A 115343-nucleotide genomic window follows, 5' to 3' on the forward strand; every position below is an offset into this window, starting at 1 on the left:
GCGTTTATGGCGTGGTGCGGTTGAGTGTTTCATAGTGTTTCGGTGGTCATAGCGTAGGGGAAACGCCCGGTTACATTTCGAACCCGGAAGCTAAGCCTTACAGCGCCGATGGTACTGCAGGGGGGACCCTGTGGGAGAGTAGGACGCCGCCGAACAATTATTGCGAGGAGACCCTGCACCGGGATATGGTGCGGGGTCTTTTCGCGTTTAGGGGATTGCCAAAAGGAAGGGGCGGGGCCGAAAGGCGCCGCCCCTTTTTCGTTGTTTACAGTCGGCCCGCCGCTTTGAGTTCCAGGTAGGCGTCCGCAAGGGCCGGCGGCAGCTCGTCCGGAGTGGCGTCGACGACCGTGACACCGTGGCGGCGGAGTTGGTCGGCGGTGCGGCGGCGTTCCGTCTGGGCCCGTGCTGCCGCTGCGGCTTCGTAGACGGCGTCCGTGTCGCCCCGGGCCCCGGCCATGTCCGCCACGTGAGGGTCGGCCACCGCAGCCACGAGGACCGTGTGGCGCTGAGTCAGCTGCGGCAGGACGGGGAGCAGCCCTTCCTCGATGGGCGCCGGGTCGAGTGTGGTGAAGAGGACGATCAGGGAGCGGCGAGGGGCCGACCGGAGGGCGCCGGCGGTGAGGCCTTGCGCGTCGGTCTCCACCAGCTCCGGCTCCAGGGTCGACATGGCGTTGACCAGGGCCGGCAGGACGTCGCCCGCTGTGCGGCCCTGGATCAGGGCGCGTACCCGTCGGTCGTAGGCGAGGAGGTCGACGCGGTCGCCGGCGCGCGAGGCCAGGGCGGCCAGGAGCAGAGCCGCGTCCATGGCGGCGTCGAGGCGAGGTGCGTCGCCCACGCGGCCTGCCGACGTGCGGCCGGTGTCGAGGACGAGCAGGATGTGCCGGTCGCGTTCGGGGCGCCAGGTGCGTACGGCGACGGTGGACTGGCGGGCGGTCGCGCGCCAGTCGATGGAACGGGTGTCGTCGCCGGGGACGTACTCGCGCAGACTGTCGAACTCCGTGCCCTCGCCGCGGGTGAGGACGCTGGTGCGGCCGTCGAGTTCGCGGAGGCGGGACAGCTTGGAGGGCAGGTGCTTGCGGCTGGTGAACGGGGGCAGAACGCGGACCGTCCACGGCACCCGGTGGGTGCCCTGGCGGGTGAAGAGGCCGAGTGGACCGTACGAGCGGATCGTGACGCGGTCGGCCTGGCGGTCACCGCGACGGGTGGGGCGCAGGCGGGTGGTGACTCGTCGGCGTTCGCCGGCGGGCACCGCCAGGGTGTGACGGGAGGCCGACGTCTCCGTGCCGGGCTGCCAGCTGCTGGGCGGCCAGGCGTCGCGGAGCCGGGCCCGGAGCGGGCGGCCCGACGGGTTGGAGACCGTCAAGGTGACGTCGGCGGTGTCGCCCAGACGGGTGGACGTGTCGCCGGAGCGGGTCAGGCCCAGGCGGCGTACGGGGGCGGCCAGGGCGAAGTCGCAGGCGCAGGCGGCGGCCAGCGGGGCGTTGACGGCGAGGATGCCGGCCCAGCTCGGTTCCCAGATGCCGATGGGGACGGAGCCCAGGGCCGCGATGAGCGCGGCGCGTCCGGTGAGTGCCATCAGCGGGGAACGGGGACGTGGGCGAGGATCGCGTTGATGACCGAGTCCGCGGTCACGCCCTCCATCTCGGCCTCGGGGCGGAGCTGGACGCGGTGCCGGAGGGTGGGGAGGGCCAGGGCCTTCACGTCGTCCGGGGTGACGTAGTCGCGGCCCGTGAGCCAGGCCCACGCGCGGGCGGTCGACAGCAGTGCCGTGGCTCCGCGTGGGGAGACACCGAGGGTGAGCGACGGTGATTCGCGGGTGGCACGGCAGATGTCGACGACGTAGGCGGTGATCTCCGGGGAGACGGTCGTCTTGGCGGCCTCCGCGCGGGCGGCCTCCAGATCGGCGGCGCTCGCGGCGGGGCGTACGCCGGCGGCGTGCAGGTCGCGCGGGTTGAAGCCTGCCGCGTGGCGGGTGAGGACGTCGATCTCGTCCTGGCGGGTGGGGAGCGGGACGGTGAGTTTGAGGAGGAAGCGGTCCAGCTGGGCTTCCGGCAGGGGGTAGGTGCCCTCGTACTCGACGGGGTTCTGGGTGGCCGCGACGAGGAAGGGCTCGGGGAGGGGGCGGGGCGTGCCGTCCACCGTGACCTGACGCTCCTCCATGGCTTCGAGGAGGGACGACTGCGTCTTCGGGGGCGTGCGGTTGATCTCGTCGGCGAGGAGCAGGTTGGTGAAGACCGGCCCGGGCTGGAAGGAGAACTCGGCGGTGCGGGCGTCGTAGACGAGGGAGCCGGTGACGTCGCTCGGCATCAGGTCGGGGGTGAACTGGACGCGTTTGGTGTCCAGCTCGGTGGCCTCGGCGAGGGTGCGGACGAGGAGTGTCTTGGCGACTCCGGGGACGCCTTCGAGCAGGACGTGGCCGCGGCAGAGCAGGGCTACGACGAGACCGGTCACGGCGGCGTCCTGGCCGACCACGGCCTTGGCGATCTCGGCGCGCAGGGCTTCGAGGGCGGTGCGGGCGTTGCCCGGGGCCGCGGTCTGCCCGGCGTTGTCAGTGGTCGGGTCCATCATGGACGGCGTACCTCTCTTTCGAGGGCGTCGAGTTGGTCGGCGAGTGCGATCAGGGCCGCGTCGTCGCCGGGCGGGGGGCCGAAGAGGAGAGCGTGCAGGGACTGTCCGTCGCCGTGTGCGCCGTGGAGATGGGCGGACAGGGCGGGGAGCAGGGTCTCGGGCGTGTGCGCCTGGGCGACGGGGACGCCTACGAGAGGGGCGAGGCGGGTGCGGGTGGCGGAGCGAAGAGCGGTGGCGGCGCGGTCGCGGGCGTTCGCCTTGCGGTAGAGGCGGGCGCGGCCTTCGACGGTCTCGGAGGCGCGGATCGCGACGGGGAGTTTCTCGGGCACCAGGGGGCCGAGTCGGCGTGCCCGCCACAGGGCGGCGAGGGCGGCCGCGATGAAGAGTTGCAGGGTGCCCCAGAGCCAGCCGGACGGGATCAGGTCGAAGAAGCTGCGTTCGTCGTCCGGGGCCGGGATGTCGGAGAGGGAGGGGAGGTACCAGACCAGATGGCCGCGGGAGCCGAGGAGCTGGAGGGCGAGGGAGGCGTTGCCGTGCTCGTCGAGGTGGTTGTTGAAGAGGATGTCGCGGGCGCCGAGGACGACGGTGTCGCCCGGGGTCCCGTCCGCGGATGCCCTGGCGGACGGGTCGGGGATGCGCAGCAGGGTGGCCAGGCGCCAGCTGGGGTAGCAGGCGTCGGCTTCGAGGTGGGTGCTGTAACGGATGCCGCCGGTGTCGGCGTTGCCGGCGCGTCGGGCGGCGGGCAGGTCGCAGGTGGGGGCCAGCGTCGAGTCGAAGCTGAGTGCGGGGTCGGCGGTGACGCCGGGGGCGAGCCGTGCCACGGTGCCGCCGCTGGGGGCGACCAGGACGGTGCGTCCGCCGGAGCCGGTCGTCGCGGAGTGCAGTCGCGTCTGCTGGCGTTCCGTCAGGAGGTCGGGCACCGCGACCAGCAGGGTGGTGTCCGGGCCGATCGCGGCCCGGGCCTCGTCCAGGGTGGTGACCACGCGCGTGGAGACTCCCCGGTCGGCGAGGAGTTCGGCGACGGCGCGGCTGCCGTAGGGGTCGGCGGAACGCGGGTCGAGTTCGCCGTGCCGGGCGTCGGAGCGGACGACCGCGATCGCGACGGCTCCGACGACCAGCACGATGAGCGCGAGCACGATGCCGCGCGTGCGGGTCCACACCTGGCGTGCGGTGGGCGAGGCCGCGGTGGTGGGGAGCGTGGCCTCGGTGGTCATTCGGCGGCTCCCCGGCGGGTGTCCCGGTCCGCGTCGCCCGTGGTTCCGGCCGTACGGCTCGCCAGGTGCGGTTTGCTGCGTTCCAGGTCGTGGTCGAGTTCGGTCAGGCGCCGGTACGACTGTTCACTCCCGGGCCGGCCGCCGTACGCGACGTCGTCGAAGTCCCGGGCGGCGGCGCGCAGTCGGTCCCCGTGGAGGGGCAGGGTGCGGCCTGCCTCCGTGGCGGCCTCGTCGGCGGTGCGGCCGGGGCGGATGTCGAGCAGGGCGCGTTCCTCCAGGGCGCGGACGACGGCTCGCATGCGTTCCTGGACGGCCTGGCTCCAGTGTCCTTGGACGGCGTGGGCCTCGGCGGCGGCGCGGTGGTCGGCGGCGCTGCGGGGGCGGTCGTCGAAGAGGGAGGGGGCGGAGACGGGGCTGCGGCGGGGCGTGCCCAGGCGCCACCAGAGGGCGCCCAGCAGCGCCACGACGGCCACGATGACGACGACGAGGCCGAGCGTCCCGCCGGGTGTCGCGGTGGACGCCTTGCTGAACAGCTCTGCGATCCAGTCCCAGAAGGCGTTCAGGGCGCGCTGGAACCAGCCCGGGTCGTTCTCGTGGTACATGCCCTTGGACAGCTCGCGGCGTGCCGCCTCCCTGGCCGGGTCGCGCGGGACGGTCACCGGCGGTTCGTCGCCGGCGCGCGACAGTGACAGGGCCGACAGCACGGAGGTGTCGCCGCCGTGCGACACCGTGCGGGCGGCGGTGCGTGACAGCACCTCTGTGAGAACTCCCCCCGGCATGCTCACCGCATCAGCTCCCTGGGACGGCACCGGAGGCGCCGGGGCCCCGGGTGCCGGCGGCGCGGGTCAGTTCGAGGTCGAGGGCCTCGCGGCGGATGCGCTGGTCGATGTAGAGCAGGACGGTCACGCCCGCGGTGATCGGAAAAGTGATCATGGACCCGATCACCGAGCCGATGCCGCTGACGAGGAGGAAGGTCCAGCCGAGGTCGCCGGTGCCCTCCAGGAATCCGCTGATCCCGTCGCCGCCGAGGGCCGCGGCGAGGAAGGTGAACGGGATGACGACGATCGACGCGACGACGTTGGCGATGACGGTGGCGAGCAACTGGATGCCGAAGATGCGCCACCAGGAGCCGCGCACCAGCTTCACCGAGCGGGCCATCGCCTTCTTGATGCCCTGCTTCTCCAGCATCAGCGCGGGGGACGCGAGCGAGAAGCGGACCCAGAGCCAGATCGCGACGATGCCGCCCGCCATGAAGCCCAGGGCGGACAGGGCCACGCCGGCCTCGCCGCCCGCGGTGGCGGTGATGATCAGGCCGGGTGTCATGCCGGCCGTGAGCAGTCCGGCGACGATGAGGAGCAGCAGGAGGATCAGGCCGAACAGCTTCAGTACCTGGGAGCGGGCGTCGCGCCACGCCTCGCCCGTGGTCACCGGCCTGCCGAGTACGGCCCGGCTGGTGACGGTGGTGAGCAGGGCGGTGGCCAGGACGGTGCCGATCAGGGAGATCAGGAAGACGACGCCGGAGCTGATCGTGGTGTCGGCCAGGGCGTCGCCGAGTTCGCTCAGGGTGGCGTCGGGGTCGTTGAGGACCGCGGTGCCGGAGTCGTCCAGGACCAGGCCCCGGAGCAGGACGACGACGACCTCGGTGAGGACGGCGACGGTCAGGGAGATGCCGAGGACGGTGCGCCAGTAGGTGCGCATGGTCGAGACGGCGCCGTCGAGGATCTCGCCGACGCCGAGCGGACGGAGCGGGATCACGCCGGGCTTGGCCGCGGGCGGGGGACCGCCCCAGCCGCCTCCCCAGCCACCGTGCCCGCCAGGGGGGCCGTAGCCGCCGTAGCCGCCACCGGGGCCGCCCCAGCCGCCTCCGGGAGACCCGGGGGGCGGGGCGCCCCAGCCCGGGCCGGGCGGGGGCGGTGGCGGGGTCCGGCCCGGGGCGGCGGGTCCGGTGGGTGCGGACCACTGGCCGGGGGGCGGCTGCTCCTTGGACCACTTCGTGCCGGGGCTCGTCGGTTCCGCACCCGGCCGGTCCGCGGGTGCGGGCTGATCGGGGCCGACGGGGCGGTCGGCGGGCGCGCCGGGCCCTGGCCCGTCGGACGGGGCGGATCCGGGCGATGCCCAGCCCGGAGTGTCGTTCATCGTCGCTCCTTCACGGTGCCCGTCCGCGGTCGCGGCGGCGGGTTGGCAGCCATCGTGCCATGGGGGCGTCGGGTACGGACCGGCCGCGGTAGAGGCCGCGCACCTTCAGTTGGCCGTCGTTCAGGGGGCACACTGACCGCATGGCTGATCAGGACGCGCGAAGCGGCGAGGGCAGGCGGCCGACCGGGATACCGGTCCTTCGTTGGGAGGAGCCTCCCGAGGGCCCGGTGCTGGTGCTGCTGGACCAGACCAGGCTGCCGGCCGAGGAGGTGGAGCTGGTCTGCACGGACGCGGCCACGCTCGTCGAGGCGATCCGCTCGCTGGCCGTGCGCGGGGCGCCGCTGCTGGGCATCGCGGGCGCCTACGGAGTGGCGCTCGCCGCCGTGCGCGGCTTCGACGTCGAGGAGGCCGCGGCCGCGCTCGCGGGGGCGCGCCCCACCGCGGTGAACCTCGCCGTGGGCGTGCGCCGGGCGCAGACCGCTCACCAGGAGGCGCTCGCCAGGACCGGCGACCCCCGGCAGGCCGCCGCGGCGGCGCTGTCCGCGGCGCGGGCGCTGCACCGGGAGGACGCCGAGGCCAGCGCCGCAATGGCCGCGCACGGGCTGGCGCTGCTCGACGAACTGCTGCCGGCCGGAGGACACCGCGTCCTCACGCACTGCAACACGGGTTCGCTGGTGTCGGGCGGGGAGGGGACCGCGTTCGCGGTGGCGCTCGAGGCACACCGGGCGGGACGGCTGCGGCGCCTGTGGGTGGACGAAACGCGTCCGTTGCTGCAAGGTGCTCGCCTGACGGCATACGAGGCGGCCCGCAACGACATGGCGTACACCTTGCTCACCGACAACGCGGCGGGTTCGCTGTTCGCGGCGGGTGAGGTGGACGCGGTGCTGATCGGCGCGGACCGCATCGCGGCCGACGGTTCGGTGGCGAACAAGGTGGGGAGCTATCCGCTCGCGGTGCTCGCGCGGTACCACCATGTGCCGTTCATCGTGGTGGCTCCGGTCACCACGGTGGATCCGGGCACACCGGACGGGGCGTCCATCGAGGTGGAGCAGCGCCCCGGACATGAAGTGACCGAGGTCACAGCGCCTCAGGTGCCGGTGACGGGAGCGGGAGGCGGGATTCCGGTGGCACCCCTGGGGGCCCAGGCGTACAACCCGGCGTTCGACGTGACCCCGCCCGAGCTGGTGACGGCGATCGTCACCGAGGAGGGTGTGGTTTCGCCCGTGACGACCGAGGCCCTGGCCGCGCTGTGTGCCAGGTCACGCCAGGTAACGATTAGCTAATGGGATGATGTCGTTTATGAAGGGACGAGTCCTTGTCGTCGACGACGACACCGCACTGGCCGAGATGCTCGGCATTGTGCTGCGTGGTGAGGGTTTTGAGCCATCTTTCGTAGCCGACGGCGACAAGGCGCTGGCCGCCTTCCGGGAGACCAAGCCGGATCTCGTGCTGCTCGACCTGATGCTGCCCGGCCGGGACGGCATCGAGGTGTGCCGCCTGATCAGGGCGGAGTCGGGTGTGCCGATCGTGATGCTGACGGCGAAGAGTGACACCGTCGACGTCGTGGTCGGTCTCGAGTCCGGTGCCGACGACTACATCGTGAAGCCGTTCAAGCCGAAGGAGCTGGTGGCCCGGATCCGGGCGCGGCTGCGGAGGTCGGAGGAGCCGGCGCCGGAGCAGCTCGCCATAGGCGACCTGGTCATCGACGTGGCCGGTCACTCCGTGAAGCGGGACGGGCAGTCGATCGCGCTGACGCCGCTGGAGTTCGACCTGCTGGTGGCGCTGGCCCGCAAGCCGTGGCAGGTGTTCACGCGCGAGGTGCTCCTGGAGCAGGTCTGGGGCTACCGGCACGCCGCCGACACCCGGCTGGTCAACGTGCACGTCCAGCGGCTGCGCTCCAAGGTCGAGAAGGACCCGGAGAAGCCGGAGATCGTGGTGACCGTCCGCGGCGTCGGTTACAAGGCCGGACCGAGCTGACATGACCAGGGACAGTGCCGCTTCGGCGCCCGGGTCCGGGGCCCGCGCCGGGCGGCCTGTCGGCCCCGGACCCGCCGGCCGCAAGCCCCCCGGCTCGCGCTTCGGCCGCGTCCTGGAGGGCGGGCTGCTGCACGGCGGGGTGCAGGGCAGTCCGGTGCTGCGTCTGTTCATGCGCTGGGTGCGCCGCCCCCTGCTGCCGGTGATACGGCTGTGGCGGCGCAACATCCAGCTCAAGGTCGTCGCCACCACTCTGCTGATGTCGCTGGGCGTGGTGCTGCTCCTCGGCTTCGTGGTGATCGGGCAGGTCCGCAACGGTCTGCTCGACGCCAAGGTGAAGGCCTCCCAGAGCCAGGCCACCGGCGGTTTCACGGCGGCCAAGCAGAAGGCCGAGGAGGCGGCGAGCACCAACGGCGACGACACCACCCCCGCGGACGGTCGTCCCTCGCAGAACGTCATCCAGTGGATGAGCGAGCTGGTGAAGTCGCTCTCCAGCGGCGGTCAGAGCGCGTTCGACGTGGTCACCCTCCCCATGGGCGGGGAGAGCGGCAGCGGACGCGGCCCACGCGCCTCCGGCATGGTCAACTGGTCGGCCAGCGTGCCCGAGGCCCTGCGCGAGCGCATCGACGGCGACACCGCGGCCGCACAGAGCTACACCCGGATCGTCTACAACTCCGACCAGCCGTCCCAGCCCGGCCTGGTCATCGGCAAGCAGGTCAACGACCCGAACGGCGAGCCCTACCAGCTCTACTACCTCTTCCCGCTGACCCAGGAGGAGAAGTCGCTCAGCCTGGTCAGGGGCACCCTGGCGACCGCCGGCCTCTTCGTCGTGGTGCTGCTCGGTGCCGTCGCCTGGCTCGTGGTGCGCCAGGTCGTCACACCCGTACGGATGGCGGCGAGCATCGCCGAGCGGCTGTCCGCGGGGCGGCTGCAGGAACGGATGAAGGTCACCGGCGAGGACGACATCGCCCGGCTGGGCGAGGCCTTCAACAAGATGGCGCAGAACCTCCAGCTCAAGATCAGTCAGCTGGAGGACCTGTCGCGGATGCAGCGGCGGTTCGTCTCCGACGTGTCGCACGAACTGCGCACGCCGCTGACCACGGTGCGGATGGCGGCCGACGTCATCCACGACGCACGTGTGGACTTCGATCCGGTGACCGCGCGGTCGGCCGAACTGCTCGCCGACCAGCTGGACCGGTTCGAGACGCTGCTCGCGGACCTGCTGGAGATCAGCCGCTTCGACGCGGGCGCCGCCGCGCTGGAGGCCGAGGCGATAGACCTCAGGGAGGTCGTGCGCCGGGTCGTCACCGGTGCGGAGCCGCTCGCCGAGCGCAAGGGAACGCAGATACGCCTCTCCGGCGACCAGCAGCCCGTCGTCGCCGAGGCGGACGCCCGGCGGGTGGAACGCGTGCTGCGCAACCTCGTCGTCAACGCCGTCGAGCACGGCGAGGGCCGTGACGTCGTCGTCAAACTCGCCGCCGCCGGGGGCGCGGTCGCCGTCGCGGTGCGCGACTACGGCGTCGGGCTCAAGCCGGGCGAGGCCACCCGGGTCTTCAGCCGCTTCTGGCGGGCCGACCCGGCACGCGCGCGTACCACCGGCGGCACGGGGCTGGGCCTGTCGATCGCCCTGGAGGACGCGCGGCTGCACGGCGGCTGGCTGCAGGCCTGGGGCGAGCCCGGCGGTGGCTCGCAGTTCCGGCTGACGCTGCCCAGGACGGCGGACGAGCCGCTGCGGGGCTCGCCGATACCGCTGGAGCCGGCCGACTCGCGCCGCAACCGCGGACTCCAGGACGCCGGCCTGGGTGAGGCCGTACCGCCGCACGGTGCGGACAAGACGGTCGGCGTCCCGGCGCAGGCACCGGCCGGGCAGACGTCCCCGGTCTCCGCGCGGGGGCCGATCACGCCGCGGCAGCCCACGACGGCGCCCACGGCCGACCCGACGGCGCTGCCCGGCAACGGGGCACGCGTGGTGCCGAGGCCGGCGTCGGGCGCCGCGCGGCGACAGGACGGCGGGGCGGCGCCGGGGGCCGCGAGCCGCCCGGATGCCGGTCCCGAGGAGTCGAGCAGGCAAGGGGAGGCATCTCGTGGGCGCTGACCGCGAGCGGAGCGGTCGGCGGGGGCCGGCGCGCGTGATGGCGTACACCGCCTGCGGTTTCGTACTGCTGGCGGGATGCGCGTCCATGCCGGACAGCGGAGACCTGCGAGGAGTGGAGTCCACCCCCCGCCAGGACCCGCAGGTGCGGGTGTTCGCGATGCCGCCGCAGGAGGACGACCCGCCCTCCGACATCGTGCAGGGTTTCCTGGAGGCGCTGACCAGCGACGATCCGCACTACGAGACGGCGCGCAAGTACCTGACGGGAGATGCCGCGAAGAACTGGCGGCCGGACCGGTCGGCGACGGTGCTCGCGGACGGCCCGGGGACGGTGTCCGACCACTCGGGCAACCGCGAGGAGGCCAACGACTACTCCGTCAACCTGACCGGCACCAAGGTCGCCACGGTGGACGCACAGCAGTCGTACTCGCCGGCCGAGGGAACCTACCGCGAGGCGGTGCACCTCACCCGCAACCCCAAGACCAAGCAGTGGCGCATCGACGTGCTCCCGCAGGGCGTCGTCATGGGCAAGTCGGACTTCCAGCGCAACTACATGTCGGTCAACCGGTACTACTTCGCCTCCAACACCGTGGTGCCCGTGGACGCCGGCACCGGCACGGCCCGGGAGCCGTCGGCCGTCGCCGACCCCGTGTACGTGCGCCGGCGCGTGGATCCGCTGACCCAGGTGGTGCGTTCCCTGCTCAGTGGTCCGACGCGCCTGCTGGACCCGGTGGTGCGGTCCAGCTTCCCGGCCGGGACCGCGCTGGCGGACGACGCAGGCGCGCTGACGCCCGACGACCGCAACAGGCTGACGGTTCGGCTCAACGACAAGGCGGCCTCGGCGGGCGACGACGAGTGCGACGAGATGGCCGCGCAGCTCCTGTTCACGCTGCAGAACCTCACTCCCGCGGTGGAGCAGGTCGAACTGCGCGCGGGCGGTGAGCAGATGTGCTCGCTCTCCGAGGACCGGGCGGAGACGGTCGCGACCCGCGGCTCGGCGCAACGGCCGGACTACCTGTACTTCGTCGACGACCGGGACCGCCTGGTGCGGATCGCCGCCGGCAGCAACGGAACGCGGGCCGAACCGGTGCCCGGTCCGCTGGGCGAGGGGCAGCAGGCACTGCGGTCGGTGGCCGTGTCGCGGGACGAGCACAGTGCGGCCGGGATCAGCCTCGACAGCAAGGCGCTGTACGTCGGCTCGCTGGTGTCGGGCGGTTCGCTCGGCGACCCCGTGCTGACCAGCGGGGGCAAGGCGGAGACGGACCGGCTGACACCGCCCAGTTGGGACGCGCGGGGCGACCTGTGGATCGCCGACCGCGACCCGGCCGATCCGCGGCTGCTGCTCCTGAAGGATGGCGCGGGCGAACCGGCGGAGGTCCGGACACCGGGCCTCGACGGGCGCGTGCAGGCCGTGCGGGTGGCCGCCGACGGTGTGCGGATCGCGCTCGTCGTGGAGAAGGACGGCAAGCGGTCGCTGCTGATCGGGCGGATCGAACGTGAGGAGAGGGCGGACGGACCGCCCGCGGTCACCGTCCTCGAACTGCGCTCCGCGACCCCCGAGCTGGAGGAGGTCACCGCCATGTCGTGGGCCGGTGACGCCCGGCTCGTGGTGGTCGGACGCGAGCGCGGCGGCGTCCAGCAGATCGGTTACGTCCAGGTCGACGGCTCGACGCCGGAGGCTTCCGTGCCCGCGGCGCTGACGGGCGTCAAGGAGATCGCCGCGACCGAGGACGAGCGGCTGCCGCTGGTGGCGTACTCGGAGGACCTGATCGTGCGGCTGCCGTCCGGGCTGCAGTGGCAGAAGGTGACGGAAGGGGCCGCGCCGGTCTATCCGGGGTGAGGTTCCCGACGCCGGACGACCCCGGAACCCGTCCTCCTCCGGCGGGTGACGGGGTTGTCCACAGGGTGTGGGGCGGCGTTTTCCACAGGCCTGGCAGGCTTCCGCGGGCGTTGGCACAGTGGTGGCCATGCGGGGATCACGGATGGTGCGGGGATGGTGGACGGACCTCACTGACTTGGTGCTGCCGGCCGAGTGCGGGGGCTGCGGCAGGGCTCGTACGGTGCTGTGTTCCCGGTGCGGTACGGCGCTGAGCGGGGACCCGCCGCGCCGGGTGCGGCCTGACCCGGAGCCGCCGGGCATGCCCGTGGTCCACGCGGCCGCGCCGTACGCGGACGAGGTGCGGGCCGCCCTGCTCGCGCACAAGGAGCGGGGGGTGCTGTCCCTGACGGGGCCGCTCGGCACGGCACTGGCGGGGGCGGTGCGCGCGGCTCTCCGCGAGGCGGGGACGGGCGCCGGCGGCGCGGTGACGGGTGGCCCGGCATCCGGCGGCCAGGCGTCCGCGGGCGTGGGGGCCGTGCGGACACCGGGCCCTGTCCTGCTCGTGCCCGTGCCTTCGGCGCGCCGAGCCGTGCGGACCCGCGGGCACGACCCGGCGCGGCGGATCGCCCTCGCGGCCGCGGGGGAGCTGCGGCGCACCGGGACGCCGGCCCGGGTGCTGGCCGTGCTGCGGCAGCGGCACGCCGTGGCCGACCAGTCGGGGCTGGATGCCCGGCAGCGGATGGCCAACCTCGCCGGCGCACTGGCGGTGGCGTCCGGCGGTGGCGGCCTGCTGCGCGCCGCCGGAGCACTCGTTCTGGTCGACGACCTGATGACGACCGGGGCGTCACTGGCCGAGGCGGCGCGTGCGGTGCGCACGGCGAGGACCGCCGCCGTTGAGTCGCGGACGGGGCCGGACACGTACGGGAGGACGAGATCGACTGTGTATCCGACGGAGGCAGGGGAAGGCAGAGAGGAACGGAAGACCGGGCCCCGAATGACGGGCCGGTACGTAGGCGATGACGTGATCCGTGAGGCGATCTGCGCGGCAGTGGTCGCGGCGTCACCAGATTCCTTCGAAATAAACCGGAACTGACTGAGAACTTTCGTCGTTGCAGGGAATGAGGGGTTCAATTCACCGGAACGGAGGTACGGCGCGGTAGAGGGTGACGGCATCCGTCCGGGCGAGATATGTTCGGTTGTGAGGTAAAGCCGCAGGCCACACCTCTCAAAGCCGAATGCCGTGCTGCGGGTTTTGGCGTCATCACCCGCACCGGTGGAGTGGAGATCCCGCCCGCGGGGGAGGAGGTGGACGTCACCGAGTCCGAGGTTTCGGGCGAGACCGGAACCTGGTGCAAAAGGGAGATGCTCCGCCCGTCGAAGCGGAGCGATCCGGGAACGGAGTTCTGCGTGGACATCGTCGTCAAGGGCCGCAAGACCGAGGTGCCCGAGCGGTTCCGGAAGCACGTGGCCGAGAAGCTGAAGCTGGAGAAGATCCAGAAGCTCGATGGCAAGGTGATCAGCCTCGACGTCGAGGTGTCCAAGGAGCCGAACCCCCGGCAGGCCGACCGTTGTGACCGAGTGGAGATCACGCTCCGCTCCCGCGGTCCGGTGATCCGGGCGGAGGCAGCGGCGAGCGACCCCTACGCGGCGCTCGACCTGGCGGCGGAGAAGCTAGGCGCACGGCTGCGCAAGCAGCACGACAAGCGCTTCTCGCGCCGCGGCGCGCGTCGGATCCCGGCGGCCGAGGTCGCCGACCACGTACCCGGCGCGGCGACGCTCAACGGGAACGGCGACGTCGTCCCGATGGAGGAGCAGGACGGCGTACCCACCAAGAAGATCGGCTCGTTGGAGGTCCAGGGGGACGGCCCGCTCGTCGTCCGGGAGAAGACCCACGTGGCCGCACCGATGTCCCTCGACCAGGCGCTGTACGAGATGGAGCTGGTCGGGCACGACTTCTACCTGTTCGTCGACTCCGAGACGAAGGAGCCCAGCGTCGTCTACCGGCGACACGCCTACGACTACGGCGTCATCCACCTCACCACGGACACGATGGTGACCCAGGCGCACGCTCCTGACGCGGGCGACGCGCTCGGCGGCTGACACACACCGCCGGGTGACAGCGGAGGTGCCCCTGGAGCGCGTGTGCGCCCCCCAGGGGCACCGGTGTGCGACGGTGCGCGAGGTGTGCGACCCCATCGCTGCCCGTTCGGTCACCCCGCCGCAGGCCAGGCATGGAATCATGGCGGCAACGGCCCAACAGGTGGGTCGTTGCTCTGGGTTGGCGATGGCTCAGGACCACGTGCCACAGCCTTCAGGGGGAGGAACGATGGCGGACAGTTTCGGACCGATGCGGGGCGCGGGCGTCGACCACGGGATCGACGGCGCGGCGGTCGGCATGGGCCCGGACACGGACGCGGGCCCCGTACGCGAGGAGCCGATCAGGGTGCTGGTCGTGGACGACCACGCCCTCTTCCGCCGCGGCCTGGAGATCGTGCTCGCGGCCGAGGAGGACATCCAGGTCGTCGGAGAGGCCGGTGACGGCGCCGAGGCCGTGGAGAAGGCCGCCGACCTGCTGCCGGACATCGTCCTGATGGACGTGAGGATGCCCAAGCGGGGCGGTATCGAGGCCTGCACCTCCATCAAGGAGGTGGCCCCCAGTGCCAAGATCATCATGTTGACGATCAGCGACGAGGAGGCCGACCTCTACGACGCGATCAAGGCGGGCGCGACCGGTTATCTCCTCAAGGAGATCTCGACCGACGAGGTGGCCACCGCCATTCGCGCGGTGGCCGACGGACAGTCCCAGATCAGCCCGTCCATGGCGTCGAAACTGCTCACCGAGTTCAAGTCGATGATCCAGCGGACCGACGAACGCCGACTGGTGCCCGCGCCCCGGCTCACGGATCGCGAGCTGGAGGTCCTCAAGCTCGTCGCCACCGGAATGAACAACCGGGACATCGCCAAGGAACTGTTCATTTCCGAGAACACCGTCAAGAACCACGTGCGCAACATCCTGGAGAAACTCCAGCTCCACTCCAGGATGGAGGCCGTGGTGTACGCGATGCGGGAGAAGATCCTCGAGATCCGGTGAGGCGGCGCGCCGGCGGAAGTGAGCCGCTTACCGGTCAGGCGAGCAGTGCGGCCAGCTCCCGGGTGAGGGGCTCGCGCAGCTCCGGTGCCTCCACCCGCTCCACGCGTACGTCCGTGCAGTCCACCCAGCTCGCCGCCTCCACCAGGGCCTGGGCCACAGCCGGGGCCGCCTTCCGGCCGTCCAGCGTCACCTGCTTGGCGACCAGGGTGCGTCCCTCCCGCGCCGGGTCCACCCGGCCGACGAGCCGCCCGCCGGCCAGGACCGGCATCGCGAAGTAGCCGTGCACCCGCTTGTGCCGGGGCACATAGGCCTCCAGACGGTGGGTGAATCCGAAGATCCGCTCCGTGCGCGCCCGTTCCCACACGAGGGAATCGAAGGGCGAGAGCAGCGTCGTGCGGTGACGGCCGCGCGGGGGAGTCTCCAGGGCCGCCGGGTCGGCCCAGGCCGGGCGCCCCCAGCCGCGCACCGTGACCGGCACCAGACCCGAGTCGGCGATCACCGCGTCGACCTGTTCGGCCTTGAGACGGTGGTAGTCCGCGATGTCCGCGCGGGTGCCGACGCCCAGGGACTGACCGGCCAGGCGGACCAGGCGGCGCAGGCACTCCGTGTCGTCCAGGTCGTCGTGGAGCAGCGCGGCCGGGACCGCGCGCTCCGCCAGGTCGTACACGCGCTTCCAGCCGCGGCGTTCGACGCACACCACCTCGCCGTACATGAGCGCGCGCTCGACGGCGACCTTCGTGCCCGACCAGTCCCACCACTCGCTGGTCTTCTTCGCGCCGCCGAGGTCCGTCGCGGTGAGGGGGCCCTCGGCGCGGAGCTGCTTGACGACGCGGTCGTAGTCGCCCTCGGGGAGGTGGTGGTTCCAGTGCGGGCGGTTGCGGTACGCGCGGCGGCGGAAGGCGAAGTGGGGCCACTCCTCGATGGGCAGGATGCAGGCCGCGTGGGACCAGTACTCGAAGGCGTGGGCGTCGGTCCAGTAGGCGTCGTCGACGGTCCGGCGGCCGACCGCGCCCAGGCGCGCGTACGGGACGAGCTCGTGGGAGCGGGCGAGGACCGAGATGGTGTCGAGCTGCACCGCGCCCAGGTGACGGAGGACGCCGCGGACGCCCGCGCGGCGGTCGGGGGCGCCGAGGAAGCCCTGCGCGCGGAGGGCGAGGCGGCGGGCCTCGTCTGCGGACAGTTCCGTGGCGGGGGGCGGGAGGGTCGTCATACGTCGGCACGATAGGGGGTGGGTCTGACAGCGCCGGTGCCGGTGCCGGTACCGGCACCGGGGCGGGCACAGCTCTACGTCGGCGCCGGCAGGTACGGGGAGGTCGAGGAGAGGGAGAGGTCCGAGGGGAGGAGGGAGGCGATCCAGCAGTCGCGGCGCACGCCCTTGTTGTTGAGGGCGGAGCGGAGGGTGCCCTCCATGGTGAAGCCCGCGCGCTCGGCCACCGCGCGGGAGGCCCTGTTGCCGACCTCGGCGCGCCACTCCAGGCGGTCGACGGCCCGCTCGGTGAACGCCCAGCGGGCGACGGCGACGGCGGCCTCGGTGACGTGGCCCCGGCCGCGGTGCTCCTTGGCGCCCCAGAACCCGATCTCCCCGACGCCCAGCGAGACCATCGTGACGCCGAGCATGCCCACCAGGTCCCCGGCGGGGAGGAAGAGGCCGAAGGTGAACATCGAGTCGTTCGCCCAGCCGTCGGGGACCAGCTGCTCCGTGAAACCCCGTGCGTGTTCCAGGAGGTAGGGGGAGGGGATCGTCGTCCAGCGCCGGATGTCGGGGTCCTGACAGGCGGCGTGCACGGCCTCGGTGTCCTGCGGGCCGACCGTGCGCAGGACCAGCCGGTCGGTGAGGAGCGTTACGGGTTCCATCGGCCGATTCTGCTCGGCGTCCCGTCCAGGCGCCACGGTTTTGCCGTCCGTGAACATCCGGTCACTTCGCGTGCGATTCGCCGGAAGGGCGCGGCACCATCCGCGGGGCCCGGACGTTGAAAGGGGTGACAGCAGACAGGGATGCTGGATGCAAGGAGTGGACGGTCCCCGTTACGGCAGGCCTCCCGGCGCGGCGGGGTCCTCGCATACGATGGCCGTTGCCCTATCCGTCCAAGGAAACCGACCGTCCCAGGCCCGACCGGCAAGGAGACCAACCCCCGTGTCCGTCCTCTCGAAGATCATGCGTGCAGGCGAAGGCAAGATCCTGCGCAAGCTGCACCGCATCGCGGACCAGGTCAACTCCATCGAAGAGGACTTCACTGACCTCTCCGACGCCGAGCTGCGGGCCCTCACCGACGAGTACAAGCAGCGCTACGCCGACGGTGAGAGCCTTGACGACCTGCTGCCCGAAGCCTTCGCCACCGTCCGTGAGGCCGCCAAGCGCGTCCTGGGCCAGCGCCACTACGACGTGCAGATCATGGGCGGCGCCGCGCTGCACATGGGCTACGTGGCCGAGATGAAGACCGGTGAGGGCAAGACCCTCGTCGGCACGCTGCCCGCCTACCTCAACGCCCTGTCCGGCGAGGGCGTGCACATCGTCACGGTCAACGACTACCTGGCCGAGCGCGACTCCGAGATGATGGGCCGCGTCCACAAGTTCCTGGGCCTGACCGTCGGCTGCATCCTGGCCAACCAGACGCCGGCCCAGCGCCGCGAGATGTACGGCTGCGACATCACCTACGGCACGAACAACGAGTTCGGCTTCGACTACCTGCGCGACAACATGGCCTGGTCCAAGGACGAGCTGGTCCAGCGCGGTCACAACTTCGCCATCGTCGACGAGGTCGACTCCATCCTGGTCGACGAGGCCCGTACGCCGCTGATCATCTCCGGCCCGGCCGACCAGGCCACCAAGTGGTACGGCGACTTCGCCAAGCTGGTCACCCGCCTGAAGAAGGGCGAGGCCGGCAACACCCTCAAGGGCATCGAGGAGACCGGCGACTACGAGGTCGACGAGAAGAAGCGCACCGTAGCCATCCACGAGTCGGGCGTGGCGAAGGTCGAGGACTGGCTGGGCATCGACAACCTCTACGAGTCGGTGAACACCCCGCTGGTCGGCTACCTCAACAACGCCATCAAGGCCAAGGAACTCTTCAAGAAGGACAAGGACTACGTCGTCCTCGACGGCGAAGTCATGATCGTCGACGAGCACACCGGCCGTATCCTCGCCGGCCGCCGTTACAACGAGGGCATGCACCAGGCGATCGAGGCGAAGGAAGGGGTGGACATCAAGGACGAGAACCAGACGCTCGCGACGATCACCCTCCAGAACTTCTTCCGCCTCTACAAGCGCCACGACCACAACGGCAAGGAACAGCCCGGCCTGTCCGGCATGACCGGTACGGCGATGACCGAGGCCGCCGAGTTCCACCAGATCTACAAGCTCGGCGTGGTGCCCATCCCGACCAACCGGCCGATGGTCCGCAAGGACCAGTCGGACCTGATCTACCGCACCGAGGTCGCCAAGTTCGAGGCGGTCGTCGACGACATCGAGGAGAAGCACCGCAAGGGCCAGCCGATCCTCGTCGGCACCACCTCGGTCGAGAAGTCCGAGTACCTCTCGCAGCAGCTCAGCAAGCGCGGCGTCCAGCACGAGGTGCTCAACGCCAAGCAGCACGACCGGGAGGCGACGATCGTCGCCCAGGCGGGCCGCAAGGGCTCCGTGACGGTGGCCACGAACATGGCCGGCCGTGGTACGGACATCAAGCTCGGCGGCAACCCCGAGGACCTCGCCGAGGCCGAGCTGCGCCAGCGCGGCCTCGACCCCGAGGAGCACATCGAGGAGTGGGCGGCGGCCCTGCCCGCCGCGCTGGAGCGGGCCGAGCACGCGGTCAAGGCCGAGAAGGAAGAGGTCGAGAAGCTCGGCGGCCTCTACGTCCTGGGCACCGAGCGGCACGAGTCGCGGCGCATCGACAACCAGTTGCGCGGTCGTTCCGGCCGTCAGGGCGACCCCGGCGAGTCGCGTTTCTACCTCTCCCTGGGCGACGACCTGATGCGGCTGTTCAAGGCCCAGATGGTCGAGCGCGTGATGTCCATGGCGAACGTGCCGGACGACGTGCCGATCGAGAACAAGATGGTCACGCGCGCGATCGCGTCCGCCCAGTCGCAGGTCGAGACGCAGAACTTCGAGACCCGTAAGAACGTCCTGAAGTACGACGAGGTCCTCAACCGCCAGCGTGAGGTCATCTACAGCGAGCGGCGCCGCGTCCTGGAGGGCGAGGACCTGCAGGAGCAGATCCAGCACTTCATGAACGACACGATCGACGCCTACGTGGGGGCCGAGACCGCGGAGGGCTTCCCGGAGGACTGGGACCTCGACCGGCTGTGGGGCGCGTTCAAGCAGCTCTACCCGGTGAAGGTCACCGTCGAGGAACTGGAGGAGGCGGCAGGCGACCGGGCCGGTCTGACCGCCGACTACATCGCGGAGTCCATCAAGGACGACATCCTGGAGCAGTACGAGGAGCGGGAGAAGCAGCTCGGCTCCGAGATCATGCGCGAGCTGGAGCGCCGGGTCGTCCTCTCCGTCCTGGACCGCAAGTGGCGCGAGCACCTCTACGAGATGGACTACCTCCAGGAGGGCATCGGCCTGCGCGCGATGGCGCAGAAGGACCCGCTGGTCGAGTACCAGCGCGAGGGCTTCGACATGTTCCAGGCCATGATGGAGGGCATCAAGGAGGAGTCCGTCGGCTACCTGTTCAACCTGGAGGTCCAGGTCGAGCAGCAGGTCGAGGAGGTTCCGGTCGAGGACACGGCGCCGTCGCTGGAGAAGGGCGCGCAGGATGCGGTTCCCGCCCAGGCGGGTGCCCGTCCGGAGATCCGGGCCAAGGGCCTCGACGCGCCGCAGCGCCGGGACCTGCACTTCTCCGCGCCGACGGTGGACGGCGAGGGCGGTGTCGTCGAGGGTGAGTTCACCGACGGCGAGTCCGCGCAGGGCCAGTCCGACGGGCTCACGCGCGCGGAGCGCCGGAAGCAGGCCAAGGGCGGACGACGCCGCAAGAAGTGACGGTGCGGCGCCCTGCGGGCGCCGTGGCGGTGGGAGGGCCGGTCACCCGGGGGTGACCGGCCCTCCGGCCTGTCCGGGGGCCTCCCCGGCGGTGGTGCGGTCAGTCGTCGTCCGCGCGGTGCCTGCGGGGGCCGCCCACCTCCACCGCCGTGCAGCGCCACCGCAGGTCCCGGCCCTGCTCCAGGCGGAACGCCATGGCGCGCAGCCGGTCCCCCGCGCCGATGCGGGCGAAGACCTCCAGGGCGCCGGGCCGGGGCTCGAAGTAGCCGATGTCGCGGACGACGGGGGAGGCGCCGCGCGTGCGCAGCGGACCGCGTTCGGCGAGGTGGGCCAAGTCGTCGTACGCGCGCCCGACGGTGTGCCGGAGCATGGAGTGGACCGGGCGCCGCCCGCTGAGGACGCCGAGGAGAAGCTCGGCGAAGTGGTCGGTGGGGCGGAGCTGCGGGACGGGGCGGCGCGGGGCCTGGGCGGGGACGCGAGGGGCACCGGCGGCCCCGGGGACCGCGGGTGCGGGAGCGCCCGTGGCACGGGCTGGGGCGGGGAGCGCGGCGGGCGCCGGAGCGCAGGCCGTGCCGGAGCCGGGAGCGGCGGCCGGGTCCGGCACCGGGCCCCTGGCCGGGGAGCCGGGCGCCGCAACGGGCCCGGGCCTGGTGCCGGGCCCCGAGCCCGCCGTGGGCGGCCGGGTGTCCGCCGGCCGCGTACGGGGCCGCTGGGACCGGCCCGGAGACCCGGGCGGCCGTCCACCGGGCGCGGCGGCACGCGCCCCGCGCGCCCCCGGCCTGCGGGGCGGCACACCGCCGGGCACACGGGTCGGTACGCCGCCGCGTGTGCCGGCGGGCAGGGAGGCGGGCCCGTCGGAGGCGACAACGGCGGAGGCGGCGCTCAGGGGCGGGCGGCCGGGCGGGACGGCGGGGGTGCCGCGCCCGGCGTCGTACGGCCTGCCGAGCCCGCGGGGCGGGGCCTCGCCCGGTGTGGTGGGAGAGGGGGCGGTGCCGGGCAGTGGGGGTCGGGTGAGTGGGCCTGGGGCGGTGGGGCGGAGTTGGGTTCTGGTCATGACCTTGCGCATGGGGTCCCCGTTCGGCGGCCCGGTTGATACCGGGCAGTAACTTCGCGGTCGAGCATCTTGTACGGGGCGAAGGGGTGGCACGGCAAGGACGTCGGCGTTCGGGTCGCGGGGGCCGGGAGGTTCACTCATCAGGGTGATGTGAGGGGTGGAAAAGCCGGACTTGAGCGGGCGGGAGGGGTGAATTCCGGGACCGGGGTGGACGCTTCCGGGGCCCCGGGTGGGGACTCGAAAGGGGACACCCGCACGTATCCTGAAGGCTCTCCCGCCGGGTCCACCGAGCGTCCCGGCGGCGTCCCCGACCACGAAAGCGGCAGACTCATGCGCGTCTACGTCCCCCTGACCCTGTCCGGCCTCGCCGAGGCGCACCGGGCGGGGGAGCTGGGGACCGGGCCGCTCGTCGCCTACGCCGTCACGCCGGCGCTGCGCGAGTGGTACCTGTCGGACGACATCGAGGAGCTGGAGTACGCCGCCCTGAACCGGGCCGCGCTGGCCTCGCTGCGTCTGCTCGCCGCCGACCCCGCCGCGGCGCGGCGCCGGGTCGTGGTCGCGGCAGACGTCCCCGACGGCGCCGCCGCGGCCGACCCGGACCGGGGGCTCGACCCGGCGGCGCTGGGCGAGGTCCGGGTCGCCGGGCCGCTGCCGCTGGCCAAGGCGGCCGCGGTGCACGTGGACTCCGCCGACGCAGAGACGGACGTGGGCGCCGCGGCCGAGGCGCTCGCGGCGGCCGACGGCGGGGACGACGACGCGCAGTTCGTCGTGGACGGCGCGGAGGACCACGAGCTGCTCTGGTACGCGACGCAGGAGATCCCGAACCTGGTCTGACCAGGCCCTTCAGGCTGTGGTGTCCCGATTGTCAGTGGCGGCGGGTACGTTTTCGTGCATGGGGATGCAGACGGGCGCACACATCGTGTGGGACTGGAACGGCACGCTGTTCCACGACAACGACGCGATCATCGGGGCGACGAACGCGGCGTTCGCCGAGCTGGGGCTGGCGCCGATCACGCTGGAGCAGTACCGGGCGCTGTACTGCGTGCCGGTGCCGAAGTTCTACGAGCGGCTGATGGGAAGACTGCCCACCGACGGCGAGTGGGAGGTCATGGACGCGGCCTTCCAGCGCCACTACAGCGCGCACCGCGGCCGGTGCCGGCTCGCCGACGGGGCCACGGAGCTGCTCGCGGGGTGGCGCTCGGCCGGACGCAGCCAGTCGATCCTCAGCATGTACGGCCATGACGAGCTGGTGCCCCTGGTCCAGCGGCTCGGGATCGAGGCGCACTTCATACGCGTCGACGGGCGGACCGGGCCGTCCGGGGGCAGCAAGGCCGAGCACATGGTGCGGCACCTCGCACAGCTGGCGCTGTCCGGCGTGGAGCCCGCCCGCACGGTGGTGATCGGGGACGCCGCGGACGACGCGGTGGCCGCGCGCCACGTGGGCGCGGGGGCGGTGCTGTACACCGGCGGGTCGCACAGCCGGGCCAGCCTCGAGGGGGTCGGGGTGCCGGTGGTGGACACGCTGGGGGAGGCCGTGGTGGTGGCGGAGCGGCTGGCGCGCTGACGGTGGCGCCGCGTGACGTGGCGCAGACCGTTACCCGGGCGTAGCTGTGCGGAACGTCCAAGTTGCGGGCCTGGTTTTGTACACATGCGGCTCATGACGGGCAGCCCTCGGGGAGCGATAGCCTTGTGGCGTGATCAGCGCGATAGTTCGCGGGGGCACTGGTGCCTCCGCCCTGCGCCCGGCACACACGGACGACATCCGTGTCCGGGCGGCGGTCGCTGATCCTCGCGGGCGGGACGGGGCGGCAGAACCCCCCGGCAGACCGCCGCACACTCCCCGGACGGTGACGGCGAGAGCGAAGTCACACCCGGTGAGAACGGCGACATTGGCTGATATGCCCCCGCTCCTCTCGTCTTGCGGCATAGCGTCGAAGTGGACCGGACACCCCGTGTCCCGACGTCATGCCGGAAGGCAGGAGACCGTACTTCCTTCTACGTCACGCAACGGCGCGCGACAGGAGTCAGAGGACAATGCAGACCAAGCTGGACGAAGCCAAGGCCGAGCTGCTCGAAAGGGCTGCGCGGGTAGCTGAGAACAGCCCGGTCGGGGGCCACCTACCGACTGGGACGACGGGCGAGGGCACTCCGGGTACCACGGGCACGCCGGACGCCCCGGACGGCGCCCCGGACTACGCGTCCGTGTTGGCGTTCCTCCAGCGCTACTACCGGCACACCGCCCCGGAGGACCTGGCCGACCGCGACCCGGTCGACATCTTCGGAGCCGCCGTCTCGCACTACCGGCTGGCGGAGAACCGCCCGCAGGGCACGGCCAACGTCCGGGTGCACACCCCGACGGTCGAGGAGAACGGCTGGACGTGCAGCCACTCCGTCGTCGAGGTGGTCACCGACGACATGCCCTTCCTCGTCGACTCCGTGACCAACGAGCTGACCCGCCAGGGCCGCGGCATCCACGTCGTCGTCCACCCGCAGATCGTGGTGCGGCGCGACGTCGCCGGCCGGCTCGTCGAGGTGCTCGCCGGTCCCCCCACCGCCGACCTGCCGCACGACGCGCACACCGAGTCCTGGATCCACGTCGAGATCGACCGCGAGACCGACCGCGGCGACCTCAAGCAGATCACCGCCGACCTGCTCCGCGTCCTCAACGACGTCCGCGAGACCGTCGAGGACTGGGGCAAGATGCGGGACGCGGCCGTCCGCATCGCCGACCAGCTGTCGGCCGAGACCACCCCCGAGGACCTTCCCGCGCGGGAGCTGGAGGAGGCCCGCGAGCTGCTGCGCTGGCTCGCCGACGACCACTTCACCTTCCTCGGCTACCGCGAGTACGAGCTGCGCGAGGACGACTCCCTCGCCGCCGTCGCCGGTACCGGTCTCGGCATCCTGCGGGCCGACCCGCACCACGCGACCGACGAGAGCCACCCCGTCAGCCCCTCCTTCGAGCGGCTGCCCGCCGACGCCCGGGCCAAGGCCCGCGAGCACCGGCTGCTGGTGCTGACCAAGGCGAACAGCCGGGCCACCGTGCACCGGCCCTCCTACCTCGACTACGTCGGCGTCAAGAAGTTCGACGAGAACGGCAACGTCGTCGGCGAGCGGCGCTTCCTCGGCCTGTTCTCCTCCGCCGCCTACACCGAGTCCGTGCGCCGGGTGCCGGTCGTGCGGCGCAAGGTGGAGGAGGTGCTGGAGCGCGCCGGGTTCTCGCCCAACAGCCACGACGGCCGGGACCTGCTGCAGATCCTGGAGACGTACCCGCGCGACGAGATGTTCCAGACCTCCGTCGAGGAGCTGGAGCCGATCGTCACCTCCGTGCTCTACCTCCAGGAGCGGCGCCGCCTGCGCCTCTACCTGCGCCAGGACGAGTACGGCCGCTACTACTCGGCCCTCGTCTACCTCCCCCGCGACCGCTACACCACCGGCGTCCGGCTGCGGATCATCGACATCCTCAAGGAGGAGCTCGGCGGCACCAGCGTCGACTTCACGGCCTGGAACACCGAGTCCATCCTGTCCCGCCTGCACTTCGTGGTCCGCGTCCCGCAGGGCACCGAGCTGCCGCACCTGTCCGACGCCGACAGGGAGCGCGTCGAGGCCCGTCTCGTCGAGGCCGCCCGCTCCTGGGCCGACGGGTTCGGCGAGGCGCTCACCGCGGAGTTCGGCGAGGAGCGCGCCGCGGAGCTGCTGCGCCACTACGGGTCCGCCTTCCCCGAGGGCTACAAGGCCGACCACGGCCCGCGCTCCGCGGTCGCCGACCTCGGCCACCTGGAGCAGCTCGACGAGGAGAAGACCTTCGCGCTGAGCCTGTACGAGCCGGTCGGCGCCGCCCCCGAGGAGCGGCGTTTCAAGATCTACCAGAAGGGCGGCTCGGTCTCCCTGTCGGCCGTGCTGCCGGTGCTCAGCCGGCTCGGCGTCGAGGTCACCGACGAACGGCCCTACGAGCTGCGCTGCGCGGACCGCACCACGGCCTGGATCTACGACTTCGGCCTGCGCATGCCCAAGGCCCCGGCCGGCGGCACCGAGTACCTCGGCGACGACGCCCGCGAGCGCGTCCAGGACGCCTTCGCCGCCACCTGGACCGGCAAGGCGGAGAACGACGGCTTCAACGCCCTCGTGCTCAGCGCCGGTCTGACCTGGCGCGAGGCGATGGTGCTGCGCGCGTACGCCAAGTACCTGCGGCAGGCCGGGGCGACGTTCAGCCAGGACTACATGGAGGACACCCTCCGCAACAACGTCCACACCACGCGCCTGCTCATCAACCTGTTCGAGGCGCGGATGGCGCCCGAGCGGCAGCGGGCCGGACGGGAGATCGTCGACGCCCTGCTCGAGGAGATCGACGCCGCGCTCGACCAGGTCGCGAGCCTGGACGAGGACCGGATCCTGCGCTCCTTCCTCACCGTCATCAACGCGACGCTGCGGACGAACTTCTTCCAGGAGGCGAGCGACGGCGGGCCGCACGACTACGTCTCCATGAAGTTCGACCCGCAGGCCATCCCGGATCTGCCCGCGCCGCGTCCGGCGTTCGAGATCTGGGTGTACTCGCCGCGCGTCGAGGGCGTCCACCTGCGCTTCGGCAAGGTCGCGCGCGGCGGTCTGCGCTGGTCGGACCGGCGCGAGGACTTCCGCACCGAGATCCTCGGCCTGGTCAAGGCGCAGATGGTGAAGAACACCGTCATCGTGCCGGTCGGCGCCAAGGGCGGCTTCGTCGCCAAGCAGCTGCCCGACCCGAGCGTCGACCGCGACGCCTGGATGGCCGAGGGCATCGCCAGCTACAAGACGTTCATCTCGGCGCTGCTCGACATCACCGACAACATGGTCGCCGGCGAGGTCGTGCACCCCGCCGACGTCGTCCGGCACGACGAGGACGACACCTACCTCGTCGTCGCCGCCGACAAGGGCACCGCGAAGTTCTCCGACATCGCCAACGAGGTCGCCGAGTCCTACAACTTCTGGCTCGGCGACGCCTTCGCCTCGGGCGGCAGCGCGGGCTACGACCACAAGGGCATGGGCATCACCGCCCGCGGCGCCTGGGAGTCCGTCAAGCGGCACTTCCGGGAGCTGGGCGTGGACACCCAGACCCAGGACTTCACCGTCGTCGGCATCGGCGACATGTCGGGCGACGTCTTCGGCAACGGCATGCTGCTCAGCGAGCACATCCGCCTGGTCGCCGCCTTCGACCACCGGCACATCTTCATCGACCCGAACCCGGACGCGGCCACCTCGTACGCCGAGCGCCGCCGCCTGTTCGAGCTGCCGCGCTCCTCCTGGGCGGACTACAACACCGAGCTGCTCTCGGCGGGCGGCGGCGTCTTCCCGCGCACGGCCAAGTCCATCCCGGTCAACGCCCACATCCGCGAGGCCCTCGGCATCGAGCCGGGCATCACCAAGATGACCCCGGCCGAGCTGATGAGGGCGGTCCTCAGCTCCCCGGTGGACCTGCTGTGGAACGGCGGCATCGGTACGTACGTCAAGGCGTCCACCGAGTCCAACGCCGACGTCGGCGACAAGGGCAACGACGCCATCCGCGTCGACGGCAAGGACCTGCGGGTCCAGGTCGTCGGCGAGGGCGGCAACCTGGGCCTGACCCAGCTCGGCCGGATCGAGTTCGCGCTGCAGGGCGGCCGGATCAACACCGACGCCATCGACAACAGCGCGGGCGTGGACACCTCCGACCACGAGGTGAACATCAAGATCCTGCTCAACGGTCTGGTCAAGGACGGCGACATGACCGTCAAGCAGCGCAACAAGCTGCTCGCCCAGATGACCGACGAGGTCGGCGCCCTGGTCCTGCGCAACAACTACGCGCAGAACACGGCGATCGCCAACGCGCTGGCGCAGTCCAAGGACATGCTCCACGCCCAGCAGCGCTTCATGCGCCACCTGGTCAGGGAGGGCCACCTCAACCGGGCCCTGGAGTTCCTGCCCACCGACCGCCAGATCCGCGAGCGGCTCGGCAGCGGGCATGGCCTGACCGGCCCCGAGACGGCCGTGCTGCTGGCGTACACGAAGATCACGGTCGCCGAGGAGCTGCTGCACACCTCGCTGCCGGACGACCCGTACCTCAAGGGCCTGCTGCACGCCTACTTCCCGACGGCGCTGCGCGAGCAGTTCGCCGAGCAGGTCGACAGCCACCCGCTGCGCCGTGAGATCACGACGACCGTCCTGGTCAACGACACGGTGAACACGGGCGGTACGACGTACCTGCACCGGATGCGCGAGGAGACCGGCGCGTCGCTCGAGGAGATCGTGCGGGCGCAGACGGTCGCCCGTGCGATCTTCCGCTCCTCCCCGGTGTGGGACGCGGTGGAGGAGCTGGACACCAAGGTGGACGCCGCCGTCCAGACCCGGATCCGGCTGCACTCGCGCCGTCTGGTCGAGCGCGGCACGCGCTGGCTGCTCAACAACCGGCCGCAGCCGCTGGAGCTGGCCGAGACGGTGGAGTTCTTCGCCGAGCGGGTCGAGCAGGTGTGGGCGCAGCTGCCGAAGCTGCTGCGTGGCGCGGACGCGGAGTGGTACCAGCACATCTACGACGAGCTGACCGGCGCCGGGGTCCCGGACGAGCCGGCCACGCGGGTGGCGGGGTTCTCCTCGGTCTTCGCGACGCTGGACATCGTGTCGGTGGCCGACCGCATGGGCAAGGAGCCGCTGGACGTCGCCGAGGTGTACTACGACCTCGCCGACCGGCTCGGCGTCACCCAGCTCATGGACCGCATCAGTGACCTGCCGCGCAACGACCGCTGGCAGTCGATGGCCCGCGCGGCGATCCGCGAGGACCTGTACTCGGCGCACGCGTCGCTGACCGCGGAGGTCCTGGCGGTGGGCAACGGCACGTCCACGCCGGAGCAGCGGTTCAAGGCGTGGGAGGAGAAGAACGCGGCGATTCTCGGGCGGGCGCGGACGACGCTGGAGGAGATCCGGTCGTCGGACGAGTTCGATCTGTCGAATCTGTCGGTGGCCATGCGGACGATGCGGACGTTGTTGCGTACGCATTCGTAGGCGGGGCGGCGTTACGGCGTTCGCGCCGGTTGCCGTGTGAGGCGCCCCGGACCGTGGTGGTCCGGGGCGCCTTGGCGTCTGCGGCGAGGTGGGGGCCGGGCGGGGGGGTACGCAGTCCGGCGTGGCGGGGTGCCGCTGCGCCCACCCGTGGCGCCCAGCGGCACGACGGCCCGCAGCGGGAGTCAGCGGAGGACGCCGGCCACCAGGCGGGCCGCTCTTCGCGTCCGGGGAGTGGACAGACGGCGTGCGGCCGGGCGGAGCACCGCGGCCGTCGCGCCCACCGGCTGCCACGTGATCTGCAGGCGCCCCGGGTTGTGTCCCTCCGGGCGGACGGTGACCCGGTGCGGGGTGAGGCCGGCGCGGTGGGGGACGCGGGCCGTGAGGGCCGGGAAGGCCGGCGGCGCCAGGAGGATGCCCGTGTGGGTGCGGCCCCGGTGGCGGAGGCGGAGGACGGGATGCCGGGTGCCCGCGAAGCCGTGCAGCGGGAGACGGGCCGCCGCCAGGTCCAGGCGGACGCGGCCCTCGAAGAGGCCGGGGCGTACGGGGGAGAGGCGGAAGGCGACCGTGAGGCGCCGGCGGCCGGGGGAGAGGTGGAGGACCGCGCGCTGGGGGCCGACCGGGAGGCGCAGGGCGGGGTCGTAGGTGCGCACGGTGAGGTCGACGCAGGCGCCGGGGCCGCGGGTGATCTCCGTGATCTCGTGCCGGAGCAGGGCGGTGAAGAACGGGCGGGTGTCCAGTTCCAGGTCCGTCAGGTCCAGCTCGCGGCGGGCCTCGGCAGTCTCCGGAACGCCCTCGCCCCAGTACACGCGGCCGGATCGCGTGTCCGGCGTGATCCGGCGCGGTGCCACCTCGTGGCCCAGGCCCCGGGCCGCCGTGCGTACGTCGGACAGGCGCCGGTCGCGCAGCAGGCGCAGGACGACCCGCTCGGCGCGGGGCAGCCGGGCGTAGGCGCCCTCGGCGAGCGTGTCGAGGTAGGGGTTCATCAGGTCCGCGAAGGAGGCGAGCCAGGTGTCGTCCCGGTAGGGGAGGTCGCCGGCGTACATCCGGAAGTCGTGCTTGAGGAACTTGAAGTCCTTGTCCTCGCGCAGCCCCTCGTGTCCGCTCTCGGCCAGGAACGCGTCGATGAGGCGCTGCACGTGGACGCGGTCGCGGACGTTGGTGAGCTTGTGCCGCTGGTTGGAGATGGAGGCGCTGCCGGAGGCCGCGTACGGGGCTATGTACCAGCGGTAGACCGGCTCGGGGACGACCGTGAACGTCTTGGCCAGGCAGTACGCCTGCGCAGAGAAGAGCTGGTCCTCGTAGTGGATGCCCTCGGGGAAGCGCAGGCCGTGCCGGTCGAGGAAGGCGCGGGCGTACATCTTGCTGGTGGACAGGTGCTCGAAGAACAGCCGCGGGTCGGCCTCGACGCCGTCCAGGGTGCGGCGCTCGGCGACCAGGTGCGGCATCCACGTGGTGCGGCGTCCGCCGTCCACGCGGACGCGGTGCACGGCGCCCATCGCGAAGTCGAGGTCGCGTTCGCGGTGGGCGGCGAGCAGGATCTCGACGGCGCGTTCGGGGAGTTCGTCGTCGCTGTCCAGGAACATCAGGTACGGCGCGCGGGCGATCTCCAGGGCGCGGTTGCGCGGGGCGCTGCACCCGCCGCTGTTCTCCGGCAGCCGGAGGTACACGATCCGCGGGTCCTGGGCGGCCAGTTCGCGGGCCACCTGCTCGGTGCCGTCGGTCGAGTGGTCGTCGCTGATGACGATCTCGATGTTCGCGTGGGTCTGACGCAGCACGGACGCGACCGCGCGGGGCAGGCGTCCGGCGTCGTTGTAGACGATGACCGTGACGGTGACGTCCGGGGTCCGCAGGGGCAGCAGCGTGCTCGTGGGCGGGCTCGGGGTGGCTGTCCTCATGACGCGGTGGCCTCCTCGGGGTTCGGGGCCGGGACGCGGTCGTCGACCGGCACGACGGGGGGCAGCGTCCGCTCGTCCTCGCCGAGGAAGACGCGGCGGACGACGCGTTCGGCGGCGTGGCCGTCGTCGTACTCGCAGAAGCGGCGGCGGAAGGCGGCCCGTTGCTTGGCCGCGCGTTCGTCGTGCCAGGCGCCGGTGGTGAGGATCTCCGTCAGCTCCGCCTGGGTGCGGGCGACCGGTCCGGGGGCCTCGGCCATCAGGTCGAAGTAGACGCCGCGGGTGGTGCGGTAGGTCTCCCAGTCGTCGGCGTGGACGACGATCGGGCGGTCGAGGTTGGCGTAGTCGAACATGATCGACGAGTAGTCGGTGACCAGCGCGTCGGCGGCCAGGCACAGGTCCTCGACGGGTTCGTAGGCGGAGACGTCGACGAGGCGTCCGGTGCGGCGCAAGCCCCCCAGGGGGGAGGCGGTGTGGTCGTAGAAGTAGTGGGCGCGCACCAGGAGGACCGTTTCCTCACCGAGTGCCTCGGCCAGGGCGGGGAGGTCCAGGCGCGGGGTCCAGCCCGCCTCGTAGTCGCGGTGGGTGGGCGCGTAGAGGATCGCGCGGCGGCCGGGTGCGATGCCCAGGCGTTCGCGGACCGCGCGGACCTCGGCGGCACCGGCGGTGTAGAAAACGTCGTTGCGCGGGTAGCCGTGGTCCAGGGAGACGTGGTGGGACGGGTAGGCCCGCTGCCACATGCGGGTGGAGTGGCTGTTGGCGGAGACGCTGTAGTCCCACTTGTCGACCCGCTCCAGCAGGGCCTGGAAGTCCAGGCCGTGGGCGGCGGCGGGGTAGGGCAACTGGTCCACGCCCATGCGCTTGAGCGGGGTGCCGTGGTGGGTCTGGAGATGGACGGTGCCGGGGCGTTTGACCACCGCGTCCGGGAAGTTGACGTTGTTGACGAGGTACTTGGCCCGGGCCAGCACCTCCCAGTAGCGGCGGGTGCCCGGCACGACGTGGTCGGTGCCGGGCGGCAGCAGCGCGGCGCCCTGCGCCGTGACCACCCACACCGGACGAACGCCCGGGGCGAGTTCCGCGAGCTTGGCGGCGATCGCGGCCGGATTGCAGGCCACCCCGCGGTTCCAGTACGCCGAGAAGACCGCGAGGTGCGGATCGACCGGGCGGGTCAGGGCACCGCGGTACTGGAGGGCGCGCAGCCGGGTGCCCGCCCGGCGCCTGCCGGTGCGCGCGGCCGAGCGCAGGCCGCGGCGGGCGTGGTTGGCGCTCTGGAGCGCGCGGTACGTGACGTAGGCGTCCTCCTCCAGGAGCGAGCGGCGTACGCCTTGCAGGCCGGCGGGCCGCCCGTGGTCGTCGGGGCGGTGGCGCCGGGCGGTCACGGACGCCCGGTGGAAGAACTCCCGCGCCACGTCGTCGGGCATTCCGGCACGGGTGAAGGTGCGCAGGCAGTCGCGGACCATCAGGTCGTACAGGACGCGATGGACGGCGGGCCGGCCGGCGGTGAGGCCGAGGAGCGCCTCGTAGCGGTCGACCAGGGCGTACCGCTGCGCCGGTGTGGGGGGCGGGAGGCTCTCGGGGCGCAGCCGCCGGTCCTCGTACGCCGGGTGCGGCAGGCAGGCGACGCGCTCGGCGAGCAGCAGGGCGACGTAGGCGGCGAACGGCTCGTCCTCGGTGGTCAGGAGGCGTTCGTGGGCCCGCCAGAACCCGGCGCGCACGACGCGGTTGCCCAGCAGCGGGGTCAGCCGGAGCAGCCCCGGCCGGTCGTCGAGGGCGAGGCCGTCCCCGTCGCGGCCCGCGCGGGCGAGGCGGGGGCCGTCGGGGGAGGCCAGGCCGGAGGCGCGCCATGAGCTGCGGACGTGGTCGAGCAGCAGGACGTCCACCGGGGCGGCCAGGTGCGCGGTGTGCCGGGCGACGGCGGGCGGGGTGCCGGCCGGCACACCGTCCTTGGCGTGGACGAAGTGCAGCCACCGGCCCCGCGCCCGGGCCGCCCCGGCCGAGCGGGCCGCGGCGTCCCCGGCCCCGTCCGGGAGCGGCAGCACGGTGAAGGCGGGGGCGTGCCGCTCCGCCACCTCCCGTGCCCAGTCCCCGACGGCGGCGACGATCACCTCGGCGCCGGTCAGCGGATGGGCGTCCAGGGAGTCCAGGAGGGCGGGCAGGTGGTCCTGGACGTTGGTGCCGTGGACGACGACGCTGAGGTCGGGGGCCGTTTCGGGAAACGGGTCGGGGACCGTCTGGGGCATCGCGGGGACTCCTTCGCCTCGGCCTTCGCTTCGTCGCTCCCGGAGCACTCCTGTGGGTCGGTTTCTATTCGGTCATAGTGACATCAATCGGGCGAAAGGATGAATCGGGGGAGGGCGGGACGGGGCCTCCCGGGTGACGGGTGACGGGCGACGGGTGACGGGTGACGGGCGACCGGTGATGGTTGATGGTTGATGGGTGGCGGCTTGGGGGCGGGCGGGTGCCGGTGCCGGTGGGCTCACACGCCCGCCGGGGCCTTCGGAGCGGCCGGGGGCGCGGGCTTGGCCTGCGGCGTGGGGGCCGCCGCCTTGGGCGCCGGTGCCTTGGCCGGACCGCCGGTGAACTTCTCGTACTCCTTCAGGACCTCGTCCGTCGGCCCGTCCATCCGCAGCTCCCCGCGCTCCAGCCACAGGACCCGGTCGCAGGTGTCGCGGATGGACTTGTTGCTGTGGCTCACCAGGAAGACCGTGCCGGCGTGCTTGCGCAGCTCCCGGATGCGCTCCTCGGAACGCTTCTGGAAGGAACGGTCGCCGGTGGCCAGCGCCTCGTCGACGAGGAGCACGTCGTGGTCCTTGGCGGCGGCGATGGAGAACCGCAGGCGGGCCGCCATGCCGGAGGAGTACGTGCGCATCGGCAGGGTGATGAAGTCGCCCTTGTCGTTGATCCCGGAGAAGTCGACGATCTCCTGGTACCGCTCCTTGATCTGGGCCCGGGACATGCCCATCGCCAGCCCGCCGAGGTACACGTTGCGCTCGCCGGTGAGGTCGTTCATCAGGGCGGCGTTGACGCCGAGCAGGGAGGGCTGGCCGTCGGTGTAGATGCGCCCGTTCTCCACCGGGAGCAGGCCGGCGACGGCCTTGAGCAGCGTCGACTTGCCCGAGCCGTTGGTGCCGATGAGGCCGATGGCCTCGCCGCGGTACGCCACGAAGGAGACGTTCTTCACGGCGTGGACCCGGCGCACGCCCGCCGCCTTCTCGGTCTTCCCGCGGCGCAGGATGCGGTTGAGGGCGGCGGTCGCGGAGCCGCGTCCCGCGCCGGTGCCGTTGACGCGGTAGACGATGTCGACGCCGTCGGCGATGACGGTGGGTACGCGCTCGGCGGGGGTGTTGTCAGCCACGTCCGTACGTCTCCTCGGCCTTCCAGAAGTAGATGAAGCCGCCGATCCCGGCGACCAGCGCCCAGCCCAGGGCCAGCGCCCAGACGTGGGCCGGCAGCATGTCGCCGCCGAAGCTGTCGATCAGCGCGAAGCGCATCAGGTCGATGTAGACGACGGCGGGGTTGACCTGGAGCAGCGGGCCGACCCAGGACGGCACCCCGCTGTCCGGGCCGGTCATGTGGTGGATGCTGAACATGACGCCCGAGGCGTACATCCAGGTGCGCAGCAGGAACGGCATGAGCTGGGCCATGTCGGGGATCTTCGAGCCCACCCGGGCCATGATCATCGCCAGTCCGGTGTTGAACACGAACTGCAGTGCCAGCGCCGGGACCGCGAGCACCCAGGAGAGGCCGGGCGGCACGCCGAACGCGAGCAGGATCAGGACGAGGGCGCCCATCGAGAACAGCAGCTGCTGGAGCTGCTGGAGGCAGAAGGACACCGGCAGCGCCGCCCGCGGGAAGTGCAGGGCGCGCACGAGGCCGAGGTTGCCGGAGATGGCCCGGGTGCCCGCCATGATCGAGCTCTGCGTGAACGTCCACACGAAGACGCCGGTGACCAGGAACGGGACGAAGTCCTCCACCCCGCGGCTGGTGTTCATCAGCAGGCCGAAGATGAAGTAGTACACGGCCGCGTTGAGCAGCGGCGTCATCACCTGCCAGACCTGGCCCAGCTTGGCCTGGCTGTACTGGGCGGTGAGCTTGGCGGTGGAGAAGGCGCCGATGAAGTGCCGGCGCGCCCAGAGCCGGCGCACGTACTCGGGCAGGGAGGGGCGGGCCCCGCTGACCGTCAGCCCGTGCCGGGCGGCGAGGGCCGCGAGGTCGTCCTGGGCGGGTGCGGGTGCGGGGGCGGCCTGGGCCGACGCCTGGGTCGGGGGCGGGGGGTCGAGGACCTGGCTCACATCCGGTGCTTTCGCTCGGGGGGAGGGGGTGAGAGGGCGACGCCCGTCGTTCACGTGGGTGACCGTGAGTGTTCACTTACGTCGGGACGGCACCGTATCGTCGTAACGGGAGCGTAGGGCGTGGCGACGCCGGAACGCAACCGTTTCGTCGTGACGCCCTATGCTTGGCGCGCATGACGACCAACGCCTCCGCCGACGAGCCGACGCCGCGACCGCGCCGCCGGGCGCCCGCCGGGGCGGCGGTGCTCCGTGCGGACGTGACGGAGGCCATCCGGGCGGCGGTCTTCGAGGAACTGGCGGCGGTCGGGTACGCCCGCATGTCCATCGAGGGCATCGCGCGCCGCGCGGGGGTCGGCAAGACGGCCGTCTACCGGCGCTGGCGCTCCAAGCTGCACCTGGTGCTGGACATCGTCTCCGCCCTCGCCGTCCAGGGCCTGCCCGCGCCGGACACCGGCTCGCTGGAGGGCGACCTGCGCCTGCTGTACGAGGTGACGGCGCGGGCCCTGCGCCATCCCGTGGCCTCGCAGATCATCCCCGACCTCCAGGCCGAGGCGGCCCGCAACCCCGACATCGCCGAGGCGCTGCAGAAGACCCTGCGCGAGGGTCAGGACGGCGTCGCCAGCAGGATCCTCGCGGCGGCGGCGGAACGCGGCGAACTGAGCCCCGCCCTCGACACGGACCTGGCCCTGGACCTGATCTCGGGCCCGCTGTACTGGCGCTCGGTGGTCGTCCGCGGCCCGAAGCCGCCCAAGGGCTACCTGGGCTCGCTGGCCCGGGCCACGGCCCAGGGACTGAAGGCCCTCTGAGCCCGCGGCCGGGCCCGGCGCCCGGCCCGGGGCCGACTGTCAGTGGCGCCTGTCACGATGCCTCCATGGACCCGATGAACCCGGAGAACCCGGTGGACGTGAGGGAGCCCGCGGCGGTCGTCCGGGAGTTCTGGGCGCGCATGCAGGCCCGCGACTGGACGGGCCTCGGCGCGCTGCTCGCCGACGACCTGGTGGTGGAGTGGCCGGTCAGCGCCGAGCGGATCGAGGGCCGCGCGGACTTCGTGGGCGTCAACGCGGAGTATCCGGAGGGCTGGTCGATCGAGGTGCTGCGCGTCGTGGCCGACGGCGAGACCGTGGTGTCGGAGGTGGAGGTCCCGCACGAGACGGCCGGCGTCCACCGGGTCGTGTCGCTGTGGACGGTCCGGGACGGCCGCATGTCCGGCGGCCGGGAGTACTGGACGGCCCCGGGCTCGGACCCGTCACCGCCGTGGCGGGCGCGCTTCGTACGACCGCTGTAGGTGAGGCCGGCCCTTCCTCAGCGGCCGGCCGCCCGTGGTGCGGTCCTCCGCCGTGGTGCGGTTGCGGTCCTCCGCCGTGGCGCGGTCCTTTGCCGTGGTGTGGTCCTCTGCCGTGGTGCGGTTGCGGTCGTCCGCGCGCCCGCCGGTCGCGGGGGCTCGCCGACGACCGTCCTGGTGGACGTTTCGCGCCGGCCGGCCGAGCGCCGACAATGGGACCGGAGGGGTGACATGAGACGTGCGTGGACGGGGCCGGTGCTGCTGCTGATCGCCGGGGCGGGGGCCGCGACCGGGCCGTTCGTCCAGGGACGGGCGGGCACGGGGACCTTGCTGCTGGTGGTGTTCGTGCTGCTGGCGGGGCTGACCTCGCCGCTGGCGTTCCCCCGGTCGACGGGTGCGCTGGAGGCGCAGCGCCGCAGTGCCGCCGACGGGCGGCCGGTGGTCTTCTGGCGGCCGGGATGCGCCTACTGCATGCGGCTGCGCATCCGGCTGGGCCGCAAGGCGCGGCGGCTGCACTGGGTCGACATCTGGCGGGACGAGGCCGGGGCGGAGCTGGTACGGGAGGCCAACGGCGGCGACGAGACCGTGCCCACGCTGCTCGTGGCCGGCCGGGCCTACACCAACCCCGACCCCGCCTGGGTGCGCGAGCAGGTCTCCTCGCCGCGCTGACCGGCGTCAGTCGCGCGCCGCCTCCGGGTGGAGCCGTACCCAGCCCGCCCACGCCGACGTGACCATGTCCTCGACGTCGTACTTGGCCTTCCAGCCCAGTTCGACGGCGGCGCGGTCGGCCGAGGCGACGACGCGGGCCGGGTCGCCGGGGCGGCGCGGGGTGACCGTCGGGGGCTGGTCGTACCCGGTGAGGGCGTTGATGCGGTCGATCATCTCGCGCACGGAGACGCCCTCGCCCCTGCCGATGTTCAGGGTGAGGGTGCGGCCGGGCGAGGACCGCAGGGCCCGGGCCGCGGCCACGTGGGCCTCGGCCAGGTCGACCACGTGGATGTAGTCGCGCACGCAGGTGCCGTCCGGCGTCGCGTAGTCGTCGCCGAAGATCCGGGGGGCCGCGGACTCCGTGAGCTTCTCGAAGACCATCGGGACGAGGTTGTAGACGCCGGTGTCGGCCAGCTCCGGGCTCGCCGCGCCCGCGACGTTGAAGTAGCGCAGGCAGGCCGTGGCCAGGCCCGTCGCCTTGCCGGTGGCCCGGACCAGCCACTCGCCGGCCAGCTTGGTCTCGCCGTACGGCGACATCGGCACGCACGGCGTCTCCTCGGTCACCAGGTCGACGTCGGGCATGCCGTACACGGCGGCGGAGGAGGAGAAGACGAAGGAGGCGACGTCCGCCTTCGTGACCGCGTCGAGCAGGACGCGCAGACCCTCGACGTTCTGCTGGTAGTAGTGCAGCGGGAGGTCCACCGACTCGCCGACCTGCTTCTTGGCGGCCAGGTGCACGACGCCGGTGACGGAGTGGTCGGCCAGGGCGCGCGCGACCCGTTCGCCGTCCAGGACCGAGCCCACCACCAGGGGCACGCCGTCGGGCACGCGGTCGGCGATGCCCGTGGACAGGTCGTCGTAGACGACGGCCTTCTCGCCCGCCTCGGTCATCGCCCTTACGACGTGCGCCCCGATGTATCCGGCGCCGCCGGTGATCAGCCAGGTCATTGCGGCCGTCCCCTTCGTTCGGTGGTCCTCGGTACCCATGATCCGTCATCCCGGCGCAGACCGGACGCCGGGAGCCGTCAGGACCGTGCCGGGGCCGGACCGGTGCCGTACGCGTCCAGGGCGGCCGTGAGCCGGTCGAGGCGGGCGCGCAGGTCCTGGATCTCGGTGAGGTCCAGTCCGGTCGCCGCCGCGATCCGGCGCGGCACCTCGACGGCCCGCTCGCGCAGCGCGACGCCCTCGCCGGTCAGGCGCACCTGCACCGACCGCTCGTCGCGCACGCTGCGCTCCCGCCGGACCAGTCCGGCCGCCTCCAGCCGCTTGAGCAGGGGCGACAGCGTGCCGGAGTCGAGGCGGAGGTGCTCGCCGAGCTTCTTCACGGGCAGCTCGCCGTGCTCCCACAGCACCAGCATCACCAGGTACTGCGGGTAGGTGAGCCCCAGCTCCTTGAGGACCACGCGGTAGACGCCGCCGAAGGCGCGCGACGCGGCGTTCAGGGAGAAGCAGATCTGCTGGTCCAGGCGGAGCCAGTCGGTTGCGGGCGTGGTCATGGCTCCCAGGGTAGCGGACGGGCATTGCGCATCATTTAGTTGTGCACCATCTGGTTGTGCACAACTGGATTGCGTGCTCTACTGGTCGCGTCAGGCACCCAGCCTCCTTCCGAAAGGGACGGTTTCCCATGGACGCGATCTACACCGCCGCCGCCACCGCCACCCACGGCCGCGACGGCCGCGCCGTCAGCTCCGACGGCACGCTCGACCTCGCGCTCGGCATCCCCGTCGAGATGGGCGGCAACGGCCGGGGCACCAACCCCGAGCAGCTCTTCGCCGCCGGATACGCCGCCTGCTTCGGCAGCGCCCTCGGTGTGGTCGGGCGCGCGGCGAAGGTCGACGTCAGCGACGCCGCCGTCACCGCCGAGGTCGGCATCGGCAAGCAGGGGGAGGGCTTCGCGCTCGCCGTCACCCTCCGGGTCGAGCTGCCCGACGGCATCGACGCGGAGACCGGACGGCGCCTGGTCGAGCAGGCCCACCAGGTCTGCCCCTACTCCAACGCCACCCGCGGCAACATCCCGGTCGAGCTCGTCGTCGAGTAATCCCGAGGGGTGCTCAGCCGACCCGCGCCAGCACCTCCCCCGTCCGCCTGCTCCACGCCACCACCACCGCCTCCTCGGGCACCGGGTGCCAGCGGGTCAGCAGCAGCCAGCGCACGTGGTAGCGGCGGACGACGGCGGCGCGCCCGGCGCGGGTCGAGTCCGGCGCGAGGTACGCCTCGACGTCGGCGACCCTGCGCCGCCGCTCCCGCTCGTCCAGGGAGGGGTCCGGCCAGGCGGGCGCCGCGAGGTTCGGCCCGTACCCGGCGATGACGTGCCCGGCGTAGTAGCCGTCGGTGATCACCACCTCGCCGGGACCGATGTGCCGGGCCGCCCACTCGTACGTGGGCCACTCGGGCGGCCGTGCGAAGCCGACCGGGTCCACCGCGCGCGGCACCACCGCTCCCACGTGGACCGTGAGGAACCCGACCAGGGCGCCGGCCGCCGCCGTCCAGCCCAGCGCCGTCCGCCACCGTGCCCACGGCCTGGGCGTCGCCAGCTCCACCGCCAGCGCGAACTGCAGCGGCACCAGCGTGAGCCCGAGGATCCGGCCGTAGGTGTAGTGGCCGCTGAACCAGCCGTAGGCCACCACCACGCAGTCCAGCGCGAACATCAGCACCAGCGGGTCCCGCGGCGAGCGGCGTCCGCGGACCCACAGGGCCGGCAGGCCGAGCAGGGCCAGCCAGAACTCCCCGGGCAGGTGGAGGTAGAGGACCCGGTGGATCGCGTCCACGCTGCCGTCGCCCGCCAGCGCGAACACGTCGAAGTACGGCCAGGCCGCAGCCGCCCCCACCGCCACGGCGCCCGTCAGCGCCCACCGCCCCACGACCGGACCCCGCCACCCGCGCTGCCACCCGGCCACCAGCGCCACCGCGCCGAGCACCGCCGCCACCGAAGTGATCGGGTGGACCAGCAGGATCAGGCCGTACAGGACGCCCAGCGCCCCGTACCCGGGCAGGCCGCGCAGCCCGCTCGGGCCCACGTACCGCACCCGGCGCGTGTCCCGGGCCCGCGCGCCGGTCAGCGCCCAGGCCCAGAAGGTGAGCCCGATCGCGAACGTCGACGGGTAGCCGAGGTTGCCCGTCATCGACATCAGCCCGAGGTAGCCGCTCCACCAGGCCCGCTCGGTGCCCCACAGCAGCGTCATCGTGCCCAGCGCGAGCACCGGCGCCCACGGCCGCGGGGTCAGCACCCGCACGAAGCGGTTCAGGCCGGTCAGCAGCACCAGCAGGTTCAGCGGCCCGGCGAGCCGCACCACCTCCCAGCCGCCCAGCCCCGTCAGCCGCGCGAACGCGCCCTCGGCCACCGCGTACGGCGAGTAGTAGGCACTGCCCGCGCCCGGCAGGTCGGCCATCGGGTGGCGCGGGTGGAGGAGGTCGGCCTTCAGGCGTTCGACGACGGCCGCGTGCTGGCCCGCGTCGCAGCACAGCGGCACCGCCCAGTACGCCAGCGTCACCACGACGAAGAAGCAGAAACCGACGACCTGGTACGGGGTGGGGCGCCAGGTGCGGCGGCCGCGCAACGCCGTCGCGCCGCTCGCGGGCCGCCGGTCGAGGACGCCGGCGCTCACAGGACGGACAGGGAAAAGGGCATTCGGGGCATTTGCCGTATGTTCCCGATGGGGTGCGGCCCATGACCCCAAGTCACCTCAACGGGTGACGCTCAGCCGACCGCCTCCGCCCGCTCCACCCGCCCCCGCACCGGCACCGGCGCCCGGCCGCCCCGCACCACCGGCTCCAGCAGCAGCGGCACCCCGGCCACCGGCAGCAGCCACGCCAGCACGATCAGCCGCTCGCCCCAGATGTTGATGTCCGGATGCCCGGCCTGCGTCATGATCCCGGTGCACGCCGCCGCGACCAGGAAGACGCCGACCGCGCCGCCGCGCCGCAGCGCACCCCACGCCCCGGCGGCCAGCGCCGCCACGAACAGCGGCTGCCCGGCCTGCCTGCGCAGCCACTCCACCCAGAAGTTGCCCTGCAACTGCCAGAACTCCGGCCACGGGTGCACGCGGTCGGGACGGGCGTAGTGGCCGGTGAGCAGGTCCTGGAGGCTGTCCGCCTCCGAGGGGTAGTGCAGCAGCCGCGCCAGCAGCAGGGTGACGGCCGCGCCCGCCAGGCCCACGGCCGCGAGCGCCAGCACCTCCCCGGGCGCCGGGCCGCCCGGCCGCCGGCGGCGTCGCCGGTGCCGCCGCAGGGCGAGCACCGCGCCCGCCGCCGCCAGGGCCAGGCCCAGGAACAGCGCCTGCGAGTGCTTGACCGTGAACAGGGCGAGCAGACAACCGGCGACCAGCGCCAGCCCCGCCCGCGGCCGGCCCGCCCGCAGGACCAGCGCGCAGCCCCACACCGCCGCCAGGGTCAGCGCCATCAGCAGGCCCTCGGTCATCGGGCGCATCGCGGTCGTCCCGCACGGCAGCACGTAGTACAGCGCCTGCCCGGTCAGGGCGAGCGGCACCGGCACCGCCAGGGTGCGCAGGACCAGGAAGACCAGGACGCCGCCCGCGCCCGCGATCACCACCCCCGCCGCCCACAGCCCCCACGCCGGCCCGAAGGCCAGGACGAACGGCACCAGGAACGCCGGGTAGCCCGGCCGTGCCTCGAAGATCGCCATGAAGCGCTCCGACATGTACGGCAGAGTGTGACCGCCCTTATGACCGGCCGTCAGCCGCGGCCGGAGCGCCGCCCACTCCCGCTCGCGGCACCCGGCCGTCACCGCGACGGTGGGGTCGGGGCGGTGGAAGCGGATCACGTGCACGCTCTGGTCCCGGCGGGCCCGCTCCGCCCGGCTCGCGCACACGTAGTCGATGGTGGCCGTCGCCACCTCGTGTGTGCTCCGACCGGACAGGCTCAGCGCGTACGACAGGTAGTTCTTGGTGTCGGGGGTGTCCCGGCCGGTGACGTTGGCGAGCTGGAGCACGGCGAACACGGCGGCCAGGACCAGCACCCCGAGGACCGGGCCGCGCACCCGTCTGCGGGGTCTCATGTCGAGGGCAGCAGGTCGCGTCCGGACGGAACGCCCCGGGCGCCGGGGACACCGGAGGGCTCCGGGCCGGGCATCGGCTCGCCCAGCAGCAGCGTCCGCACCACCCGTTCGGCGGCCCGGCCGTCCTCGTACTCGCAGTACCGGGACCGGAAGGCCGCCCGCATCCGCGCCGCCTCCTCGTCCCGCCACGCCCCGGACGCCAGCAGCCACGCCAGCTCCCGGTAGGAGCGCGAGACGTGCCCGGGCGCCTCCTCGGTGATGTCGAAGTACGTCCCGCGGGTCGCCGTGTACGGGCCCCAGTCGTCGGCGTGGACCACGATCGGGCGGTCCAGGAGGACGTAGTCGAACATCAGGGCGGAGTAGTCGGTGATCAGCAGGTCGGAGGCGAGCATCAGGTCCTCGACGTGCGGTTCGTCCGTCACGTCGACCACCACGCCCCGCCGGTGCAGCTCCGACAGGCCCAGGCCGCGCGCCGGGCCGGTGGCGAGGGAGGGGTGCAGGCGGACCAGCAGCGTGCGGTCCTCGCCGAGGTCGGCGGCGAGCCGGGCCAGGTCGAGGCGTTCGACGAGCCCGCCGCGCCGGTACTCGCGGCGGGTCGGCGCGTACAGCACGACGGTGTTCCCGGCGGGGACGCCGAGCCGCTCGCGGACCCGGCGGCCGTCCTCGGGGCCGGCGTTCACCAGGACGTCGTTGCGCGGGCTGCCGGTGCGCGCCGACGTGAAGTGGCACGGGTAGGCCCGCTCCCAGATCCGCTCCGCGTACCGCCCCGCGACCAGGCTGTGGTCCCAGCGGTCGGCCCGGCGCAGCATCTGCGGCACGTCCAGGCCGTGCCGGGCCCCTGGCCTGCCCAGCAGGTCGACGCCCATGTACTTGAGCGGGGTGCCCTGGTGGGTGTGGACGTGGACGCTGCCGTCCCGCTTCGCCACCGCTCCGGGCCAGTTGACGTTGTTGACGAGGAACGCCGCCCGCTCGGTCACCCGGCGGTAGGCGGCACTGCCCAGGAGCACGTGCTCGGTGCCCGGCGGCAGCAGGGCCGGGTCCGCCGCGCACTCCTCGTCGCGCACCACCCACACCCCGCGCAGGTGCGGCGCGTGCTCCCGGGCCGCACGGTGGATCGCCGCGGGGTCGCCGAGGACACCCCGGTGGGAGAAGGCCGAGTACACGACGAGGTCCGGGTCCACCGGCCGGCGGGGGAGCAGGACGGCCGTCGCCCGGCGCGCCCGCCGGGCCGCCGCGCCGCGCGCCTGCCGGGTCCGGCGCTCCAGCTCCCGCGCCGCCCGTCCGGAGTCCCGGCGCACCCGGTAGGCGGCGTACGAGCCCTCCAGCACCCGCAGTTCGGCCGGGACCTCGGCGTCCTTCGGCCGGTGGGCGCGGAACATCTCGGCCGTGCGGCGGAAGAACTCGGCCCGGTCGGACGGCGGCAGCCGGTCCGGCTTGGACAGGATGTCCAGGCAGTGCTCGCCCATCTTGGCGTGCAGGAACGGCCGCCACCGGGCGGACAGTCCGGGGCGGGCGTCGAGGAAGGCGAAGACCCGCTCGTACTGCGCGTGGACGTCGAAGTGCTTGCGGCTGGTCGTGGACAGGATGTTGCCCTGGCGGCGCTGGCGGTAGTTCAGGCAGATCCGGTCCAGCGCGGCGATCCGCTCCGCGCTGAACATGACCGGGAAGGTCCAGGGCGTGTCCTCGTAGTAGCCCGGCGGGAAGGTGAAGCCCTCCCGCTCGACGAAGGCGCGCCGGTAGACCTTGTTCCACACCACCATCAGCAGGTCGAGGATCTCCGGGTGCCCGGCCGCCGTGAACGTGCCGTCGCCGGCCTCCGCGAGCACCCGGGCCAGGACGTTGCGCCGGGTGCCGCCCCACCAGTAGGTGCGCGCGTAGTCGAAGACCAGCACGTCCGGATCGTCCGTCTCCGCGAGCCGGTCGGCCATGGCGCGCAGGGCGCCCGGCGTGAGGGTGTCGTCGCTGTCCAGGAAGAAGAGGTAGTCGCCACTGGCGTGCGGCATCCCGGCGTTGCGGGCCCGGCCGAGGCCGACGTTCTCCTCCAGGTGCAGCACGCGGACCCGGTCGTCGCGGGCCGCGTACTCGTCCAGGATCGCCCCCGAACCGTCCGGGGAGCAGTCGTCGACGGCGATCACCTCGATGTCCCGGAAGGACTGGTCCAGGACCGAGTCGAGGCACTCGCGCAGGAACCCCTGCACCTTGAAGCAGGGGACGATGACGCTGAAGCGGGGCACGGCGGGGTCAGCTCCTTACGAGGGTGGCGGCGGGGGCCGGGACGCGCCGGGCGAGCGGCACCACGGGCGGCAGCGCCTCGGGCGGCTCGCCGAGCAGCACCCGGCGTACGACGCGTTCGGCGGCCCGGCCGTCGTCGAACTCGCAGAACCGCTCCCGGAAGGCCGCCCGCAGCGCCGTCGACTCCGCGTCCGCGTAGGTGCCGTCGGCGAAGAGGCGGGCCAGCTCCTGCGGCGTGCGCGCCACCGGTCCGGGCGGGGCCGCCATCAGGTCGAAGTAGACGCCGCGGGTCTCCCGGTAGACGTCCCAGTCGTCGGCGTACACGACGATCGGGCGGTCCAGGTTGGCGTAGTCGAACATGATGGACGAGTAGTCCGTGATCAGGGCGTCCGCGGCCAGGCACACGTCCTCCGAGGAGCGGTGCGCGGTCACGTCGATGATCCGGCCGGTGCGTTCCCGCTTCCCGCCCCGGTCGTAGAAGTAGTGGGCGCGCAGCAGCACCACCACGTCCTCGCCGGCCGCCTCGCAGAACGCCTCCAGGTCCAGGCCGCCCGCGCCGAACCCGGTCTCGTAGTCCCGGTGCGTCGGCGCGTACAGGACCGCCGTCTTCCCCTCCGGGACGCCCAGTTCGCGCCGCACGCGGGCCACGTCCTCGGCGGTCGCTGTGCAGTAGACGTCGTTGCGCGGGTAGCCGTACTCCAGGTGCTCGTAGGAGCCGGGGAAGGCGCGTTCCCACATCTGGGTGGAGTGCCGGTTGGCGGACAGGTTGTAGTCCCAGCGGTCCACCCGGCCGAGCAGCTTGGTGAAGCTGCCGGTGGCCGCCGCCACCACCGGGTACGGCGACTGGTCCACGCCCATCGTCTTCAGCGGCGTGCCGTGCTGCGTCTGCAGGTGCACGCTGCCGGGGCGCTTGACGACGCCCTCGGCGAAGTTGGCGTTGTTCACGAGGTACGTGGCGCGGGCCAGCACCTCCCAGTACCGGTGGCTGCCGATGACGGCGTGCTCGACGCCCTTCGGCACGGTGTGCGCCTGGTCCGGTTCGACGAGGAACACCGACTTGAGGTGCGGGGCGAGTTCGCGGGCCTTGGCGTGGATCGCGGCCGGGTTGCAGGCGTAGCCGCGGCCCCAGTAGGCGCAGTACACGACGAGGTTCGGGTCCAGCGGGCGGCGCAGCTGCCGGCGGTAGCGCAGCCGGGTGCGCAGTCCCCGCGGCCACGGCAGGCGGCGCAGGACGCCGGCCGCGGCCCGGTTGGCGGCGCGCAGCGCGCGGAAGCCGGTGTAGGAGCCCGACGCCAGCAGCCGGTGCTGCACGCCGAGCCGTCCGCCCGGCGGCCGGAAGCCCGCGGGGCGGTGGCGCCGGTAGAGGCGGCTCGCCCGGCGGTAGAAGGCGCGGCGCCCCCGCCGGGTCAGCCGTCGGGGATGGGTCGCCGTCTTCAGGACCGCCGCGAAGAGCTGCTCGAACAGCGGACCGAGGCGCTCGGGAGGCAGTCCCCGCTCGGCGGCGTACGCGAGGGCCAGCTCGGTCTGGTCGAGCAGGTCCGCGTGGTGCTCGCCGGGCAGGTTCAGCCGGTTGCCCTGGCGCCGCACCCGGTGCCGCACGGCCACGGTGCGCAGCACCGCCACGCGCTCGGCCCGCACCGCGACGCGGGCGCCGAAGCCGACGTCCGTGAAGTGTCCGGCGGTGAAGTCCAGCCCGCGCTCGGTGAGGAAGGTGCGGCGGTGCACCGCGCTCCACGCGGGCAGGTGCACGCCGGTCAGGTGCGGGGCGCGGTCGGGGGAGAAGGCGCCGTCCGGAGCCTTGGCGAGGAGCGGGGCGGCCGGGTTGGTGGTCTCCCCCTCCCACCAGGGCACGCGCTCGTACGCGAAGTACAGGACGTCGACGCCGCCGGTGTCCGCCAGCCGCGCGTCCAGGGCCGCCAGCGCGCCGGGCACCAGGACGTCGTCGCCGTCGAGGAACAGCAGGTACGCGCCGGTCGCCGCACGCATCCCGGCGTTGCGCGCGCCGGCCAGGCCGGCCGACGGCGGCGAGTGCACCGGCGTCACCCGGGAGTCCCGCTCGGCGTGCTCGCCGGCGACGTCCGCCGCCGTGCCGTCCGGGCCGTCGCAGACCGGGATCAGCTCGAAGTCGCCGAAGGACTGGCCGAGGACCGAGTCCAGTGCCTGGGAGAGCCGCCCCGCGACCCCATGGGACGGGACGATGATGCTGAAGCGGGGCATGCTGCTCTTTCTCTTCTCTCACTCGCCGGACGGGAGCCCGGGGGAACTCCCGGTGGACCAACGGCGGTCAGAGGCTGTCGGTGACGGTGCGGGGTCCCACGGGTTGCGGCACCGTGGCCAGCGGGGCGGGGGTGCGGACGAGGGCCGCCGGGGGAGCGGGGCGGCGCTCGGCGAGCGGCACGACCGGCGGCGGGTCCTGCTCGCCCAGGACGACGCGGCGTACGACGCGTTCGGCGGCGCGGCCGTCGTCGTACGGGCAGAACCGCTCGCGGAAGGCGGCCCGCAGCCGGGCGGACCGGGTGCCGTGCCACTCGCCGCTCGCGAACACGCCGATCAGCTCGTCCTCGTCCCGGGCGATCGCGCCCGGCGGGAAGGACCGCAGGTCGACGTAGGTGCCGCGGACCGCCTCGTACGCCTCCGGCTCGTCGGCGTGGAGCACGATCGGGCGGTCCAGTCCCGCGCAGTCGAACATCAGCGACGAGTAGTCGGTGACCAGGGCGTCCGCGGCCAGGCACAGCGACTCCACGTGCGGATGGCCGCTGACGTCCAGCACCCGGCCGGCGGAGGCGGCGAGCGGGCCGCCGTGGGCGGGGTGGGCGCGGGCCAGCACCATGAAGCGCGGGCCGAGGCGGCGTACGACCCGCTCCAGGTCCAGGGCGGCCCGCTGGGTGCGCCGGTAGTCGCGGTGGGTGGGCGCGTACAGGATCGCGACCGTGCCCTCGGGGATGCCGAGGGTCTCCCGCAGCCGGGCCACGTCCGCCGCCGTCGCGCGCTGGAGGACGTCGGTGCGCGGCTGCCCGTGCTCGAGGGCGGTCCAGCCGCCCGGGTGGACGCGTTCCCAGGTCAGGGTGGAGTGGCGGTTGGCGGAGACCACGTAGTCCCAGGAGCCGGCCTCGCGCAGCAGCCCGGTGAAGTCGGTGCCGCGGGCGACGCCGGGGCGCTCCTGGAGGTCCAGGCCCATGTGCTTGAGGGGCGTCCCCGCCTGCGTCTGCACCAGGACCTGGCCCCGGCGTCTGACCAGGCCCGGACCGAAGGGCGCGTCGCACACCAGGTAGCGGGAGCGGGCCAGGGCCGTGCCGTGGGCGGCTGTGCCCGGCGTCAGGCGGCGGGTGCCGGGCGGGACGGTGTGGTGGTGTGCCGGGTCGGCGGCCCACGCCGTGCGCACGTGCGGCGCGAGGCGGCGGAACGCCTCCTCCAGCGCGCCCGGGTCGCGGCCGTACCCCCGGTTGCCCTCGACGGCGAAGACGGCGCGGTCGGCGCGGAGCGGGAGGCAGCACTGGACGCGGTAGTGCAGGCGCAGGGCGCCGGCCCGGGCGGCGCGCAGGAGCGCCGACGCGCCCCTCGCCGTGCGGCGGCGCAGTGCCGAGGCCAGACGGAGGGCAGCGTAGGTGCGGCGCAGGCCGAGGCGGAGCAGGGCGTGGCGCAGGCGGACGGGCAGCGGTGCGGGGGCGCCGGGCACCCGGTAGCGGCGGCAGTGGACGCGGGCCCGGCGCAGGAACTCGGCGCGCAGGGGGCGCGGGAGGCGGTCGGGGCGGGTGTACACCGTCGTGAGGTGGTCGGCCATCCGGCGGTACAGGAGAGGGCGCCAGCGGGCCGGGTCCGGGTGCGTCGCCTCGCGGGCCTCCAGGAACGCGAAGACGCGGTCGTACTGCGTGAACACGTCCAGGTGCCGCTCGCTCGGCGTGCCGAGGATGCTGCCCCGCAGGCGCTGGCGGTAGTGCACGCAGACCCGGTCCAGGGTGGCGATGGTCCCCGCGGTGATCAGGACCGGGTAGGTCCACGGGGTGTCCTCGTAGTAGCCCGGCGGGAAGGCGAGGCCCTCGCGCTCGGCGAACTCCCGCCGCACCGCCTTGTTCCAGGCCACCATGAGCAGCTTCAGCAGCCCCGGCCGGTCGGCGAGCCGGAACGGCGCGGGGCCCTGCTCGGTGAGGTGCGCGGCGGCCTGGTTGCGGACGGTCTTGCCGGTCCAGTAGGTGCGCGCGTAGTCGTAGACGAGGACGTCCGGGTCGCCGGTCTCCTTGATCCGGTCGGCGACGGCCCGCAGCGCGTGCGGGGTGAGGGTGTCGTCGCCGTCGAGGAAGACCAGGTAGTCGCCGACCGCCCGCTCCATCCCGGCGTTGCGGGCGGGGCCCAGGCCCTCGTTGCGCGGCAGGCGGACGACGCGGACGCGCGGGTCCAGGGCCGCGAACTCGTCGGCGATCGCGCCACAGGCGTCCGGCGAGCAGTCGTCGACCACGATCACCTCGAAGTCCGGGTACGACTGGGCCAGCACCGACTCCAGGCACGCGTGCAGATACGCCTGAACCTGATGCGCGGGAACGATGACACTGAACCTGGGCACGGGGACATCCATGGGTCGGCGGGATCGGCGCGGGCGTTCTGCCCGGCAACGCCCCCGGGAGCGACTTGGTTACGGCCGCCGCGGCATTCGGGGGGATGGTGTGCCCGTACGTGTGAAGGGGCGGGCCGGAAACCGGCCCGCCCCTCAAGGGTGGTGTCGTGCCGTCTACTTGACGGCGCCCGCCATGACCCCGGAGACGAACTGCCGCTGGAACGCGAAGAACACGGCCAGCGGGATCACCATGGAGATGAACGCCCCCGGCGCCAGCACGTCGATGTTGTTCCCGAACTGCCGTACCTGCGTCTGCAGGGCGACCGTGATCGGCTGGCTCCCGGAGTCCGAGAAGATCAGCGCGACCAGCATGTCGTTCCACACCCACAGGAACTGGAAGATGCCCAGGCTCGCGATCGCGGGCCCGCCGAGGGGCATCACCACCCGTGCGAACAGCCGGAGTTCGCCCGCGCCGTCCAGACGGGCCGCCTCCAGCAGCTCCCTCGGGATCTCCGCGAAGAAGTTCCGCAGCAGGAACACCGCGAAGGGCAGACCGAAGCCCACGTGGAAGAGGATCACGCCGAGGATCGAACCGAACAGGCCGATCCTGCCGAAGAGTTCGGCGATAGGGATGAGCGCGACCTGCACGGGCACGACCAGCAGTCCGACCACGGCCAGGAACCACCAGTCGCGGCCGGGGAAGTCCATCCACGCGAAGGCGTACCCGGCCAGCGCCCCGATGACCACGACCAGGACGGTCGCGGGGACGGTGATCAGGGCGGTGTTGAGGAGGGAGGAGGTGATGTCGCCGTTCTTGAGCAGCTCCTCGTAGCTCTGGAAGGTGAGCCGGGACGGTTCGGTGAAGACCGTCCACCACCCGCTCGCCGCCATGTCCTGGGGCGTGCGCAGCGAGGACAGCAGCAGCCCGATCGTCGGGACCAGCCAGAACAGGCCCACCACGATCAGGAACACCCGGACGAGGCCGCCGCTGACCGCCTCGGCGAGCCGGGACCCGAGCGACTGCTTCGCCTTGACGACCGTCCCGGGCGGCTGTGCGGCCGCCGTGGTGAGGGAACCCGCCTCCGCGGTCATCGCCGCACCTCCCGCCGCAGCCGCCGTACGTTGAACCACATCACCGGGATCACCAGGAGCAGCAGGAACACCGCGATGGCGCTGGCGATGCCCGGCTGGTCGGAGGCGAAGCCCTTGCGGTACAGCTCCAGGGCGAGCACGTTGGCGTCGTCCTGGGAGGAGCCCGGGGCGATGATGAAGACCAGGTCGAAGACCTTCAGCACGTTGATCATCAGGGTGACGACGACCACCGCGAGGACCGGCGCCAGCAGCGGCACCGTGACCCGTCTGAAGACCTGCCACTCGTTGGCGCCGTCGACCCGGGCGGCCTCCAGCAGCTCCCTGGGGACCCCGGCCAGGCCCGCCGCGATCAGCACCATCGCGAAGCCCGCCCACATCCACACGTACGACCCGATGATCGCCGGGGTGACGAGGGAGGGGCCGAGCCAGTTCAGGCCGTTGTACGGCTCCTTGAAGTTGTCGGCGGGCAGTCTGAGCAGCGCCCCGTCGGCCGCCGCGGGCAGCGTGAAGGTGCCGTCCCCGGCCGCCGTGGCCGACGCCACCACCTTGCCGTCCTTGACCGCCTCGATCTTCATCCCGGCGTAGCCCAGCTCGGCCGCGTCGACGGCGCCCGGCTTGCCGACGCCCTTGCCGCGGGTGAAGTCCTGCCAGGCGGTGCCGGTGACCCTGCCCTCCTCCGGCTCGGCGGCCACGGCGTTCTTCGCGTCGCCGGGCATCTGCTCGGGTGCGACGCCCACGAGGGGCAGGGCGACCGGGGTGCCCGCGCTGACCGGCTGCTTCGTGATGAACGCGCCGCCGCCGGCCGGTTCCAGCGGCGAGTCGCGGCCCGGGTGCGCCTTCGGGAAGGCGGACGACTCGGCGAACGTGTCGTGCACTCCCACCCACACCGCGTTGGCGACGCCCTTGTCCGGGTCCTGGTCGTACACCAGGCGGAAGATGATGCCCGCCGCGAGCATCGAGATCGCCATCGGCATGAAGACGACCAGCTTGAACGCCGTGCCCCAGCGGATGCGTTCGGTCAGCACCGCGAAGACCAGGCCGAGCGCGGTGGCGACCGTCGGGGCGAACACCACCCAGATGATGTTGTTCTTCAGGGCGGTGCGGATGCCGTCGTCGGTGAACAGCGCCTCGTAGTTGTCGAACCCGGCGAAGGAGTCGCCGGACTGGTCGTAGAAGCTGCGGATCAGCGAGTACCCAATCGGGTAGACCACGAGCGCGCCGAGCAGCACCAGGGCGGGCAGCAGGAACAGCGCCGCCACCGACCTGCGCGTGCCGGTCACGCTCTTGCGCGGCCTGCGCGAACGGGGTGACTGGGGAGCGGCGGGGTCCCGTGAGGTCCCCGCCGCCGTGGCCGACGTCATCGCGTCAGCCTCCGTAGGCGGCGGCCGCGTCCGCCTCCAGCTTCGCCTGGGCGCCCGCGACGTCCTTCGGGTTCTTCAGGAAGTCCTGCAGGGTCTTCCACTCGCCCTTGCCCGGGGTGCCGCCGAAGGCCTGCGGGGCCTGGTCCGACATGTCGAAGCGGAAGTCGTCACCGGCCGCGACCAGCGCCTCGGCGATCTTCTTCTGCACGTCGTTCGGGTACGCCGACGCGTCGACGCTCTTGTTGGGCGAGAGGAACCCGCCGAGCTTCGCCTGGATCGCCGCCGCGTCCGGCGAGGCCAGCCAGGTGGCCAGCGCCTGCGCCGCCTTCGAGTCCTTGAAGACCACGGCCGCGTCACCGCCGGAGACCACCGGCGCGGTGTCGCCGACGGCCGGGAACGGGAACACCTTCGCGTCCGTGCCGACCTTGGCCTCGGTCTCACCGATGTTGACCTGGACGAAGTCGCCCTCGTAGACCATGCCCGCCTTGGGCTGGTCGCCGCCCGTGAAGGTCTGCGTCACCGAGGCCGGGAACTCCGTCTGCAGCGCGCCGGACGCGCCGCCCGCGACGAAGTCCTTCTTGCCCCAGACCTGGGCGAGCGTGGTCAGGGCCTCCTTCACGGAGGGGTCCGTCCACTTGATCTTGTGCTGGGCGAGCTGGTCGTACTTCTCCGGACCCGCCTGCGAGAGGTAGACGTTCTCGAACCAGTCGGTCAGCGTCCAGCCGTCCGCGCCGCCGACGGAGAACGGCGTGACACCCGAGTCGTAGACCATCTGCGCGGCGTCGAGCAGCTCGTCCCAGGTCTTGGGCTCGGACGCGCCCGCGTTCTCGAAGACCTGCGCGTTGTACCAGATCAGCGACTTGTTGGCGGCCTTGTAGTACACGCCGTACTGCTTGCCGCCGACCTTGCCGATGTCCTGCCAGCCCTGCGAGTAGTTCTCGCCCAGTTCCTTGGTGGCCTCGGCACCCAGCGGCTTGGCCCAGCCCTTGTCGACCGCCTGCTTGATGGCGCCGGGCTGCGGGAGCATCGCCACGTCCGGCGGGGCACCGCCCGCGATCTTCGAACCCAGGAAGTTGATGATCGGGTCCTGGGCCGGCACGAAGGTCACCTTGGCGCCGGTGCGCTTCTCGAACTCGGCGAGGACCTTCTTGAAGTTCTCCTGCTCGGTGCCGGTCCAGACGGCGGCGACCTCCAGGGTCTCGCCGTCCAGCTTCGGCAGGGTGACGGAGGAGGCGGGCTGCTTGCTCCCACCGCCCTGATCGCCCTTGTCGCCGCCGCCGTTGTCGTCGTCGCCGCTGCACGCGGTGAGCGAGAGCGCGAGTGCTCCCGCCGCGAGGACGGCTGCGGTCCTGCTGCCCCTCTTGACCGTTCTGCGTGTCCGGATGGTGCTGCTCGTGCGCATCACTGCCCCGTTCTTCGTTCCTCTTCGAACGCTCGGCGCTGTCCCGTGCGCTCTGGTGTACGCCAGGGGGGTGAGAGCGGCAAGGGCGCGTCCGCGGTCAAGTGGGGTTTCGTGACCGCGTCGTGACCATGATCAGGCACCGGGCCCCGGTACGGGTGTTTCGCAGCTGCCGCCCCCGGCCCCCGCTTCGGCCCGGACGGCCCGTCCGCAGACGCCGGACGGGCCGACCCGTGTCCCCGGAATCACAGGAGTGAGGGGACCCGCGCCGCCGACACCTCCCTGGCCGCCCGCTCCAGTGCGCTGGCCAGCAGGGCCAAGTCGGTGGGGCCGTTGCCCAGTTCGCGAACCGGGCGGCGGGTGGGCGGGTCGCCCATGCGGTGCCATTCCAGGGGGACCACCGTGGGGCGCAGGGTCGCCGTGCGCGGGATGCGGCCCGTGACCCGGCCGCCCTGGAAGGCGGTGGTGCGTCCGTCGGGGTGGGTCAACCGGCCGCGTCCGGGCGCCGGTTCGTCGGGTCCCGGCACGGGGGCGTCCAGGACCGCGCGCAGGGTCGCGCGCAGGGCGGGCTCCGTACGGTCCGTACGGCCGCCGGGGGCGGTCGCGGCCACCAGGTGGACGCCGAGCCGCTCGCCCTCCCGTGCGACGGCCTCCAGCGCCCGCATCACCGAGCCCGCCGCGGGACGCCCCGGGGAACCGAGCGGGGGCGTGACGAGGGCGTCGAGGTCGTCGACGACCACGACCAGGCGGGGGAGCGGCGGGACGGGCCCCGTACGGCGTCCGGCCGCGGCCGGACGCAGGCGCAGGGTGGAGCTGGGCGGGGACTCCACGTCCCCCGAGTCGGAGACCGGTACGGGCCCCGACGCCGTCGGTGTGCGCTGGGCGACCAGCCGGCCCGACACCTCGCGCCCGGTGTGCCACTCGGTGAAGTGCGACCGTCCGAGCAGCTCGGCGCGCCGCTTCAGCTCGGCGCTCAGGGACTGGGCGAACTCCCGCATGCGCACGGGGTCGTTGGCGGTGAGGTGGGTGGTGACGTGCGGCACGTCCGTGCACACGCGCAGGCCCTCGCCGTGGGCGCCGCCCGAACTCACGCTGTCGCGGCCGTCCATGAGGACGACGCCGAGCCGGTCGGGGCGTTCGGCCGAGGCGAGCGAGGCGACGAGCGCCCGCAGCAGCTCGGTGCGGCCGCTGCCGGGCGGGCCCTCGATCAGCAGGTGCGGTCCCTCGGCGGCCAGGTCGACCAGGACGGGGCCGCGCGGACCGGCGCCCAGCACCGCCTGCGCGCGGCCCCCGAGGGAGCCCGTGTCGTCGGCCGCGGCGGCCCAGCGGGCCATCAGGGAGGCGGGGGTGGCGCGGGCCAGGCCCAGTTCGTCGAGGAGCCGGGCCGTCCGGGGGAGCGGTGCGGACACGCGCGCGTGCTGTTCTCCGCCGGTGGTGGCGCCGTCCGTGCGCAGCGGGGCCAGGGCCCGCGCGAAGCGCTCGGCCCAGGGCAGGGAGACGGCGTCCAGCGTGCCGAGGATGCCGTGACCGACCGGGCCGGCGGGCACGGGCGCCGTGCCCGCGTCCGGGCCCGCGCCGGTGCCCGTGCGGGCGACGCGCAGCAGCCGCAGGGTCGTCGCCACGTCGCCGCTGAGCAGCGCGACGGCACCGCACTCCCGGAACACCGGCGACACCGCGCAGGCCGCCTCGTACGTCCGCGTCACGGGGGACGTGGGGGAGGCGGCGGCCGTCTCGGCGAGGCAGACCACGTGGATCCCGGCCCGCGGCCCCTCCAGGGCCAGCCGCGCCACCGCCTCGCGCACGTCGGCACCGCCGGGGTCCCCGTCCACGACGACCACGGTGTACGGGCCGGCGGAGCCGCCGGCCGGGCCGGTCCCGCCGTCGGAGCGGTCCCGGGCGGGGGGCTGCTGGCGGACGGCCCCCGCGGCCGCGGCCGTAGGCGGGTGGGCCGGGGTGTCCCCGTCCGTGTCCGCGAGGTGGTCGTCCAGGCGGCGCAGGAGCTCCTGGGCGCGGGCGGTGGCCTGTTCGCGGTCGTGGGCGAGCAGCAGGCGGCAGTCCTGGCCGTGTCCCGGGCGCACCTGCGGGAGCCAGCCGAGCCAGGACCACTCGGCGTTCCGCTCGGCGAGCGGACGGGAGCGGTCCGCGCTGATCAGGACGATCTCCAGGGTGTCGGGCGAGTGCAGCGCGGCGAGCTGGGCCAGCACCGAGCGGGCCAGCCCGGTGAGCCGCTCGCTCGGGCCCGCGAGCCCGAGCGCGCCGACCTCGCGCAGGCCGGCGGTGACCGGTACGGCGGGCAGCGGGGCGCCGCCGCCCGGCGCCGGCCGGTCGGCCGTGCCGAGCCGCACGGTGAGCGCCTCCGGGTGGCCCGGGCCGCGCTCCCACAGCCGCGGGCCCGGACCCAGCGCCGTCAGCAGCAGCGAGGCGGGGTCCGGCCAGGTCTCCGGGGCGCGCGAGGTGCCGGAGGGGGCCTCCGGGGCCGGTCCGGCCGCCTCGTCGTCGTATGCGTGGACGCCGGACGTGCCGTCCTCGGGAGCGCCCCCGCGCCCGCCGGCCAGCCGCCGCGCCCACGCGCCTATCCCGCCCCGCCTGCGCACCTCCTGCGGCACGTCGGTACCGCGCAGGGGGGTGCCCTTGCGTCCGGAGCGGGTCTCCGGTGCGGTGTCGGCGCTCCGTCCGGTGCGGGTGCCGGGGCCGGTGGGGGCGCCGGTGCTCCGTCCGCTGCCGGTGCGGTCGCCGGTGCTCCGTTCGGCACCGGAGGGGCCGTCGCCGGTCCCGGCGGCGCCGTACGCGTCCGGTGCCACGGGGCCGGTGCCGTACGCGTCCCCGCCGGGGGTGCCGGTGCGGGGTGCGGGGCCGCCCGGGCCGTACGCGGCCGGTGCGGACGTGCCGCTGCCGTGCCCGTCCCCGCCGGGTACGCCGGTGCCGGAGCTGCCCCGCCCGTACGCGTCCGGCGCGGAGGAACCGCTGCCGTACGCGCCGGCGTGGGGCGTGCCCCCGGCCGGTGCGCCCGCTCCCTGTCCGCCCCGCGGGGCGGCGCCCCGGCCGTGGCCGTCCCCGCCCGCGCGGGGACCGCCCGACGCGGACGATCCCGCGCCCCGGGCGCCGCCGTGGGTCTCGCCCCCGGCGGAGGACTGCCGGGGCAGGCCCGCCGTGGGGCCGGTGCCGTGGCTCTCGATGCGGGGGGCGCCGCCCTGGCCGGGGACCTGCGGCGGCTCGCCCGTGCCGTACGCCGACGTGCCGTACGCGTGGTGCGTCCGCGCGGACGCGCCGGCGCCGCCGGGGCGCGTGCCCCGGGCCGTGGCGTCCGGTGCGGAGCCCGACGGGGCCGCCGTCCGCGCGTGGTCGCCGGTGCCCCCGGGTGCCTCCGCGCCGTCGGCCGCGCGCGCGTGGGGCACCGCGCCGCCGTCTCCGCCGCCCGGGGCGGACGCCCGGAACCCGGACAGCCGTACGTGCCCCTCCCCGTCCGGCGTCGTCGCCACCCGCACCTGTGCCGCCGGCGGCACCGGCACCAGCCGCAGGGCCGACTCGCCGATCCGCAGCAGCGCGCCCGGCGCGAAGCGGACCGGGCGGTCGCCCACGCGGGCGCCGTCCAGGGTGGTGCCGTTGGTGGAGCCCAGGTCGGCGACCGAGACGCGGCCGTCGGGACCCACGGTCACGGCGCAGTGCATGCGGGAGACGTCCGGGTCGTCGAGTGCGACGTCGGCGTCGGCGGAGCGGCCGAGCCGGATCTGGCCGCCGTGCAGGAGGTGGACGCCGCCCGCGTCGGGGCCCGCGACCACGTGCAGCTGGACGGGGACGTCCGCCGGCTCGGCGTGCGGGTCGGGCTCGCCCGGGGCGCCGAGGCAGAGCACGGCGCCGTCGACCAGCGGGGGCTCGCCCAGGGTGCTGCGCTGGGCGTCGAGGCGCTGCGCACCGGAGTACAGCACCACCTGGCCGGAGCCCGTGCCCTCGCCGGGGAGCGTGGCGGCCAGCGCGGAGGCGACCGCGGCCAGGGCCGTCCCGGCCGGCGCGGTGACGAGCACGTCGCACCGCGCGGCGCGAGCCCCCGCCGGGGCGCCGGAAGCTGCCGGGGCGGCCGGAGCACGCGGGCCCAGCGGGTCTACGACGGTCAGCCGGATCTGCATCGCCGTCAGCGGTCCCTTCGCGCGGGCGCCCGCACGCCGGGACGGAAGCCGCCACCACGGTCCCCCACCGCGGACTTCCCCCACCGTCACACGAGCACGTCGGCCAGTACTGCACGCATCCTCGCACCTGCCGCTGACAACGCGCCCGCCGCCCGCCGCCAAATGATCTTGATTGGTCGGCTCTGCCCCCAAAAATGCCTGGCGGGTGCTTCGCGGATGATCGAATGCCGTCCGCTTGAGATCGGTCACGTCCGGGCAGCGGCAACCCGGGGACCGGGTCGCGCGTCTTTCCTTCGAACGTGGTCCGTGAGCGGCACTACAGTTGGGTCCGACTGGGACCGACCGGTTCTGCAACAGTGGGTCCGAACAGCCAGCAAGCAACTAGGAGCGCATGACGTGCGGCCCGTCGGCAGCAAGTACCTCCTCGAGGAGCCCCTCGGCCGCGGCGCCACGGGCACCGTCTGGCGTGCCCGCCAGCGCGAGACCGCGGGCGCCGAGGCGGCCGTGGCCGGACAGCCCGGCGAGACCGTCGCGATCAAGGTGCTCAAGGAGGAGCTCGCGAGCGACGCCGACATCGTGATGCGCTTCCTGCGCGAACGGTCCGTCCTGCTCCGGCTCACCCACCCCAACATCGTCCGGGTCCGCGACCTGGTCGTCGAGGGCGAGCTGCTGGCCCTCGTCATGGACCTCGTCGACGGTCCCGACCTCCACCGCTACCTGCGCGAAAACGGGCCGCTCACCCCGGTTGCCGCGGCCCTGCTCACCGCGCAGATCGCCGACGCGCTGGCCGCGAGCCACGCCGACGGCGTCGTCCACCGCGACCTGAAGCCGGCCAACGTCCTGCTGAAGCAGACCGGCGACGAGATGCACCCGATGCTCACCGACTTCGGCATCGCCCGCCTCGCCGACTCGCCCGGCCTCACCCGGACCCACGAGTTCGTCGGCACGCCCGCCTACGTCGCGCCGGAGTCCGCCGAGGGCCGCCCGCAGACCTCCGCCGTCGACGTCTACGGCGCCGGGATCCTGCTGTACGAGCTGGTCACCGGCCGTCCTCCGTTCGGCGGCGGCTCCGCCCTCGAAGTGCTGCACCAGCACCTGAGCGCCGAACCGCGCCGCCCCTCCACCGTCCCCGACCCGCTGTGGACGGTCATCGAGCGCTGCCTGCGCAAGAACCCCGACGAGCGCCCCAGCGCCGAGAACCTCGCCCGCGGCCTGCGCGTCGTCGCCGAGGGCATCGGCGTGCACGCGAGCAGCGCGCAGATCGGCGCCGCCGAGAACGTCGGCGCGCTCCTCGCCCCCGACCCCACCCCGGCGCAGGTCCCCGGCACCCCCGACGGCGCCTACGACCCGAACGGCGCCACCAGCGTCCTGCCGCACACCGGGGGACCGGCGGGCGCCGCCGACCCCACCGCCGTGCTCCCGAGCACCGGGGCGGCCGACCCGACCGCCGTCATGCCGCCCGTGCCGCCGGGGCAGCCGGGCGCCCCGGGGCAGGGCGGGCCCGAGGACCCGCACCCCTGGCAGAACCAGCTGCGCGCCGCCCGCGACCGCAACGAGCAGACGCAGGTCCAGTACCTCGACCCCGGCCAGGACCCCCTGCGCCGCCGCCCCCAGCGGCAGGTCGCCCGCCCGCCCCAGCAGCCGCGCCAGGCCCCCCAGGGCCCGCCGCCGCAGCAGCCCGGCTACGGCTACCCGCAGCAGCAGCAACCGCAGCGCTACGCCACCCCGCAACCCCAGCCGCCGCAGCGGTACGCCCCGCCGCCCGCGCCCGAGCCGCAGCAGCCCCGGCGGGAGCCCAGGCCGCCCCGGCAGCGCAGCGCCAACCCCATGCGCATCCCGGGCCTGGGCTGCCTCAAGGGATGTCTGTTCACGATCGTCATCCTGTTCGTGGCCGGCTGGCTGATCTGGGAGCTGAGCCCGCTGCAGGACTGGATCGGCACGGGCAGGGGCTACTGGGACCAGCTCAGCGACTGGTTCACCACCGTGACCGGCTGGATCGGGGACCTCGGCGGCAGCGGCTGAGCCGGCCGGAACACCCGAGTCCGGAGACTTGTCGACATCCGGAGGGTGATTTCCGCCTCCGCCGTGAAGGCCGGCTCCCGGGACGCGTACTTTTAGGCGCAACACGCGTCGGTAGGAGCAGTCTTGGCACGGAAGATCGGCAGCCGGTACACCGCCCACCAGATCCTCGGGCGGGGCAGCGCCGGCACGGTGTGGCTGGGTGAGGGTCCCGAAGGGCCCGTCGCGATCAAGCTGCTGCGCGAGGACCTGGCGTCCGACCAGGAGCTCGTCTCCCGCTTCGTGCAGGAGCGCACCGCCCTGCTCGGCCTGGAGCACCCGCACGTCGTCTCGGTGCGCGACCTGGTCGTCGACGGCAACGACCTCGCGCTGGTCATGGACCTGGTCCGCGGCACCGACCTGCGCACCCGCCTCGACCGGGAGCGGCGCCTGGCGCCCGAGGCCGCGGTGGCCGTCGTCGCCGACGTCGCCGACGGACTGGCCGCCGCGCACGCCGCCGGGGTCGTGCACCGCGACGTCAAGCCCGAGAACGTGCTGCTCGACATGCAGGGCCCGCTCGGCCCCGGCGGCTCGCACCCGGCGCTGCTGACGGACTTCGGGGTGGCCAAGCTCATCGACACCCCGCGCCGCACGCGCGCCACGAAGATCATCGGCACGCCCGACTACCTGGCCCCCGAGATCGTCGAGGGCCTGCCCCCGCGCGCGGCGGTCGATATCTACGCGCTGGCCACGGTGCTCTACGAGCTGCTCGCCGGCTTCACGCCGTTCGGCGGCGGCCACCCCGGCGCCGTGCTGCGCCGCCACGTGACCGAGACCGTCGTGCCGCTTCCCGGCATCCCGGACGAGCTGTGGCAGCTCCTCGTCCAGTGCCTCGCCAAGGCCCCGGCCTCCCGGCTGCGCGCCTCCGAGCTGAGCGCCCGGCTGCGCGAGCTGCTGCCGATGCTCGCCGGAATGGCCCCGCTGGACGTGGACGAGCCCGACGCCGGGCACGAGGAGGACGCCCCCGAGGAGGCCCCGGCTTCGTCCGAGCCCTCCGGCGAGCCCGTACGGCGCCGGGGCGCGGTGCCGCTGGTGCCGGGCGCCAAGCCCGCCGACTCCAACCGCGACACCCACACGTCGATGCGCGTGCCCGCCCCCGACGAGCTGGCCGGCGGCGCCCGCGGCACCGCTCGCGCCCCGCGCGCGGCGGGTGCTCCGCGCCCCGGCTCGGCCCGCAACCGCGCCACCGCCCGGCGCCGCCGGATCGCGGTGGGCGCGGGCGCGGTGGCCCTGGTGGCGGCGATCGGCGTCGGCTCGTGGCTGGCCACGGGCGGTGACGAGGACGGCACGGCACCCGACGACACGCGGAACTCGGCACCGGCCGCTCCCTGAGGGCCGCCCCTGCCGCCGGGTCCCGCGCCCCGCACCCCCGCCGGGCGTGGACCGCCGGCCGGAGCCGTTACGCTGGATGCGTGGCAGTCGTCGATGTATCCGAAGAGCTGAAGTCCCTCTCCTCGACCATGGAGTCGATCGAGGCCGTCCTGGACCTCGACAAGTTGAGGGCAGACATCGCCGTGCTCGAGGAGCAGGCGGCCGCGCCCTCCCTGTGGGACGACCCGGAGGCGGCGCAGAAGATCACCAGCAAGCTCTCGCACCTCCAGGCCGAGGTGCGCAAGGCCGAGGCCCTGCGCGGCCGGATCGACGATCTCGGCGTGCTCTTCGAGATGGCCGAGGAGGAGGACGACCCGGACACCCGTGCCGAGGCCGAGTCCGAGCTGGCGGCCGTCCGCAAGGCGCTGGACGAGATGGAGGTCCGCACCCTGCTCTCGGGCGAGTACGACGCGCGTGAGGCGCTCGTCAACATCCGCGCCGAGGCGGGTGGCGTCGACGCCGCCGACTTCGCCGAGAAGCTCCAGCGCATGTACCTGCGCTGGGCCGAGCAGCACGGCTACAAGACCGAGGTCTACGAGACGTCGTACGCGGAGGAGGCCGGCATCAAGTCGACCACCTTCGCCGTGCAGTCGCCGTACGCCTACGGCACCCTCTCCGTCGAGCAGGGCACCCACCGTCTGGTGCGCATCTCGCCCTTCGACAACCAGGGGCGCCGCCAGACCTCCTTCGCGGGCGTCGAGATCCTCCCCGTGGTCGAGCAGACCGACCACATCGAGATCGACGAGTCCGAGCTGCGCGTGGACGTGTACCGGTCCTCCGGCCCCGGCGGCCAGGGCGTCAACACCACCGACTCGGCGGTGCGCCTGACCCACATCCCCACCGGCATCGTCGTCTCCTGCCAGAACGAGCGCTCCCAGATCCAGAACAAGGCCACCGCCATGAACGTCCTCCAGGCCAAGCTCCTGGAGCGGCGCCGCCAGGAGGAGCAGGCCAAGATGGACGCCCTCAAGGGCGACGGGGGCAACTCCTGGGGCAACCAGATGCGTTCATACGTGCTGCACCCGTACCAGATGGTCAAGGACCTGCGCACGGAGCACGAAGTGGGCAACCCCGAGGCCGTGTTCAACGGCGAGATCGACGGTTTCCTCGAGGCCGGCATTCGCTGGCGCAAGCAGCGGGAGAAGTAGAGCGAAGCGGAAGCACCGCTTTGTCGACAAGGCAACTGCCGCCTCCCGGGCGGCAGTTGCCTTTTGTCTGCCCGCTGTTCGCCGGTGATGTCTGGGTTTTGCATCACACTCACACCCATTGTGTCCGGCATACGTCCCGTACCTGGACATCGCGTACGCAATGACCTTGACGATGCTTTGAACATTCGGAATGGTGAGGCTCGGCATGCGTATTTCTGGGGCGCATGTGAACCGGGGGGCTTGAGCACATGCAGCCGCCCCCCGTCGATCACGGCCCCCGAGTGCGGCCTCACCGACTAATCGGCTACTGGGGGTAGCAACTACATGACGAAGAAGACGCGCATCCGTGTCGCGCGCATCGCGGCCGGCGCCGTGATCGCGGCCGGCGCCTCGCTGACCGCGGCGGGTGCCGCCTCGGCGCTCGAGATCGGCGTCAGCGCGAACTCCAGCGAGAGCGGCCTCGGCCTCGGCCTGAGCGTCCAGGGCGACGACGACGATCCCGACCCGTGCGACATCGGCACCGGTCCGGAGTGCGAGACGCCGGACCCGACGGACCCGACCGATCCGACGGACCCCACGGACCCGACCGATCCGACGGACCCGACGGACCCCACGGACCCGACCGATCCGACGGACCCCACGGACCCCACGGACCCGACCGATCCGACGGACCCCACGGACCCGACGGACCCCACGGACCCGACGAGCCCGACCGACCCGGGCACCACCGACCCCACGAGCCCGAGCAACCCGGGTAACGGGAACGGCCACGGCAACGGCAACGGCCACGGCAACGGCGCCGGTGGCAACGACAACACCTCCCCCGACGGCGGTGGCAACGACAACGTCGCCCAGAACCAGGGTTCCTCCGCCCTGACGGACACCGGCGAGGAGGCCCCGGCCTCCTCCGACGCCGCCGCCCAGGGCAACGGCAAGGAGCTCGCCGAGACCGGCGCCGCGGAGACCACGTTCCTGCTGGTCGGCGCCGCGACGATGATCGCCGGCGGCATCGGCTTCCGCTTCCTGCCGCGCCTGATGAACGGCCGCGGCGGGGCTGCTGCCTGACGGTAGCCGCCCGCGTACGCACCGCGCACGCAGGGGAAGGGGCCCGGAGCTTCACCGCCCGGGCCCCTTCCGTGCTCTGCGGGTCCGTGTCGTGCCCGGGCCCTTGGGGCCCCGGGGGCCGCTCCAGGGGCGTCAGACGGTCTGCTGGGCCAGCAGCGCCACGGCGGCGACCAGCACCGCCAGCAGCGCGATCAGCGCCATCGGGTTCAGTCCCGAGAAGGGATTGCTCTCCTGCTGCAGCCGCTCGCGGTTGGCCCGGCACACCGGGCACCGGCCCTCGCTCACGGGCGCCGCGCAGTTCGCGCACACCAACCGGTCGTACGTCATGCGCTCGCCCTCCTTGCCACCGGCTCTGTCTGTGACAACGCCCGCGACGGTACGAACGTTCCCCTTCCACTGTGCCAGGTTCCGCGGGGCCCTGCGCGCCCTGGCGTGGGGACAAAACGCGCAACTGATACGCAACCCCGACCGGTGACTGCGGTCGGCTCCCCGGTTCGCGTATGGTCACGCACATCTACCCCCGGCGACCCGTGGTGCATCCGTGATCCGATTCGACAACGTCTCCAAGGTCTACCCCAAACAGAGCCACCCAGCCCTCAGGGATGTCTCCCTGGAGGTCGAGAAGGGCGAATTCGTCTTCCTCGTGGGATCCTCCGGCTCGGGAAAGTCCACCTTCCTGCGGCTGATCCTCCGCGAGGAGCGGTGCAGCCACGGACAGGTGCACGTGCTGGGCAAGGACCTCTCCCGTCTGTCCAACTGGAAGGTGCCGCAGATGCGGCGCCAGTTGGGGACGGTCTTCCAGGACTTCCGCCTGCTGCCGAACAAGACGGTCGGCGAGAACGTCGCCTTCGCCCAGGAGGTCATCGGCAAGTCCCGCGGCGAGATCCGCAAGTCCGTGCCGCAGGTGCTCGACCTCGTCGGACTCGGCGGCAAGGAGGACCGCAGGCCCGGCGAGCTGTCCGGCGGTGAGCAGCAGCGCGTCGCCATCGCCCGCGCCTTCGTCAACCGGCCCAAGCTGCTGATCGCGGACGAGCCCACGGGCAACCTGGACCCGCAGACCTCCGTCGGCATCATGAAGCTGCTCGACCGGATCAACCGGACGGGCACCACCGTGGTGATGGCCACGCACGACCAGAACATCGTGGACCAGATGCGCAAGCGCGTCATCGAGCTGGAGAAGGGCCGCCTCGTCCGGGACCAGGCACGCGGTGTCTACGGCTACCAGCACTGACGACGAGGAACGAAAGGCTTAACGAGACGCCATGCGCGCCCAGTTCGTAGTCTCGGAGATCGGTGTCGGTCTTCGCCGCAATCTCACGATGACCTTCGCGGTCATCGTCTCGGTCGCCCTGTCCCTGGCCCTGTTCGGCGGTTCGCTGCTGATGAGCGACCAGGTCAGCACCATGAAGGGCTACTGGTACGACAAGGTCAACGTCTCGGTCTTCCTCTGCAACAAGAGCGATGCCGAGTCCGACCCCAACTGCGCCAAGGGCGCGGTGACCGAGGACCAGAAGAAGCAGATCATGGCCGACCTCGACGAGATGGCCGTCGTCGAGAAGGTGACGTACGAGTCGCAGGACGAGGCGTACAAGCACTACAAGGAGCAGTTCGGCGACTCGCCGCTGGCCAGCTCCCTCACCCCGGACCAGATGCAGGAGTCGTACCGGATCAAGCTGAAGGACCCGGAGAAGTACCAGGTCATCGCGACCGCCTTCGACGGCCGTGAGGGCGTGCAGTCCGTGCAGGACCAGAAGGGCATCCTGGACAACCTCTTCGGTCTCCTCAACGGCATGAACTGGGCGGCCCGCGCGGTGATGGCCCTGATGCTCGTCGTCGCCCTGATGCTGATCGTCAACACCGTGCGCGTCTCGGCGTTCAGCCGGCGCCGCGAGACCGGCATCATGCGTCTCGTGGGCGCCTCCGGCTTCTACATCCAGGCGCCGTTCATCATGGAGGCGGCGGTCGCCGGTCTGATCGGCGGTGGTGTGGCCTGCGGATTCCTGGTGATCGCCAGGTACTTCATCATCGACCACGGACTCGCCCTGTCCGAGAAGCTGAACCTGATCAACTTCATCGGCTGGGACGCCGTCCTGACGAAGCTGCCGCTCATCCTGGCCGTGAGCCTGCTGATGCCCGCGTTGGCGGCGTTCTTCGCGTTGCGCAAGTACCTGAAGGTGTGACACATGCCAAGGGGGTCGTACGGTCGAGCGACCGTACGACCCCTGTGCGTTGTCCTAGACTCACCGGCATGTCAGGTCGTGCCCTGTTCTGTCAGCCCCGTCGCGCACGCCACGGGACCGCCCTGACCTTGGTGTTCGCCAGCGTGCTCGTCGCGGGCGCGGCCACCGGCTCGCTCCCCGGGACGGACCGCAAGTCCGACCCCGGAACGGCCCGTTCGACCGCCCAGGCCGGTCAGCAGGCCCGCCGGGACGACGTCGCCCGCGCGGCGGCCGAGGCCATGGCCGACGGCAAGTCCCCCGTGGAGGCCGCCGAACGCGCGGTCAGCCGCAGCGGCGACCGCTGGGGCGCCATCTACTCCCAGGGCGAGTACGAGGAGTTGGAGGACGCCCTCGACGGCCAGTACACCGGCGTCGGGCTCTCCGCGCGCCGCGAACGGGACGGCCGGATCGAGGTGACCCGGGTGCGCTCCGGCTCGCCCGCCGCCGACGCCGGGATCCGCGAGGGCGACCGGCTGCGCAGCGTCGACGGCGCGCGGGTCGACGGGCGGCCCGTCACCGAGGTCGTCGCCATACTCCGCGGCGACGGCGAGCACGAGCCCGCCGGCACCGCCGTCCGGCTGGGCCTGGAGCGCGGCACGCGCGCGTGGACCGAGACCGTCCGGCGCGCCCGGCTGTCCACGGACCCCGTGACCGTCCGCACGCTCGCCGGCGGCCTCACCGTCGTCAAGGTGACCTCCTTCACCAAGGGCGTCGGCACGCAGGTGCGCGAGGCCGCGGCCCGCGTGCCCCCTGGCGCCGGGGTCGTCCTCGACCTGCGCGGCAACTCCGGCGGCCTGGTCGCGGAGGCCGTCACCGCTGCCTCCGCCTTCCTCGACGGCGGCCTGGTCGCCACGTACGACGTCGACGGCGACCAGCGGGCCCTGCACGCCGAACCCGGCGGCGACACCGCCAGGCCCCTGGTCGCGCTCGTCGACGGCGGCACGATGAGCGCGGCCGAGCTTCTCACCGGGGCACTCCAGGACCGCGGCCGGGCGGTCGTCCTGGGCTCCCGCACCTTCGGCAAGGGCTCGGTGCAGATGCCGAGCCGGCTGCCCGACGGCTCCGTGGCCGAGCTGACCGTCGGCCATTACCGCACCCCCTCCGGCCGCGGCGTCGACGGCAGGGGCATCACGCCCGACCTGGAGGTCGATCCGGCCGACCCGGCCGCCCTGGAACGGGCCCGGACCGTGCTGAGCGGCCTGGGGCGCGAGGCGGACGGCCCCGCGTAATCGGCTTTCCGCCAGGCCCCTCCGTAGTGCCAAAATGGACCGCACTATGGCTAAGGAAAAAGGGCGCAAGCTGATCGCGCAGAACAAGAAGGCGCGGCACGACTACCAGATCCTCGACACCTACGAGGCCGGCCTCGTGCTGTCCGGTACCGAGGTGAAGTCGCTGCGCCAGGGGCGGGCCTCACTGGTGGACGGCTTCGTGCAGCTGGACGGACACGAGGCGTGGCTGCACAACGTGCACGTGCCGGAGTACAGCCAGGGCACCTGGACCAACCACAGCGCACGGCGCAAGCGGAAGCTGCTGCTGCACCGCGTGGAGATCGACAAGCTGGAGTCGAAGTCCCAGGAGACCGGTCACACGATCGTGCCCCTGGCGCTCTACTTCAAGGACGGCCGGGCCAAGGTCGAGATCGCGCTGGCACGCGGCAAGAAGGAGTACGACAAGCGGCAGACCCTCCGGGAGAAGCAGGACCGGCGCGAGGCGGAGCGGACGATCTCGGCGATCCGGCGCAAGCAGCGGGCCTGAGGCGCGGGAATAGGCTGGCACGCGTGCGTGTTGGTCACGTACGATGGCACCTGCACCTCACAGCGGGTGCGCGCCCTCTTCGGAGGGTTTGAAAAATCAACATGGGGATGATCGGTTTCGACAGCGGCTGTCGAAGCAGGGGAAGCGTGTCGAGGAAGCGGCCATGATCTCGTAAACCACAGGCCGAAAAAAATAATCGCCAACACCAAGCGCGATTCCTCCCAGCAGGCCTTCGCCCTCGCTGCCTGATCTCAGGTAGCAGAGCGAGCCTCCTATTAAGGGAGTGTCAGCCCGGGGCTGTTCCCGACCCGGATCCTGGCATCAGCTAGGGGACTAAACCTTGATCCCGGTCACGGGGTGAAGAGGGAAACCAAACAGTGACTGAGCCCGTCGGAGACTTGTCCGCGTGATCTCCGGGGCCGAGAAAAGCGAAGCGGACTGCACACGGAGAAGCCCTGGTTCCGCACCGTTGGACGCGGGTTCGATTCCCGCCATCTCCACATTCCCAGGACCCCCTGGGGTCGCCGGACACACTTCCGGTGGCCCCAGGGGGTTTCCGCGTTCAAGCGGACTGGCGCGTGGGAAGCAGGGCGAGGAGCAGGGCCAGTGCCGCCGCCGTGACCGGAATGCCGTAGGCGGCGGTGGGGGAGACGTGCTCCACCGTCCAGCCGCCCGCCGCGCTGCCGCAGGCGATGCCGCCGAGCAGGCCGGTCACCGCGAGGGTCATGCCCTCGTTCAGCCGGCCCTCCGGGGTGCGGTGCTGGACCAGGGTCATCGTGGTCACCATCGTCGGCGCCGTCGCCATGCCGCCGATCAGCAGCGTGAGCGCGAGCAGGGGCAGCGAGCCGCCGAGGGAGGCCGCGAGCAGGGGCAGGACCAGCAGGGCCGTCATCGCGGCCACGCACCACGGCAGGCGGCGCTCGGCCGGACCGGCCGGCTTGAGCGCGCCGTAGAGCAGGCCCGCCGCGCAGGAACCGGCCGCCTGGAGGGCGAGGACCGCACCGGCCGCCGCGCGGTGGCCCTCCGCGTCCGCGAACGCGATCGTCACGACCTCCATCGAGCCGAAGATCCCGCCCATCGCCAGGCACACCACCAGCAGCGGCGGGATGCCCGGGACCCGGAAGGGCGCCTTGGCCGTCGGGCGCGGGCGGGCCGGGGGCTCGGTCGCACGCTGGGCGGCGAACAGCAGCATGCCGCTCACCAGCAGCACCACGGCCACGAGCGTGCCCGCCTCGGGGAACAGCGCCGTGCACAGGAGCGCCGCGAGGACCGGGCCGAGCATGTAGCACAGCTCGTCCGTGGCCTGCTCGAAGGAGTTCGCGGTGTGCAGCGCGTCGGCGTCCCCCTCCAGCAGGTACGCCCAGCGGGCACGGGCCATGCCGCCGGTGTTGGGTGTCGTCGCGGTGGCGGCGTACGCGGCGAACAGGGTCCAGGCGGGCGCCCCGTACCGCACGCACAGCAGCAGGGCGACGGAGCCCAGCGCGGCGAACAGGGCGGCGGGCACGGCCACCCGGGCCTGGCCGAACCGGTCCACGAGCCGTGCGGTCCACGGGGCGACCAGCGCCGTGGCCGCCAGTCCCGTCGCGGTGACGGCGCCGGCGAGGGCGTACGAACCGCGGGTGCCGGCGATCATCACGACCGCGCTCACGCTGAACATGCCCTGCGGCAGCCGGGCGATCAGGTTCCCGGCGGTGAAGCCCCGGGCGCCGGGCGTGGACAGGAGGCGCCGGTAGGGGCCCGGCGGCCGGTGCCGGGTGCGGGGGCGGAAGTCGGCCGCGACCACGGTGTCGGCGGTGACGGCCAGGAAGGGGGCGGGCGGAGCCGGGCGGGAGCGGCGCGCGGGGGTCGGTTGCGGCATGGGACCACCGTCGCCCCGGGGCGATCACGGGGTCCAACACCTTCTCCGTGGCCATTCACGCAGCCCCGTTGTAAATTCACCGGGTGTCCGCACCCACCCACCTCGACCCCCGCCTCCTGCGCGCGTTCGTCGCCGTCGCCGAGGAGCTGCACTTCACCCGAGCCGCCGCCCGTCTCTACGTCGCCCAGCAGGCGCTCAGCAGGGATGTGCGGCGCCTGGAGCGGGAGTTGGGAGCCGAGCTGTTCGTCCGCACCACCCGGCAGGTGACGCCGACGGCCGACGGCGAGCGGCTGCTGCCCTACGCCCGCCGGGTCCTCCAGGCGCAGGACGACCTGCTCGCCGCCTTCGGGCAGGCCCGCCCGCTGCTGGTCGACCTCAACTCCCCGGGGCTGGCGACCGGCCGCGTCGTCCTGGAACGGGCGCGTTCGCTCGCTCCCGAGCAGGAGCTGATGGCCCGTTACGAGAGCGGGCTGACCCACGCCGCCGGTGAACTGGTCGCGGGCCGGCTCGACGCCTCCTTCGGCCGGTTCGCGGGGCTGCCCGCGGTGCTGCGGGCGGGGCTCCGCCACCAGCCGGTGCGCTGCGAGCCCATGGCGGTCGTCCTGCCCGAGGACCATCCGCTGGCCCGGCTGACGGAGGTGCCGCTGTCCGCGCTGGCCGGGGAGAGCGTGTACGCCGGGGCCGGCAACCCGCGCACACCGGAGTGGACCGATCTGGCGCACCGCCTGTTCGAGGGGCGCGGCATCCGTGTGGCGCCCCCCGTGCCGCTGGCCGTCGGCGAGGAGGAGTTCCAGCGCATCATGGACAAGACGCGCAATCCGGTCCTCGCCGTGCGGAGCTTTCCGGCCATGCCCTCGACCGTGGTGCGCCCGCTCGTCGGCCCCGTGCCGCTGTCGCCGGTGTCACTTGTCTGGCGAAAAGGGCTCGTGCACCCCGCGCTCGACGCGCTGCGCCGGGCGGCGTCCCAGGTCGCGACCGAAAAGGGTTGGCTCGCAGTCCCTGACGGGAGCTGGATTCCGGCCGCCGACGCCGCTGTGATGTCCGTCCACAAGTGACACGCGGGAACCACACATCCTCCGCGTGCGCTACATTCTTTGCCTGAGCACGGTGTGATACAGGGGGCGCTCGGACCTGGTGGGGGCCGGTTCGGCCGACGCGTGCTCGGAGTCGTGTGCGCGCCCGGACGTATCCCTTGGGGGGAAGTGCGCGCGCGTGAAGAACTGGCAAAAAGACGCCCAACCGGAGTGGCCGCCCGAGGCCGAGGCCGGGTCCGGGGCTCGTGATCTCTCGGAGGCAGGACGACATGCTGACGCCACCGAGGTGTTGCCGGCGGCCCGGGCCTTCCTGCCGGCCGGGGGGTCCCCGGTGAGCGCGCGGGAGCCCCGCGGGGCCGACGGATACACCGGGCCCGATTCCGCCCCCGCCACCACCCCTTCCACCCCTTATGCCCCTCCCGCCCCTTCTGTCGGTTCCGGTGGGTTCGCCGGATCCGCGTCGGGTCCGGGGTGGTTCGGGGAATCCGGCGACAGCCCGCACGCCGGCGCGGGCCCCGCGGCCGACCGGACGCAGATCCCGGGTGCCCGAATAGGCGGCCACCGCCGCCGAGTTGCGGGCCCGGACCCGTCGGCCCCGGGCCGCATAACCTGGGGCACCACCAGCCCGTCCGGGACGAACCCCGGAAACGCCGCCCCGCACCACGCCCCGGACGCCGCCACCCCGAGGGCCGCCGCCTTCGACAGGGCCCCGTACGCCCCGGCGTCGGGTCCCGCCCACGGCACCCACTCGGATCCCGACCGGACGGACGTCCTCCCGTCGGCCGGTCCCACCCGCGCCTTCCCCGCAGCCTCGCCCGTGACCGGCCCCGCCGCCCCGAGGGCCGCCGCCTTCGACAGGGCCCCGTATGCCGCTCCGGCGTCGGGTTCGGTCCAGGGCGTCCACTCGGATCCCGACCGGACGGACGTCCTCCCGTCGGCCGGTCCCACCCGGGGCTTCCCCGCGGCCTCGCCCTCCCCCGCGACCGCACCCCCGCCCGGCCCCGCCACCGCCGTGCTCCGCGACCCCTGGCAGGAACTGCCGGACGCGGAGGGCGAAGAAGGCGCCGGCGCGGGTGCCGCCGATCACACCCACGACCCGCACGAGGTCACGGTCCAGCTCGACGCCGTCCAGCTCGGCGAGGGCCAACTCCTGCGCGCCGAGCGCGGGCACCGCAAGAGCCGCGCGGAACCGTCGGAAGGCCCCGTCTTCGTCGACGCCTCGGGCCGCCGCAGCCGCCTCTACCGCCGCCTCGGCATCCTCGTCGGCATCGCCTGCGCGGTCTACGCCGTCGTCATCGTCTCCACACTGCTCTCCGGCAACTCCGACGCGCCCTGGATGCCCGTACCGGGCCAGGAGGAGGGCGCACCGGCCGGACAGGTCGACACCACCCCGCTGCCCTCGCAGCCTGCGCAGCCCTCCGGCACCGGCGGCACCGCTCCGCAGACCAGCCCCTCGGCCGGCACCGGCACGGCGACCGAGCCCGGGGGCCAGGCACCCGCCTCCGGTGGGTCCGGCGTCGTCGACGGCACCGCACGGCAGCCCGGCACGAGCAGCGGCCCGCAGTCCTCGGCGTCCGGTGCCGGCGGGAACCCGGGCGGGTCGGGCGTGACCGGCCCCGACCCGGCCCAGTCGACGCAGGCGTCGACGCCCCCCGTCACGGACCCGTCGACCCCGGCGGGCGGCGGCGACACCCCCGCCGAGCCGACCGGACCCACCGACGGCCCCAGCACGGGCACCGACCCGGGTGAGGGCGGCACCAACCCCAACGGCGCGGGCGGCCCGGACCCCGTCGCCGGTCCGGCCGGCGCACCCGTCGTGGTCGCCGGTCCGGCGGGCACCGCCGCGTCCTCCTCCTCCGACTCTTCCGCCTCCCTTTCCCTGTCCCCGGAGAACACCCTCTGATGGCATCCCGCACCCGCCGTCACGGGGCCGCGCGCAGCGCCCGTGAGGGCTCTCGCCGTCGCCTGCCGTTGCGCCTGCTGCTTCCGCTGCTCGTCCTGGTCGCCCTGGTGGCGATGCTCATGCTGCGCGGCTACGTGCACAGCGAGATCCTCGCCGACCACCGCGTCCAGCCGCCCGCCGCCACCACCGACGTGCCCGAGAAGATCCTCGAGGGCGGTCCGGTCATCGACACGCGCGCCGGCCGCACCGAGAGCCTCAGCGTGCCCGACCACCGGCTCGTCCTCACCTTCGACGACGGTCCGGACCCGACCTGGACGCCGCGGGTCCTGGACGTGCTGAAGAAGCACGACGCGCACGCCGTCTTCTTCGTCACCGGCACCATGGCCTCCCGCTACCCCGACCTGGTCGAGCGCATGGTCGACGAGGGCCACGAGGTGGGACTGCACACCTTCAACCACCCCGACCTGTCCTACCAGTCCACCAAGCGCATCGACTGGGAGCTGTCGCAGAACCAGCTCGCGCTGACCGGCGCGGCCGGTGTGCGGACCTCGCTGTTCCGTCCGCCGTACTCCTCCTTCGCCGACGCCATGGACAACAAGTCCTGGCCGGTCACCCAGTACATAGGCGGCCGCGGCTACCTCACCGTCGTCAACAACACCGACAGCGAGGACTGGAAGAAGCCCGGCGTCGACGAGATCATCCGCCGGGCCACGCCGCACGGCGGCAAGGGCGCCATCGTCCTGATGCACGACTCCGGCGGCGACCGCCACCAGACCGTGCAGGCCCTGGACCGGTTCCTGCCCGACCTGAAGGAGAAGGGCTACACGTTCGACAACCTCACCGAGGCCCTGGACGCGCCCAGCGCCATGACCCCGGTGACCGGCGCCGAACTGTGGAAGGGCAAGGCCTGGGTCTTCCTGGTCCAGGCCTCGGAGAAGCTCACCGACGTCCTGGTGGTGGGCCTGGCGATCATCGGCACCCTGGTCATCGGGCGGTTCGTCCTGATGCTCCTGCTGTCCGGCGTCCACGCCCGCCGGGTGCGCCGCAGACGCTTCCGCTGGGGCCCGGCGGTCACCGAACCGGTGACGGTGCTGGTCCCGGCGTACAACGAGGCCAAGTGCATCGAGAACACGGTCCGTTCGCTGGTGGCCAGCGACCACCCGGTCGAGGTCATCGTCATCGACGACGGCTCCAGCGACGGCACCGCACGGATCGTGGAGAGCCTCGCTCTGCCGGGCGTGCGGGTGATACGCCAGCTCAACGCGGGCAAGCCGGCCGCGCTCAACCGGGGCCTGGCCAACGCCCGTCACGACATCGTCGTGATGATGGACGGCGACACCGTCTTCGAACCCTCCACCGTCCGCGAACTCGTCCAGCCCTTCGGCGACCCGAAGGTGGGCGCGGTGGCGGGCAACGCGAAGGTCGGCAACAAGGACAGCCTCATCGGCGCCTGGCAGCACATCGAGTACGTGATGGGCTTCAACCTGGACCGCCGGATGTACGACGTCCTCGGCTGCATGCCGACCATCCCGGGCGCCGTCGGCGCCTTCCGCCGCTCCGCCCTGGAGCCCATCGGCGGCATGAGCGACGACACGCTCGCCGAGGACACCGACGTCACCATGGCGCTGCACCGGGCCGGCTGGCGGGTCGTCTACGCCGAGAACGCCCGCGCCTGGACCGAGGCCCCGGAGACCGTCCAGCAGCTGTGGTCCCAGCGCTACCGGTGGTCGTACGGCACGATGCAGGCCATCTGGAAGCACCGCCGCGCGGTGATCGAGAAGGGTCCCTCGGGCCGCTTCGGCCGCGTGGGCCTGCCCTTCGTCTCGCTCTTCATGGTCCTGGCCCCGCTGCTGGCCCCGCTGATCGACGTCTTCCTGCTCTACGGCATCGTCTTCGGCCCCACCGAGAAGACGATCGTGGCCTGGCTCGGCGTCCTCGCCATCCAGGCGGTCTGCGCGGCGTACGCCTTCCGGCTCGACCGGGAACGCATGACCCACCTGATCTCGCTGCCGCTGCAGCAGATCCTCTACCGCCAACTCATGTACGTCGTCCTGCTCCAGTCCTGGATCACCGCGCTCACCGGCGGTCGTCTGCGCTGGCAGAAGCTGCGGCGCACCGGCGTCGTCGGGGCGCCCGGCGGCTCCGTGCCGCAGCAGCGTGGGCGCGGCAACGCCGATCGGAGGCCCGTGGCATGACGCACGGACACACCACCGGTACGGGTATGAGCCCGGAACCGGTCCACCCGCACGACCCCGCGCACGCGGGGGTCCCGGACGCGACCGCGGGGATGCCGTACGCGGTCCCGCGGCAGCGCACCACGCCGCCCGCGCCGGACCCCGCCCCGTCCGGCGGGAAGCCGGGCCGCGACCGGTACCTCGACCTGCTGCGCTCGATCGCCCTGGTCCGTGTCGTGGTCTACCACCTCTTCGGCTGGGCCTGGCTGTCGGTGCTGTTCCCGTCGATGGGCGTGATGTTCGCGCTGGCGGGATCGCTGATGGCGCGTTCGCTCAAGCGCCCGGCGATGAGCGTGATCCGCGGGCGCATACGCCGTCTCCTGCCGCCGATGTGGGCCTTCGCGGCGGTCGCGCTGACGATGATGTTCGTGAACGGCTGGAACCCGTCCGACGATCCGGACCGCGGCGGCACCTGGGGCCTGATCGAGCTGTTCAACTACATCGTCCCGATCGGCGCCCCGCCCTATCCCTGGCACGTCGGCTCCCCGTCCGGACTGCTGGAGGACACCTGGGCCGTGCAGGCCGCCGGTCCCCTGTGGTACCTGCGCGCCTACCTCTGGTTCGTCATCGCCTCCCCCCTGCTGCTCTGGCTGTTCCGCAGGGCTCCCTGGCCGACGCTGCTCGCGCCGCTCGGCCTGACGGCGGTCGTCGGCACGGGCCTGGTGACCGTCCCCGGCGAAACCGGCCTCGCCCTCACCGACTTCGCGGTCTACGGGAGCTGCTGGGTGCTGGGCTTCGCCCACCACGAGGGCCTGCTCAAGCAGATCCCGCGGTACGTCTCGGTCTCCTGCGCGTCCCTGGTGATGGCCTTCGGCCTGTGGTGGGCGTCGGGCCATCTGGGCCCCGACGGCTGGGACCTCAACGACATCCCGCTCGCCCAGGCCACCTGGTCCTTCGGCTTCGTCGTGATCCTGCTGCAGTACTCCCCGTCGTGGCGGGAGCTGCCCGGCCGGCTGGCCAACTGGGACCGGCTGATCACCCTCTCCAACAACCGCGCCGTCACCATCTACCTGTGGCACAACCTGCTGATCATGGCGACGGTCCCGATCATCGACCTGTTCTACAAGCTCCCCTTCATGCAGAGCGAGCGCGCGGTCGGCGCCCTCGACGGCTCGTACACGCTCTGGATGTTCTCCCTCGTGTGGCCCCTCATCGGCCTGGCGATCCTGGCGGTCGGCTGGGTCGAGGACCTCGCCGCGAAGCGGAGGCCGAGGCTCTGGCCGAACGGCGCCAAGCGCTCCGCGGGGCGCCGGTCCGGGACGGGGGCGTCGCACCGGGGCTGACGCCCGTCCCCGCGCCGTGGGAGACTGCCCCGGTTGCGGGAGTGGCCAGGGTGGCGTGAGCCGGGCAGGGGGAGCGGTGGGATGAGCAAGCGGCAGACGCAGAAGATGCTGCAGCTGATGGGGAGCGGGGAGCCGGTCCAGCTCACCAGCCGGATGTCGTCCGTGAAGAAGCTCGCCAAGCTCGCCTTCGTCGCCCAGCAGTTCGGGTACGAGTACGCCGACGTGCGCCAGACCGGCGGGAACAACGCGGCGCTCACCATGCTGCTGGTCCCCGACCCCGGCCCGCAGGCCCGCACCCGGGCCGCGCAGAACTGGGCGCAGTACCCGAACGCGGGCGACGGGGTGTCCCTGCCGCCGCTCGTGCCGGACGCCTTCGAACTCCTCAAGGCGCGCATCAACTTCGACCTCACCGGCAAGAACGCCCAGAAGAACATGGGCTACGGCGCGCTCGGCGCCACCGTCGCGTGCGTGGTCCTCGCCTACCGCCAGGGCGGCTCGTCCGACGACTTCGTCATCTCCGGGATCATCTGGCTGGTCCTCATGGCGGCCCTGGGCATCGGCTTCCTCGTCACCCGCAAGCGCAACGCCAAGTTCGCGGCCCGGCTGCAGGCCGCAGGGTTCGTGCCGATGGCCGACGAGACCGGGCGGGTGCGGTACCTGCCGCCCGGCGGGCACCTGCCGGGGCACGGGAACCCCTTCGGCGCCGCCGCTCCCGGCGGCTACGGACAGCCCGCCCCCGGCCCGTACGCCCCCCGGCCGCCGCAGCAGCAGCCGTACGGCTACCCGCAGCAGGCCCCGCAGCAGCCGTACGCCCAGCCGCCGCAGCCCTACGCGCCCCCGCAGCCGCAGGCACAGCAGCCGTACCCGCCGCAGGCCCCCGCGCAGCAGCCGTACCCGCCGCAGGGCTACCCGCAGCAGAACCCGCACTGGCAGCCCCAGCCCCCGCAGGGCTGAGCGCGACCTCTCATCCCGCGGCCGTGCCGGGTGAGAGCAACGTTCCCTCCCGGTCATCCACAGCCCCACCGGACCGAAACGCGCCCCTCCTAGCGTCGGCGCCATCGAGCTGTGGAGCACCGTGGAGGCGTCATGACAGTCCCTGGCGGCCGCTGGATCGCGCACTGGGATCCGGAGGACGAGACCTTCTGGCGGGAGACGGGGGAGCGGACCGCCCGGCGGAACCTGTTCTTCTCCGTCCTCTCCGAGCACATCGGGTTCTCCGTCTGGACGATGTGGTCCGTGCTGGTGCTCTTCATGGGCCCGGAGTACGGGCTGACACCGGCCGACAAGTTCCTGCTGACGTCCCTGGTGACGCTCGTCGGCGCGGTGGTGCGGGTGCCGTACACCTTCGCCGTGGCCGTCTTCGGCGGGCGCAACTGGACGGTCGTCTCCGCCGGGCTGCTGCTCGTGCCGACGGTCGCGGCCTTCGCCGTGATGGAGCCGGGCACCTCCTTCCCGACCTTCCTGCTGGTCGGGCTGCTGGCCGGCATCGGCGGCGGCAACTTCGCCTCCTCCATGACCAACATCAACGCGTTCTTCCCGCTGCGGCAGAAGGGCTGGGCGCTCGGGCTCAACGCCGGGGGCGGCAACATCGGCGTGCCGGTCATCCAGCTGGCCGCGCTCGCGATCATCGGGGCGGGCGGCGGGCCCCGGGTCCTGCTCGGCGTCTACATCCCGCTGATCCTCCTGGCCGCGGTGCTCGCCGCCGGCCGGATGGACAACCTCGCCTCCGTCAGGAACGACACCGGCGCCGCCAAGGACGCCGCGCGGGACGCCCACACCTGGATCATGTCCGTGCTGTACATCGGCACGTTCGGCTCCTTCATCGGCTACAGCTTCGCCTTCGGGCAGGTGCTCCAGAGCCAGTTCGGCCGGACGCCGCTCCAGGCGGCGTACCTGACCTTCATCGGACCGCTGCTCGGCTCCCTGGTCCGGCCGGTGGGCGGCAGGCTCGCCGACCGGTACGGCGGTGCGCGGATCACCGTGTGGAACTTCGTCGCCATGGCCGCCGCCACGGCCGTACTCGTCGCGGCGAGCGCGGCCGAGTCGCTGGCCCTGTTCGTGGCCGTGTTCGTGGTGCTGTTCGTGCTCAGCGGGCTGGGCAACGGGTCGACGTTCAAGATGATCCCCGGCATCTTCCAGAACAAGGCGCTGGCCCGGGGGCTGGAGGGCGAGGCGGCCGTGGCGTACGGGCGGCGGCTCTCCGGGGCCTCGATGGGGCTGATCGGCGCGGTGGGCGCGCTCGGCGGCGTCGGCGTCAACCTCGCCTTCCGGCAGTCCTTCCTCTCCTCCGGCACGGGCACCGGCGCCTTCGTCGCCTTCCTCGCCTTCTACGCCGTCTGCCTCGCCCTCACCTGGGCGGTATACCTTCGCCGTCCCGCCGTACGGGCGCCGGAGGCCACCGCGGGCCCGGCACGGGCCGAGGCCGGGCTCAGCCGGGCCGAGGTATGACGTAACACTGGTGACACGAGGCGGAACCGAGCCCGTCACGCGGAGTTGGCAGGCTCGGTCGCCACGTGACGGTGCACGTGGGTGTGAACGGAACGGAGCGCGGCGAGCGATGGACGACCTGAGCGACGTGGGCGACGAGGGGCAGCGGCGCGAGCACGGCCCGCTGGCCGGGTTCACCGTGGGCGTGACCGCCGCCCGCCGGGCCGACGAACTGGGCGCGCTGCTCCAGCGGCGCGGTGCCGTCGTCCTGCACGCCCCGGCGCTGCGGATCGTGCCGCTCGCCGACGACAGCGAGCTGATGGCCGCGACCGAGCGGATCGTCGACCGGGCCCCGGACGTCGTCGTCGCCACCACCGCCATCGGGTTCCGGGGCTGGGTCGAGGCCGCCGACGGCTGGGGGCTCGGTGACGCGCTGCTGGAGCGGCTGCGCACGGTGGAGCTGCTGGCGCGCGGGCCCAAGGTCAAGGGCGCGGTGCGGGCGGCCGGACTGACGGAACGGTGGTCCCCGGCCTCGGAGTCCATGGCCGAGGTCCTCGACCGGCTCCTGGAGCAGGGCGTGGCGGGCCGCCGGATCGCCGTTCAACTGCACGGGGAGCCGCTGCCCGGGTTCGTGGAGGCGCTGCGGGAGGGCGGCGCCGAGGTGCTGGGGGTGCCCGTGTACCGGTGGCTGCCCCCGGAGGACCTCGCGCCCGTGGACCGGCTGCTGGACGCCGCCGTGACGCGGGGCGTGGACGCCGTGACCTTCACCAGCGCGCCCGCCGCGGTGTCCCTGCTGGAGCGGGCCGGGAAGCGGGGCATGCTGGCGGAGCTGCTCGCCGCGTTCGGCCAGGACGTGCTGCCCGCCTGCGTCGGACCGGTCACCGCGGTGCCGCTCCAGGCACGGGGTGTCCCCACGGTCCAGCCCGAACGCTTCCGGCTCGGGCCGCTGGTCCAACTGCTGTGCCAGGAACTGCCCGCCCGCGCCCGTGCCCTGCCCGTCGCCGGGCACCGGCTGGAGATCCGCGGGCACGCGGTGCTCGTCGACGGGGAGCTGCGGGCCGTGCCGCCCGCCGGCATGTCCCTGCTGCGCACCCTCGCCCGGCGGCCCGGCTGGGTCGTGCCCCGCGCGGAGCTGCTGCGCGCCCTGCCGGGCACCGGCCGCGACGAGCACGCCGTCGAGACGGCCATGGCCCGCCTGCGCACGTCCCTCGGCGCCCCGAAGCTGATCCAGACGGTGGTGAAACGCGGCTACCGCCTCGCCCTGGACCCGGCCTCGGACGCCAAGTACACGGACTGACCACCGGCCGGGGTGCGTTGCGGCACCCCGGCCGAGTCGCGGTCCCGCGGGCGCCCCACGTTCCGGGGCGCGCCGCACAGCGAGCCGCCCGCGTGCCCGGTGCGGGCGTGCGGGCGGTTCTTCCGGCCGGTGCCGGAGGCGTGTGGTGTCTGCGGGTGCGGGTGCGGGTGCGGGTGCGGGTGCGGGTGCGGGTGCGGGCTCGGGCTCGGGGGAGTGCTGCGTGTCGGCTTCCGTCGTCGCGTGGCCGTGGCGTTGCGTGTCGCCGGGCCGGGCGTGTGCCTTCCGGTCAGCGCCGGGGCGCGTGCGGTGCCTCCCGCCGAGGGCCTTGGGGCGCCACGCCCGCCGGCCGCCGTCGTGCCGCCGCCGCGGCGGTCCGCGCCGCCCGGCCCCAGGTCGTCAGCCCTGCCGCCAGGCACGCCGTCGCCACCGTCGACAGGACGGCCCGTACGACGTTCCAGGCCACCCACGGATCCTCGAACCGCTCCCGCAGCGCCGCGGGGTCGCCGGGGCGGGCCAGGGCGTCGTTGAGGGGGATGTTGCCGGCCACGGTGACCAGGAAGGCGAGCACGTACGCCGCCGCGCCCGCCCAGACCCACCAGCGGCCCGGCGTCCGGCGCGCCTGCCACCCCGCCAGGACCGAGAGCACCAGCGCGCCCATGAACCCCAGCAGGAACACCGGGTTCTGGATCACGTCGTTGATGTCGCGCATCACCTCGACGTAGACCCGGTCGTCGCTGCGGGCCAGCGCCGGCATCACGGCGCAGGCGAAGACGTAGAAGGTACCGGCCATCAGGCCCGCGGCGACCGTGGCCGCGACCAGTACTCCGGCGGCGGTGCGGGACCGCTGTTCCCCGTTGGTTTCCGTCATGCGTCCATTCAAGGGGCCGGGCAGCACACCCGACATGGCCCGGACGCGCGGGCGCATGCGCAGGCGTCCACACGCCGGCGGTACGAGGGGTTCCGGGCGCGGACGCGGGCAGGCACTGTAGAGGGAGCGGCCCGTGCGCGGTCCGCTCGCGGTCCCCCTGCTCCCCTTCCGGCCCGCGCCCCCGCGGGCAAGCCCTAGGCGGTGACAGGAACATGGCACTGGGTACGGCCACCGGCCCGTACGAGCTGCGGTTCGACACCGGGCGGATCTGTCTGGACCTCATCGCCACCACCCACCCCGCAGAACGCCTCGGCTCCCTCGACGCGCTGCGCGCCTGGATCGCCGGCTCCCGGCTCGTCCCGCCCGGCACCCCGCTGGCCCACGCCGACCCCTCCTGGCTGACCGGCTTCCGCGAACTGCGGGGCGAGACCGCGCGGTTGGTGCGTACCCGGCCCGCGTCCCCCACGCGCGCCTACGGCCGCGCACTCGCCCGCGTCAACGAACTCGCCCTCGCCGCACCCCCGGCGCCCCGCGCAGTGCCCGGCGAGGACGGCGCGCTGGTGCGCGAGCTGACCGGCCCGCCGCGGTGCGCGGCGCTGCTCGGGACCCTCGCCCGGGACGCCGTGGACCTGCTCACCGACCCCGTCGCGCGGGCGAGCCTGCGGCAGTGCGCGGGCGACAACTGCCCCATCGTGTACGTGGACACCTCCCGGGGCCACCGCCGGCGCTGGTGCTCCAGCGAGATCTGCGGCAACCGCGAACGCGTCGCCCGCCACCGGCGCCGTGCCGCCCTCGCCCGGTAAGCACCCGTAGCTGCCCCGGCGTCCCGTTCGTCACGCCGCTCCCGGGAAATCTGTCACCCCCCTTTGAACACCGCGCACTTGGCGTCCGTACCGAATGGGCGAGCGACCGACTGGGGGAACCCCCGGACATCGGAGGTGGGCGTGCGCAAGGATTCCGTCGTGGCCGGTGAACGTGGTGCGAGGGCCCGACATCGCATGTCGCAGTCGTCCTCGGAGCCCGACGAGGAGCTGATGCGCGCGCTGTACCGCGAGCACGCCGGCCCCTTGCTGGCCTACGTGCTGCGCCTGGTCGCGGGGGACCGCCAGCGCGCCGAGGACGTCGTCCAGGAGACGCTCATCCGTGCCTGGAAGAACGCCGGTCAGCTCAACCGTGCGACCGGATCGGTACGCCCCTGGCTGGTGACGGTCGCCCGGCGCATCGTCATCGACGGCCACCGCAGCCGGCAGGCCCGGCCGCAGGAGGTCGATCCGTCGCCGCTGGAGGTCATCCCCGCGGAGGACGAGATCGACAAGGCGCTGTGGCTGATGACGCTGTCGGACGCGCTCGACGACCTGACCCCGGCCCACCGGGAGGTCCTCGTCGAGACCTACTTCAAAGGGCGTACCGTCAATGAGGCGGCGCAGACACTGGGCATACCCAGCGGCACCGTGCGCTCCCGGGTGTTCTACGCCCTGCGTTCGATGAAGCTGGCTCTGGAGGAGCGGGGGGTGACGGCGTGATGAGCGGGTACGGGGGAGCTCAGGGATTCGGCGGGGGATTCGGTCCGGGGGACACGGGTAGTCCTGACCCCATGCAGGGATCACCGGCGCCGAACGAGCACGAGACCGTCGGCGCCTACGCCCTCGGGATCCTCGACGACGCCGAGGCGACCGCCTTCGAGGCCCACCTCGCCACCTGCGAGTGGTGCGCCCAGCAACTCGACGAACTGGCGGGCCTGGAACCGATGATGGCCGCCCTCGCCGACCTGCCGGGCACCGGTACGCCCGCGATCGCCGAGTCGCTGACCGCGAAGCCGAGCCCGCGGCTGTCGGAGAAGCTCGTCGACGAGGTCGCCGAACGCCGCGCGCGCAAACGCCGCCGCAACCTCTACCTGGTGGGCACCGCCGCCGCCCTGATCATCGGCGGCCCGTTCGCCGCCGTGGCCACCACCGGCGGGGGAGGCGGCGACGGCGACGGCGGCCGCAAGGCGGAGACGACGCAGCAGGCCGCGAGCCCGGCGGAGGCCGCCTTCGCCGCCATGCCGGACCGGGTCACCGCCACCGACCCGGCCACGCGGGTCAGTGCGACCGTGGCGCTGGAGAAGAAGGCCTGGGGCACCGAGACGGTCCTGGAACTGAAGAACCTCAAGGGCCCCCAGAAGTGCTCCCTGATCGCCGTCGGCAAGAACGGCGAGCGGGAGACCCTCAGCTCCTGGACGGTCCCCGACTGGGGGTACGGCATCCCGGACGCCGCCACCGACAAGGCCAAGAAGCCGCTCTACGTGCACGGCGGCGCCGCCCTCGCCCCCCACCAGATCTCCCACTTCGAGGTCATGACCTTCGACGGGAAGCGCCTCGTGGAGGTCGACGCGTAGCCCGGGCTCCGGGCGCGCCGTAGCTTCCGTGGCCCCCTTCGCGTATTTTTGACGGCTGCCCAGCACGTCAGAAGGGGGCCCGGTGGCCGCACAGGCTCAACAGGAATCAGCGGTCGACTCGGAGCAGGACTCCGTTCGCGAGGACCCCGCGCGGGAGGACTCCGTACGGGACCGCGAGATCGGCGTGGAACAGGCGCACCTGGACCACGTGTACCGACGCCTCGAGGAGAAGATCCACGAGGCGGAGTTCCTCATGCACGACGCCGCCCAGCGCGGCCACGTCGGCACGCCCGGCGCCCTGGCCGAGCGCGACGCGCAGGTCTTCCGGGCCGGCATCCACCTCAACCGCCTGAACAACGAGTTCGAGGACTTCCTCTTCGGCCGCATCGACCTGCTCCTCGGCAAGGACGGCAAGAAGGGCCCCGACGGCGCCTACACCGCGGTCGAGCCCGCCGAGGGCGCCCTCAGGCCCGACGGCACGGCCGACATCGCGGAGACCCTGCACATCGGCCGCATCGGCGTCCTCGACGAGGACTACGCCCCGCTGGTCATCGACTGGCGGGCCCCCGCCGCCGCCCCCTTCTACCGGTCCACGCCCGTCGACCCGGGCCGGGTGGTGCGCCGCCGGGTGATCCGCTCCAAGGGACGGCGGGTCCTCGGCGTCGAGGACGACCTGATGCGGCCCGAGATCACGGCCCGCCTGAACGGCGAGGAGCTGGCCGTCGTCGGCGACGGCGCCCTGATGGCCGCCCTGGGCCAGGCCCGTACGCACTCCATGCGGGACATCGTGGCCTCCATCCAGGCCGAGCAGGACCAGGTGATCCGCGCCCCCGCCGCCTCCGTGACCTACGTCGAGGGCGGCCCCGGCACCGGCAAGACCGCCGTCGCGCTGCACCGCGCGGCGTACCTGCTCTACCAGGACCGGCGCCGGTACGCGGGCGGCATCCTGATCGTCTCGCCGACGCCGCTGCTGGTGGCGTACACCGAGGGCGTGCTGCCCTCGCTCGGCGAGGAGGGGCAGGTCGCCATCCGCGCGATCGGCTCCCTGGTCGACGGCGCGGAGGCCACGCTGTACGACTCCCCGGCCACCGCCCGCGTCAAGGGCTCCTCGCGCATGCTGCGGGTGCTGCGCAAGGCCGCGCGCGGGGCGCTGGAGCCGGCGGGCTCGCCGACCCTGCTCAGGGTCGTGGCCTTCGGCCGCCGGCTCGAACTGGAGGCCGAGGAACTGGCCGGCATCCGCCGCACCGTCCTCGGCGGCACCGCGCCCGTCAACCTGCTGCGCCCCCGCGCCCGCCGCCTGCTCCTGGACGCCCTGTGGCACAAGTCGGGCGCCGCCGCCCGGCACACCGACCCCGAGCTGGCCGCCGAGCTGCGTTCCTCCTTCGACGAGGACGTCAGCTCGGAGGACTCCTTCCTCGCCTTCCTGGACGCCTGGTGGCCGGAGCTGACCCCGGGTGCCGTGCTGGCCGCCATGGCGGACGAGCGGCGCCTGGGCCGCTGGGCCCGGCGGGTGCTGAACGGGGGCGAGGTCCGCAAGGTGGCCCGGTCGCTGCGGCGCGAGGGCCACTCCGTGCACGACATCGCCCTGCTCGACGAGCTCCAGGCGATCGTCGGGACCCCGGCCCGCCCCCGCAAGCGGCGCGAGCAGGACCCGCTGGACCAGCTCACCGGCCTGGAGGAGCTGATGCCGCAGCGCGAGGAGACCCAGTGGGAGCGCGCCGAGCGCCTCGCCCAGGAGCGCACCGAGTACGCCCACGTCATCGTCGACGAGGCCCAGGACCTCACGCCGATGCAGTGGCGGATGGTCGGCCGCCGCGGCCGGCACGCGACCTGGACGGTGGTCGGCGACCCGGCCCAGTCCTCCTGGTCCGATCCCGACGAGGCCGCCGCCGCCCGTGACGAGGCCCTCGGCGCCCGCCCGCGCCGCCGCTTCGAGCTGACCGTGAACTACCGCAACCCGGCCGAGATCGCCGAGCTGGCGGCCAAGGTCCTGGCCCTCGCCATGCCCGGGTCCCCGTCCCCGTCGGCCGTGCGCTCGACCGGCGTGGAACCGCGCTTCGCGGTGGTGGCGGACACCCTCGCCGAGACGGTACGGGCGGAGGCGGCCCGGCTGCTCGGTCTCGTGGACGGCACCGTCGGCGTCGTGGTCGCCATGAACCGGCGCGAGGAGGCCCGGCGCTGGCTGGCCGGGCTCGGCGACCGCGTGGTGGCGCTGGGCAGCCTGGAGGCCAAGGGCCTGGAGTACGACGCCACGGTCGTCGTCTCCCCGGCCGAGATCGCCGACGAGTCGCCCGCCGGACTGCGCGTGCTGTACGTCGCCCTGACCCGGGCCACCCAGCAGCTCACGGTCGTCTCCTGCGAGCGGGACGAGCCGGACGCCTCGGGGGTGCCGGACCTGCTGCGGGACTGAGGGAGCGCACCCGGGCACACGAGAGGCCCGCGCCGTCGGACGGCGCGGGCCTCTCGTCTTCGTTCACGTGGAACCGATCTTCGTCTAAGTGACACCGACCCGCCATGCTCGCCTCGCGGCAAGTGGTCGCTCGTAGCGACGAAGGTTGGGCCCGGGGGCTTGGATCGGGCCGGTGCCACGTCCAAGGTAACAAACGATCCCCGCAAGACAATTCCCGTCCCGCGGGTTCCTGCCGCCGCCGGGGCACGTCGGGGCGGACGCTCCCGGTGACCCCTTCCCCCGACGGGCTGATTCTCGTATGGTGGAAGTCGTTTTCCGAAATCGGAGCGAACAAAAAGTTCGCAATCCGGGGCGGCTACCGCGTACTCGGTGGTAGGTGCGACGATCGGACGGCACAACCCAGTTACACGGTGAAAGCAGAGGAAGTCGGCCATGGCAACGGCGCCCAGCGTCTCCTACTCGATGACGGTCCGACTGGAGGTGCCCGCGGGCGGAACCGCCGTCTCGCAGCTCACCACCGCGGTGGAGTCCGCCGGCGGCTCGGTCACCGGCCTCGACGTCACGGCCTCCGGGCACGACAAGCTCCGCATCGACGTCACCATCGCGGCAGGCTCGACCTCCCACGCCGAGGAGATCGTGGAGAAGCTGCGCGGCATCGAGGGCGTCAGCCTGGGCAAGGTCTCGGACCGTACGTTCCTCATGCACCTCGGCGGCAAGATCGAGATGGCGTCCAAGCACCCCATCCGCAACCGCGACGACCTGTCCATGGTCTACACGCCGGGCGTGGCCCGCGTCTGCATGGCGATCGCCGAGAACCCCGAGGACGCCCGCCGCCTGACCATCAAGCGGAACTCCGTTGCGGTCGTGACGGACGGCTCCGCCGTCCTCGGCCTCGGCAACATCGGCCCGAAGGCCGCGCTGCCGGTGATGGAGGGCAAGGCGGCCCTCTTCAAGCGGTTCGCCGGCATCGACGCCTGGCCGCTGTGCCTGGACACCCAGGACACCGACGCGATCGTCGAGATCGTCAAGGCCATCGCCCCCGGCTTCGCGGGCATCAACCTGGAGGACATCTCCGCGCCCCGCTGCTTCGAGATCGAGGCCCGGCTGCGCGAGGCCCTGGACATCCCGGTCTTCCACGACGACCAGCACGGCACCGCCATCGTCGTCCTCGCCGCGCTGACCAACGCCCTGCGCGTGGTGGAGAAGCCGATCGAGAACGTACGGGTCGTCATGTCCGGTGCCGGCGCGGCCGGCACGGCCATCCTGAAGCTGCTGCTGGCCGCGGGCGTCAAGAACGCCGTCGTCGCCGACATCCACGGCGTCGTGCACGCCGGCCGCGCCGACCTGGTCGACGCCGCCCCGGAGTCGGCGCTGCGCTGGATCGCCGACAACACCAACCCCGAGGGCCTCACCGGCACCCTGAAGGAGGCCGTGCACGGCGCGGACGTCTTCATCGGCGTCTCCGCCCCCAACGTCCTCGACGGCGCGGACGTGGCCGCCATGGCCGACGGCGCGATCGTGTTCGCGCTCGCGAACCCGGACCCCGAGGTGGATCCGGCGGTCGCCCGCGAGACGGCGGCGGTCGTCGCCACGGGCCGCTCCGACTTCCCGAACCAGATCAACAACGTCCTGGTCTTCCCCGGTGTGTTCCGCGGCCTGCTCGACGCCCAGTCCCGCACCGTGAACACCGAGATGATGCTGGCCGCCGCGCACGCCCTCGCGGACGTGGTGACCGAGGACGAGCTCAACCCGAACTACGTCATCCCCAGCGTCTTCAACGACAAGGTCGCCGGTGCCGTCGCGGGCGCCGTGCGGGAGGCGGCGAAGGCCGCCGGAGTGGTCGCGTAGGCTCCCCGGGCCCGGGCGGTCGGCCCCCGCCGCGGTGGCGAGGATCACCACGGCGGGCCGACACTCCGGCGCGTCGCGGGATGTCGGGCCTCGGATCGCCCTCTAGGGTTGCGCAAGGCTCAGGCCCTCTCGGCGTGTGACTCCCCAGGGTGCTCTCACGACCACCTGGGGGTGCCGGATTGGCTTTACCGCCGCAGGTGGAGGCAGGATGCCTCCCTGGGCGCGAGGGTCCGACGACCGACCCGGGTCCGGGGACTGTCAGAGGGCCCTGGCAGCATCGGCATCGCTGTGCCCAACATGCGGCTCCGCCGCGTGGCACGCCTCAACGGCAAGAAGAACACGGGAGTAACAACATGAACCGCAGTGAGCTGGTGGCCGCGCTGGCCGACCGCGCCGAGGTGACCCGCAAGGACGCCGACGCCGTGCTGGCCGCGTTCGCCGAGGTTGTCGGCGACATCGTCTCCAAGGGCGACGAGAAGGTCACCATCCCCGGCTTCCTGACCTTCGAGCGCACCCACCGTGCCGCTCGCACCGCCCGCAACCCGCAGACCGGCGAGCCGATCCAGATTCCGGCCGGCTACAGCGTCAAGGTCTCGGCGGGCTCCAAGCTGAAGGAAGCCGCCAAGGGCAAGTAGGCGCTCCGCCGTGAGCGCCGGGTGACTGCGCGGGCCGTTCGTTCCGCTTGCGGGCCGTGAGCGGCCGCGGGTGTGTCCGTGGCCGGTCGCACAGTCCCCGCGCCCCTTCGGGGGCGCTCCACTCGACGCCGATGGGGCGGTCACCCGGACTCGGGTGACCGCCCCATCGGCGTGTTCGCGGGTGACTAGCCCAGGGCCTTGCCCGGGAGCTCCACCTTCGCGCCGAGCTCGACGAGCTTGTCCATGAAGTTCTCGTAGCCGCGGTTGATCAGGTCGATGCCGTGGACCCGGGAGGTGCCCTGGGCCGCGAGGGCGGCGATCAGGTACGAGAAGCCGCCGCGCAGGTCGGGGATGACCAGGTCGGCGCCCTCCAGCTTGGTCGGTCCGGAGACGACGGCCGAGTGCAGGAAGTTGCGCTGGCCGAAGCGGCAGTCCGAGCCGCCCAGGCACTCGCGGTAGAGCTGGATGTGGGCGCCCATCTGGTTGAGCGCCGAGGTGAAGCCCAGCCGGGACTCGTAGACCGTCTCGTGGACGATGGACAGGCCCGTGGCCTGCGTCAGGGCGACCACCAGGGGCTGCTGCCAGTCCGTCTGGAAGCCGGGGTGCACGTCCGTCTCCAGGGCGATGGACTTCAGCCGGCCGCCCGGGTGCCAGAAGCGGATGCCCTCGTCGTCGATCTCGAAGGCCCCGCCCACCTTCCGGAAGGTGTTCAGGAACGTCATCATCGAGCGCTGCTGGGCGCCGCGGACGTAGACGTTGCCCTCGGTGGCCAGCGCCGCGGAGGCCCAGGAGGCGGCCTCCAGGCGGTCCGAGAGGGCCCGGTGGGTGTAGCCGCCCAGCTCGTCCACGCCGGTGACGCGGATCGTGCGGTCGGTGTCCATGGCGATGATCGCGCCCATTTTCTGCAGGACGCAGATCAGGTCCTCGATCTCGGGCTCCACGGCCGCGTTGGACAGCTCCGTGACGCCCTCGGCGAGCACGGCCGTCAGCAGCACCTGCTCGGTCGCGCCGACCGACGGGTACGGCAGCCGGATCTTCGTGCCGCGCAGCCGCTGCGGGGCCTCCAGGTACTGGCCGTCCGCCCGCTTCTCGATCCGCGCGCCGAACTGCCGCAGCACGTCGAAGTGGAAGTCGATGGGCCGGCCGCCGATGTCGCAGCCGCCCAGGCCCGGGATGAAGGCGTGGCCGAGGCGGTGCAGCAGCGGGCCGCAGAACAGGATCGGGATGCGCGACGAGCCCGCGTGGGCGTCGATGTCGGCGACGTTCGCGCTCTCCACATGGGTCGGGTCCATGACCAGCTCGCCGGGCTCCTCGCCCGGACGGACGGTCACCCCGTGCAGTTGCAGCAGTCCGCGTACGACCCGCACGTCGCGGATGTCCGGCACGTTGCGCAGCCGGCTCGGCGCGCTGCCCAGCAGGGCCGCCACCATCGCCTTCGGCACGAGGTTCTTCGCACCGCGGACCCGGATCTCGCCCTCCAGCGGGGTCCCGCCGTGGACAAGCAGTACGTCATCAGCGCCGTTGACGGTCATGAATCTCGCGTTCCGTGGGGTTGGGCAGGGGCCAGAAGGGAAAGGGTAATCGTCTTGTACCCCCCTTCCACGCGCCCCCGCACGGTCGGACAACGTCATGGATTTGTCACAACACGCGGTGTTCATCGGCGCGTACGCCGGGTCACGATCCCGGGGCGTGCGCGGGTGCGTGTTCACCCCCGTGCCTCCGATTGCCTCCCCACGGAGGGGGAACATGCGGGATCATGTCTGGCATGACCGAGGTGTCCTCGCTCACGGGGCGGCTGCTCGTGGCAACGCCCGCCCTGGCGGACCCGAACTTCGAGCGTGCGGTGGTGCTCCTCCTCGACCACGACGAGGAGGGCTCCCTCGGTGTCGTCCTGAACCGTCCCACACCGGTCGACGTGGGCGACATCCTGGAGGACTGGGCAGACCTGGCCGGCGAACCGGGCGTCGTCTTCCAGGGCGGACCGGTCTCGCTGGACTCGGCCCTGGGCGTCGCCGTCGTCCCCGGCGGGGCGGCGGGTGAGCGGGCGCCGCTGGGCTGGCGCCGGGTGCACGGCGCGATCGGTCTCGTGGACCTGGAGGCCCCGCCGGAGCTGCTGGCGTCCGCCGTGGGCGCCCTGCGCATCTTCGCCGGGTACGCGGGCTGGGGGCCCGGTCAGCTCGAGGACGAGCTGACCGAGGGCGCCTGGTACGTGGTGGAGTCCGAGCCCGGCGACGTCTCCTCGCCGTTCCCCGAGAGACTCTGGCGCGAGGTGCTGCGCCGCCAGCGCGGCGACCTGGCGATGGTGGCGACGTACCCGGACGACCCGTCGCTCAACTGAAGCGTGTGAGCTTCAGTACCCTTGGCGGTTATGAGCACTCTCGAGCCCGAGCGCGGGACAGGTACGGGAACCCTCGTCGAGCCGACGCCGCAGACGTCCCACGGCGACGGCGACCACGAGCGCTTCGCGCATTACGTCCAGAAGGACAAGATCATGGCGAGTGCCCTCGACGGCACCCCCGTCGTGGCGCTGTGCGGCAAGGTCTGGGTACCGGGCCGCGACCCGAAGAAGTATCCCGTCTGCCCCATGTGCAAGGAGATCTACGAGTCCATGAGCGGCGGCGGGGACGAGGGCAAGGGCGGCGACAAGAAGTAGGCGGCCGGTAGCGCCGCCGCCGTCGGAGATCTCGCAGACCTTCCCGAAGGCCCCCGGAGTGTGCCCGCGCGCACTCCGGGGGCCTTCGTGCGTCACGGCTGATGAACAAGAGGTTTACGAACTGGTTCAGACCTCTTGTGAACGGGTTCATGTCTCCCTACGCTCCTGGGTGTTGTGCAGAGCGAAACCGTCATTGCATATGTTGCAACGCACGTCCGGAGGAAAGACTCCATGAAGCTCGCCCCCCGCTTGGCCGTACTGCTGGCCGCGGCCGTCGTCGCCGCGACCGCCTGCGCACCCCAGACGTCCGACAACTCCTCCTCCGGCAAGGACGAGAAGAGCGGCACACTGCGCGTCTGGCTGTTCCAGGAGGTCAACAACAAGCCGAAGGAGAAGGTCGTCGACGCGGTCCTCGCCGGCTTCCGCAAGGCGCACGAGGACACCGAGGTCACCGTGGAGTACATCCCGGTCGAGACCCGCGCCCAGCGCATCAAGGCCGCCTTCAACGACCCGAAGAGCGCCCCCGACGTCATCGAGTTCGGCAACACCGACACCGCCGGATACGTCAAGGACGGCGGACTCGCCGACGTGACCGAGGACTTCGCCGCCTGGGACGAGGCCAAGGACGCCGACCCCACCGCCCGCCAGTCCGTCACCGTGGACGGAAAGGTCTACGGCGCCCCCTACTTCGTCGGCGTCCGCGCCCTGTACTACCGCACCGACGTCTTCGGCGAACTGGGCCTCAAGCCCCCCAAGTCGCTGGACGAACTGGCCGCCACCGCCAAGCAGGTGCGCGCCGCGAAGCCCGGTCTGTACGGCATCGCGGTCGGCGGCGCCTACACCTACGGCGCGATGCCCTTCATCTGGGCCAACGGCGGTGAACTCGCCGCGGGCAAGGGCGGTTCGTACGCCTCCGCGATCGACGGCGCCGCCGCCCAGAAGGGCATCAAGGCCTACACCTCCCTGTTCGGGGACGACAACTGTCCTGCCGCCAAGTGCGCCGGCATGGGCGGCAACGACACCGTCACCGCCTTCGCGTCCGGCAAGGCGGCCATGGCCATCGGCGGCGACTTCAGCCACCAGGCCGTGGAGGCCGGCCAGGTGAAGGGCAAGTACGCGGTCGTGCCGCTGCCCGGCGTCGAGTCCGGCTCCATAGCCCCCGCCTTCGCGGGCGGCAACAACATCGGCGTCCTCAAGAGCACCTCCCACCGCACCCTCGCCGTCGACCTGATGAAGCGGCTCGCGTCCAAGAAGGCGCAGGGCGACCTGTTCGACGCGATGGGCTTCCTGCCGACCTACACGGACGTACGGCAGCAGGTCGCGGCGAAGGAGCCGTTCGTGAAGCCGTTCGTCGACACGCTCGCCGCCGGCACGAAGTTCGTCCCGGCGTCTCCCGCGTGGGCGACGATCGACTCCTCGCAGGTGCTGCCGACGATGTTCCAGGAGGTGGTGAGCGGCAAGAAGGACGTGGGCGCTGCCGCCGGGGACGCGGCGAAGAAGATGGACGACGCGTTCGGTTCCGCCGGATGACGGGTTCGCCTGTGAGCCCGGGGGGCGTGGTCCGCGGGCCGGTGCGGGATCGTCGTGGTTCCTCGCGCCCACGCGGCGGCAGCCGCACATCCCGTACGGCCCCGCGCCCCTTCGGGCGCTCCTCCGCCACCCCCTGGATATACCTCGCCCCCGCTCTCGTCGTCCTCGGCGGGCTGCTGGTCTACCCCGTCTACCAGCTCGGGCTGATCTCCTTCCTCGAGTACACGCAGGCCCAGGTCAGTGGCGGGGAGCCGACGACCTTCCAAGGGTTCGGGAACTATGCCGAGCTGTTCGGGGACGGGGAGTTCTGGCGGGTGCTGCTCGCCACCGTCGTGTTCGCCGCCGCCTGTGTCGTCTCGACGCTGGCGGTCGGCTGTGCGCTCGCCGTGCTGCTCACCCGCGTGCGGGCCCTGCCGCGGCTGGCGTTGATGCTGGCGGGGCTGGGCGCGTGGGCGACCCCGGCGGTCACCGGGTCGACGGTGTGGCTGCTGCTGTTCGACCCGGACTTCGGGCCCGTCAACCGGATGCTGGGCCTCGGCGACCACTCGTGGACGTACGGGCGTTACAGCGCCTTCCTGCTCGTGCTGCTCGAAGTGGTCTGGTGCTCCTTCCCGTTCGTCATGGTGACCGTCTACGCCGGGATCCGCGCCGTGCCCGCCGAGGTGCTGGAGGCCGCCGCGCTCGACGGGGCGTCCCAGTGGCGGATCTGGCGGTCGGTGCTCGCGCCGATGCTCCGGCCGATCCTGACGGTCGTCACCATCCAGTCGGTCATCTGGGACTTCAAGGTCTTCACGCAGATCTACGTCATGACCAACGGCGGCGGCATCGCCGGCCAGAACCTCGTGCTCAACGTCTACGCCTACCAGAAGGCCTTCGCGTCCTCGCAGTACAGCCTCGGCTCCGCGATCGGTGTCGTCATGCTGCTGATCCTTCTCGCCGTGACGCTGGTCTACCTGCGGCTGCTGCGCCGCCAGGGGGAGGAGCTGTGAATCTTCCGCGCGCGCGTGTGCGCCGTCCGTGGCGGCTCGCGGCCGAGGCGTCCGCGCTGCTGATCGCCGTCGTGGTCGCCTTTCCGCTGTACTGGATGGTGCTGAGCGCCTTCAAACCGGCCGGGGAGATCGAGTCGAGCGAGCCCCGGCCCTGGACGCTCACCCCCACGCTGGATTCCTTCCGGCGCGTCTTCGAACAGCAGGAATTCGGCCGTTACTTTCTCAACAGCCTGATCGTGGCGGGCTCCGTCGTGATCGCCTCGGCGCTGATCGCGTTCCTCGCGGCGACAGCCGTGACGCGTTTCCGGTTCCGTTTCCGGACCACCCTGCTGATCATGTTCCTGGTGGCCCAGATGGTGCCCGTGGAGGCGCTCACCATCCCGCTCTTCTTCCTCATGCGGGACTTCGGCCAGCTGAACACGCTGGGTTCGCTGATCCTGCCCCACATCGCCTTCTCGCTGCCCTTCGCGATCTGGATGCTGCGGGGCTTCGTGAAAGCCGTGCCGGAGGCCCTGGAGGAGGCCGCCCACATCGACGGGGCGAGCCGGAGCCGCTTTCTCTGGCAGATCCTTTTCCCGCTGGTCTTCCCGGGGCTGGTGGCCACCAGCGTCTTCTCCTTCATCTCGACCTGGAACGACTTCCTGTTCGCCAAGTCGTTCATCATCAGCGACACCTCCCAGTCGACGCTGCCGATGGCGCTGCTGGTCTTCTACAAGCCGGACGATCCCGACTGGGGCGGCGTCATGGCCGCGTCCACGGTGATGACGATTCCGGTGCTGGTCTTCTTCGTACTCGTACAACGACGACTCGTCTCCGGCCTCGGCGGAGCGGTAAAGGACTGACGTGACCGACGTTCTCCCCCTGCCACAGCACCTCTCGTCCCAGGAGGACGCCTTCTTCGACCTCGGCCCGGACACCGCTCTGGTGGCCGGCGAAGGCACCGGGCGCACCGAGCGCTGGCTGCGCGCCACGCTGGGCGCCGCCACCGGCCTGCCGCTGGCACCGACGCCGGGCGGCGGCGGCGTCGTCCGGCTCGACCTCGACCCCGCTCTGCCCGCGGAGGGCTACCGCCTCGACGTCGCGCCGGAGGGCGTGCACCTCACCGGCGGTGACGCGGCCGGCCTCTTCTGGGGCGCCCAGACCCTGCGCCAGCTGCTCGGCCCGGACGCCTTCCGGCGGGCCCCGCTGCCCGAGCGGCACTGGCGGCTGCCGCTGGTCCGCGTCGAGGACGCGCCCCGCTTCCGCTGGCGGGGCCTGATGCTGGACGTCGCCCGGCACTTCATGCCCAAGGACGGCGTCCTGCGCTACCTGGACCTGATGGCCGCGCACAAACTCAACGTCCTGCACTTCCACCTGACGGACGACCAGGGCTGGCGCGTCGAGATCACGCGCCACCCGAAGCTCACCGAGACCGGCGCCTGGCGTTCGCGCACGAAATACGGCCACCGGGCGTCGCCGCTGTGGGAGGACAAACCCCACGGCGGTTACTACACCCAGGACGACATCCGGGAGATCGTCGCCTACGCCGCCGAACGGCACATCACCGTCGTCCCGGAAATCGACGTACCCGGACACTCGCAGGCCGCCATCGCCGCGTATCCCGAACTCGGCAACACGGACGTGATCGACACCACCGCCCTCTCCGTCTGGGACACCTGGGGCGTCTCCCCGAACGTACTCGCGCCCACCGAGACCGTGCTCCGCTTCTACGAGGGAGTGTTCGAGGAACTGCTGGAGCTTTTCCCCTCGGAGTTCGTCCACATCGGCGGCGACGAATGCCCGAAGGAACAGTGGCGGCGTTCGGCCACCGCGCAGGCGCGCATCGAGGAACTCGCCCTGGCCGACGAGGACGAACTCCAGGCCTGGATCATCCAGCACTTCGACACCTGGCTCACCGAACGCGGGCGCCGGCTCATCGGCTGGGACGAGATCCTGGAGGGCGGACTGGCCAAGGGCGCGGCCGTGGCGTCCTGGCGCGGCTACGCCGGCGGGGTCGCCGCCGCGCGGGCGGGACACGACGTCGTGATGTGTCCCGAACAGCAGGTGTACCTGGACCACCGGCAGGCCCCGGGCGAGGACGAACCCGTCCCGATCGGGTTCGTGCGCACCCTGGAGGACGTCTACCGGTTCGAGCCGGTTCCCGCCGAACTGACGCCGGACGAGTCCGGACACGTGATCGGCACCCAGGCGAACGTGTGGACCGAGGTGATGGAGAACCAGGGGCGCGTGGACTACCAGGTGTTCCCGAGGCTCGCCGCCTTCGCCGAGGTCGCCTGGAGCGCCCTGCCGGCCCCGGCCGACCGGGACTACGCCGCCTTCGAGCGGCGGATGGCCACGCACTACCGGCGCCTGGACGCCCTGGGCGTCGCCTACCGTCCGCCCGCCGGTCCGCTGCCCTGGCAGCGCCGGCCCGGCGTGCTCGGCCGCCCGATCGACGGCCCGCCGCCGAACAAGTGAGCACCTGAGCGGACGTACCGAGTGAACACGGAAGGGAAACGCCCCTAAACGTCACCGAAGAGTGGCAACTCGCGCGCACCGTACGTAACTCCGATTGCCGGAGATGTCGCGTGAAAACGGACCATCTCCCCGACGAGGTGGGCGAATGCCTCCTAGCGGACCCCTGCGTTCGGGCCCTGCGAAGATGTGCCAGAGTTGCCACGTCCGCCCTGTCAGGCCGTACCGTACGGCCACATGGGCGGGACCAGGTGGGACAGCGGGAAGGGGCAGTCGGGTTGACCACGCACGCACCGCAGGCGGCGCAGGCCGTCACGCTGCCCACGACACTCGACGAGGCCGTGGCGGCGCTCGCCGCGATGCCCGCGGCCGTTCCGGTCGCGGGCGGCACCGACCTGATGGCGGCCGTCAACTCCGGCCAGCTCAGGCCCGCCGCGCTGGTGGGCCTCGGCCGGATCAGCGAGATCCGCGGGTGGCAGTACCAGGACGGGCACGCGCTGCTCGGCGCGGGCCTCACCCACGCCCGTATGGGCCGCCCCGACTTCGCCGCGCTCATCCCGGCGCTCGCCGCCGCCGCGCGCGCGGCCGGACCGCCGCAGATCCGCAACGCGGGCACCCTGGGCGGCAACATCGCCTCGGCCGCCCCCACGGGGGACGCGCTGCCGGTGCTGGCCGCCCTGGAGGCGACGCTGATCATCGCGGGCCCGGACGGCGCCCGGCGCGAAGTGCCGGTCTCGCACCTGCTGGCGGGCATGGAGATGCTCCGTGCGGGGGAGCTGATCGGCTACGTGCGCGTGCCGCTGCTGCACGCGCCGCAGGTCTTCCTGAAGGCGACCGGCCGCACCGGCCCCGGCCGCGCGACGGCCTCCGTGGCGCTGGTCCTCGACCCGGCCCGGCGCGGCGTGCGCTGCGCCGTGGGCGCCATCGCGCCGATGCCCCTGCGGCCGCTGGAGGCCGAGCAGTGGGTGGCCTCGCTCATCGACTGGGACAACGGCCGCGCCATCGTCCCGGAGGCGCTGCACGGCTTCGGCGAGTACGTCGCCGCGGCCTGCATCCCCGACGAGGCGCCGGCCGAGGACGGCACCGTGCCGCCGCTGCCGCCCGCCGTACTGCACCTGCGGCGCACCGTCGCCGCGCTGGCCCGACGAGCACTGGGGAGGGCGCTGTCGTGACCGACGACCGGCATGGCGACGAATACGGCGACGAGTACGGGGACCGCGACTACGGGGACCGGCACACCGGCGGCACGCCGCCGAGCGGCGGACGCTGGGACCCGCTGCCCCAGGGCGAGTACGACGACGGCGCCACCGCCTTCGTGAAGCTCCCCGAGGGCGGGGTGGACGCGCTCTTCGCCTCCTCCGACAGCCCGCTCGCCGCGCCCGGACACGGCTACGTGCCGCCGCAGATCACCGTCGCGCCCGCCACCACCGCGGGCACCGACCCGGCCGCCACCGGTTCCTGGGCGATGCCTTCCGCACCGGTGGACGGCACCCAGTGGCAGACCCCGGAGGCCGGGCAGGACCCCGCCGGCCACCAGGGGTACGACGACTACGCCGCGCACCACGACCCGTACGGCGGGGCGGCGCCCTACGGCGCGCACACCGGGCACGCCGCGCACACCGGGCACGACGACCGGTTCGCCTTCCAGCCCGGGCCCACCGGACCGTGGGACTTCCCGCAGCCCGAGCCGGACCCGGCGGCGGCTCCGCCCGCGCCGGGCCAGGACGTGACCGGGCAGTGGTCCATCCCCGTCGCCGGCGGCGACCTGCCGGACGAGTCGGGCGAGTTCACCGCGTCGTCCCTGGCCGAGCAGTGGGGCACCGGCGCACCCGCCACCCTCCCCGGCGGCGCCCCCGCCCCCTGGGCGGCACAGTCCGCGGGCCAGCCGTGGGGCGAGCACCGGCAGGAGGGCACGCCGGACACCGACGAACGGTCCCCGGGGACCCGGCCCGCCGGGACGCCGTGGCCCGGGAGCACGACCCCACCCGTACCGTCCGTCGAGGAACGCCCCGAGGGCGTCCCGCAGGGGCCCGGCCCCGCCGGTGGCGGGCAGGAGCCCGGCCACCCCGAGAGTCTGCACGGGCCCGGTCCCGCGGGCGGCCCGGACGGGTCCGGTTCCGACGGGGGCCGGTACGCGCCGGGTCCGGCCGAGGGCTCGCACGGCGGCCCCGGTTCCGCCGAGGGAGTGCACGGGACGGGCCCCGACGGGGGCCGGTACGGGGCCGAGCCCGCGGGAGGGGTGCCTGGGTCGCGTGCCGCCGGGGGTCCGGACGGGTCCGGGCCTGACGGTGGTGCGTACGCGGCCGGTGCCGACAGGGGTCCGCACGGGCCGCTTTCCGCCGAGGCTGTGCACGGGTCGGGTCCCGACAGGGGCGCGTACGCGGCCGGTTCCGTCGCGGGTCCCCACGGGGCCGGACCGGTCGACGGTCCGAGTGGGCCCGACCCGGATGACGGCGTTCGGGCTCCCGGTGACGGTGCCGACGCCGGTGCGCATGGGGACGGGCCCGCAGGTGACGCTTACGCGTCCGGTCCCGCCGACGGCGCCCGCACGGCCGGTTCCGGCGAGGGCGTGCGCGGCTCCGGTTCCGCTCACGGTGCGGGCATCCCCGGCACCGCCGACGTCGAGCCCCCGTCCGGTTCCGAACAGGGCCCGGCCGGGTCCGGTCACGACGGGGGGCCGTACGCGTCCCGTTCCGTCGACGGCGTGCACGGGACCGCCCCCACCGGTCCGGACGGCGTGGGCACCCCTGGCGGTCCCGCCGGCGGCCCACCCGCAGACGACTCCGCCGCCGGGACGGCCCGCGGCGCCGAGGCGGTCACCGACGGGCGCACGGGGGCCGAGGAGGCCTCTGAGGGCCCCGCAGAGCCCTCGTCAGGTCCCGCCGAGGAGGCGAGGGACGGAAGCCGCCCGGAGGCCGCCGACGGCCCCGTGACGGCTCCCGCGCCGGCTCCCGCGCCGGCGGCCGGTCCGGAGCGGGTGTCCGAACCGGCGCCCGAGCCCGGACGGGAAGCCGGAGGAGGGCCGCGGCGCGAAGCCCCGGCCGACCACCGCGAAGCCCCGGCCGACCACCGCGAAGCCCCGGCCGACCACCGCGAAGCCGCAACCGACGCGTCCGACCCGGCCGGTGACGGGACCGACCCGGCGGAGGCGGGCGCGGCCGACGCCGCCGGCGACCCGCGGGAGCCCCGGACCGGCCCGGACGGGCCCCGGCCCGACGCGGCCGGCCCCGAGGCCGCCCCCGCCGCCGGGCCGCCCCCCGCCCCCGTCGGCCCGCAGGAGGAACACCCCCTCGCCTCCTACGTGCTGCGCGTCAACGGTGCCGACCGGCCCGTCACCGACGCCTGGATCGGCGAGTCGCTGCTGTACGTGCTGCGCGAGCGGCTCGGCCTCGCGGGCGCCAAGGACGGCTGCTCCCAGGGCGAGTGCGGCGCCTGCAACGTGCAGGTCGACGGCCGGCTCGTCGCCTCCTGCCTGGTCCCGGCCGTGACCTCGGCCGGCAGCGAGGTGCGTACCGTCGAGGGCCTGGCCACCGACGGACAGCCCTCGGACGTCCAGCGGGCGCTCGCCCGGCGCGGCGCCGTGCAGTGCGGGTTCTGCGTGCCCGGCATGGCGATGACCGTGCACAACCTCCTGGAGGGCAACCCGGCCCCGACCGAACTGGAGGCCCGCCAGGCCCTGTGCGGCAACCTGTGCCGCTGCTCCGGCTACCGGGGCGTCCTGGAGGCCGTCAAGGAGGTCGTCGCCGAACGCGAGGCGCACGCCGACGCCGAGGCGCAGACCGGCGCCGACGCCGACGAGCCCCGCATCCCGCACCAGGCCGGTCCCGGCGCGGGCGGCGTCCACCCGTCGGCGTTCGAGCCCCAGCCACCGCCGGACGCGCAGGACGCGACCGGACCGCACGACCGGCCGCCCTACGGCGACCACGGCAACCACGGCCAGGACGGAGGCCACGCGTGAGCAACGACGCCGCGACTGCGGAGGCCGAGGGAACCCCCGAGACCGCCGCCCCCGTCCCCGAGCCGATCCCGCACGGCCTCGGCGCGTCCCTGCCGCCCGCCGACGCCCGCGCCAAGACCGAGGGCACCTTCCCCTACGCCGCCGACCTGTGGGCCGAGGGCCTGCTGTGGGCCGCCGTGCTGCGCTCACCGCACCCGCACGCGCGCATCGTGTCCATCGACACCACCCACGCGCGCGAGATGCCCGGCGTACGGGCCGTCATCACCCACGAGGACGTGCCCGGCGCCCCGCTGCACGGCCGCGGCGCCCGCGCCGACCGCCCGGTGTTCGCCTCCGAGGTCGTACGCCACCACGGCGAGCCCCTCGCCGCCGTCGCCGCCGACCACCCGGACACCGCGCGGATGGCCGCCGCCGCCGTCATCGTCGAGTACGAGGTGCTCGACCCGGTCACCGACCCGGAGCAGGCCTTCGAGGCCGAACCCCTGCACCCCGACGGCAACCTGATCCGGCACATCCCGCTGCGCCACGGCGACCCGGAGGCGGCCGGCGAGATCGTCGTCGAGGGCCTGTACCGCATCGGCCGCCAGGACCCGGCGCCCATAGGGGCCGAGGCGGGTCTGGCCGTACCGCGTCCCGACGGCGGCGTGGAGCTGTACCTGGCCTCCACCGACCCGCACGGCGACCGCGACATCGCCGCCGCGTGCTACGGCCTCTCGCCCGAACAGGTGAAGATCGTCGTCACCGGGGTCCCGGGCGCCACCGCCGACCGCGAGGACCAGGGCTTCCAACTGCCGCTCGGCCTGCTCGCGCTGAAGACCGGCTGCCCGGTGAAACTGACCGCCACGCGCGAGGAGTCCTTCCTCGGACACACCCACCGCCACCCCACCCTCCTGCGCTACCGCCACCACGCGGACGCCGAGGGCCGGGTCGTGAAGGTCGAGGCGCAGATCCTCCTCGACGCGGGCGCCTACGCGGACACCTCGTCCGACGCCCTGGCCGCCGCGGTGGCCTTCGCCTGCGGCCCGTACGTCGTCCCCAACGCCTTCATCGAGGGCTGGGCCGTGCGCACCAACAACCCGCCCTCCGGCCACGTGCGCGGCGAGGGCGCCATGCAGGTGTGCGCCGCGTACGAGGCGCAGATGGACAAGATCGCCAAGAAGCTCGGCCTGGACCCCGCCGAGGTGCGGCTGCGCAACGTCATGGCCACCGGCGACGTGCTCCCCACCGGCCAGACGGTCACGTGCCCCGCGCCCGTCGCCGAACTCCTCCAGGCGGTCCGCGACTTCCCGCTGCCCGCCCTGCCCAAGGACACGCCCGAGGACGAGTGGCTGCTGCCCGGCGGCCCCGAGGGCGCGGGCGAACCGGGCGCGGTGCGCCGGGGCGTGGGCTACGGCATCGGCATGGTGCACATGCTGGGCGCCGAGGGCGCCGACGAGGTCTCCACGGCCACCGTGAAGGTCCAGGACGGCGTGGCGACGGTGCTGTGCGCGGCCGTCGAGACCGGCCAGGGCTTCACCACCCTGGCCCGGCAGATCGTGCAGGAGACCCTGGGTGTCGACGAGGTCCACGTGGCCCCCGTCGACACCGACCAGCCCCCGGCCGGCGCCGGCTGCCGGGGCCGCCACACCTGGGTGTCGGGCGGCGCCGTGGAACGCGCGGCCAAGATGGTCCGCACCCAGCTCCTGCAGCCGCTGGCCCACCAGTTCGGCATGTCCACCGAGCTGCTCCAGATCGCCGACGGCAAGATCACCTCGTACGACGGCGTGCTGTCGACGACGGTCGCCGAGGCGCTGGACGGCAAGGAACTGTGGGCCACCGCGCAGTGCCGCCCGCACCCGACCGAACCGCTCGACGAGGCCGGGCAGGGCGACGCGTTCGTCGGCATGGCCTTCTGCGCCATCCGCGCGGTGGTCGACGTCGACATCGAGATCGGCTCGGTACGGGTCGTGGAGCTGGCCGTCGCCCAGGACGTGGGCCGCGTCCTCAACCCGGCCCAGCTCACCGCCCGTATCGAGGCGGGCGTCACCCAGGGCGTCGGCATCGCGCTCACGGAGAACCTCCGCACCCCGCGCGGTCTCGTCCGCCACCCCGACCTGACCGGCTACGCCCTGCCGACGGCACTCGACACCCCCGACATCCGGATCGTGAAGCTCGTCGAGGAACGCGACGTGGTCGCCCCCTTCGGTGCCAAGGCCGTGAGCGCGGTCCCGGTGGTGGCCTCCCCGGCGGCCGTCGCCTCGGCCGTACGCGCGGCCACGGGACGCCCGGTCAACCGCCTCCCGATCCGCCCCCAGGCGGCGGTGGCCACGGGCACCTGAACCGCTGCCCGCGCGCGCGAGGCAACGCGGGAGGGGCCGGACGCGTCCTACGTGGCGAACGGGGTCCGTGCGCAGGAGCGTTGTCAGTGGTGGCGCGTAGTCTCCGAAGGAGTGCGAACGGCCACACATTCCCGGGGGAGACGATGCACGCGGTCACCAGCGGTACGACGATCATGCGGGGCACCGCGGCGGTCCCCTCGCTCCTCACCCGGGTCCGCCTGGCGACCTCCGTGGAGGACCCGTCCTGGACCCGCGGCGCCTCCCGGCGGGCCCCGGCGGGCTGCGACCGGCCCTCCCTGTGGAACACGTCGGCACTGATGAGCTGCCTGCTCCTGACGGTGGGCCACCGCACGGAGCCGGGCGCCGCCCAGCCGCTGCCGGCCCGCTTCCTGGACCGCGAGTTCGGCCGTCACCGGGTGACGCGCTTCGAGGACATCGACTTCCCGGCGACCCTCACCCACGAGCCCACCCGCCGCTTCCTGCGCGACACGGGCCTGCCCGAGGACGCCCACCCCTTCCGCCGCGACGGGGACGACCTGCCCCTGCCGACGCTCGCGGAGTACTGCGACGACCACCCGGACCACCCGCTCCCGCCCGCCGCGGCCCACCTCGTACGCCTGGGCCGGCTCGCGGACGGCGCCCACGTCGTCCTCGACGGCACGACGGGCGCGGTCCTGACGTGGAGAACCCCCGACGGCACCCTCCACCCCCTGGTGGCGGACATCTCCGCCCTGGCCCTCACCCTCTGGGCACTGCGCCGCGCGGCGCTGCTGGAGGCCGTGGCGGGGATCGAACCCGCGTAACTCGCTTTGCAGGCGAGCCCCTCAACCACTCGGGCACACGGCCGGGTCTGTGACTCGGTGGTCCGACGGTAGGACGGAGCGGGTGAGGCGCTCAAGGGATCCGGACGGGCCGCAACACGACTGCCATACGCCGTTCATGAAGCGGTGCACGGCCGGATCGGCCGCGCGCCGGTCGCGGCCGGAGGGTCGTACGACCAAGGTCCCGGTCCCGTACCGTCTCCCGACAGGGGCCATCGGGGGTTGTGGCCCTTACCCTGGCGACCATGACCGTCCCTGAGCCCCGTGACACCGATGTCACGGTCCCCGTCGAGCCCTTCGCCCCTGCCGGTGAGGCCACCGCTGCCGCCGTCCCCGCCGAGACCGTGCTGAGCCGTGCCTACCGGGCGCTGAGCATCGGCATCGTCTCCGTCATCGTGCTGATCGCCTTCGAGGCGACGGCCGTCGGCACCGCGATGCCGGTGGCGGCGCGGGAGCTGGACGGGGTGTCGCTGTACGCGTTCGCGTTCTCGGGGTACTTCACGACAAGCCTGTTCGGGATGGTGCTGTCCGGTCAGTGGTCGGACCGGCGCGGGCCGCTGGCCCCGCTCACGACCGGCATCGCCGCCTTCGCGGCCGGGCTGGTGCTCTCCGGGACGGCCGGGGCGATGTGGCCGTTCATCCTCGGGCGGGCCGTGCAGGGCCTCGGCGGCGGGCTCGTGATCGTCGCGCTGTACGTCGTCGTCGGGCGGGCCTACCCGGAGCGGCTGCGGCCCGCGATCATGGCGGCGTTCGCGGCGGGCTGGGTCGTCCCGTCCGTCGTCGGGCCGCTGGCCTCCGGCGCGGTGACCGAGCACCTCGGCTGGCGCTGGGTGTTCCTCGGCATCCCGGTGCTGGTCGTCGTCCCGCTCGCCCTCGCGCTGCCGCAGATACGCAGCCGCGCGGCGGGTCCCGTCGGGGCGGGGGAGGCGCCGGCCTCCTTCGACCGCCGTCGCATCCGCCTCGCCCTGGCCATCTCGCTGGGCGCGGGCCTGCTCCAGTACGCCGCCCAGGACCTGCGGTGGGTGTCGCTGCTGCCGGGCGCCGCGGGGGTGGCGCTGCTCGTGCCCGCCGTCCTCGGGCTGCTGCCGCGGGGCACCTACCGGGCGGCGCGCGGGCTGCCGTCCGTGGTGCTGCTGCGCGGGGTGGCCGCCGGGTCCTTCATCGCCGCCGAGTCCTTCGTCCCGCTGATGCTGGTCACGCAGCGGGGGCTCAGCCCGACCCTGGCCGGACTCTCCCTCGCGGCGGGCGGCGCGACCTGGGCCGGGGGGTCCTGGCTGCAGTCCCGGCCGCGCCTGGAACCGCACCGGGAGCGCCTGATGAGCCTCGGCATGCTCCTGGTCGCGGCGGCCGTCGCCACCGCGCCCAGCGTGCTGATCGACGCCGTACCGGCCTGGACGGTGGCCGTCGCCTGGGGCTTCGGCTGCTTCGGCATGGGCCTGGTGATCTCCTCCACCAGCGTGCTCCTGCTCAAGCTCTCCGCCCCCGAGGAGGCCGGCGCCAACTCCGCCGCCCTCCAGATATCCGACGGCCTCTCCAACGTCGTCCTGCTGGCGGCCGGAGGAGCCGCCTTCGCCGCCCTCGGCGGCGGCACGGTGACCCACGCGGCCACCGGGGCCGACGCGGCCACCGGCTCCCACCCGGCGGCCTTCGCGGCGGTGTTCCTGCCGATGGCGGCGGTGGCGCTGGTGGGGGCGTGGGTGGCGACGCGGCTGCGCGAGCGGTGAGCCGCGGCGGACGGACGGGACGGCTGTGACGTCCGTCCCACCCGGGGGTGACCCGCCCCGGTGCGCGCGTCGATCGCCTCGGCCCGCCGGTAGGGTGGCCCGGTTGTCATACGTGGCCGAGCCGTTCTACCCCCTTCGGAGACCGTGACTACCACCGCCAGCTCCAGCACCTCGCACCACCTGTCCCCGGCCTTCCCCGGCCGTGCCCCCTGGGGCACCGCCGGCAAGCTGCGGGCCTGGCAGCAGGGGGCGATGGAGAAGTACCTCCAGGACCAGCCCCGGGACTTCCTGGCGGTCGCCACCCCCGGCGCCGGAAAGACGACCTTCGCGCTGACGCTGGCGTCGTGGCTGCTGCACCACCACGTCGTGCAGCAGGTGACCGTCGTCGCCCCGACCGAGCACCTGAAGAAGCAGTGGGCCGAGGCCGCCGCGCGGATAGGGATCAAGCTGGACCCCGAGTACAGCGCCGGCCCGCTCAGCCGCGAGTACCAGGGCATCGCCATCACCTACGCGGGCGTCGGCGTCCGCCCCATGCTGCACCGCAACCGCGTCGAGCAGCGCAAGACCCTCGTCATCCTCGACGAGATCCACCACGCCGGCGACTCCAAGTCCTGGGGCGAGGCCTGCCTGGAGGCGTTCGAGCCGGCCACCCGCCGCCTCGCGCTCACCGGCACGCCCTTCCGCTCGGACACCAACCCGATCCCCTTCGTGGCGTACGAGGAGGGCAACGACGGCATCCGCCGTTCCGCCGCCGACTACACCTACGGCTACGGCTCCGCGCTCGCCGACGGCGTCGTGCGCCCCGTCATCTTCATGAGCTACAGCGGCAACATGCGCTGGCGCACCAAGGCGGGCGACGAGATCGCCGCGCGGCTCGGCGAGCCGATGACCAAGGACGCCGTCAGCCAGGCCTGGCGCACCGCGCTCGACCCGCGCGGCGAGTGGATGCCGGCCGTGCTGCGCGCCGCCGACCAGCGGCTGACCGAGGTCAGGAAGGCCATCCCGGACGCCGGAGCCCTCGTCATCGCCGCCGACCAGGACTCGGCCCGCGCCTACGCCAAGCTGATCCGCGAGATCACCGGCGACCGGGCCACCGTCGTGCTGTCCGACGACGCGGGCGCCTCGAAGAACATCGACACCTTCAGCCAGGGCACCGACCGCTGGATGGTCGCCGTCCGCATGGTGTCCGAGGGCGTCGACGTCCCCCGCCTCGCGGTCGGCGTCTACGCGACCACCATCTCCACCCCCCTCTTCTTCGCCCAGGCCGTCGGCCGCTTCGTCCGGTCCCGGCGGCGCGGCGAGACCGCCTCCGTCTTCCTCCCCACCGTGCCCGACCTGCTCACCTTCGCCAACGAGATGGAGCGCGAGCGGGACCACGTCCTGGACAAGCCCAAGAAGGAGGGCGAGGAGGACCCCTACGCCGAGTCCGAGAAGGAGATGGACGAGGCGAACCGGGAGCAGGACGAGGACACCGGCGAGCAGGAGCAGTTCGCCTTCGAGGCGCTGGAGTCCGAGGCCACCTTCGACCGGGTGATGTACAACGGCGCCGAGTTCGGCATGCAGGCCCACCCCGGCAGCGAGGAGGAGCAGGACTACCTCGGCATCCCGGGCCTGCTGGAGCCCGACCAGGTGCAGTTGCTGCTCCAGAAGCGGCAGGCCCGGCAGATCGCGCACAGCCGCAAGAAGCCCGACGCGGAGGCCGACCTGCTCGAACTGCCCGCCGACCGCCGCCCGGTGGTCTCCCACAAGGAGCTGATGGAGCTGCGCAAGCAGCTCAACACCATGGTCGGCGCCTACGTCCACCAGAGCGGCAAGCCGCACGGCGTCATCCACACCGAACTGCGCCGCGTGTGCGGCGGCCCGCCCAGCGCCGAGGCGACCGGCGGCCAACTGCGCCAGCGCATCGCCAAGGTGCAGGAGTGGGCGACGCGCATGAAGTGACGGCGCCGCGGGCGTGTGCCGTACGGGCGTGTGCCGCACGGGCCGGTGCCCTACGGACGCGCGCCGTACGTATGGGGACAAAAACCGGCAGTCGATAACGGTTGGCGCCCGGATTCTGGACGGAGCCTTCCGCTGAGCGGACCTGGTCGTTACTGTCCCGCTACGCACACGCCCCGTGGCAGCGCCGCCGCGGAGCGCAGCCGTGAAGCGACTGGGCCCGCGACAACGCCGGGCCGTCAGCCGATCGGCGGCCTCTCAAGCGCGTCGCTGACGGGACTCGGCGACGCACATCCGCGAGGAGAGCCGCCGACCTCACCACTAAGGAGTGGGCGTCGTGACCGCGGAGACCTCCCAGACGCTCGACCGGGGACTGCGGGTCCTCAAACTGCTGGCCGATACGGACCACGGGCTGACCGTCACCGAGCTGTCCCACAAACTGGGCGTCAACCGGACCGTCGTGTACCGGTTGCTCGCCACGCTGGAGCAGCACGCACTCGTACGCCGTGACCTGGGCGGCCGGGCCCGCGTCGGCCTCGGCGTCCTGGGCCTGGGCCGCCAGGTGCACCCCCTGGTCCGCGAGGCGGCGATGCCGGCCCTGCGGGCGCTGGCCGAGGACATAGGGGCGACGGCCCACCTGACCCTGGTGGACGGCGCCGAGGCCCTGGCCGTGGCCGTCGTCGAGCCGACCTGGACCGACTACCACGTCGCCTACCGCGCGGGCTTCCGCCATCCCCTGGAGCGCGGCGCCGCGGGCAAGGCGATCCTGGCCGCCCGCAGGCCGCCCCGGCCCACCGGGGAGGACGCGGAGACCCCCGGCTACACCCTCACCCACGGCGAACTGGAGGCGGGCGCCTGCGGCGCGGCGGCCCCCCTGCTCGGCGTCACGGGCGTCGAGGGCAGCGTCGGCGTGGTCATGCTGGCCGACGTGGTCCCGGAGCGCGTCGGCGAACGCGTGATGCACGCGGCGCGGGAAGTGGCGGAAGCGCTGCGGTGAGGCGGCGGTCGTGACCGCCCGTCGGAGCCCCGGGAGGCACGCCGCGTTAGATTGACTCCGTGCTCTCTCGTCTCACGCGTCCCCAGTTCCTCGCCGTCTGCGGGCTGCCCGTCGTGGCGCTGCTCGCGACCGCCGTGTTCGCGCCGCTGCCGTTCTCCGTGGCGCGGCCGGGGCTGACGGCCGACGTGCTGGGCGAGAACCGGGGCGCCGAGGTGATCACGATCAGCGGTGCGCCGACGCACGGGACCAGCGGGCAGTTGCGGATGACGACGATCGAGGCGACCGGGCCGGACGCGAGCGTTCGTCTCGGGGACGTGCTGAGCAGCTGGTTCGACACCGACCGGGCCGTGATGCCGCGGGACGCCGTCTACCCGAGCGGCAACAACGTGAGAGAGATCGAGAAGTACAACCAGCGGCAGATGAAGGAGTCGCAGGACTCGGCTACCGCGGCGGCGCTCGGGTACCTCGGGATGGACGGGGACGGCGTCGACGTGAAGCTCCGGCTGAAGGACGTCGGCGGGCCCAGCGCCGGGCTGCTGTTCTCGCTCGGCATCGTCGACAAGCTCGGTGCCGGGGATCTCACCGGGGGCAAGATCGTCGCCGGGACCGGGACCATCACCGACGACGGCAGGGTCGGCGCCGTCGGCGGGGTGCCGCTGAAGACGCAGGCCGCCCGGCGGGACGGGGCCACCGTCTTCCTGGTGCCGAAGGCGGAGTGCTCGGACGCGCAGGCCGAGCTGCCGAAGGGGCTCCGGCTGATCCCGGTGACGACGCTCAAGGGCGCGGTGGACTCGCTGAAGGCGCTGGAGAGCGGCAAGGGGAGCGTCCCCGCCTGCTGAGAGCGCGGGCCCCCTCGACCCTCCTTGCGGGACGCCTCCTTGCGGGACGCCTCACCCCTCCTTCACGAAGCCCTTCTCCTTCATCCAGTCCAGCGCCACCTGGTGCGGGTCCTCGCCGTCGACGTCGACCTTCGCGTTCAGGGTCCGCGCGACGTCGTTGGTCAGCGCCTTGGTGACCGGGTCGAGGACGGACGCGATCGCCGGCCACTTCTTCAGGGTGGCCGTGCGGACCATGGGCGCCGCGTTGTAGTTCGGGAAGAACTTCCTGTCGTCCTCCATCACGACCAGGTTCATGGACTTGATCCGCCCGTCGGTGGTGTACACCTCGCCGTACGTACAGGCGCCCTTCGCGGTCTGGGTGTAGATGATGCCGGTGTCCATCTGCGTGATGTTCCCGGCGGGCAGCGACATGCCGTACGCCTTCTCCAGACCCGGCAGGCCGTCCGCGCGGTTGGCGAACTCGCCCTCCACGCACAGCGTCACCGCGCCGGGGTCGGACTTCGCCAGCTCCGCCACCTGCGACAGGTTCTTCGTCCGGTACTTCTTGTAGTTGGCCTGGTTCATCGCCAGCGCGTACGTGTTGTTCAGCCGGGCCGGCGGCAGCCACGTCAGCCCCTTCTTCGCGTCGGCCTTCTTCACCGCCTCCCACTGCTGCTCGGGATTGGGGATCGGCCTGCTGTTCCCCAGGTACGTGATCCACGCGGTGCCCGTGTACTCGTACGTGGCGTCGGCGTCGCCGTTCTCCACCGCCGCGCGGGTGCCGACCGAGCCCTGGATGCCGGTGCGGTCGAGCACCTCCGCACCGGCCGCCTCGAAGGCGATGCCCATGATCGCGCCGAGGACCAACTGCTCGGTGAACTCCTTGGAGGTGACCGTCAGACTGGCGCCCTTCAACGGCTCCCCCTTGCCGATGGTGCCGGGCTTCACGTTGTCGACCATGGGGGAGCCGCTGGTCAGACCGCACCCGGCCGAGGCCGTGAGCAGCGCCGCGGCCAGCGTCCAGCAGGTACGCCGTCTCATGTGCCCACCTCCAGTCCCCGCGGACGCAGCAGCAGTTCGGCCAGCGAGGCCAGCCAGTCCACCAGCAGGGCGAGCGCGACGGTGAGGATCGAGCCCAGCACCAGCACCGGCATCCGCTGGCTGGTGATGCCGGTGGTGATCAGCACGCCCAGGCCACCGCCGCCGCCGAAGGTCGCCAGCGTCGCCGTACCGACGTTCAGGACGAGCGCCGTGCGCACCCCGGCCAGGATCAGCGGGACGGCCAGGGGGAGTTCGACCCGGGCGAGGACGCCCAGCGAGGACATGCCGATGCCGCGGGCCGCCTCCAGGAGCGTCGGGTCGTTCGCCTTCAGGCCGGCGATGGTGTTGGAGAGCACGGGCAGGACGGCGTAGATGATGATGCCGATCAGAGCGGCCCGGCGGCCGATGCCCAGCCAGATCACCAGCAGCGCCAGCAGGCCGATCGCGGGCGTCGCCTGGCCCATGTTGGCGAACGCCATCGCGAACGGGGTGGCCCTGCGGAACATCCGGCGGGTGAGCAGGATGCCCAGCGGGATCGCGATGATCAGTACGAAGAAGGTGGAGATCACCGTCAGCTGCACGTGCTGCCACAGCGCCTTGGTGACCTGTCCGTTGCCGAGGGCGTTGCGGGTGAGCGCGTCCAGGTCGGCCTGCCGGTACCACAGCCAGGTCGCCAGCAGTACGGCGATCAGGACGACGGGCAGGAAGGTCAGCTTGCGCCAGCCCACGCGGGGGGCGGCGGCCGCCGGGGCCGGCGGGGGAGTGCCGTCCTCCTCCTCGTCCACGCCCTCGTCCCGGAAGGCGAGCCCCTTGACCTCGTGCTCGCCCGCCGGGCGGCGGCCGGGCACGCGCCGGGGAGTGCCGCTCACGCGCGGCCTCCGACCCCGCCGAAGCCCTCCTGCTCGGTGTGCGTCTGCGCGGCCCGGATCTCCTCGAGGTCGTGCTGGTGCTCCAGCGCGTCGAGCCGGTCGGCCTCCAGCAGTTCGTGCACGGAGTTCATCAGCGTCTCCATGTCCACGACGCCCTCGTACGCCCCGCGCCGCCCGGTGACCGCGACCCGCCCCGCGTTGTCGGTGAGCACCGCCTCCAGCGCGTCCCGCAGCGTCGCGTCCCGGGTCACCGTGTCGTGGACCAGCGTCCCGGCCCGCGCCAGCGAGCCCTTGGCCCGCATCAGGTCGCCGCGCCGCAGCCACTTGTAGGGGCGCCCGCGCCGGTCCAGGAGCAGGATCTCGTTGGTGCCCGACTCCCGCAGCCGGTCGAAGATGTGCTGGAGCGGGTCCTCCACGGTCACCGTCGGGTAGTCGGTGATGCCGACGTCCCGCACCCGGGTGAGGTTCAGGCGTTTGAGGGCCGCGCCCGCGCCCACGAAGCCGGAGACGAAGTCGTCCGCCGGGTTGGTGAGGATCGCCTCCGGGGTGTCGAACTGCGCGATGTGGGAGCGTTCGCGCAGCACCGCGATCCGGTCGCCGATCTTGATCGCCTCGTCGAAGTCGTGGGTGACGAAGACGATCGTCTTGTGCAGCTCCCGCTGGAGCCGGATCAGCTCGTCCTGGAGGTGGTCCCGGGTGATCGGGTCGACCGCGCCGAACGGCTCGTCCATCAGCAGCACCGGCGGATCGGCCGCCAGCGCCCGCGCCACGCCCACCCGTTGCTGCTGGCCGCCGGAGAGCTGGCGCGGGTAGCGGCCGTGGAACTCCCCGGCGTCCAGCCCGACCAGGTCCAGCATCTCCTCCACCCGTGAGCGGATGCGGGACTTGGACCAGCCGATCATCTTCGGCACCAGCGCGATGTTCTGCGCGACGGTCATGTGCGGGAAGAGACCGGAGGACTGGATCGCGTAGCCGACCTTGCGGCGCAGCTTCACCGGGTCGATGTCGGTGACGTCCTCGCCGTTGATGCGGATGCGTCCGCCGCTGGGCTCGATCAGCCGGTTGATCATCTTCAGGGTGGTGGACTTCCCGCAGCCCGAGGGGCCCACGAAGATGACCGTCTCCCCGGCCTTGATCTCCATCGACACGTTCTCGACGGCGGGCTGCGGATTGCCCGGGTAGAGCTTGGTGAGGGACTCCAGCTCGATGGTCGCACCGGTGGTGTGGTCCGGCGCCGCGGCGCCCTCGTCGTTCTCAGACACGGATCCCCCTCGAAATGGTCAGCCGTCCCAGCAGCACGTACGCCGCGTCGAACAGCAGGGCCAGGACGATGATCCCGAGCGTCCCCGCGAGGACCTGGTTCAGCGCGTTCTTGCTGCCCAGTGAGGCGATCCCGCGGAAGATCTCGTTGCCGAGTCCCGGTCCGGAGGCGAAGGCGGCGATCGCCGCGATCCCCATCAGCATCTGCGTGGAGACCCGGATGCCGGTCAGGATCGGCGGCCAGGCCAGCGGCAGCTCCACCCGCAACAACCGTGCCGGGCGCGACATCCCGATGCCCTTGGCCGCGTCCACCAGCGACGGGTCGACCCCGCGCAGGCCCACGATCGCGTTGCGCACGATCGGCAGCAGCCCGTACAGGGTCAGCGCGGTCACCGTCGGCGGCACGCCGAGCCCCAGGACCGGGATGAGCAGACCGATCATGGCCAGCGACGGGATGGTGAGGATCGTCGACGTGGAGAGGGTCGCCAGGTTCCCGGCCCACTCGCTGCGGTAGGTGACGACGCCGATCAGGACCCCGAGCAGGGTCGCCGCCACCATGCACTGGAGGACCGCGCTGGCGTGCTGCGAGGCGTCGGCGAGCAACTGCTGGTGGCGGTCGCTCAGGTACTCCCAGAAGTCCACGTCCCCTCACCTCCGGGTTGGGGCCGGCCCGGCCTCAGTCGTGTCCGCCGCTGTCCTGGGCCGCCTGCTCCACCAGCGGGATGATCCGCAGCGGAACCGGGTTCTCCATGACGATCGCCGTGGCGGCCCGGACGATGCCATCAAAACCGACAACCCGGTCGATCACCCGCTGGAGATCGGCGTTCGAGCGGGCCACCAGACGGCACAGCATGTCCCCGGTACCGGTCGTGGTGTGCAGCTCCAGGACCTCCGGCACCGACGTCAAGTGCGCCCGTACGTCGGCCCCTTGACCCTGCCGGATCTCCAGTGTCGCGAACGCGGTCACCGGGTAGCCGAGGGCCGCGGGGTCCACCTCCGGACCGAAACCGCGGATGACTCCGTTCGACTGAAGCCGGTCCAGCCGCGCCTGCGCCGTGCCGCGCGCCACCCCCAGCCGCCGGGACATCTCCAGCACCCCGATCCGCGGCTCCCGCGCCAGCAGAGCGATGATCCGCCCGTCCAGCCGGTCGATTCCCCTGCCCGCCACGCCCCTCACCCTCCCGGCTGGTCATCCTGTACACATCGCCCGCCGCGACCGGCGTACCACTGGTCAGGTTGCCCAGTGAAAACGCAAACTATTGCGCACCTTGCGGAGGCGGGAGAACCTGCGGCTATGACGCAGACCACACACCACACTCCCGACACCGCCCGGCAGGCCGATCCCTTCCCGGTCAAGGGAATGGACGCGGTCGTCTTCGCCGTGGGCAACGCCAAGCAGGCCGCGCACTACTACTCCACCGCCTTCGGCATGACGCTGGTCGCGTACTCCGGACCGGAGAACGGCAGCCGGGAGACCGCGAGCTACGTCCTGGAGAGCGGCTCCGCCCGCTTCGTGTTCACCTCGGTGATCAAGCCCGCCACCGACTGGGGCCGCTTCCTCGCCCAGCACGTGGCCGAGCACGGCGACGGCGTCGTCGACCTCGCCATCGAGGTCCCGGACGCGCGCGCCGCCCACGCCTACGCCGTCGAGCACGGCGCCCGTTCGCTCGCCGAGCCGCACGAGGTCAAGGACGAGCACGGCACCGTCGTCCTCGCCGCCATCGCCACCTACGGCGAGACCCGGCACACCCTCGTCGAGCGCACCGGCTACGACGGCCCCTACCTGCCCGGCTTCGTCGCCGCCAAGCCGATGGTCGCCCCGCCCGAGAAGCGGGTCTTCCAGGCCGTGGACCACTGTGTCGGCAACGTCGAGCTCGGCCGCATGAACGAGTGGGTCGGCTTCTACAACAAGGTCATGGGCTTCACGAACATGAAGGAGTTCGTGGGCGACGACATCGCCACCGAGTACAGCGCGCTGATGTCCAAGGTGGTCGCGGACGGCACGCTCAAGGTCAAGTTCCCGATCAACGAGCCCGCCGTCGCCAAGAAGAAGTCCCAGATCGACGAGTACCTGGAGTTCTACGGCGGCGCCGGCGTCCAGCACATCGCGCTGAACACCAACGACATCGTGGCGACCGTCCGCGCGATGAAGGCGGCCGGCGTCGAGTTCCTGGACACTCCCGACTCGTACTACGACACGCTCGGCGAGTGGGCCGGCGAGACCCGGGTGCCCGTCGACGTCCTGCGCGAGCTGAAGATCCTCGTCGACCGCGACGAGGACGGCTACCTGCTGCAGATCTTCACCAAGCCGGTCCAGGACCGCCCGACCGTCTTCTTCGAGATGATCGAGCGCCACGGCTCGATGGGCTTCGGCAAGGGCAACTTCAAGGCCCTGTTCGAGGCGATCGAGCGCGAGCAGGAGAAGCGCGGCAACCTCTGACCCGTACGCGCGCTAGCCGGGCGGGCCCTCCACCGGGGGCTCGCCCAGCTCCGCCAGCAGCCGCTTCGCCTCCGGCACCCGCAGCGGGGAGAAGTACGGGTTGAGGGTCAGCGCCTCCCGCAGGTGCCGCCGCGCGGGCCCGGTGCGCTCCAGCGCCCGCTCGATCACGCCCCGGTGGAACACGTGCAGCGCGCTGCGCACGCCGCCGCCCTTGTCGCCGTCGGTCGCGATCGTCGCGAACTCCAGTGCCTCCTCGTCCTCGCCGGTGCGGTGCAGCGCCCAGCCCAGCGCGTCGGCGACCGCGGTCCCCGGCTGGCGCCCCCACTCCACCCGCAGCAGCCGCACCGCCTCGGCCGGATCGCCGTGGTCCGCCTCCAGCCGTCCCAGCGTCAGCGCCTCGTTGGCCCCGGCCTCCTCGGCGTCCCGCGCCCGCTCCCGCAGCAGGTCGTACTCCACCCGCGCCGCCTGTCCGAGGCCCAGCGACTCGTACAGCTCGCCCAGCTCCATCGCGTACGGCGGACTCGGCCGCTTGGCCAGCGCCGCCTGGTACGCCGACAGCGCCTCCGTGGTGCGGCCCAGCGCCGCCAGCGCCCGGCCCTGCCCGGCCTGGGCGGCCCGCTGGTCCGGGTCGGTGCGCAACGCCTCCTGGAAGAACCGCAGCGCCTCCTCCCGGTCGCCGCGCTCGAAGGCCAGCCGTCCGGCCTGCTCCAGGTAGGCCGCCCGTTCGGCCGGCGTCCCGGCCGAGGCCGCCGCGTCCGAGATCCGTGCCGCCGCGTCCTCCCGCCAGCCCCGGTCCCAGTAGACGCCGGCCGCCAGCGCCCCGGCCGCCGGGGCGCCCGGGCGCAGCTCCAGCACCTTGTCCAGGGCCCGGCCCGCGCCCTTGCCGTCGCCCAGCCCCGTGTACGCGTCGACCAGCACGGCGTGTGCCGTCCACCGCTTCGGCGCCGCCTTCACCGCGCTCTCGCCCCACTTCTTCGCCGCCGGGAAGTCCCTGCGCGCGACCGCCAGCGCCGCCAGCCCCTCCAGGGCCTGCGGATTGCGCCCGGGCCCCGTCTTCAGCGAGGTGCGCAGCGCCTGCTCGGCCTTCGGCCAGTTCGCGGCGTCCGCCGTCCGGCGGCCCTGCTCGACGTAGGCCGCGCCGAGCACCGCCCACGACACCCCGTCCCGCGGATGCGCCCGCAGATGGGTCTCCCGGTCGCCGATCAGCGCCGCCAGGTCCGGCAGCGCGGCGGGCACGCCCGTGGTGACCGCGCCCCGGGCGAGCGCCGCGGGCCCCGGCGCGGGCGGGGGAGCCTCGCGTCCGTCCCAGGGCGCCAGGAGAACCAGGGCCCCGCCGCCGAGCACGGCGGCTGCGGCGACGGAGGCGATCAGCACGCGGCGCCCGCGGCGCGGCCGTCGTCCGTCCCCGGTCCGCATCCGCCCGGCGTCCTCGCCCTCTCCGCCGTCTCCGCCGTCGGCGCCGTCGGCGGCGTCCGTGGTGTCCATGGCCTTCGTGCCGTTCATGGCGCTCACTGTGCGCCAATACGACGATCACACCGGGCAGGCGACGGGTGCCGTCCACGGGGTTCACACCGATGGCCGTGGGATGCGAGCCTGTGATCATGAGCCGTATCGAAGCGCCTCGCGACGAAGACGACGCAGCCGCAGCGGTCACCGGCACGCTCGTCGACCGGCTGCGCGCCGGGCTGCCCGCCGGTTCCGTCCTCACCGACCCCGACGTCACCGCCTCCTACGCCCACGACATGGCCAGCTTCTGCCCGGCCGGCGCCCCCGCCGTGGTCGTCCTGCCGCGCACCGTGGAGGAGGTCCAGCACGTCATGCGCACCGCCACCGCGCTGCGCGTGCCGGTGGTCCCGCAGGGCGCCCGCACCGGCCTGTCCGGCGCGGCCAACGCCACCGACGGCTGCGTGGTTCTCTCCCTGACGAAGATGGACCGCATCCTGGAGATCAACCCGGTCGACCGCGTCGCCGTCGTCGAACCGGGCGTCGTCAACGCCACGCTCTCCCGCGCGGTCGACGCACACGGCCTCTACTACCCTCCCGACCCCTCCAGTTGGGAGATGTGCACCATCGGCGGCAACATCGGCACCGCCTCCGGCGGGCTGTGCTGCGTCAAGTACGGGGTGACCGCCGAGTACGTCCTCGGCCTCGACGTCGTCCTCGCCGACGGCCGCCTGATGTCCACCGGCCGACGCACCGCCAAGGGCGTCGCCGGGTACGACCTCACCCGGCTCTTCGTCGGCTCCGAGGGCTCCCTCGGCATCGTCGTACGGGCCGTCCTGGCGCTGCGTCCCAAGCCGCCCGCGCAACTGGTGCTGGCCGCCGAGTTCGCCTCCGCGTCGGCCGCCTGCGACGCGATCTGCCGGATCATGGAAGGGGGCCACGTCCCCTCCCTCCTCGAACTGATGGACCGTACGACCGTCAAGGCGGTCAACGACCTCGCCCACATGGGCCTGCCGGAGACCACCGAGGCCCTCCTCCTCGCCGCCTTCGACACCACCGACCCGGCCGCCGACCTCGCCGCCGTCGGCGCGCTGTGCGAGGCCGCCGGCGCCACCCAGGTGGTCCCCGCCGAGGACGCCGCCGAGTCCGAACTCCTCCTCCAGGCCCGGCGCCTGTCCCTCACCGCCCTCGAAGCCGTCAAGGGCACCACGATGATCGACGACGTGTGCGTGCCCCGCTCCCGGCTGGGCGAGATGCTGGAGGGCGTCGACCGGATCGCCGCGAAGTACGGCCTGACCATCGGCGTCTGCGCCCACGCGGGCGACGGCAACACCCACCCGACGGTCTGCTTCGACGCCTTGGACCCCGACGAGTCCCGGCGGGCGCGCGAGTCCTTCGACGAGATCATGGCCCTCGGACTGGAACTCGACGGCACCATCACCGGCGAGCACGGCGTGGGCGTCCTGAAGAAGGAGTGGCTGGCGCGGGAGATCGGTCCGGTGGGGCTGGAGATGCAGCGGGCCGTCAAACAGGTCTTCGACCCGCTGGGCATCCTCAACCCCGGCAAACTCTTCTGAGCCCCTCCGCTCCTCACCGGGCGAGCAACTCCGCCAACCCGTCGTCGATGCCCAGCCGCGCGCCCTCCGTGCCCGGCGCCACCGCCCGCAGGGTCCGCTCCAGCCAGGCCGACACCTGCGGGGTGGGCGCCTCCAGGAGGGCGTCGCCGTCCGGGCTGCTGAGCGCGACCAGGACGACGCTGCGGCCGTCCGTCTTCGACGGCCACACCCGCACGTCCCCGTGCCCGGACGGCCGGAAGACGCCCTCCACCAGCAGGTCGCGGGCGAACGTCCAGTGCACCGGGTGGCCGGAGTCGATGTGGAAGGTGATGTGGACGGCGTAGGGATCGTCGGTGTGGTAGGCGAGCCGGGCCGGCACCGGGATGCCGTGCTCGGGCGACAGGATGAGCCGCAGCTCCAGCTCGCGTTCCACGACGGCGGGGCGGGCGTGACCAGTGGGGTCGGTGTGCATGGCGGGTTCCTCTCCCGTGTCTCGTTGGGTCCTTGCCCAGGGAGAGCGGCCGCAGGCCGGAGCATTACGCGGGTTCGCGGAACTTTTTTCCGAACCCCGGTCCGGGTGTGAAGGTCCGGGCACGAGGTTGCCCGGAAAGGGGTGGGTACGGCGGGACCGGCGGTGCGGATTGCGCCCGTCTGATAGATGTTGGAGCCCCCTATCAACCCCCGAGCAGATACGGGACGACGGACATGAGTGCCCCAACCCCGGCCCCCGGCGACGACAGGCCCCGCGAAGGGTATTACCCGGACCCCTCCATTCCTGGATACGTCCGGTACTGGAACGGCGCCTCCTGGGTGGCGGGCACGAGCCGGCCCGCCCCCAAGGACGGCGAGCCGCTCGCGCCGCCGCCCG

At 73.0% G+C, this 115343-nt stretch carries 87 protein-coding genes, 1 tRNA gene, 1 rRNA gene and 1 other RNA gene (1 of these 90 running past the window's edge); 55 read left to right on the forward strand and 35 right to left on the reverse strand.

Features of this window, described 5'->3' with window-relative positions; translation table 11 throughout:
* Positions 1-38: 38 nt before the first annotated feature.
* Positions 39-155 (forward strand): 5S ribosomal RNA (gene rrf / locus Sdi02f_RS34205).
* 110 nt (positions 156-265) lie between these two features.
* Here the strand turns inward: rrf and Sdi02f_RS34210 are convergent.
* Genes Sdi02f_RS34210 through Sdi02f_RS34230 form a run of 5 tightly spaced genes read right to left on the reverse strand, consistent with a single transcriptional unit; the run spans position 266 to position 5918 of the window.
* Positions 266-1576: a DUF58 domain-containing protein gene (locus tag Sdi02f_RS34210; RefSeq protein ID WP_108934726.1), complete on the reverse strand. Its 1311-nt coding sequence runs from the start codon at positions 1574-1576 to the stop codon at positions 266-268.
* Complete coding sequence (locus Sdi02f_RS34215; protein WP_079007748.1) at positions 1576-2565, reverse strand: AAA family ATPase; 990 nt, start codon at positions 2563-2565, stop codon at positions 1576-1578. The genes Sdi02f_RS34210 and Sdi02f_RS34215 overlap by 1 nt, the downstream gene beginning before the upstream one ends.
* Positions 2565-3782 carry a DUF4350 domain-containing protein gene (locus Sdi02f_RS34220; RefSeq protein WP_167458296.1) on the reverse strand — a complete coding sequence of 406 codons (1218 nt, stop codon included), beginning with the start codon at positions 3780-3782 and terminating at the stop codon, positions 2565-2567. The genes Sdi02f_RS34215 and Sdi02f_RS34220 overlap by 1 nt, the downstream gene beginning before the upstream one ends.
* Positions 3779-4561: a DUF4129 domain-containing protein gene (locus Sdi02f_RS34225; protein WP_031084356.1), complete on the reverse strand. Its 783-nt coding sequence runs from the start codon at positions 4559-4561 to the stop codon at positions 3779-3781. The genes Sdi02f_RS34220 and Sdi02f_RS34225 overlap by 4 nt, the downstream gene beginning before the upstream one ends.
* 10 nt (positions 4562-4571) lie before the next feature.
* On the reverse strand, positions 4572-5918 hold the full coding sequence (locus Sdi02f_RS34230) for a DUF7847 domain-containing protein (RefSeq protein ID WP_053662494.1): 1347 nt from the start codon (positions 5916-5918) through the stop codon (positions 4572-4574).
* A 140-nt stretch (positions 5919-6058) separates the two neighbouring features.
* Here Sdi02f_RS34230 and mtnA point away from each other — a divergent pair, with 140 nt between their 5' ends.
* The 7 genes from mtnA to Sdi02f_RS34265 all read left to right on the forward strand — a co-directional run bounded on the left by mtnA (position 6059) and on the right by Sdi02f_RS34265 (position 14894).
* Entirely contained in the window at positions 6059-7201 is a 1143-nt protein-coding gene (mtnA, locus tag Sdi02f_RS34235) for an S-methyl-5-thioribose-1-phosphate isomerase (protein WP_108934727.1), read from the forward strand.
* A gap of 4 nt (positions 7202-7205) precedes the next feature.
* Complete coding sequence (mtrA, locus tag Sdi02f_RS34240; RefSeq protein WP_003975799.1) at positions 7206-7895, forward strand: two-component system response regulator MtrA; 690 nt, start codon at positions 7206-7208, stop codon at positions 7893-7895.
* Position 7896: 1 nt separating this feature from the next.
* Complete coding sequence (mtrB, locus tag Sdi02f_RS34245) at positions 7897-9987, forward strand: MtrAB system histidine kinase MtrB (RefSeq protein WP_030402083.1); 2091 nt, start codon at positions 7897-7899, stop codon at positions 9985-9987.
* The gene (locus tag Sdi02f_RS34250) at positions 9977-11824 is read left to right on the forward strand and encodes an LpqB family beta-propeller domain-containing protein (RefSeq protein ID WP_108934728.1); all 1848 of its coding nucleotides are present in this window, start codon (positions 9977-9979) and stop codon (positions 11822-11824) included. The genes mtrB and Sdi02f_RS34250 overlap by 11 nt, the downstream gene beginning before the upstream one ends.
* A gap of 145 nt (positions 11825-11969) precedes the next feature.
* Positions 11970-12896: a ComF family protein gene (locus Sdi02f_RS34255; RefSeq protein WP_218030793.1), complete on the forward strand. Its 927-nt coding sequence runs from the start codon at positions 11970-11972 to the stop codon at positions 12894-12896.
* A 314-nt stretch (positions 12897-13210) separates the two neighbouring features.
* Positions 13211-13903, forward strand: a complete 693-nt coding sequence (gene hpf, locus Sdi02f_RS34260; protein WP_030402080.1) for a ribosome hibernation-promoting factor, HPF/YfiA family — start codon at positions 13211-13213, stop codon at positions 13901-13903.
* Positions 13904-14129: 226 nt separating this feature from the next.
* On the forward strand, positions 14130-14894 hold the full coding sequence (locus tag Sdi02f_RS34265) for a response regulator (protein WP_030402079.1): 765 nt from the start codon (positions 14130-14132) through the stop codon (positions 14892-14894).
* 34 nt (positions 14895-14928) lie between these two features.
* Here Sdi02f_RS34265 and Sdi02f_RS34270 read toward each other — a convergent pair whose 3' ends face one another.
* Together Sdi02f_RS34270 and Sdi02f_RS34275 are read right to left on the reverse strand one after the other, a co-directional pair.
* Positions 14929-16104 carry a winged helix-turn-helix domain-containing protein gene (locus tag Sdi02f_RS34270; RefSeq protein ID WP_031184470.1) on the reverse strand — a complete coding sequence of 392 codons (1176 nt, stop codon included), beginning with the start codon at positions 16102-16104 and terminating at the stop codon, positions 14929-14931.
* A 74-nt stretch (positions 16105-16178) separates the two neighbouring features.
* The gene (locus tag Sdi02f_RS34275) at positions 16179-16748 is read right to left on the reverse strand and encodes a GNAT family N-acetyltransferase (RefSeq protein ID WP_108934730.1); all 570 of its coding nucleotides are present in this window, start codon (positions 16746-16748) and stop codon (positions 16179-16181) included.
* Between the two features lie 280 nt (positions 16749-17028).
* On the opposite strand from Sdi02f_RS34275, the gene secA reads away from it, so the two are divergent.
* The gene (secA, locus tag Sdi02f_RS34280) at positions 17029-19872 is read left to right on the forward strand and encodes a preprotein translocase subunit SecA (protein WP_108934731.1); all 2844 of its coding nucleotides are present in this window, start codon (positions 17029-17031) and stop codon (positions 19870-19872) included.
* Between the two features lie 100 nt (positions 19873-19972).
* Here the strand turns inward: secA and Sdi02f_RS36015 are convergent, their stop codons facing one another.
* Complete coding sequence (locus tag Sdi02f_RS36015; protein WP_324603985.1) at positions 19973-20476, reverse strand: Rv3235 family protein; 504 nt, start codon at positions 20474-20476, stop codon at positions 19973-19975.
* Positions 20477-21256: 780 nt separating this feature from the next.
* On the opposite strand from Sdi02f_RS36015, the gene Sdi02f_RS34295 reads away from it, so the two are divergent.
* The 3 genes from Sdi02f_RS34295 to Sdi02f_RS34305 all read left to right on the forward strand — a co-directional run bounded on the left by Sdi02f_RS34295 (position 21257) and on the right by Sdi02f_RS34305 (position 27931).
* Complete coding sequence (locus tag Sdi02f_RS34295) at positions 21257-21760, forward strand: DUF6912 family protein (protein ID WP_030402074.1); 504 nt, start codon at positions 21257-21259, stop codon at positions 21758-21760.
* Between the two features lie 58 nt (positions 21761-21818).
* Positions 21819-22490: an HAD family hydrolase gene (locus Sdi02f_RS34300; protein WP_030402073.1), complete on the forward strand. Its 672-nt coding sequence runs from the start codon at positions 21819-21821 to the stop codon at positions 22488-22490.
* 470 nt (positions 22491-22960) lie between these two features.
* Complete coding sequence (locus Sdi02f_RS34305; protein WP_108934732.1) at positions 22961-27931, forward strand: NAD-glutamate dehydrogenase; 4971 nt, start codon at positions 22961-22963, stop codon at positions 27929-27931.
* A 182-nt stretch (positions 27932-28113) separates the two neighbouring features.
* On the opposite strand, the gene Sdi02f_RS34310 is transcribed toward Sdi02f_RS34305, so the two are convergent.
* The 4 genes from Sdi02f_RS34310 to Sdi02f_RS34325 all read right to left on the reverse strand — a co-directional run bounded on the left by Sdi02f_RS34310 (position 28114) and on the right by Sdi02f_RS34325 (position 34115).
* The gene (locus Sdi02f_RS34310; RefSeq protein ID WP_051783454.1) at positions 28114-29826 is read right to left on the reverse strand and encodes a glycosyltransferase family 2 protein; all 1713 of its coding nucleotides are present in this window, start codon (positions 29824-29826) and stop codon (positions 28114-28116) included.
* Entirely contained in the window at positions 29823-32063 is a 2241-nt protein-coding gene (locus tag Sdi02f_RS34315; protein ID WP_108934733.1) for a CDP-glycerol glycerophosphotransferase family protein, read from the reverse strand. The genes Sdi02f_RS34310 and Sdi02f_RS34315 overlap by 4 nt, the downstream gene beginning before the upstream one ends.
* 236 nt (positions 32064-32299) lie before the next feature.
* Positions 32300-33178 (reverse strand): ABC transporter ATP-binding protein, encoded by an 879-nt coding sequence (locus Sdi02f_RS34320; RefSeq protein WP_030402069.1) that lies wholly within the window; start codon positions 33176-33178, stop codon positions 32300-32302.
* Complete coding sequence (locus Sdi02f_RS34325; RefSeq protein ID WP_031084329.1) at positions 33171-34115, reverse strand: ABC transporter permease; 945 nt, start codon at positions 34113-34115, stop codon at positions 33171-33173. The genes Sdi02f_RS34320 and Sdi02f_RS34325 overlap by 8 nt, the downstream gene beginning before the upstream one ends.
* Before the next feature lie 173 nt (positions 34116-34288).
* Between Sdi02f_RS34325 and Sdi02f_RS34330 the strand changes: the two genes are divergently transcribed.
* The 3 genes from Sdi02f_RS34330 (at position 34289) to Sdi02f_RS34340 (ending at position 36066) form a co-directional block, all read left to right on the forward strand.
* Complete coding sequence (locus tag Sdi02f_RS34330) at positions 34289-34921, forward strand: TetR/AcrR family transcriptional regulator (protein WP_030402067.1); 633 nt, start codon at positions 34289-34291, stop codon at positions 34919-34921.
* 65 nt (positions 34922-34986) lie between these two features.
* Entirely contained in the window at positions 34987-35400 is a 414-nt protein-coding gene (locus tag Sdi02f_RS34335; RefSeq protein WP_308285978.1) for a nuclear transport factor 2 family protein, read from the forward strand.
* Positions 35401-35628: 228 nt separating this feature from the next.
* Positions 35629-36066: a glutaredoxin domain-containing protein gene (locus Sdi02f_RS34340; RefSeq protein WP_030402065.1), complete on the forward strand. Its 438-nt coding sequence runs from the start codon at positions 35629-35631 to the stop codon at positions 36064-36066.
* A 6-nt stretch (positions 36067-36072) separates the two neighbouring features.
* On the opposite strand, the gene galE is transcribed toward Sdi02f_RS34340, so the two are convergent.
* Together galE and Sdi02f_RS34350 are read right to left on the reverse strand one after the other, a co-directional pair.
* Positions 36073-37053: a UDP-glucose 4-epimerase GalE gene (gene galE / locus Sdi02f_RS34345; protein ID WP_055467590.1), complete on the reverse strand. Its 981-nt coding sequence runs from the start codon at positions 37051-37053 to the stop codon at positions 36073-36075.
* 77 nt (positions 37054-37130) lie between these two features.
* The gene (locus tag Sdi02f_RS34350; protein ID WP_031184474.1) at positions 37131-37601 is read right to left on the reverse strand and encodes a MarR family winged helix-turn-helix transcriptional regulator; all 471 of its coding nucleotides are present in this window, start codon (positions 37599-37601) and stop codon (positions 37131-37133) included.
* A 128-nt stretch (positions 37602-37729) separates the two neighbouring features.
* Here Sdi02f_RS34350 and Sdi02f_RS34355 point away from each other — a divergent pair, with 128 nt between their 5' ends.
* Positions 37730-38143 carry an organic hydroperoxide resistance protein gene (locus Sdi02f_RS34355; RefSeq protein ID WP_030402062.1) on the forward strand — a complete coding sequence of 138 codons (414 nt, stop codon included), beginning with the start codon at positions 37730-37732 and terminating at the stop codon, positions 38141-38143.
* Positions 38144-38156: 13 nt separating this feature from the next.
* Here the strand turns inward: Sdi02f_RS34355 and Sdi02f_RS34360 are convergent, their stop codons facing one another.
* The 9 genes from Sdi02f_RS34360 to Sdi02f_RS34400 all read right to left on the reverse strand — a co-directional run bounded on the left by Sdi02f_RS34360 (position 38157) and on the right by Sdi02f_RS34400 (position 55876).
* Positions 38157-39710 carry a hypothetical protein gene (locus Sdi02f_RS34360; protein WP_030402061.1) on the reverse strand — a complete coding sequence of 518 codons (1554 nt, stop codon included), beginning with the start codon at positions 39708-39710 and terminating at the stop codon, positions 38157-38159.
* Positions 39711-39802: 92 nt separating this feature from the next.
* The gene (locus tag Sdi02f_RS34365; protein ID WP_108934734.1) at positions 39803-41119 is read right to left on the reverse strand and encodes a hypothetical protein; all 1317 of its coding nucleotides are present in this window, start codon (positions 41117-41119) and stop codon (positions 39803-39805) included.
* Entirely contained in the window at positions 41116-43353 is a 2238-nt protein-coding gene (locus Sdi02f_RS34370; RefSeq protein ID WP_030402059.1) for a bifunctional glycosyltransferase/CDP-glycerol:glycerophosphate glycerophosphotransferase, read from the reverse strand. Before Sdi02f_RS34370 ends, Sdi02f_RS34365 begins: the two co-directional genes overlap by 4 nt.
* Before the next feature lie 7 nt (positions 43354-43360).
* Positions 43361-45568, reverse strand: a complete 2208-nt coding sequence (locus Sdi02f_RS34375; protein WP_108934735.1) for a bifunctional glycosyltransferase/CDP-glycerol:glycerophosphate glycerophosphotransferase — start codon at positions 45566-45568, stop codon at positions 43361-43363.
* 67 nt (positions 45569-45635) lie between these two features.
* Complete coding sequence (locus tag Sdi02f_RS34380) at positions 45636-47909, reverse strand: bifunctional glycosyltransferase/CDP-glycerol:glycerophosphate glycerophosphotransferase (RefSeq protein WP_167458297.1); 2274 nt, start codon at positions 47907-47909, stop codon at positions 45636-45638.
* A 165-nt stretch (positions 47910-48074) separates the two neighbouring features.
* Entirely contained in the window at positions 48075-48992 is a 918-nt protein-coding gene (locus Sdi02f_RS34385; protein ID WP_108934737.1) for a carbohydrate ABC transporter permease, read from the reverse strand.
* The gene (locus Sdi02f_RS34390; RefSeq protein ID WP_030402055.1) at positions 48989-50272 is read right to left on the reverse strand and encodes a carbohydrate ABC transporter permease; all 1284 of its coding nucleotides are present in this window, start codon (positions 50270-50272) and stop codon (positions 48989-48991) included. Before Sdi02f_RS34390 ends, Sdi02f_RS34385 begins: the two co-directional genes overlap by 4 nt.
* Positions 50273-50357: 85 nt before the next feature.
* Positions 50358-51755, reverse strand: coding sequence for an ABC transporter substrate-binding protein (locus tag Sdi02f_RS34395; protein ID WP_108934738.1), 1398 nt, complete (start codon positions 51753-51755; stop codon positions 50358-50360).
* Positions 51756-51997: 242 nt separating this feature from the next.
* Entirely contained in the window at positions 51998-55876 is a 3879-nt protein-coding gene (locus Sdi02f_RS34400; RefSeq protein ID WP_108934739.1) for an FHA domain-containing protein, read from the reverse strand.
* A gap of 396 nt (positions 55877-56272) precedes the next feature.
* Between Sdi02f_RS34400 and Sdi02f_RS34405 the strand changes: the two genes are divergently transcribed.
* The 4 genes from Sdi02f_RS34405 (at position 56273) to Sdi02f_RS36145 (ending at position 61518) form a co-directional block, all read left to right on the forward strand.
* Positions 56273-57898 (forward strand): serine/threonine-protein kinase, encoded by a 1626-nt coding sequence (locus Sdi02f_RS34405; protein WP_031084310.1) that lies wholly within the window; start codon positions 56273-56275, stop codon positions 57896-57898.
* A 123-nt stretch (positions 57899-58021) separates the two neighbouring features.
* Positions 58022-59266, forward strand: coding sequence for a serine/threonine-protein kinase (locus Sdi02f_RS34410; protein ID WP_108934740.1), 1245 nt, complete (start codon positions 58022-58024; stop codon positions 59264-59266).
* A gap of 80 nt (positions 59267-59346) precedes the next feature.
* Positions 59347-60453, forward strand: coding sequence for a peptide chain release factor 2 (prfB, locus tag Sdi02f_RS34415; protein ID WP_030402050.1), 1107 nt, complete (start codon positions 59347-59349; stop codon positions 60451-60453).
* A 324-nt stretch (positions 60454-60777) separates the two neighbouring features.
* On the forward strand, positions 60778-61518 hold the full coding sequence (locus Sdi02f_RS36145; protein ID WP_218030792.1) for a hypothetical protein: 741 nt from the start codon (positions 60778-60780) through the stop codon (positions 61516-61518).
* 132 nt (positions 61519-61650) lie between these two features.
* Here the strand turns inward: Sdi02f_RS36145 and Sdi02f_RS34425 are convergent, their stop codons facing one another.
* Positions 61651-61845, reverse strand: a complete 195-nt coding sequence (locus Sdi02f_RS34425) for a hypothetical protein (RefSeq protein WP_030402048.1) — start codon at positions 61843-61845, stop codon at positions 61651-61653.
* 214 nt (positions 61846-62059) lie between these two features.
* On the opposite strand from Sdi02f_RS34425, the gene ftsE reads away from it, so the two are divergent.
* The 5 genes from ftsE to ssrA all read left to right on the forward strand — a co-directional run bounded on the left by ftsE (position 62060) and on the right by ssrA (position 65995).
* Positions 62060-62749, forward strand: coding sequence for a cell division ATP-binding protein FtsE (gene ftsE, locus Sdi02f_RS34430; RefSeq protein ID WP_019325705.1), 690 nt, complete (start codon positions 62060-62062; stop codon positions 62747-62749).
* Positions 62750-62780: 31 nt separating this feature from the next.
* Positions 62781-63698: a permease-like cell division protein FtsX gene (gene ftsX / locus Sdi02f_RS34435; protein ID WP_030402047.1), complete on the forward strand. Its 918-nt coding sequence runs from the start codon at positions 62781-62783 to the stop codon at positions 63696-63698.
* A gap of 68 nt (positions 63699-63766) precedes the next feature.
* Positions 63767-64966, forward strand: coding sequence for a S41 family peptidase (locus Sdi02f_RS34440; protein WP_174843437.1), 1200 nt, complete (start codon positions 63767-63769; stop codon positions 64964-64966).
* A 46-nt stretch (positions 64967-65012) separates the two neighbouring features.
* Positions 65013-65492, forward strand: a complete 480-nt coding sequence (smpB, locus tag Sdi02f_RS34445) for an SsrA-binding protein SmpB (RefSeq protein WP_007450171.1) — start codon at positions 65013-65015, stop codon at positions 65490-65492.
* A gap of 103 nt (positions 65493-65595) precedes the next feature.
* Positions 65596-65995: a transfer-messenger RNA gene (gene ssrA / locus Sdi02f_RS34450) on the forward strand.
* Positions 65996-66054: 59 nt separating this feature from the next.
* On the opposite strand, the gene Sdi02f_RS34455 is transcribed toward ssrA, so the two are convergent.
* Positions 66055-67350, reverse strand: a complete 1296-nt coding sequence (locus Sdi02f_RS34455; protein ID WP_030402045.1) for an MFS transporter — start codon at positions 67348-67350, stop codon at positions 66055-66057.
* 83 nt (positions 67351-67433) lie between these two features.
* Here Sdi02f_RS34455 and Sdi02f_RS34460 point away from each other — a divergent pair, with 83 nt between their 5' ends.
* The 7 genes from Sdi02f_RS34460 to Sdi02f_RS34495 all read left to right on the forward strand — a co-directional run bounded on the left by Sdi02f_RS34460 (position 67434) and on the right by Sdi02f_RS34495 (position 77528).
* Entirely contained in the window at positions 67434-68405 is a 972-nt protein-coding gene (locus tag Sdi02f_RS34460) for a LysR family transcriptional regulator (protein WP_108934741.1), read from the forward strand.
* Between the two features lie 796 nt (positions 68406-69201).
* Positions 69202-70287, forward strand: coding sequence for a hypothetical protein (locus tag Sdi02f_RS34470; RefSeq protein WP_167458299.1), 1086 nt, complete (start codon positions 69202-69204; stop codon positions 70285-70287).
* The gene (locus Sdi02f_RS34475; RefSeq protein WP_053637857.1) at positions 70287-72482 is read left to right on the forward strand and encodes a bifunctional polysaccharide deacetylase/glycosyltransferase family 2 protein; all 2196 of its coding nucleotides are present in this window, start codon (positions 70287-70289) and stop codon (positions 72480-72482) included. Before Sdi02f_RS34470 ends, Sdi02f_RS34475 begins: the two co-directional genes overlap by 1 nt.
* On the forward strand, positions 72479-73804 hold the full coding sequence (locus Sdi02f_RS34480; protein ID WP_030402041.1) for an acyltransferase family protein: 1326 nt from the start codon (positions 72479-72481) through the stop codon (positions 73802-73804). Before Sdi02f_RS34475 ends, Sdi02f_RS34480 begins: the two co-directional genes overlap by 4 nt.
* 81 nt (positions 73805-73885) lie before the next feature.
* A complete protein-coding gene (locus tag Sdi02f_RS34485) occupies positions 73886-74758 on the forward strand; it encodes a hypothetical protein (protein ID WP_053637855.1) in 873 nt (290 codons plus the stop codon).
* 132 nt (positions 74759-74890) lie between these two features.
* Positions 74891-76252 carry a nitrate/nitrite transporter gene (locus tag Sdi02f_RS34490; protein ID WP_108934742.1) on the forward strand — a complete coding sequence of 454 codons (1362 nt, stop codon included), beginning with the start codon at positions 74891-74893 and terminating at the stop codon, positions 76250-76252.
* 109 nt (positions 76253-76361) lie between these two features.
* Complete coding sequence (locus Sdi02f_RS34495) at positions 76362-77528, forward strand: uroporphyrinogen-III synthase (RefSeq protein ID WP_107049624.1); 1167 nt, start codon at positions 76362-76364, stop codon at positions 77526-77528.
* Positions 77529-77814: 286 nt separating this feature from the next.
* Here the strand turns inward: Sdi02f_RS34495 and Sdi02f_RS34500 are convergent, their stop codons facing one another.
* Positions 77815-78396 (reverse strand): anthrone oxygenase family protein, encoded by a 582-nt coding sequence (locus Sdi02f_RS34500; RefSeq protein ID WP_108934743.1) that lies wholly within the window; start codon positions 78394-78396, stop codon positions 77815-77817.
* Between the two features lie 212 nt (positions 78397-78608).
* Here Sdi02f_RS34500 and Sdi02f_RS34505 point away from each other — a divergent pair, with 212 nt between their 5' ends.
* From Sdi02f_RS34505 to Sdi02f_RS34530, 6 genes are all read left to right on the forward strand, one after another.
* A complete protein-coding gene (locus tag Sdi02f_RS34505) occupies positions 78609-79199 on the forward strand; it encodes a CGNR zinc finger domain-containing protein (RefSeq protein ID WP_030402036.1) in 591 nt (196 codons plus the stop codon).
* A 195-nt stretch (positions 79200-79394) separates the two neighbouring features.
* Positions 79395-79919 (forward strand): sigma-70 family RNA polymerase sigma factor, encoded by a 525-nt coding sequence (locus Sdi02f_RS34510; protein ID WP_007450155.1) that lies wholly within the window; start codon positions 79395-79397, stop codon positions 79917-79919.
* A gap of 71 nt (positions 79920-79990) precedes the next feature.
* Entirely contained in the window at positions 79991-80773 is a 783-nt protein-coding gene (locus tag Sdi02f_RS34515; protein ID WP_031084294.1) for an anti-sigma factor family protein, read from the forward strand.
* Between the two features lie 82 nt (positions 80774-80855).
* On the forward strand, positions 80856-83183 hold the full coding sequence (locus Sdi02f_RS34520; protein ID WP_031184487.1) for a HelD family protein: 2328 nt from the start codon (positions 80856-80858) through the stop codon (positions 83181-83183).
* A 432-nt stretch (positions 83184-83615) separates the two neighbouring features.
* A complete protein-coding gene (locus tag Sdi02f_RS34525; protein WP_030402033.1) occupies positions 83616-85031 on the forward strand; it encodes an NAD-dependent malic enzyme in 1416 nt (471 codons plus the stop codon).
* A gap of 353 nt (positions 85032-85384) precedes the next feature.
* Entirely contained in the window at positions 85385-85666 is a 282-nt protein-coding gene (locus tag Sdi02f_RS34530) for an HU family DNA-binding protein (protein ID WP_003950507.1), read from the forward strand.
* A gap of 185 nt (positions 85667-85851) precedes the next feature.
* Here Sdi02f_RS34530 and murA read toward each other — a convergent pair whose 3' ends face one another.
* Complete coding sequence (gene murA / locus Sdi02f_RS34535) at positions 85852-87198, reverse strand: UDP-N-acetylglucosamine 1-carboxyvinyltransferase (protein ID WP_030402032.1); 1347 nt, start codon at positions 87196-87198, stop codon at positions 85852-85854.
* Between the two features lie 233 nt (positions 87199-87431).
* On the opposite strand from murA, the gene Sdi02f_RS34540 reads away from it, so the two are divergent.
* The 10 genes from Sdi02f_RS34540 to Sdi02f_RS34585 all read left to right on the forward strand — a co-directional run bounded on the left by Sdi02f_RS34540 (position 87432) and on the right by Sdi02f_RS34585 (position 100371).
* Positions 87432-88004, forward strand: a complete 573-nt coding sequence (locus Sdi02f_RS34540; RefSeq protein WP_031184488.1) for a YqgE/AlgH family protein — start codon at positions 87432-87434, stop codon at positions 88002-88004.
* A gap of 30 nt (positions 88005-88034) precedes the next feature.
* Positions 88035-88319 carry a DUF3039 domain-containing protein gene (locus Sdi02f_RS34545; protein ID WP_030402030.1) on the forward strand — a complete coding sequence of 95 codons (285 nt, stop codon included), beginning with the start codon at positions 88035-88037 and terminating at the stop codon, positions 88317-88319.
* A 231-nt stretch (positions 88320-88550) separates the two neighbouring features.
* Complete coding sequence (locus Sdi02f_RS34550) at positions 88551-89849, forward strand: extracellular solute-binding protein (protein WP_030402029.1); 1299 nt, start codon at positions 88551-88553, stop codon at positions 89847-89849.
* Entirely contained in the window at positions 89846-90838 is a 993-nt protein-coding gene (locus tag Sdi02f_RS34555; RefSeq protein WP_031084292.1) for a carbohydrate ABC transporter permease, read from the forward strand. The genes Sdi02f_RS34550 and Sdi02f_RS34555 overlap by 4 nt, the downstream gene beginning before the upstream one ends.
* Positions 90835-91680 carry a carbohydrate ABC transporter permease gene (locus Sdi02f_RS34560; protein ID WP_030402027.1) on the forward strand — a complete coding sequence of 282 codons (846 nt, stop codon included), beginning with the start codon at positions 90835-90837 and terminating at the stop codon, positions 91678-91680. Before Sdi02f_RS34555 ends, Sdi02f_RS34560 begins: the two co-directional genes overlap by 4 nt.
* Position 91681: 1 nt before the next feature.
* Complete coding sequence (locus tag Sdi02f_RS34565) at positions 91682-93295, forward strand: beta-N-acetylhexosaminidase (RefSeq protein WP_108934744.1); 1614 nt, start codon at positions 91682-91684, stop codon at positions 93293-93295.
* Between the two features lie 275 nt (positions 93296-93570).
* On the forward strand, positions 93571-94464 hold the full coding sequence (locus tag Sdi02f_RS34570) for an FAD binding domain-containing protein (RefSeq protein WP_030402025.1): 894 nt from the start codon (positions 93571-93573) through the stop codon (positions 94462-94464).
* On the forward strand, positions 94461-97250 hold the full coding sequence (locus tag Sdi02f_RS36630) for a 2Fe-2S iron-sulfur cluster-binding protein (RefSeq protein ID WP_245962278.1): 2790 nt from the start codon (positions 94461-94463) through the stop codon (positions 97248-97250). Before Sdi02f_RS34570 ends, Sdi02f_RS36630 begins: the two co-directional genes overlap by 4 nt.
* Positions 97247-99568, forward strand: coding sequence for a xanthine dehydrogenase family protein molybdopterin-binding subunit (locus tag Sdi02f_RS34580; RefSeq protein ID WP_030402023.1), 2322 nt, complete (start codon positions 97247-97249; stop codon positions 99566-99568). The genes Sdi02f_RS36630 and Sdi02f_RS34580 overlap by 4 nt, the downstream gene beginning before the upstream one ends.
* Positions 99569-99711: 143 nt before the next feature.
* Complete coding sequence (locus Sdi02f_RS34585) at positions 99712-100371, forward strand: SUKH-4 family immunity protein (protein WP_078869468.1); 660 nt, start codon at positions 99712-99714, stop codon at positions 100369-100371.
* On the opposite strand, the gene Sdi02f_RS34590 is transcribed toward Sdi02f_RS34585, so the two are convergent.
* A tRNA-Cys gene (locus tag Sdi02f_RS34590) sits at positions 100340-100414 on the reverse strand. The genes Sdi02f_RS34585 and Sdi02f_RS34590 overlap by 32 nt on opposite strands.
* A gap of 220 nt (positions 100415-100634) precedes the next feature.
* Between Sdi02f_RS34590 and Sdi02f_RS34595 the strand changes: the two genes are divergently transcribed.
* The 4 genes from Sdi02f_RS34595 to Sdi02f_RS34610 all read left to right on the forward strand — a co-directional run bounded on the left by Sdi02f_RS34595 (position 100635) and on the right by Sdi02f_RS34610 (position 105887).
* Complete coding sequence (locus Sdi02f_RS34595; RefSeq protein ID WP_030402021.1) at positions 100635-102113, forward strand: MFS transporter; 1479 nt, start codon at positions 100635-100637, stop codon at positions 102111-102113.
* Positions 102114-102257: 144 nt separating this feature from the next.
* A complete protein-coding gene (locus tag Sdi02f_RS34600; protein ID WP_030402020.1) occupies positions 102258-104054 on the forward strand; it encodes a DEAD/DEAH box helicase in 1797 nt (598 codons plus the stop codon).
* A gap of 334 nt (positions 104055-104388) precedes the next feature.
* A complete protein-coding gene (locus Sdi02f_RS34605; protein WP_030402019.1) occupies positions 104389-105048 on the forward strand; it encodes an IclR family transcriptional regulator in 660 nt (219 codons plus the stop codon).
* Between the two features lie 59 nt (positions 105049-105107).
* Positions 105108-105887, forward strand: a complete 780-nt coding sequence (locus Sdi02f_RS34610) for a YlbL family protein (protein WP_053662462.1) — start codon at positions 105108-105110, stop codon at positions 105885-105887.
* Between the two features lie 51 nt (positions 105888-105938).
* On the opposite strand, the gene Sdi02f_RS34615 is transcribed toward Sdi02f_RS34610, so the two are convergent.
* The 5 genes from Sdi02f_RS34615 to Sdi02f_RS34635 are packed head-to-tail and all read right to left on the reverse strand — an operon-like array spanning position 105939 to position 110204.
* Positions 105939-106907, reverse strand: coding sequence for a glycine betaine ABC transporter substrate-binding protein (locus tag Sdi02f_RS34615; protein WP_030402017.1), 969 nt, complete (start codon positions 106905-106907; stop codon positions 105939-105941).
* Positions 106904-107776: an ABC transporter permease gene (locus Sdi02f_RS34620; RefSeq protein ID WP_030402016.1), complete on the reverse strand. Its 873-nt coding sequence runs from the start codon at positions 107774-107776 to the stop codon at positions 106904-106906. Before Sdi02f_RS34620 ends, Sdi02f_RS34615 begins: the two co-directional genes overlap by 4 nt.
* Positions 107773-109038 (reverse strand): betaine/proline/choline family ABC transporter ATP-binding protein, encoded by a 1266-nt coding sequence (locus Sdi02f_RS34625; protein WP_030402015.1) that lies wholly within the window; start codon positions 109036-109038, stop codon positions 107773-107775. The genes Sdi02f_RS34620 and Sdi02f_RS34625 overlap by 4 nt, the downstream gene beginning before the upstream one ends.
* Positions 109031-109678 carry an ABC transporter permease gene (locus Sdi02f_RS34630; protein WP_108934745.1) on the reverse strand — a complete coding sequence of 216 codons (648 nt, stop codon included), beginning with the start codon at positions 109676-109678 and terminating at the stop codon, positions 109031-109033. Before Sdi02f_RS34630 ends, Sdi02f_RS34625 begins: the two co-directional genes overlap by 8 nt.
* A 34-nt stretch (positions 109679-109712) precedes the next feature.
* Positions 109713-110204 carry an Lrp/AsnC family transcriptional regulator gene (locus tag Sdi02f_RS34635; protein ID WP_030402013.1) on the reverse strand — a complete coding sequence of 164 codons (492 nt, stop codon included), beginning with the start codon at positions 110202-110204 and terminating at the stop codon, positions 109713-109715.
* Between the two features lie 126 nt (positions 110205-110330).
* On the opposite strand from Sdi02f_RS34635, the gene hppD reads away from it, so the two are divergent.
* On the forward strand, positions 110331-111476 hold the full coding sequence (gene hppD / locus Sdi02f_RS34640) for a 4-hydroxyphenylpyruvate dioxygenase (protein WP_030402012.1): 1146 nt from the start codon (positions 110331-110333) through the stop codon (positions 111474-111476).
* 12 nt (positions 111477-111488) lie between these two features.
* Here the strand turns inward: hppD and Sdi02f_RS34645 are convergent, their stop codons facing one another.
* A complete protein-coding gene (locus Sdi02f_RS34645; protein ID WP_167458303.1) occupies positions 111489-112892 on the reverse strand; it encodes a tetratricopeptide repeat protein in 1404 nt (467 codons plus the stop codon).
* 179 nt (positions 112893-113071) lie between these two features.
* On the opposite strand from Sdi02f_RS34645, the gene Sdi02f_RS34650 reads away from it, so the two are divergent.
* Positions 113072-114496: an FAD-binding oxidoreductase gene (locus Sdi02f_RS34650; protein WP_030402010.1), complete on the forward strand. Its 1425-nt coding sequence runs from the start codon at positions 113072-113074 to the stop codon at positions 114494-114496.
* 13 nt (positions 114497-114509) lie between these two features.
* Here Sdi02f_RS34650 and Sdi02f_RS34655 read toward each other — a convergent pair whose 3' ends face one another.
* Entirely contained in the window at positions 114510-114947 is a 438-nt protein-coding gene (locus tag Sdi02f_RS34655; RefSeq protein ID WP_053637848.1) for an SsgA family sporulation/cell division regulator, read from the reverse strand.
* A gap of 233 nt (positions 114948-115180) precedes the next feature.
* Between Sdi02f_RS34655 and Sdi02f_RS34660 the strand changes: the two genes are divergently transcribed.
* Positions 115181-115343: the 5' end (the start) of an RDD family protein gene (locus Sdi02f_RS34660; RefSeq protein ID WP_108934746.1), read on the forward strand. 1286 nt of this gene lie beyond the right edge of the window; 163 of the gene's 1449 nt are visible here — the first part of the coding sequence; its start codon is at positions 115181-115183; its stop codon lies off the right edge, out of view.

Origin of the sequence: Streptomyces ardesiacus (assembly GCF_003112575.1) — a bacterium.
GTDB lineage: Bacteria > Actinomycetota > Actinomycetes > Streptomycetales > Streptomycetaceae > Streptomyces > Streptomyces ardesiacus.

Excerpts from the sequence above, each read along its gene's own strand:
- Sdi02f_RS34400 (WP_108934739.1), bottom strand. The coding sequence starts at position 55,876 with ATGCAGATCCGGCTGACCGTCGTAGACCCGCTGGGCCCGCGTGCTCCG.
- Sdi02f_RS34655 (WP_053637848.1), bottom strand. The coding sequence starts at position 114,947 with ATGCACACCGACCCCACTGGTCACGCCCGCCCCGCCGTCGTGGAACGC.
- Sdi02f_RS34595 (WP_030402021.1), top strand. The coding sequence starts at position 100,635 with ATGACCGTCCCTGAGCCCCGTGACACCGATGTCACGGTCCCCGTCGAG.
- Sdi02f_RS34480 (WP_030402041.1), top strand. The coding sequence starts at position 72,479 with ATGACGCACGGACACACCACCGGTACGGGTATGAGCCCGGAACCGGTC.
- Sdi02f_RS34305 (WP_108934732.1), top strand. The coding sequence starts at position 22,961 with ATGCAGACCAAGCTGGACGAAGCCAAGGCCGAGCTGCTCGAAAGGGCT.
- Sdi02f_RS34540 (WP_031184488.1), top strand. The coding sequence starts at position 87,432 with ATGACCGAGGTGTCCTCGCTCACGGGGCGGCTGCTCGTGGCAACGCCC.
- Sdi02f_RS34395 (WP_108934738.1), bottom strand. The coding sequence starts at position 51,755 with ATGCGCACGAGCAGCACCATCCGGACACGCAGAACGGTCAAGAGGGGC.
- Sdi02f_RS34645 (WP_167458303.1), bottom strand. The coding sequence starts at position 112,892 with ATGCGGACCGGGGACGGACGACGGCCGCGCCGCGGGCGCCGCGTGCTG.
- smpB (WP_007450171.1), top strand. The coding sequence starts at position 65,013 with ATGGCTAAGGAAAAAGGGCGCAAGCTGATCGCGCAGAACAAGAAGGCG.
- Sdi02f_RS34315 (WP_108934733.1), bottom strand. The coding sequence starts at position 32,063 with ATGCCCCAGACGGTCCCCGACCCGTTTCCCGAAACGGCCCCCGACCTC.
- Sdi02f_RS34510 (WP_007450155.1), top strand. The coding sequence starts at position 79,395 with ATGTCGCAGTCGTCCTCGGAGCCCGACGAGGAGCTGATGCGCGCGCTG.
- Sdi02f_RS34490 (WP_108934742.1), top strand. The coding sequence starts at position 74,891 with ATGACAGTCCCTGGCGGCCGCTGGATCGCGCACTGGGATCCGGAGGAC.
- Sdi02f_RS34355 (WP_030402062.1), top strand. The coding sequence starts at position 37,730 with ATGGACGCGATCTACACCGCCGCCGCCACCGCCACCCACGGCCGCGAC.
- Sdi02f_RS34485 (WP_053637855.1), top strand. The coding sequence starts at position 73,886 with ATGAGCAAGCGGCAGACGCAGAAGATGCTGCAGCTGATGGGGAGCGGG.
- Sdi02f_RS34500 (WP_108934743.1), bottom strand. The coding sequence starts at position 78,396 with ATGACGGAAACCAACGGGGAACAGCGGTCCCGCACCGCCGCCGGAGTA.
- Sdi02f_RS34265 (WP_030402079.1), top strand. The coding sequence starts at position 14,130 with ATGGCGGACAGTTTCGGACCGATGCGGGGCGCGGGCGTCGACCACGGG.
- Sdi02f_RS34300 (WP_030402073.1), top strand. The coding sequence starts at position 21,819 with ATGGGGATGCAGACGGGCGCACACATCGTGTGGGACTGGAACGGCACG.
- Sdi02f_RS36145 (WP_218030792.1), top strand. The coding sequence starts at position 60,778 with ATGACGAAGAAGACGCGCATCCGTGTCGCGCGCATCGCGGCCGGCGCC.
- galE (WP_055467590.1), bottom strand. The coding sequence starts at position 37,053 with ATGACCTGGCTGATCACCGGCGGCGCCGGATACATCGGGGCGCACGTC.
- ftsX (WP_030402047.1), top strand. The coding sequence starts at position 62,781 with ATGCGCGCCCAGTTCGTAGTCTCGGAGATCGGTGTCGGTCTTCGCCGC.
- Sdi02f_RS34210 (WP_108934726.1), bottom strand. The coding sequence starts at position 1,576 with ATGGCACTCACCGGACGCGCCGCGCTCATCGCGGCCCTGGGCTCCGTC.
- Sdi02f_RS34550 (WP_030402029.1), top strand. The coding sequence starts at position 88,551 with ATGAAGCTCGCCCCCCGCTTGGCCGTACTGCTGGCCGCGGCCGTCGTC.
- Sdi02f_RS34215 (WP_079007748.1), bottom strand. The coding sequence starts at position 2,565 with ATGGACCCGACCACTGACAACGCCGGGCAGACCGCGGCCCCGGGCAAC.
- Sdi02f_RS34295 (WP_030402074.1), top strand. The coding sequence starts at position 21,257 with ATGCGCGTCTACGTCCCCCTGACCCTGTCCGGCCTCGCCGAGGCGCAC.
- hppD (WP_030402012.1), top strand. The coding sequence starts at position 110,331 with ATGACGCAGACCACACACCACACTCCCGACACCGCCCGGCAGGCCGAT.
- Sdi02f_RS34220 (WP_167458296.1), bottom strand. The coding sequence starts at position 3,782 with ATGACCACCGAGGCCACGCTCCCCACCACCGCGGCCTCGCCCACCGCA.
- Sdi02f_RS34310 (WP_051783454.1), bottom strand. The coding sequence starts at position 29,826 with ATGAGGACAGCCACCCCGAGCCCGCCCACGAGCACGCTGCTGCCCCTG.
- Sdi02f_RS34615 (WP_030402017.1), bottom strand. The coding sequence starts at position 106,907 with ATGAGACGGCGTACCTGCTGGACGCTGGCCGCGGCGCTGCTCACGGCC.
- Sdi02f_RS34545 (WP_030402030.1), top strand. The coding sequence starts at position 88,035 with ATGAGCACTCTCGAGCCCGAGCGCGGGACAGGTACGGGAACCCTCGTC.
- Sdi02f_RS34555 (WP_031084292.1), top strand. The coding sequence starts at position 89,846 with ATGACGGGTTCGCCTGTGAGCCCGGGGGGCGTGGTCCGCGGGCCGGTG.
- Sdi02f_RS34275 (WP_108934730.1), bottom strand. The coding sequence starts at position 16,748 with ATGGAACCCGTAACGCTCCTCACCGACCGGCTGGTCCTGCGCACGGTC.
- Sdi02f_RS34515 (WP_031084294.1), top strand. The coding sequence starts at position 79,991 with ATGCAGGGATCACCGGCGCCGAACGAGCACGAGACCGTCGGCGCCTAC.
- mtrB (WP_030402083.1), top strand. The coding sequence starts at position 7,897 with ATGACCAGGGACAGTGCCGCTTCGGCGCCCGGGTCCGGGGCCCGCGCC.
- mtrA (WP_003975799.1), top strand. The coding sequence starts at position 7,206 with ATGATGTCGTTTATGAAGGGACGAGTCCTTGTCGTCGACGACGACACC.
- Sdi02f_RS34230 (WP_053662494.1), bottom strand. The coding sequence starts at position 5,918 with ATGAACGACACTCCGGGCTGGGCATCGCCCGGATCCGCCCCGTCCGAC.
- Sdi02f_RS34455 (WP_030402045.1), bottom strand. The coding sequence starts at position 67,350 with ATGCCGCAACCGACCCCCGCGCGCCGCTCCCGCCCGGCTCCGCCCGCC.
- Sdi02f_RS34330 (WP_030402067.1), top strand. The coding sequence starts at position 34,289 with ATGACGACCAACGCCTCCGCCGACGAGCCGACGCCGCGACCGCGCCGC.
- Sdi02f_RS34225 (WP_031084356.1), bottom strand. The coding sequence starts at position 4,561 with ATGCCGGGGGGAGTTCTCACAGAGGTGCTGTCACGCACCGCCGCCCGC.
- Sdi02f_RS34375 (WP_108934735.1), bottom strand. The coding sequence starts at position 45,568 with ATGCCCCGCTTCAGCATCATCGTCCCGTCCCATGGGGTCGCGGGGCGG.
- Sdi02f_RS34425 (WP_030402048.1), bottom strand. The coding sequence starts at position 61,845 with ATGACGTACGACCGGTTGGTGTGCGCGAACTGCGCGGCGCCCGTGAGC.
- Sdi02f_RS34335 (WP_308285978.1), top strand. The coding sequence starts at position 34,987 with ATGGACCCGATGAACCCGGAGAACCCGGTGGACGTGAGGGAGCCCGCG.
- Sdi02f_RS34340 (WP_030402065.1), top strand. The coding sequence starts at position 35,629 with ATGAGACGTGCGTGGACGGGGCCGGTGCTGCTGCTGATCGCCGGGGCG.
- Sdi02f_RS34585 (WP_078869468.1), top strand. The coding sequence starts at position 99,712 with ATGCACGCGGTCACCAGCGGTACGACGATCATGCGGGGCACCGCGGCG.
- Sdi02f_RS34505 (WP_030402036.1), top strand. The coding sequence starts at position 78,609 with ATGGCACTGGGTACGGCCACCGGCCCGTACGAGCTGCGGTTCGACACC.
- Sdi02f_RS34475 (WP_053637857.1), top strand. The coding sequence starts at position 70,287 with ATGGCATCCCGCACCCGCCGTCACGGGGCCGCGCGCAGCGCCCGTGAG.
- mtnA (WP_108934727.1), top strand. The coding sequence starts at position 6,059 with ATGGCTGATCAGGACGCGCGAAGCGGCGAGGGCAGGCGGCCGACCGGG.
- Sdi02f_RS34530 (WP_003950507.1), top strand. The coding sequence starts at position 85,385 with ATGAACCGCAGTGAGCTGGTGGCCGCGCTGGCCGACCGCGCCGAGGTG.
- Sdi02f_RS34495 (WP_107049624.1), top strand. The coding sequence starts at position 76,362 with ATGGACGACCTGAGCGACGTGGGCGACGAGGGGCAGCGGCGCGAGCAC.
- murA (WP_030402032.1), bottom strand. The coding sequence starts at position 87,198 with ATGACCGTCAACGGCGCTGATGACGTACTGCTTGTCCACGGCGGGACC.
- Sdi02f_RS34385 (WP_108934737.1), bottom strand. The coding sequence starts at position 48,992 with ATGACCGCGGAGGCGGGTTCCCTCACCACGGCGGCCGCACAGCCGCCC.
- Sdi02f_RS34350 (WP_031184474.1), bottom strand. The coding sequence starts at position 37,601 with ATGACCACGCCCGCAACCGACTGGCTCCGCCTGGACCAGCAGATCTGC.
- Sdi02f_RS34270 (WP_031184470.1), bottom strand. The coding sequence starts at position 16,104 with ATGACGACCCTCCCGCCCCCCGCCACGGAACTGTCCGCAGACGAGGCC.
- Sdi02f_RS34365 (WP_108934734.1), bottom strand. The coding sequence starts at position 41,119 with ATGAGACCCCGCAGACGGGTGCGCGGCCCGGTCCTCGGGGTGCTGGTC.
- Sdi02f_RS34440 (WP_174843437.1), top strand. The coding sequence starts at position 63,767 with ATGTCAGGTCGTGCCCTGTTCTGTCAGCCCCGTCGCGCACGCCACGGG.
- Sdi02f_RS34525 (WP_030402033.1), top strand. The coding sequence starts at position 83,616 with ATGGCAACGGCGCCCAGCGTCTCCTACTCGATGACGGTCCGACTGGAG.